The following is a 115,343-nucleotide window of genomic DNA, read 5'->3' as shown; positions in this document are numbered from 1 at the left end:
TCATAGGTAAAGTCCGGTATATGCTCGTAATCATATACCGGATATATCATTTCCTCTTCCTCCTCAGGCTCGGATTGGTTAAGGATTTCCAACAATTCCTGACTATGTGCCTTAGAAAAATAAATGGCGTTTAGCAATAAGCCTAAAACGAAGATTTTAAACAAATTTTTCATAATCAGTACTGTGTTAATTTAATTCGAAGCTGACAAATACTCTGCAAATGCATATAAATCTGCCTCTTTGAAGGAGTTGGCCATTATCTGAAGCCCAATCGGAAGGCCTTTTTCATCCTTGCCATTGGGAATGGATATGGCTGGCACTCCTGAAACAGATGCCTGTACGGTAAACAAATCCTCCAAATACATGGCTACAGGGTCATTGCTATGCTCGCCAAACTTAAACGCCGTGGTAGGCGTAGTCGGCATAATGATGTAGTCATATTTATTTAAGAGGTCCTCCGTAAAATTCTTAATCAATCGTCTAACTTTCTGCGCCTTGGTAAAATAGGCGTCATAATAGCTAGCACTCAAAACAAAAGTCCCTAACATAATACGTCTCTTGACTTCCTCTCCAAACCCTTCTGATCTGGTTAACTTGTACATACTCTCCAAGTTGTGAGCGTTAGGAGTTCTGTAACCAAATTTCACGCCATCAAATCGCGAAAGGTTAGAACTTGCTTCTGCAGTAGTCAAAATATAGTAAGTCGGCAACACATAATCAAGCAAAGGGAAGTTTACTTCATCCACTTCATGCCCTTCTTTTTTCAACCTATCAAGTACTTCCAGGGTGTTTTCCTTGATTTTAGGTTGTAAAGCGCTGGAATTGATGGTTTCTTTGAGATAGGCGATTTTTACAGGCTTTCCGAAATGCAATAATTCGCTGTAATTAGGAACAGGTTTTCTGGAAGCGGTGCTGTCAAAATCATCCGGTCCGGCGATGGTTTCCATCACGCGGGCATTGTCCTTGACATTGCGGCTAAACACGCCTATGGTGTCAAAAGAAGAGGCATAAGCTATCAGGCCATGTCGGGAAACACGGCTGTAGGTTGGCTTGGTGCCCACCAGCCCGGTGAAGGCGGCAGGTTGCCTTACCGATCCACCAGTGTCGGTGCCCAGGGATACGGTACAAAGGTTTGCCTGAACGGCTACAGCTGATCCACCGGAAGAACCCCCAGGGACCCTGGTGTTGTCCAGGTCATTAAGCACTTTGCCGTGAACGGTGTTTTCATTGGAAGAGCCCATGCCAAACTCATCACAGTTCAGGCGGCCGATGATAATGGCATCCTGGTCGATAAGTCGCTGAACGGCTGTGGAGGTAAACTGGGATTCAAAGCCCTCAAGAATTTTGCTGGAAGCATTGACCGTGTGTCCTGCGAGGCAGAGCACATCTTTGATGCCCAATACCATACCAGCCAGTTTTCCGGCTTTCCCAAGTGCAAGTTTTTGGTCAATCTCTTCGGCTTTTTGCAAAGCGGATTGCTCATAAACTTCAACGAAGGCGTTGAGATGCGCCTTCGTTTTAATATTGTTGAGGTAATAATTGACAATCGATTTGCAATCGGTTTCCCGATTTTCTAACGATTTCTTTATTTCGTCAAATGAAAGAAATTTTTCCAATGTATGCTGCTTTTGCTTTTAGTCTTTTCTTTTGTCTTTTAGACCGTCCTCTAAATCATCCTGAATTTCCTTGGTCGCATCCTTAAACTCTCTAATACCTCTACCCAAGCCTCGCGCCAATTCAGGGATTCTTTTTGCTCCGAACAGAAGCACGATCACTAGAAAGATCAAGATTAGTGAACCGCCTCCTATATTTGGTAAGAAACCCAATGTCATCATCATGATAAGTAAATTTATGGTTTATAATTGATTGCAAAGATATCACAGTGGTATTTCAACACAAAGGAAATACTTACAGTTCTCTATCTTTTTTTTAAATATACGAAATTCTGCGCATTATTTTTTAGATAACCAAATGGTTGGGTCCATCACTTGAAGCCCTTTCCAGGTTTGGAAATGCACTTCTGAGACGCCATTGGACGAATTGGTGTGTACCGTACCTATGGGAGAGCGGGCTTTCACTGATTCTCCGGATTTTACACTAATGGTCTTTAAGCGGCTATACATGGTGTAGTATTCTCCATGTTTGATGATGACGGTGCCGCCCATTCCAGGTACAGTGGTGATTTTGGTGACCACGCCATCGAATACAGCTCTTACCGGCTCGTCATTGTTGGTCTGGATATCCACACCATCATTAGTCTCTGTAATCCCTTTTAGGGTAGGGTGGGGGTAAGTACCGTATCTCTTGGAGATAAAACCTTTTTCTACCGGCCATGGAATGTTGCCCTTGTTTCCTGCAAAGTTGCTGGAAAGCGCTGCAGCTTCCGGTGTCATAGGAAGGCTGGAACCAGTTGATTTGGTAGCCTTGCTGTCCTTTTTCTTGGCCTCTGCCTCAGCCAGTCTGATTTCCTCCTCAATTACCCTTGTGATCAAGCGGTTGAGTTCTTCCTGCTGTTTTTTATGTGCGGCGATGTCTTTTTTGATTTCCTCTTCTTTCTGTGCAAGGGAATTGACAATTGATTGCTGCTCCTTCTTCAAAAGGTCCAAAGCTCTTTTCTGCTCTTGTTCTTTTCGCAGTACTACCTGCTTTTCCTCTTTTTTATTTTCTAACTGACCCTGTTGGGTTAGCAGTTGCTGGTTGACTTTCTCAATTTGCTCCACCTGCTTTTTTCGTGCATCGCTATATTGCTTGAGGTATCTCAAGCGCATATAGAATTGTTTGAATGTCGATGAGCTAAACACAAAGGTAAGCACAGTCACCCCGCTGTTCAGTTTGGAAGAGGTGTACACCATGGAGGCATATTCCTCTTTAAGGTTCTTCAGGTCGTTGTGAAGGGACTTGATCTTCTGTTCGGTCTCCCGGATTTCCCTGTTGAGGAGATTAACCTCTTTGTTGATGGTAGAAATATAGGCCGTTTGGGTTTCAAGTTTTTTGTTAACGGCATTGAGCTCACCCATGCTGGCTTGGCGCCTGGTGGATGTCTGCTTGAGGATACGGTCAAATTCCTGAAGACGCTTTTGGACTTCAGATTTTTCCTTTTCCAGCTGTGCTCTTGATTTTTTGGTGGTTTGGGCCTCCGATACGGTATAATTTCCTAAAACAATTAACCCGATAATTATAATTAACTTAAAAAAACTTCTTAGCGGCATTCTATTTAATAATTATAAGGGAAACTTAATGGTTCATCCAGCAATTCTACCCGATTCACTTCTAAGTTAACGGTTGTTTCTTGAATTCCATTGCCATCGGGGCTTTCGAGCATCATTATAAGTAATACTCTATGAGCAAATGGTTGGCTCTCCAGGTCTTTAAATTCAGGATAATATGCCGAAATCTTGCCAGGGTGGGAGCGGGAGGTAGTTTCCATGGAAGTGACTTTCCCATGGCTTACATCCACCTTGGAATGGTACTGTATATAATCCCTCATTTGGTCCAATTCAAAATTCTGCCCAATCCGAAGTAACCGGTCGCGATAGCTGAATTCATGGGGAATATTGGCAAAAAGGATGTTTTGGAACAGTTCCAAGGAAAGCTTGATGCCATATTTCTCCTCAAACTCCTCATAGGAAAGGTCCACCGAGTTGCCGTTTATGCGGTCTTTGAGACGGATTTCCTCACGGGTAATCAAGCCTCTGGCAGCTTCAATGCCTAGGCCTGGGGTGATGCTAAACCAAAGTGCACTATCTTTTTTGGCGCGCAAATTCATGGTGCCCCTGGTTGTTTTACCGTTGGGCTCTTCCAGCACGATTCTGGCTCGGGCGCTCAAATACTCGTATTCTAAATATTCCGGGTTAAACTCCTCCATGATCTCGTCGGAGGAGTACAGCACCGGTCTTTTGGCACAACCAAAGGTCAGCAAAATCCCGGCTATCAAGACCAATCCTGAAAGCTTATTCATAATATTGCTTGTTCTTGATTTTTTGGGCCAATAATTCGGTCACTTCTTCCTTGCCTTCTGCTTTTTTCCAATATTTCAGGGCTTCTGATTTCTGGCCCAACTGATAGAGGATGTCTCCATAATGCTCGTACATGATGCCACTAGGGGAATCATCAGCCGCTAAGGCTTTTTCCATGTAGTTTTTGGCCTGGTCAAACTCCTCTAGCTGGAAAAGAACCCAGGCATGGGTATCCAAGTAGGTGGAATTGTCCGGGAATTTCCTGACCAGCTTCTCTGACATCTGCTTGGCCTTATCCAGTTTTGACTTTGAAAGGGAAAGGAAGTAGGCGTAATTATTTAAAATATGCTCATCATTGGGGTTGATCTCCAATCCTTTGTCATAAAATTCATAGGCTTTTTCCTGCTCACCCAAGCTGTGGTAAGTATCCCCCAGTTGGCCATAAATGAGTTGAGAAAGCTGTTTGTTTCTGCCTCGGTTCAACTTGTCAGCCTGCTCTAGGCTTTCTTTAGCTTCCTCATGTTTTTTCTGTGCCGCCTTAGCCGTACCATCAAAAAACCAGAACTCAGCCCTGTCAGAAAATTCATCCACCCCGATTTCTGTATATTTTTCGATAGCTTCGAAATCCTGGTCCATTTCAAACTTCAGAGTAATGACACTTTGTAGCGCATGGGCATTGTCCGGCTTGATGGAAATGGACTGCTGGTAATATTGAAGAGCTTTTTCTTTATTGCCGGCAAACAGCTCACGGTCCCCCAATACGGTCTGCACATCGGCATCATTGGGGTGCAGGCTGACCATATGGCCTTCCAGCTCCTGGAGAAGCTGCTCTCTGTCATCAGTTCTAAATTCCTGCATGAGCTCGGCAAAAGCTTTCGCTTTCACTTCTCCTTCCAACTCAGGACTCTCAAACGCTGTTCGCAGGTATTCATTGGCTTTTTCCCGCTCTCCTCTTTCCTTATAAAGGGTAAAGGCTGACATTTGAAGTTCGGGCTGTTGGGGGTAAGTTTCCAAAGATTCTTCAACCAATGTCAAGGCCTCATTTCCTTTTCCGTTGTTGAAAAGGATCTCTACCAGCGCCAAAACGTAGGAGCTGTTGCCCGGGTGGGCTTCAATTAGTTTTTCTCCTTCCTCAATGGCTTTATTGAGGTTGTTTTTCCTCAGATAAATACGCTGCTTTTGCACTGTAAGCTGCTCGACCACCCCATAATATTCCTCGGCTTGGTCCAATGCGGACAAAGCATTGTCGAAATCCTGTGCTGTCAGGTATAGGGAGGCAAGCTCAAGTATGTAGTGCTGATTGTCATCAGAGCTGTCCATCAAGCCCTGTAAAACCTCTGCGGCTTGGGCAGGCTTGTTTTTCTTTTTATAAACTTCCGCAATCAGCAGATTATAATATTTGTTTCCGGGATCCAGTTCAATGGCTTCTTTTCCAAGTTCAAGCGCCTTGTCGGTATCATTTGCACGGGCCAGGATTTCAGCCATCTTGAATTTGATAGCAGGCTCATTCGGTTTTAGCTCTTGGGCTTTGCCAAAATAGAAATAGGCCTTGTCGTACTCCTCCAGCATCATATAGCGCTGTCCTTCTACAAACAGGCGGTCACCTTTGACATTTTTGTCTAACTCCTTACGCTCTTTGCGGCTCAGTTTTTCTTGGGCAAAAGTGTCTCCAACCCCTAAAAAACAGGCGATGCTGAGGGTCAAAACGGCTTTTGAAATGTTATTCTGGAATAAGTTCATATGCAATAATTGGCCGAGGCTGGATGCTGGAATGCCTCCTGTCCTTTTCGGTTACAAATTTAGTACCTTTTTGGTTCAGTTTTGATTAGGAGGCACTCTGTTAAAGTTTTATAACATTTATCCCTTGCCGGTGCTGCCGTAGCCTCCAGCACCTCTTTCGGTATCGGAAAGAATTTCGGCCGCTTCCCACTTGATCTGCTCGTGTTTGGCCACCACCATCTGGGCGATACGCTCCCCGTTTTGAACGGTAAAATCTTCATTGGACAAGTTGACCAGCAAAACCTTCACTTCACCTCTGTAGTCTGCATCAATGGTACCTGGAGTGTTGAGGACTGTCAACCCGTGTTTGTAGGCCAGACCGCTTCTAGGTCTGATTTGGGCCTCATACCCGGCCGGTAATTCGATAAACAATCCGGTGCCGATCAGTTGTCTTTCCAAAGGCTTTATCGTTACCGGAGTTGCAAGATGCGCCCTTAGATCCAGTCCTGCGGAAAGCTCGGTCTGGTATTGGGGTAAGTCATGACCGGAATTGTTGATTACTTTTATGATCATCGGTTTATTTCTTTAAGTTTTTAACGATTAAATATAATTCCTTTTTTTCCAAAAGGGCAACCATTACCAAAAACAGGAGGATAAATGAGTTTTGTGCCAAGAAGGTCAAAATGAAATTTTCAAAACTAAGGTAGAAACCAGCATAGCTTAATATAATGGCCGCTACCACATAGGTAAGATCTCGGCCTGTTTGATAAGGAATGGGGTAATATTTCTGACCAAAATAATAACAGACCACCGTCATGGAAAGATAACAGGCAAGCGTGCTCAGTGCCCCGCCCATAAAACCAAGCACGGGAACTGCCAAAACGATCACTAACACCGTTATAATAGCCCCAAGCATAGTTATGTAAAAGCTGTATTTGGTTTGGTCAGTCAGCTTAAACCATATACTGAGATTATAATAGATGCCCAGGAAGAGGTAACCCACCAGCAGCACAGGTACGATATCCAAGGCGATCATATATCCTTCGCCACGTAATATCATGGGGCCAATCCAATTGAGGTTAACCGCCACGGCAATCATCAGGGTGGTGCAGAAAATCACAAACCAATGCATGACTTTGGCAAAGAGGGCTGGACTGTTTTTGTCCTGGGATTGGTTGAAAAAGAAGGGTTCAGCGGCAAACTTGAACGCCTGGATGATCAGGTTCATAAAGATGGCAAGCTTAAACGTGGCCCCGAAAATACCGCCCGCTTCTCTGGGAGAAAGATGCGGATATAAATCATCTGGAAGAACATATTCAAACAGTAACCTGGAAAAAACCTCATTAGTAACTCCTGCCAGACCCATGAATAAAAGAGGGACCGCATAGTGCCACATAGGTTGCAAGATTTCCTTTTCAAAGCGAAGTCTGAATCTCCCGATTATGAAGAGCATCAAAGGTACCACTAGGGCGTTGGCCAAAAGGTTGGCCAGCAAAATATATTCAATGCCTTTATCTGGACTGTAGTATTTGGCTACCACCGGCTGAAGTTGGGGCAAGAGGTCTCCGGTGAAAACGTGGTAGGAAAATACTATAAGCAGCAGGTTGAACCCAACGTTTAAGCCGATATTGAAAAGCTTGACCAGAGCAAAGGTCAATGCGCGGTTTTCGGCTCTTAGTTTGGCAAAAGGAATGGCTAGTACCGCATCAATGGTAAGGATCAGGGCCACCCATTGAAACAAATATCCCTGCCCGGGATAATCCATCAGGTTGGCAATGTAGTCGGCTGATAAAAACAACAGGGCTCCCAGCGATAGGGAGGTGGTCAGGATCAGTGACTGCACATTGGAGAAAACCCGGTTTGGGTCAAGTCCTTTTCCGGTAGAAAACCTGAAATAGGAAGTCTCCATGCCATAGGTGAAGATGATATTCAGAAAAGCTATGGCAGCATAAATGTTGGTAAAAGCCCCCACGTCCTCCTTTGGGAGGTAAGCGGTATAGATGGGGATAAGGAAAAAGTTGATAACCTTGCCCAGGATGCTGCTGATCCCGTACACGGCCGTCTGGCCTGCTAGCTTTTTCAGTTGACTCATGGGCCAAAAATAAAAAAAGGGGACTTACTCCCCTTTGAATTCTGGTTTTCTTTTATCCAAAAAGGCGGAAGTGCCTTCTGCAAAATCATCCGATTTGACGCATCTCGCAAAGCTGTTAGCCTCGATGAGGTAGCCGTCCTCTTCATTGCTGTAGACGGCATTCACGCAGTCCACAATCATCCCGATGGCCAAAGGAGCCTTTTCCATGATTTTGCCCAAAAGAGCTTCGGCTTTTTGGATGGCTTCTTCCTTGTTGGTAGCTACATGGTTTACCAAGCCTAAGGTGCGGGCTTCTTCAGCGCCAATCATGTCACCGGTCATCATCAGCTCGTTGGCTTTTCCTCTTCCGATTAGGATGGTAAGTCTCTGCGTGCCACCATATCCCGGGATAATACCCAGATTTACTTCAGGTTGGCCAAATTTGGCATTGGCAGTGGCGATTCTCATATGGCAGGCCATTGCTAGTTCACATCCGCCGCCTAGTGCAAAACCGTTTACCACGGCGATGACAGGCTTGTGGCAGGATTCGATCATCTGGAAGATTTCCTGACCGTTTTCGGCAAACTTGCGGGCGTTTACCTCGCTGAGTTCGGCGATCTCGCTGATGTCAGCGCCAGCCACAAAAGCTTTCTCACCGGCTCCGGTGATGATCACGGCTTTGATGTCGCGGTTGTCGTTGACCTCGTCAAAAATGTTTTTGATTTCATCAAGGGTGTCAAAATTTAAAGCGTTAAGCTTTGATTCCCTCTGTATGGTTATAAAAAGTATCCCACCTTTATTCTCGGTGTGGACGTTTGTAGATTCAGCCATTAGTCGTTTTTAATGTTGAGCTTCAAATATACAAGTACGTAAGGCAATCACAAAGCAAACAAACCAAAAATGATTGCCAAAACCATTATTGTCTTGATTTTTATTAGCTTAAAAACTAACCTAATTAATAGGTGGAGTGTTGCTAAATTATGATAGGTGGCTCCTGAAGTCTGCCTTTTTTTCCTATTTTTGTGTAACTCAAAATAAATCGATAACCAAATACATATATATGTCTTCTAAAAGAAAAATAACCGTAGCCTACGGAGATGGTATTGGACCAGAGATTATGAAAGCCACCCTCAACATCCTTGAGGCTGCCGGCGCTCAAATTGAAACTGATGTCATTGAAATTGGTGAGCAGGTTTATTTGAAAGGGATTAGCTCGGGCATGGAGCCGAGTGCTTTTGAATCTCTAAAGGAAACAAAGATTTTTCTAAAAGCCCCGATCACTACCCCACAGGGTGGTGGTTTCAAGAGTTTGAACGTTACCACTAGAACCTCTTTCGGACTTTTTGCCAATGTGAGACCATGTAAGGCCTATTCTCCTTACATCAAAACGCATTACCCAAAAACTGATTTGGTGATCATCCGTGAAAATGAGGAGGATCTATATTCTGGGATTGAGCACCGCCAGACGCAGGAAGTGGTGCAAAGCTTGAAGCTTATCTCCAGACCGGGTTCTGAGAAAATCATCCGCTATGCATTTGAATATGCAAAAAAATACGGACGTAAGAAGGTGACCTGTATGACCAAGGACAACATCATGAAGTTGGCCGACGGTCTTTTCCACAAAACCTTTAATGAAGTAGCAAAGGAATACCCAGAAATCGAAACAGACCATAAGATCATCGATATCGGATCTGCGCTAATCGCTGAAAGACCTGAAATGTTTGACGTAATCGTTACTCTCAACCTATACGGTGATATCATTTCTGATATTGCGGCTCAGGTGACGGGTTCGGTAGGTCTTGGAGGTTCTGCCAACGTAGGTGAAGAAGTGGCGATGTTTGAGGCGATCCACGGATCTGCTCCTGATATTGCTGGCAAGGATATGGCCAACCCGTCTGGTTTGATTAATGGTGCCATCATGATGTTGGTGCACATTGGACAGCCGGATGTGGCTGAGAAGATTGCCAATGCTTGGATGAGAACTTTGGAGGACGGTATCCATACCGGCGATATTTATCAAGAAGGTCTTTCTTCCAAGAAGGCCGGAACGCAGGAATTTGCTCAGGCTATCATCGATAGGTTGGGGCAAAAGCCACAAAATATGGCTGAGGTTGCATTTGACAAGTCTGCGACAGAACCTATGAACATCAAAGTGACCAAGAAAGATAAGGCCAAAAAAGAGCTTATTGGCGTGGATGTCTTTGTGGAGTGGGATGAGGAAGGCAGAGATCCAAATGCACTTGGTGACAAACTTAGAAAAGCCGATGCCGATGGTTTGAAACTACAATTGATTACCAATAGAGGCGTAAAAGTTTATCCTGGAGGAATGAAAGAGACTTTTTGCACCGATCATTGGAGATGTAGATTCTTGACTTCCAATCAGGATGCAGTAACGCACACCCAGATTTTGGATTTGTTGAAGCAGGTGGAAGGGCTTGGATTTGACTTTATTAAAACTGAAAACCTCTATACTTTTGATGGGGAGAGAGCATATTCTCTTTCTCAGGGAGAGTAAGGTTTTCAAAATCAATACTAAAGCCGGGAAGCAATTCCGGCTTTTTTTGTTTAGTTGGGTTCAATTGGGTTTAGTTTTTGTAATGAAAATGTACTGAAATCAATAAAAATTTACGCATGAATAAGATTGTATATTTATTTGCATTGGTAGGGTTGATTTTCACCGCCTGCAACAATGATGATGAAGTGCCAGCCGGAGTGACCATAGAAGGGGAATGGAGGATTGCCAGAATCGATTATCAAGGATTTCCTGCTGATTTTGATGAGGAGGATGAGGAATTCTGGGAGACCACCTATGTTTTTGGTGCGGACAACCGCTTTACCAAAATATCCGGCCGTGCGGGTTTTACCGGTGAAGCCAGTGGGACCTACAGCAGAACCCAGCCTAACCCTGAATTGGATCTTGATGAGGTAGAGGGTTATTACTCCTTGAGTTTTGAAGTTGGGGGAGAAACCGTTGAGTCCTGTGGCAGCCAGACAGGGGAAAGCTTTACCTTGATGCATACAGGAGAATTAATAAATGAATTGGCGCCCTGCGACGGACCCAATCTCTATTACACCAAAGTAAATTAAAAAAGGGAGGTTAATCCTCCCTTACTTTTTCAACTACCTCTTCGGCAAGGTCCACCATGTCAAATTCATTCGGAAAATTCCTGTTGGTAAGGATGATGACGCTGAGGTTTTTTGAAGGGATTCTATAGAAAATGTTTCTGAAACTTGTGCTGCTTCCTGTGTGGTATATCACTTTTTCTCCTTCCCAGTTTTTAATATGCCAGCCTAAACCGTAATTAATTTCTTTTTCGTTATTCAATTTGCCCTGGGTGAAGGTTTGCTCGATCAGTTCTTTGGACAAAACGGTTCCCTCGTATAATGCCTGGTCCCATTTCAACAAATCCTCAACATTGGAGTAAATTCCTCCATCACCCAGCACAGCGCTGGTGCTGCTTTGGTCTCTTTTTGTCCAATTCCCGTCCTTTTTGTCATAGCCGTAAGCTCGGTTGGATACTTCATTTTCGCCTCTAACATAGGCTAAGGTGTTACTCATGTCCAGGGGCTGAAATATATTCTTTTCCAAATAATCGGGAAAGCTCATTTCGCTGTATTTTTCCACAATAAGCGCTAATAAGGCATAACCGGTATTACTATAACGATACTCTTCTCCGGCAAGGAAATATACTTTTTCCTGTTGTCTGATCAGATCCAGTACGCCATCGTCCATAATTTGGTGGTTCATTGCTGTATCCGGAACGAACTCCTCATAATCCCAAAGCCCTGAAGTGTGGTTGAGCAGGTGGTAGATTTTGATGTTTTTCCCATAGTCCGGAAAATCCTCAAAGACCTCATCCAGCGTCCATGACAAGTTGACTTTATCCTGATCAGCCAATTGCAGGATAGCTGTTGTGGTAAATTGTTTTGATATGGAGGCCAGTCTAAAGTTGGTTTTGGAATCTACCTTTTGGCCCAACTCCAGGTTGGCCAGGCCAAAGCCCTCTTGGTATATAAACTCCCCTTCTTTGATAATGGCAACAGAGGCTCCGGGATGCTCACCCTGATAGTCTTCGAAGATTTTTTCAAGGGCAGAATGGTCTTGTGCAAATGATGAGCTGGCGGCAAATAGTGTGAAAAGCAATAGGGTGTAAAATTTCATGATCGTTTTTTGAAAAGTTTGTGTAAAATAGCCATAAGCTAAGTCAAAAAAAAAACTCCCCAACATTTCTGCTGGGGAGTTTCATTAATTCGGTCTCCCGGTTTCGGTTCACGGTCTTCCGTATCCCGTCTTCTATTAGCTCATTTGCTTAGCCATTCTGTTTCTCTCATTCTCATCCAAATAGATTTTTCTCATACGGATGGTTTTTGGAGTGATTTCAAGGTACTCATCCTTTTGGATGTATTCCATGGCCTCTTCCAAAGAGAATTTCTTAGCAGGCGCGATCTTGGTGTTGTCATCAGAACCAGAAGCTCTCATGTTTGTCAATTTCTTACCTTTTTGTACGTTTACCACGATGTCATTGTCACGGCTGTGCTCTCCGATAACCTGACCGCCGTAAAGCTCTTCTCCTGGATCCACGAAGAATACACCTCTATCCTGAAGTTTGTCAATAGCATAAGCAGTACACTGTCCACCTTCCATAGAGATGATAGAACCGTTTATTCTGCCTGGGATAGCACCTTTGAAAGGCTCGTAGGCTGAGAACCTGTGGTTCATGATCGCTTCTCCTTGAGTGGCTGTCAACACGTTGTTTCTCAATCCGATCAAACCTCTAGAAGGAATTCTGAATTCCAAGTGCTGAAGATCACCTTTTGGCTCCATGATCAAAAGTTCGCCTTTTCTCTGGGTAGCCAATTCGATCACTTTACCAGCAGTCGTCTCAGGTACATCCACTACCAAGGTTTCGATTGGCTCAAGTTTCTGACCGTCTTCTTCTTTGAAGATCACTTGAGGTTGTCCTACCTGAAGTTCGTAACCTTCTCTTCTCATCGTTTCGATCAAGACTGACAAGTGAAGAATACCTCTACCGTAAACCAAGAACTTGTCCTCGTTATCAGTAGGCTCAACTCTTAGGGCAAGGTTTTTCTCCATTTCCTTGAAAAGTCTATCTCTCAAGTGTCGGGAAGTTACGAATTTACCTTCTTTGCCGAAGAACGGAGAGTTGTTGATGGTAAACAACATGTTCATCGTAGGCTCATCGATGGAAATTCTTGGAAGTGGCTCAGGATTCTCCAATGCTGCAAGTGTATCTCCAATTTCGAAATCTTCAATACCTGTCACCGCACAGATGTCACCGGCATTTACTTCAGTTACTTTATGTTTTCCAAGACCTTCGAATACGTGAAGTTCTTTTACTTTTACTTTCTTGATGCTGCCGTCAGCTTTGCAAAGGGAGATTTGTGCGCCTTCAGTGATGGTGCCTCTCTTAACTCTACCGATGGCAATTCTACCTACGAAGTTGGAGTAATCCAAGGAAGTGATCTGCATCTGAAGGGAACCTTCTTCGATTTTTGGCTCAGGGATGTGCTCGATGATGGCATCCAAAAGCGGAAGAATGGAGTCTGTCTGGGTTTTCCAGTCTGGACCCATCCAGTTGTTTTTCGCCGAACCGTACATGGTCACGAAATCCAACTGCTCTTCGGTCGCGTCCAAGTTGAACATCAAATCAAAAACTGATTCATGTACTTCGTCAGGACGGCAGTTTTCTTTATCTACCTTGTTTACCACCACGATAGGGGTAAGGCCAAGGTCAAGGGCTTTGCCCAATACGAATCTTGTCTGCGGCATTGGACCTTCAAAGGCATCCACCAAAAGGATTACCCCGTCGGCCATTTTCAATACACGCTCCACTTCACCACCGAAATCGGCGTGACCTGGGGTGTCAATGATGTTGATTTTATGGTCTTTGTAACGAACAGATACGTTTTTGGAAAGGATGGTGATTCCTCTTTCTCTTTCCAAGTCATTGTTATCTAGGATCAGATCGTCAAACTGTTGGTTCTCACGAAAGATTTTTGAGGCATGGATGATTTTATCAACCAAGGTAGTTTTTCCGTGGTCAACGTGTGCGATTATCGCGATGTTACGAATACTCTGCATGATAGGTTATTAAATTGAGGTGCAAAAGTAAGAAGAAAATTTCGATTAATTTAGTTCCTTACTTGTAAGTCAGCAGAATATATAGGTCTTCAGGATTAAAAATAATTCCATTGTTCAGGAAATTTGACCTGTAAGTGTGCGTTTTTGCTAGCTCTGGGGCAAAAAAAAGAGGTTCGGCTTTTTGGCCGAACCTAGTAAATGATAACAGAAATTTAATTTCAAACCCTGTACTTCTCAGTCTTTTCCTCCATGGAAACCCCGCTGTCTTTGCGTGCATGGATTCGGTAGAATATCAGTACCTCGTCGGCACCGCCGTTGAAGACTGCCTGCTGAGCATGAAGGGCCACTTCCATAAGTTTTTCCTGAGGGCCTTCCATCACCGTTTCGAAGGGTGTCACCTCATATTTCACTCCTGATTCCTGGATTACCTCGATAGCTTTTTCTACAAGGTCATATGATTCCTGTGTCTTACTTTTGGGAATAATCTGCAACCCAAGATTAATAGTTTCCATAATTATAGTTGTGTGGTTTTCTTTATATAAATGTTTGAGGTGGTTTGCTGTAATAAGGCAAATTTAACAATTATTTTGCCAAGTACCTCTTTAATGCTATTCGTTGTACTGGCTCATTGTCATGTTTATTCCGATGGTGCAGAAGCCCTTGACCATTTCGGCGGCTTTATCCATATAGATGGGCAATTCCTCGATCTCCTGCTGGGTCCATCTGCCCAAGACGTAATCTGCCTGCCGGCCCTTTGGAAAATCATCACCTATGCCGAATTTCAGCCTGGCGTAGTTCTGCCCTCCTGTCAGCTCTTCTATGCTTTTGAGACCATTGTGGCCGGCTGATGAGCCTTTGGCGCGCATCCTCAATTTGCCGTAAGGAAGGGCCACATCATCCACGATGACCAGCACGTTTTCCTTGGAGATATTGAGCTCTTTCATCCAGTAATTGACAGCCTTCCCACTGAGGTTCATGTAAGTGGTTGGTTTGATCAAATGGATGTGGCGGCCTTTGAATTTGAAATCAGCCGTGAAGGCCAGCCTGTTGCTCGACCAGGAAGCCCCTTCCTTATCGGCAATCCTGTCCACGGTCAGAAAACCCACATTATGTCTGGTCAATTCATATTCCGGCCCAATATTGCCCAGGCCTACGATTAGGTATTTCATAAATAAAAGATATGGACAGAAGACGGGAGACCGAAGACGGAGTAAGTTTCGGTCTTCCGTCTCCGGTCTTCAGTCTTTTCATTAACAAAAAATCCTGCCTCGGCGAAGAGGCAGGATTTCAAATGGTATTTATAAAGAATTAAGCTTCAGCTTCAGCTTTCTTACCTCTTAGCGCTCTTGGGATACCGATCGTAGCGATAGATACGTTAGGGCTGGTAGTGATTTCGAAACCTTCAACTTTAACTTCTCCAACTTTAACAGACTTACCTAGGTCTAGGTGGGAAATGTTTACTGGAATATAGTCAGGAAGATCTTTAGCGAAACCTTTAACCGTAACCGTTCTAGCTTTCAATTCCAACTTACCACCTTTCATGATACCTGGAGAAGAGCCTTCGATTTTTACTGGGATATCCATCTTGATGGCTTTGTCATCGCTGAATGCCAAGAAATCAGCATGCAACAATACATCACTCACCGGGTGGTACTGAGCTTCTCTCAAGATAGCTTTTACTTTAGTCCCTTCGATGTTTAGGTCCACCATGTGAACGTCTGGAGTGTAGATCAAGTCCTTGAAAAGGATAGCAGGAGAGTGGAAGTGAATCTGCTCTTTGATACCTGGTCCGTAAACCACACATGGTACGCTTCCTTCTTCACGGATTTGAGTCAATTCCGACTTGTCGAGATTTGCTCTTTTAAACCCTATAATCTCTAATGATTTCATAATAGTTTGTTTAGATATATTTATTTAATAAGTTCTTAAATGAATAGAGAACTGATAGAAGTATTGCCAGTCACCGCATGGATGGTTTTTGCAAATAGGTCTGCTACTGTCAATACTTTGATCTTTGAAGATTCCTGTCTTAATGGGATGGTGTCAGTGACGACCAATTCTTCCAATACTGAATTTTCAATGTTCTCGTAAGCCTTACCTGAAAGGACCCCGTGGGTTACCACAGCTCTTACCGATTTGGCTCCTTTTTCCATGATGATCTGTGCGGCTTTGCACATGGTGCCGGCTGTATCGATCAAGTCGTCCACTAGGACCACGTCTTTGCCCTCTACGTCACCGATTACCTGCATGGAGGCTACTTCGTTGGCCCTTTTTCTGTGCTTGTCACAGACTACCATTTCTACTTCAAAATGCTTGGCATAAGATCTAGCTCTTCCCACGCCTCCTACATCAGGAGCCGCGAAAATCAAGTCTTTCAACCCGAGATTTTTCAAATAGGGCACAAAGATAGCTGAACCGTTCAAATGATCCAAAGGAATGTCAAAAAATCCCTGTATCTGGCCAGCATGCAGGTCACAGGTGATGATTCTGTCCGCACCAGCTGATGTGATCATGTTGGCCACAAGTTTGGCTGCAATGGAAACTCTTGGCTTGTCTTTTCTGTCTTGACGGGCATAGCCGTAATAAGGTACTACAGCCACCACTTTATAGGCACTGGCCCTTTTGGCTGCGTCGATCATCAGGCAAAGCTCCATGATGTTGTCGGCAGAAGGCATAGTGGATTGGATCAAGAAAACAGTACAGCCTCTAACTGATTCGTCAAAGCTTGGGGAAAGCTCACCATCTGAGAATTTGGAGATAGTAAGTTTGCCTAAGTCTTTGCCGTACAGCTTGGCAATGTTTTCAGCAAGTTTGTGGGATTGGGTTCCGGAGAAGAGTTTGACCTCGGTCATGGTTTGAGTTTTTACGCGAGTTGATGTTTTTGTTAACGTGGTACAAATGTAACAAAAATTGGTTTTAATGGGAATTTAAATTCTACGTAAAGAATTTTGTTTGGGAGGCTCATTATAAAAAGGGACGCGGAGTTTCGCGGAGTCTAAAAAGGGGGTTTCGCGGAGTTTTAAATATTTATTCTTTGCACCCTCTGGTGCTCTGCGGTTAAAAAAAAGTCGTACTCAAAAAAAAATCCGAAGCTGAAAATATCAACTTCGGATTGTACTGTTGACCCACTAGGGCTCGAACCTAGACTCTTCTGAACCAAAATCAGACGTGTTGCCAGTTACACCATGGGTCAGTAAATTTTACGTTTCGGAGCGTTTTTCCTTAACGGTGATACAAATGTAGGGGGACTTTTCTTTTTATGCAAATCCTGCCAAAAACATTTTTCTGCCTAATCGCTTAAATTACTCGATTTCAGGGCAAAAAAATCCGATAATTTTTTCCTTAAAGAAAAACATTCCGAATCCTTACACAAACGGTAGCCACTAAACACCGATTTTTCAGCCTTGAGTAATTTCCATTGAGTTCCCATACCTTATTATCCAACTTGCAAGTTCATTTGAAACCTATTATACCCGGAATAAGAAAAGATGAGAGGAATTTTGTTGGTGGTGGCCCTGATTTTTGCGGCTGTTTTTCAAGCCTTTGCCCAAACTGAGTTTAAAGGTACTGTATTGGATAAGGACGATGGGGAGCCAGTTTTTGGCGCCTATGTTTTTCTAAAAGATAAAGATGGCGAAACGCTGAAGTCCTCGGTAACTGATTTTGACGGGAGTTTTTCCCTTGGCCGGCCCGCCCAGAAAGAATTTTATCTGGAAATTTCCTATGTGGGTTACCAGACCCTGAGGAAAGATCTGACCTCGGATAGCAGCGGCAACCTGGGTGAAATCCAGCTGATCAATGATGGGCAGTTGATGGAAGCCTTTGAATTTGAGGCTCCCGTAATGGCGGGCGAAGTAAAGCGGGATACCGTTGCCTTCAATGCCTCAGCTTATAAAACTAGACCGGAGGCGGATGCCGATGAGCTGGTTAGGAAGATGCCGGGGGTGATCATTCAGGACGGTACCATTCAGGTGCAGGGGGAGAATGTTGAAGAAATATTGGTTGATGGCAGGCCTTTCTTCGGGGACAACCCTGCGGCTGCCTTGAAAAACCTTCCCGCTGAGGTGATCGAAAAGATCGAATTTCTTGACCGAATCGGTGACGAGGCCCAATTGACGGGCTTTGACGATGGGGAGACCGTGAAAACAATTAACATCATCACCAAAAAGGGGCGCAGAGCAGGTCGCTTTGGGAAGTTTTACGCCGGCTACGGCACTGGCCAGAATTACATGGCTGGAGGTAACATGAACTTCTTCAATGAAGCACAGCGCTTTACAATCCTTGGTCTTAGCAACAACATCAACCAGCAGAATTTCTCCTCCGATGAAATGGCCGGTGCAATGGCCAACAATAACAACCGAAGGGGAGGAAACGACATGGAAGTTGGCCAGCTGCCCGGGATCACCCGTACAAATGCCATTGGGCTAAACTTTTCAGACGAATACCAGGAAGGTAAACTTAAGGTGTCTGGTAGCTACTTGTTCAACCATAGAGATAATGTACTAAATCGAAACTCCAACCGCGAATACGTCCTACCCAATGACAGCCTTCAGCTTTACCGTGAGGACCGAAATAATCGACAGGAAATAGAAAGTCACCGGTTCAACATGCGGATTGATTATGATATCAATGAAAAGCACGGCTTGATTATCCGACCAAGAGCAAGTTTTGATAGGGCGAATTCCATCAATGAGCTGGTGGCGACTAACCTAGTTGATAACCAAACCCCCATAAGCGGTAGCACCAACACCACGAGCTCCCAGCGTGAGAACTTCAACTTTGGCAACTCTTTGACCTACCGTTACAGATTCAATAAGCGGGGAAGGACCTTTTCGACGAATATCTACACAGGTTCATTTAACAACCAAAACCAATCCGACTTAGTAGCTGTCAACCAGAATTTTATAAACAACAATTTGGACAGCCTGATCCAATTTTCGGACAACACCGCGCGTGGCTTCAATTACAATGTCAATTTCAGCTACACGGAGCCATTAGGGGAAAAGTCCCAATTGAGATTCAATTACAGGGTGAGAAACAACATCAGCAGCACCGCTCAGCAAGTGTTGAGGCTGGAGCCCGAAACTTCATTTATCAGGCTGGATAGCATTCTTTCCAATAATTTTGAAAACACTTATCAGACCCAAAGCGCAGGCCTTGGGTATAGGTTTAACAATGAAAAATTGCGCGTATTTGCCAACGTGCGTTACCAGCGAGCGGATATAGACAGTGACAGGACTTTTCCAAACTTTGAAAATACCCAAAGGGACTTTGGAAACGTCTTGCCTAGAATGGTCATCAATTACAGCTTCAGTGATATCAGCAACTTAAGGTTTGACTATAACACCAACACCAATCCTCCGGCGATTAGGCAATTGCAGGATGTGTTGGATAATTCAAATCCGCTTCAGATCTCCAATGGTAACCCAAATCTGAATCAGGAATATAGCCACCGCATCTTTACCCGTTTTAGAAGAATCAACCCAGAGACTAATAGGTCCTTCATGGTGTTTTTCTTCGGTAATTTAATCCAGGATTTTATTGGCAACGAAACCTTCATTGCCTCTGAGGATACCTTCATTGAAGGCGATGTACTCCTCCGTCAAGGCGGGCAATTCAATAGGCCTGTCAATTTGGATAACTTCTGGACAACCAGGACTTATGTAAGTTACGGCTTCCCGCTTTCGTTTATGAAAAGTAACCTGAACATCAATTCAAATTTCAGGATCAATAACCGCCCCGGGATCATCAATGAGCAGAGAAACGATAACATCAACACCACATTGGGTCAAGGCTTTGTGTTGAGTAGCAATATTTCAGAAAGGGTGGATTTTAATATTTCTACCAATGCTAACTACAACATGGTAAGAAGCAGCCTTCAGGAAAGCCTTAACAATAACTTCTTTGAGCAGAGAAACCGATTTGACCTGTTCTGGAATTTTGCCGGAGGCTTTTTCTTCAGCAATAATGTCAATCACCTGATGTACGCTGGACTGGGGGAAGACTTTGACCAAAATATCTGGTTGTGGAATATGGACTTCGGCTTCAGATTTCCGCCAAGCCGAAAGGCCGAAATCAAGCTGACCGTGTTTGATCTTTTGAATCAAAATGTGAGCATCAATAGGAATGTAACGGACGTGTTTGTGGAGGACGTAAGGACCCAGGTGCTTCAGCAGTTCGTCATGCTCACTTTTACCTACAACCTTCGCCGGTTTGGTGGAGTCAATATGGACCTCTAAACGTTTATTAGAAAGAGCAACTAGAGTCTTAACGCGCATCTTCTTCGCTTTTTTCCGAAGGAGATGCGAAGGAGATGTGGATATGATATAAAATAAAAGTGGCTGGCTCCTCCTTGGGGCCAGCCACTTTTATTTTAGGCTTGGTGGGATTCTACCCATTTTCTAGCGTTGACAAAGGCCTCTACCCATGGGGTGATTTCGTCGCCTTCGTGACCGCTGCCGTAATATGGCCAGTTCCAAGGGAACAGGGAACGCTCGATATGTGGCATGATGGCCAAATGTCTGCCGTCTTCAGAAGCAATTCCCGCCACGCTGTGGTCCGAACCGTTTGGAGCGGCTGGATAGGACTCATAGCTGTAGGTCATGCTGATGTTATAGGCATCTTTTCCTTCTGGAAGGTAGAACTTGCCCTCTCCGTGAGCCACCCAAACGCCCAGTCTTTGGCCGGCAAGGGAGTTGAACATCACGGTGTTGTTTTCAGGTATGTTTACATTCACAAAGCCTGACTCAAACTTGTGGCTGTCGTTGTTAAGCATTTTGGCTTTCTTATCATGCTCAGAAGTGATCAAGCCAAGTTCCACCATCAGCTGGCAGCCGTTGCAGACGCCGAGGCTTAGGGTGTCTTTTCTGGCGTAGAAATTATCCAAGGCGGCTTTTGCCTTTTCATTATAAAGGAAGGCACCAGCCCAGCCTTTGGCTGAACCCAATACATCGGAGTTGGAGAAGCCGCCCACGAAAACGATCATGTTGACATCTTCCAGGTTTTCCCTGCCTGCTATGAGGTCTGTCATATGGACATCCTTCACGTCGAAGCCCGCCAACCAAAGCGCATAGGCCATCTCACGGTCACCATTTACACCTTTTTCACGGATGATGGCGGCCTTCTTACCTGATTTTTCTTTTCTTTCGGTATTAAGTTTGAAGGCATCCAAAGATCCTTTCCAATCTTGTGCAAACTGGTAGGATAGGGGCTGCACTTTATAATTATCAAAGCGCTGTCTAGCCAGCTCTTTACCGCTCTGTTGCTTGTCAAGCAGGTAAGATGATTTGTACCAGATGTCTCTATAAGTAGGCACATCAAGGTTAATATCGATGCCATTTAGGTGGACAGTCTGGTCCAACGTAACCTCGGCAAGGGACAGGTAGGAAATGCCATAGTTGTCAAGGACCGCTCTGGTTTTTTCCACGTTATTGACCTGAACAAGCACCCCAGGGTTTTCTGAAAACAAGGCTTTGATAATGTCACTGTTTTTGAACCTTTCCAGCTTGACATTCAATCCGCAGTTTTCTGTTGGGAAAGTCATTTCAAGAAGCGCAGTAAGGATACCTCCCGAGGAGATGTCGTGACCTGCCAAGATTTCGCCTTTTTCGATCAGTTTTTGCACGGTCATAAATGCTTTTGCAAAATACGCACTGTCCTTCACGGTAGGGATGTCATTGCCGACCTTGTTGAGGGTTTGGGCAAAGCTGCTTCCGCCTAGTTTGAAGGCGTCCTTGCTAAAGTCGATATAGAATACCTTGGAGCCATTGATAGGCTTAAGGTCTGGAGAAATTACGTTTTTGATATTGGAGCATTCTCCCACTGAGCTGATGATCACCGTGCCAGGAGAGTACACCACCTTGCCCTCAGGATACTTCTGAGTCATGGATAGGGAGTCCTTGCCCGTAGGGATATTTACACCTAATTCCAATGCAAAATTGCTGACTGCCTCAACTGCTCTGTATAGACGGTCATTTTCACCTTCGTTTTTGGCAGGCCACATCCAGTTGGCACTCAAGGAAACACCTTGAAGTCCCTGCTCGATTGGAGCCCATACCAAGTTGGTCAAGGCTTCTGCAATGGCCAGTTTTGAGCCGGCTTCCGGATCCGCAAGGGCTGCCACAGGCGCATGGCCGATGGAAGTAGCGATGCCTTTATTGCCTTTAAAGTCGATGGCCATCACCGCCACGTTGTTCAGAGGAAGCTGTATGGGTCCGGTAGTCTGCTGCTTGGCAACACGTCCGGTCACCGAGCGGTCTACTTTATTGGTCAACCAGTCCTTACAGGCCACGGCTTCCAGTTGAAGAACGGCTTCCAAATATTCAGTTAGATGGCTAGTCTGATAGCTGACCTCCTCAAATTTGAAGGTAGTGGTTTTGTCCTCCAAGATGGTTTTTGGGGAGCTGCCAAACATGTGGGCCAGATTCCAGTCCACTGGTTTTTCGCCCGTTTCGGCATGCTCAAATTTGAAGTGCATGTCGCCGGTAGTTTCACCCACTACATAGAAAGGCGCTCTTTCACGCTCGGAGATTTTTTGAAGGGTTTCCACATCTTTTTCGTGGATCACCAAGCCCATTCTTTCCTGGGATTCATTCCCGATGATTTCCTTGGCAGAAAGCGTAGGGTCACCTACAGGGAGCTTTTCGATATGAATGGTACCGCCTGTTTCTTCCACAAGCTCCGAAAGACAGTTTAAGTGTCCTCCTGCACCGTGGTCGTGGATAGATACGATTGGGTTGTTTGGATTTTCTGCCATGGCACGGATCACGTTCATGACCCTTTTCTGCATTTCCGGGTTGGAGCGCTGTACAGCGTTCAACTCGATGGAATTGCTGAATTCTCCCGTGGCTACGGAGGAAACGGCGCTTCCTCCCATACCAATTCTATAATTGTCACCGCCCATGATGACCACTTTGTCACCTTTCGTTGGTGTATGTTTTTTGCTGTAAGGGGCACGGGTAAAGCCCACGCCTCCTGCAAGCATGATCACTTTGTCGAAGCCAAAATGCTTGTCGGCCTCCTCATGCTCAAATGTCAACACGCTGCCGCAGATCAAAGGCTGACCAAACTTGTTTCCAAAATCACTGGCACCGTTGGATGCTTTGATGAGGATATCCATTGGCGTTTGGTAAAGCCATTTTCTTTCTGGTAGGTTTTTCTCCCAGCTTCTTCCCTCGGCAGTCCTCGGATAGGAGGTCATGTACACGGCCGTACCGGCCAAAGGAATCGATGCTGTACCGCCAGCCATCCTGTCCCTGATTTCTCCCCCCGTTCCCGTTGCGGCACCGTTGAACGGCTCCACCGTGGTGGGAAAGTTGTGGGTTTCTGCTTTGAGGGAAAGTACGGTTTCGATCTCTTCAGTTTGGAAGAAATCGGCAATTTCCTGTGAAGTAGGGGCAAATTGCTGTGCGTGTGGACCCTTTACGAAGGCCACGTTGTCTTTATAGGCAGAAACAATCCTGTTTGGATGTTCCTGAGAGGTCTTTTTGATAAGTTGAAAAAGTGTGTGTGGTTTTTCCTGTCCGTCAATCACGAAGGTGCCGTTGAAAATCTTGTGGCGGCAATGCTCGGAGTTTACCTGGCTAAAGCCGAAAACCTCACTGTCGGTCAATGGTCTTTCCAGCTGTTTGCTGACCCCTTCCAGATACGCAACCTCCTCATCACTTAGGGCCAAACCTTCAGATTTGTTGTAAGCCGCAATGTCTTCCACCGATTTTACCGGCTCCGGTTGGATGTTGATGGTGAAGATGTCTTGCCCTAGGCCATCGTATTTTGCCTGTAGCATGGGGTCAATCTTTCCGTTTTCGTCAAGGGGGTAAAATTCCTCAATTCTTTTGATCCCATCAATGCCCATGTTTTTGGAGATTTCTACCGCATTGGTGGCCCAAGGGGTAATCATTTCCTTTCGGGGTCCGGCAAAAATGCCTTCAACTGTCAACTGATCCACATGCTTGGCATCGCCAAAAAGCCAGCGGAGTTTGTCATATTCAGAAGTTGAGAGTTGTTGCTGGGCTTCCAGCGCGTAGATTTTGGAATCTTGGGATTGGAAAAAAAGAATCATATCCTGCTTTAGTTGGATGGGGGTTTTAAGAAGGAGCAAAGGTAATCATTTGCGGATTAAAAAATTAACTATGGTGGTGGAAAAAAGGGGAAGAGGTGAAATGATAGCTAATCTTGGGAATGCGTGCAGGAGGCAGTTCTTTTTTTTTAAATTTTATAGCCTGATTAGTGGATTTTGGAAATCTGAGGTGTGTTAGTGGTGTTATGAAATTTTGATTTTTCCAATTGAAACCCCTTCTGGTAAAGCAATACCAGGCAGAGGATTTCAAAAACCGCAAGTATAAATAATGAGGGTAGGGCAAAGATTACCGATAGGAATCCGATTCCGACCACAACGCCCAGAATCCCGGAAATAAGAAATAAGGTGCCTGCCTGCTTTCTCTCATTGATAAAAGCCAACCCAAAAATCACATACATTCCCCCAAATACCACCGCTTCTATAGGCAAATATTCTGGCATGGCATTCCCGAGTATAAAGAATTTGTAAATATCAATTGATGTAAAGATTAAAACCCCTACAGCAAGAAGAGCGGAGGATATTTGCATCAATTTGTTATTGAGCTTTTCCCCAAGCTTATAGAAACCCCACATAAAGCCTGAGAACCCTACCATAACGATGGCTTTTATGCTTGCATACAGGAGACCATTGACTTTTTCTCCCCCATAGAAAGTAAAGTCTAGGCCAAATTCCACCATGGTGGTGAGCAGATAAACGGTGCCTGCCAGAAACGCCAATTGAAACCACCTGTTGTCGTCAGGTTCCGTAGATTCGCTGTGGGAACTCATCTCCTCCTGATTGATTTCGAGGGCTTCCATGATGGCTTTGATGGTAAATGGTCTGGGGGAAACCTCTCCGGCTTCGATTCTCTGGAGGGTGCGAACGTTGAGGGAGCACTTTTCTACAAGTTCCTCCTGGGTCCACCCCTTTGCTTTTCTCCATTCCTGGATGCGCTGTCCTAATTGTGGCTGTTTCATGATTAAATAGTTTTTGATGTCCATGGCAAGTTGGAAAAAAAGGTGGAAATTTGTGTGGAATTTAAAGCGGATTAAACCCGACATTTACACGGCAAAGCGCCAATTTAACAATTAAAGGGGATTTTCACCCGATTTTTTATCACCATGCCGACTCCCATTCAATATCGCGGACTTGAATCCGAACTCACCTTCCAGACTTCCAGAAGCAGTGGCCCAGGCGGCCAAAATGTAAACAAGGTGGAATCCCGCGTCACCCTCAGGTTTAATGTACCCAATTCCATTATCCTTGCAGAAGAAGAAAAACAAAGGCTTTCGGAGAAACTTGACCTGACCACGGAGGGGGATCTGATCATCAAAAGTCAGGAAACCCGCTCCCAGTTGAAAAATAAGGAGATTGCTATTCAGAAGTTTTATGAAACCTTGAAAGGTGGCCTGGCAAAGAAAAAAGTCAGAAAAGTGACCCGTCCGTCGAAGGCAGCTGTGAAAAAGCGGCTGGAAGCAAAGAAACAGCATTCGCAGAAGAAGCAGAACAGGGGGAAAGTGGATTTTTAAGTATAATGATGAATGTAGAATAATGAATGATGGGTAATGAATTTCTGGAAGAGTGACTTTAGGAACTACACTTTTTTTAGGAATCAGCAGCGAAGTCTTCATAAAAAAATAACCAATTAAAAACTCAGGAAACTTTGAACTCTTCAAAAGTTTCCTGAGTTTTGCAGTTCTAAAATGGGAATGAATTGGAAACGAGAGAAAAGATCATAGAAATCACCACCGAGCGGATTGCCAGATTCGGGGTTCGGAGTGTGACTATGGATGATATTGCGAGGGCTGCGGGGGTTTCGAAAAAGACTATTTATCAGGAGTTTGGCGATAAGGAGCAGCTGGTTTATGATGTGTTCACATCCGAGCTGGACCGCGATGCCGAGATGGTAGAGGGTTTTTTCAAGGAGCCAGGCGGGGTGATCGGCCACCTGATCAAATTGAGCAAGTTTATCCGCGATACCTTCACCAATATGCACCCCATGGTGCTCAATGAGATCCAGCGCTATTACCCTAGATGCTGGCAGCAGTTTGAGAAGTTCAAAGAGGAGCACGCTATCCAGAGCATCATCAAATTGCTGGAGGAAGGAAAGCAGGAGGGGATATTTAGAAAGGAGATCGACAGTGAGATTTTGGCCCAGTTGAGAATGGAGCAGATCACACTAAGTTTTGATCCTATGAAATTTCCCCCGGACAGATTTAATCTTTTAAACGTACAGATGCAGTTGTTTGACCTTTTTCTATACGGGATACTCACCGAAAAAGGAGTCAAAATTTACCACGAAAAAATGAAACATCAGGATTTAGAATTATGAAGAGCTCTTTAAAATATGCCGTTTTGGTGATGTTTGCCATCATGGCTCAACATAAGGTTTTTGCTCAGAACAGGTTTGAGTTTAGTTTGGAGGAAAGTATCCGCTTTGCCTTAGAGAATAACGTGGAGGTAAAAAATGCTATTCTGGATAATGCTGCAGCCAAAGCTACGATTGCAGAAACTAGGTCAGAAGGTCTTCCTCAAATTAACATTGATGCTGGGGCAAGTCATAACATGATTATACCTATCACCCCTTTACCGTCAGAATTAGTAGAAGGAGCACCTCCGGGTGAATTTGTTGGGGTTCAATTTTCACCAGCTTATTTGGCAAATGTTACAGGTACTGTAAGGCAAATGATATTCAACGGCTCCTATTTCGTAGGATTACAGGCAGCCAAGACTTTTAGGGAGCTGTCAGACTTTGACAGGGTCAAAACCGAGATTGATGTAGTGGAAAGTGTCAAAAAAGCCTACTATTCGGTATTGGTGAATGAAGAGCGAGAAGGACTTATTAATTCCAATAAAGTAAGGATAGAAGCCTTGTTAAAAGAAACGAATGTGCTTTTTGAAGAAGGTTTTGCAGAAAGGATTGATGTGTCAAGGATAAAGGTGCAATTGAATAACCTTAAAACGGAACTGGACCGGGCCAGGACAGCCACTGATGTCAGTAAGCAATTGCTCAAATTACAGATGGGTATGCCGATGAATGCCGAGCTTATCTTAGAGGATAAAGTATCTGTTTTGGAAGATGATTTTGAAATTGAAGTATTGTTGCAGGAACAGGGGCAGAGGCGAATCGAACTAGATCAGGTGGAGACTACATTAAAGCTTGCCAATTTGGACTTGAGAAATAACAGGGCCCAGTATTTACCCCGCCTTGATGCCAATTACACTTATCAGCGAAATACCTTCGGCGGAAGTGTGGCTGACTTGACCAGAAACAACTGGTTCCCAGGGTCAATTCTAGGTGTGACATTGCAAATCCCTGTTTTCGATGGACTTTTGAAGGCTTCAAGAATTCAGCAGAATAAAATTCAGGTGAGACAATTGGAAAATCAACGGGAATTTACCCGTGATAATATTGAGTTGGAAAGATTTCAGTCTAGGGCAAACCTCATTAATAGTTTAAATGCCTTGGAGGTGCAGAGGGAAAACCGCGAGCTGGCCGAAGAGGTATTCAACATTGCCAGGATCAAATTTCAGGAAGGCGTTGGGTCAAATTTGGAGGTAGTTGATGCTGATGCTGCACTAAAAGAAGCCGAAACCAATTATTATTCTGCCCTGTACGATGCCGTTATCGCCAAGGTAGACCTTGAAAAAGCCCTTGGAATCCTTAAATAATCCGTGAACACATTGTAGTTATGAAGACATATTCAAAATATCTTATTGTTGCGCTTGGCCTTTTAGCATTTGGCTGCGCCGAAAACGGGGGAGACTCCGAGGTGGATCAGAAAAAGCAGGAGCTTGAAAATTACAGAAAGGAAGCTGGAGACCTGAAGGTGAAAATTGATGAGCTGGAAAGGGAAATTGCAGCCCTAGATCCAAGCTTTGCCAGATCGGAGAGAAAATCGGTGTTGATCACGACCACCCAGCCACAGGTGGGCTCCTTCCAGCATTTTGTGGAGGTGACCGGCTCGGTGATGTCCAAAAAGAACGTCAATATTTCTGCTGAGGTCTCGGGTCGCATACAGGAAATTCCTGCCATCGAAGGCATGAGGGTGCGTAAGGGGCAGGTAATCGCCAGAATTGACGACGAATCAGCCAAAAGAAATGTGGCTGAAATCGAAACCCAACTGGAACTTGCCAGAACAGTCTATGAAAGGCAAAAGCGCCTTTGGGACCAGGAGATCGGTACTGAAATGCAGTATCTGGAAGCCAAAAACAGAAAGGAAAGCCTTGAGAAAAACCTGGAAAGCATCCGCTTACAGGAAGACAGGGCTACCATTGTGGCGCCATTTGACGGTACAGTTGAACAGGTAATGGTGAGAATGGGCGAACTGGTTCAGCCGGGTTCCCCGATTGTCAACTTCATAGGTGAAAGCGATCTGTTTATTGAAGGGGATGTTTCTGAGCGCTACGTAGGGATCTTGAGTAGAGGGGATTCCGTGGAGGTTAATTTCCCTTCATTGAGAAAGAACTTCAAAACCAAGGTGACCGCTGTCGGCTCGGTGATCAATCCAAACAACAGGACATTCAAGGTAGAGGTGTTTTTGCCTAGAATGGACAGCGTGAAGCCGAATATGCTTTCTACCTTGAAAATCATGGATTATGAAAGCGCTACTGCTATCACCGTACCTACCCACCTGATCCTTCAGGACAATAAAGGGGAGTATATTTATGTGGTGGAAAACAGTGTGGCCAGAAAGCAATACATCGAGCGTGGCATGACCTACAGCGAGCGAACGGAGATCTTGGAAGGATTGACCGGGGAGGAGACTTTGGTGGACAAAGGATTCCGTGAAGTAGGGGATAATTTTAAAGTGAATATTTCAGCCTAACATGTCGAAACAGGAAGAGAATAAAAAAGGCGTAATCCGGGAGTTTGGCCTTTCCACCTTGGCGGTGGACAACCGGACCAGTGTGGTTATCCTGACTTTGATTATCGCATTTTTGGGGATGTTTGCCTACCGGACCATGCCCAAGGAGAGCTTTCCGGAGATCGTGATCCCCACCGTTTACGTGGGCACGGTGTACCCGGGTAACTCCCCGATTGATATGGAAAACCTGATCACTAGGCCCATTGAGAAAGAATTAAAATCGATTAACAACGTCAAGGATATTTCCTCGACCTCTATCCAAGATTTTTCATCCATAGTAGTGGAGTTTAATCCCAATGTGGACATTTCCAAAGCCCTTCAGGATGTGAAGGACGCGGTAGACAAGTCGAAGAGTGAATTGCCAACAGACCTTGATAGGGATCCCGATGTAATCGAGATCAACACCTCGGATTTCCCAATCATGAATGTCAATATCTCCGGTAATTATACTGAAGAGGAATTGAAGAAATTTGGTGAATACCTGGAAGATGAAATCGAAAAGCTTCCAGAAATCTCAAAGGCTGAGCTACGCGGTATCGTGGAAAGAGAAATCCGCATCGATGCCGATATCTATAAAATGGAGGCCCTAGGGGTAAGCTTCACGGATATTTCTGACGCAGTGCAGGGTGAGAACGTGACCATCTCGGGTGGTAACATCTTGAGCGGTGAGTTTAGGAGGTCTTTAAGGATCACCGGTGAATTCAAAGACCCATACGAATTGCTTGATATTATAGTCAAGACGGAAAACAACAAAATCGTTTACCTACGTGACGTTGCCAATGTAAATGACACCTTTAAGGAAAGGGAAAGTTATGCCAGGTCCAATAAGTTGCCCGTGGTAACGGTCAATGTGGTGAAAAGAAGCGGGCAGAACCTTTTGGATGCTTCCGATAAAATCAAAGCTATTATTGAAAGAGCCCAAGCCAACCGTTTCCCGGAGGATTTGGAGATTTCGATTACCAATGATCAGTCCAAGGATACCCGATCTCAGGTAGACAACTTGGAAAACAGCATTATTTCAGGGGTGATCCTGGTGGTGTTGGTATTGATGTTCTTCTTAGGATTCAGAAACGCACTTTTTGTGGGTATTGCCATCCCGCTTTCCATGTTCATATCCTTCTTGGTGCTGAACAGCCTCGGGGTTACCTTGAACCTGATGGTTCTCTTCTCTTTGATTTTGGCTCTGGGGATGTTGGTGGATAATGGGATTGTGGTGGTGGAGAATGTCTACCGATTGATGCAGGAAGGCAAAAGTCCTGTACGTGCTGCTAAGGAAGGTGTAGGTGAGGTTGCCTGGCCTATTATCACTTCCACGGCGACCACTTTGGCGGCATTCCTTCCATTGGCTTTTTGGGATGATATCATCGGGGAGTTTATGAAATACCTGCCCATCACCCTGATTATTGTATTGGCATCCTCACTTTTCGTGGCCTTGGTCATCAACCCGGTGTTGACGGCCCTATTTATGAAATTGCAGAATGTGAATGACATCAGGCCAAAGAAAAGACCACTGGTCATCGCCTTGATCCTCTTTACCCTTGCGATCATTTCTTATATGATCGGCTGGTTGGCCACGGGAAGCTTGTTGTTAGTCGCAGCGCTGCTGACCATCTTCAACATTTTTGTGATGAGAAAAGCCATCAAATGGTTTCAGACAGTTTTCTTGGTGAAACTTGAGGATATGTATGAAAAAACCTTGGTGTTTGCCCTTGGAGGTAAAAAACCTTACCTGTTTTTCTTTGGTACAGTATTGTTGCTATTTCTTTCCTTGGTGCTTTTGGCCATTAGGGCGCCAAAGGTGTTGTTTTTCCCAGATAACCAGCCAAGCTTGGTGAACATCTTTATTGAAAAACCTATTGGAACCGATATAGAAGCGACCAATCAGTTTGCCAGTATGATGGAAGATGATTTGGCCGATATCTTTTCCAATTATGAGGAAATCATCGAATCTGTGATCACCCAAGTAGGGGAAGGTGCCGGAGATGACCAAGGGCCGAGCATGGCCAGTACTCCGCATAAGGCTAAAATCACGATCGGCTTTGTGGAGTACCAGTTCCGAAACGGTGTCAATACCAACACCATCATGGAGGAAATCCGCGACTTGGCAGACCGCTACCCTGGAGTTCAGATTACGGTGGACAAACAGCGAAACGGGCCGCCAGTGGGAAGGCCGATCAATATTGAAACCAGTGGGGAGAATTTGGATGACCTGATCACTTTTGTCAATTCAATGAGGGAATATATTGCGGATGGCAATATTGAAGGCATTGAGGAATTGAAAACAGACCTAGAGCTGGGCAATCCGGAGCTTGTGGTGAATATAGACCGCGAGCGAGCCAGAAGATTTGGCCTGTCCACTTCCCAGATAGCCAATGAGCTTAGAACGGCTTTGTTTGGCTTGGAAGTATCCAAATATAAGGAAGGGGAGGACGACTATCCGATTCAGCTCCGCTTGGCGGATGAGTACAGATACGACATCAATTCCCTGATGAACAAAAAGATCAACTTCAGGGACAAGTTTGGCAACCAAAGCGAGATTCCGATTGCTTCTGTAGCCGAGATCGAATACAGCTCGACGTATGGTTCGGTGAGAAGAAAAGACCTTGATCGGGTAATCACTTTGTATTCAAATGTAAATGAAGGATACAACCCCACTGAGATCAATGACAGGATCAAAACCATGTTGAGAGACTATGAAATCCCGGATGGTATTTCTGTAAGGTTTACCGGTGAGCAAGAGGAACAGGAAAAATCAGCAGAATTTTTGACAAGGGCTTTGATCATTTCGGTTTCCCTAATCTTCTTGATCATTGTGGCCCAGTTTAACTCCGTCACCACGCCATTCATTATCATGGCCTCGGTAGTATTGAGTACCATAGGGGTCTTTTTGGGCTTAGTGATCTTCAATATGGATTTTGTAATCATCATGACCGGTATCGGGATTATTTCCCTGGCCGGGGTGGTGGTGAACAACGCCATTGTATTGATAGATTATACGAACCTGGTAAGGGAAAGAAAGCGTGAAGAATTAGGGCTTGAAGAAGATGAATTCCTTCCTTATAATGAGATTTTGAGCTCAATTGTGATTGGTGGCAAGACCAGGTTAAGACCAGTGCTTCTGACAGCCATCACGACCGTACTTGGTTTGATTCCATTGGCATTGGGTATGAACATCAATTTTGGGTCATTGCTCACTTCCTTTGATCCTGAGTTTTATATAGGAGGGGACAATGCAGATTTCTGGGGACCAATGGCTTGGACGGTTATATTTGGGCTAACCTTTGCAACCTTCCTTACGTTAGTAATTGTACCAGTGATGTACCTGCTGGCAGATAAAGTAAATATGAAGGCCCGAAAGCTTTCTAAAGTATAGGTTAAAATAAAGGTTGGTGGTTTTTTAAATGTTCAAATCTCCGGGGTGATGCTCCGGAGATTTTTTATGTTAATTGGCTACAAAGGGCACAAGGTTAAAATAAGTTGCACAAAGTCTAAAGTCTATTTTGCGGAAAAGCAAAATTGGCCACTAAGGACACGAAGTTTTAAAGAAGTAGCACAAAGCTTCATCGTGGACAAGGTTTTACCAGAACTATTGGGTGGGAATATATGGGCCATAAAGCACAAAGTTAAAATGAATTTTCAAGAAGCCATTCTCATTTCGCTGACTCCCTATCCGAAGAGCGAAGCTCTGAGGGAGGGTCACGTGAATAGAGACGGTAAATAACAGGAAGGCCTATAAATGGCTTCTCAAAGCAGCCAGTCCTGCGGTGTACCTAGTACGTGGTATTTCGTACTTTGTACCTTTCGTAAGTACGAAGTTAGAAGCACGAGGTATGAAGTGAACATCGGGTCAGTCACGAAAATAAATAATGAATGTCGAATGATGAATAATGAATAATGAAGTGAATAAATGAAGGTAGGAACCCTCAATTGGCCTCCAAAAGCACCCCGACCTATTGTACATAGTACCTAGTACATTGTACTTAGTACAATAATTCATGGTATAAATATTGGTGCAATTTAAGCAAAGCCTAATCTAATGAAGAATAAAATCATTGCGGCCATTTTTGATCTGGATGGGGTGTTGACGAGGACGGCGGTGCAGCATGCCAAGGCCTGGAAGCAATTGTTTGATGCTTACAATGAACAAAGGAAAGAAGAAGGGGAGCAACCCTTTGAGGATTTTTCCATTGAGATTGATTATCCCAAATATATAGACGGCATCCCCCGCTATGACGGCATCCGGAATTTTCTCCAATCCAGAAATATTGAACTTCCGGAAGGAAATGAATCCGATGAGCCCAACGAACTGACCATAAGGGGGCTGGGAAACAAAAAGAATGAATTCTTTTTGAAGGTCATTGAGGAAGAAGGCGTGGAGGTTTTCGAAAAGAACATAGACCAGATCAAGAAATGGAAAGCCGAAGGGGTGAAAACCGCGGTGATTTCATCCAGCAAAAACTGCAAGAAAATATTGGAAGTAACTGGGATTGAGGAGTTGTTTGAAACAAGGATTGACGGGGTGGTTTCTAAGGAGAGGAACATCAAAGGGAAGCCCAGTCCTGATATTTTTTTAGCTGCTGCCAAGGAGTTGGGGGTGGATCCTGAGGAGAGCATGATCGTAGAAGATGCCATCGCTGGGGTGGAGGCAGGAAGTGCTGGAGGATTTGGATTAGTGGTGGGAATAGTGAACGGAGCCAGCAAAGAAGAGTTACTTAAAAACGGGGCCGATCTGGCCGTGCAAGATTTAACAGACGTCAAACTGAATTAACCATATATGAGAGCATCCAAGGAATTGCCTTCCGCAATTGAAAGAATTGATGATTTTAAAAAAGCTTTTCAAGAGAAGAAACCGCTGATATTTTTGGATTTTGATGGCACACTTTCCCCCATAGTGGAAAACCATGAGGATGCGGAAATCTCGGCTGAAATGAAGAAAACGGTACAGGAGCTATCCAAAAAGTATCAGGTGGCCATCATCAGCGGGAGGGGGTTGGAGGATGTGAAAGATAAGGCTGGGATTGCTGATATTTATTACGCGGGTAGTCATGGTTTTGAGATTTCCGGACCGGCAAACTTCCATGAAGAAAACGATGAAGCCCAAGAAGTGCTCCCCGCCTTTGATGAGCTGGAGCCAAAATTGAAATCAGCGCTTGAGGACCTGAAAGGCGTGAGGTTTGAACGCAAAAAGTTTACCCTGGCGGTGCATTATAGGAAATTGAAGGAAGAAAGGGAAACTGAGTTTTTGAAGATGGTGAAAGATTGCCTGAAAGACTTTCCCAGGTTGAATATGGGGGAAGGAAAAAAAGTGGTAGAGATCAAACCAAACATTGACTGGCATAAAGGAAAGGCTGTAGGGTTTTTGATGAATAAGCTCACCAAAGACTCTGGAGAGATGTTGCCCGTGTTTTTGGGAGACGACCTGACGGATGAGGATGCTTTTCAGGAGTTGAAAAAAGAAGGGATGGGGATTTTGGTGGGAGACCATGGCAAAAAGTCCCATGCTGATTACTCCTTGAAGTCAGTAGATGAAGTTCAAGAGTTTTTGCAGAAATTAATTAAGTTTTAGTATGGTTGAGGATACCTGGAAAGTAGTCTATAAGTCATTTGAACCTAAGGAAGAGACTTTGCGAGAGGCCCTATGCGCTCTTGGAAACGGTTACTTTACCACCAGGGGGGCTGCGGAGGAATCCGTCGCAGGGAAGTATCATTATCCTGGGACCTACCTTGCCAGTGGATTCAACCGCCTTAAGACCGAAATCGCCGGAAAGTGGATCGAAAACGAGGACCTTGTCAACTGGCCAGATTGGACGGTACTGAAATACAGACACGAGGATGGGGATTGGATACAGCTGTCGGAGGTGGAAATCATTGGCTATCGGCAGGAGTTGAACCTTCAAAAGGGAATTCTCTCTAGGAAAATACGGATCAAGGATGCCAAAGGAAGGACCTCCAAGCTGGTCACCCGCAGGATCGTATGCATGCACAATAAAAACCTGGCTGCCATCAAATGGGAATTTACTCCGGTAAACTGGTCAGGCAACATCATCGTCCACAACGGTCTGGATGGATCGGTGATTAACCACGGGGTGGAAAGGTACCGGGATTTGAATAGCAAGCATCTGGTAGTTCTTGATACGGGGACCATGGGAAAAAGCGGGATCTACTTAAAAGTCCGGTCAAACCAATCCGAGATTATAATGGCGCAAGCCGCCAAACTTCTTATTGATGGGAGTTCGGTAAAGCCGATCCATAAAGAGAAATTGCCAGAATACATAGGGGAAGAGTTTGAGGTAGGGGTGGCAGCAGGAAAACCGGTTACCATTGAGAAAATTGTTTCCATTTTCACATCCAAAGACAACGCCATTTCAGAGCCTTTGATGGAAGCAAAAACTTTGGTAGGCAGGACGCTGGGTTTTGATGATTTGCTTGAAAAGCATATTGCAGAGTGGAAAGGAATCTGGAAGGAAAGCGATGTCAAGCTGGAGGCGGACAATGGTGAGGACCAATTGGTTCTCAGGCTGCATATCTTCCATATTTTTCAGACTTATTCTTTTAACACGATCGGGATCGATGCGGGGATCCCAGCACGGGGACTTCATGGTGAGGCCTATAGGGGACATATTTTTTGGGATGAAATATTCGTTTTCCCATTCTTCAATATTAGTCGGCCTGAAATTTCCAAATCCTTACTTATGTATAGGTACAGGCGCCTCAACGAAGCTAGGTATGCCGCTCAGGAGGCTGGTTTTGATGGGGCAATGTATCCATGGCAAAGTGGCAGTAACGGGAGGGAAGAAAGCCAGGTGATCCATTTAAACCCAGCCTCGGGCCGATGGTTGCCGGATCATACCTTTCTGCAAAGGCATGTCAATGCCACCATAGCTTATAATGTCTGGCACTACTTTGAGATTACCGGTGATTTGGAGTTCCTTTCGTTTTATGGAGCGGAAATGCTATTGGAAATTGCCAAGTTTTGGGCAAGTATGGCCTCATTCAATAAAGAAAAAGGGAGGTATGAAATCTTAAACATCGTTGGCCCTGATGAATATCACACCCATTATCCGGGTTCGGATCAACCTGGTTTGAACAACAATGCCTACACCAATGTCATGGCCGTCTTTTGTTTGATTCATGCGCTGAAGACTATAAAAAAACTCGATAAGGAAATCGCCGCCGTTTTATTGGAACAGCTGGAAATAGATAAGAGCCAGTTAAAGAAGTGGGAGGAGATTATCAAAAAGATGTTTGTTCCCTTTGTGGGGAATAAGAAAGTGATCGAACAGTTTGAGGGATTTGACAAGCTCGAGGAGGTGGATTGGGGAAAATACCATGCTGAATACGGGGAGGTGTTGAGGCTGGATAGGATCATGGAGAAGGAGGGGGATGATGTGAATAGATACCGAGCTGTCAAGCAGGCGGATGTTTTGATGCTTTTCTTCCTGTTTTCCTCAGATGAGCTCTGCGATATGTTTGGCAGAATGGGCTATGAATTCAACCCAAAAGTGCAGATTCCGGAGACAATTGCATATTATCAGAAAATCACGGCCCACGGTTCTACCTTAAGTAAAGTGGTTCACAGTTGGGTATATGCCCGGTCCCGAAGGGAGGAAAGCTGGAAAAACTTCAAAAAAGCCCTGATGAGTGACTTCAAGGATGTGCAGGGTGGCACTACTTCGGAGGGCATCCATTTGGGAGCGATGGCAGGTTCACTGGATCTCATACAGCGCTGCTATACGGGGATGGATTTCCGTGAGGACTGCCTATTTTTCAACCCGAGGTTGCCAGAAAACGTGCAGAAAATCCAATTCAGGATTCGGTACAGGAAGCATTGGCTGGAAATAATAGTGACAAAAGGGAAATTTGAAATCCGAAACAGGGGAGGTTGGGGTGGCCAAATCCATATCATGCTTGTCAAACAAAAAGTCTCTCTGAAGAAAGGAGAAACCAAAATCCTGGAATTTCATCATAAATCCACGAAAAAAAAGGAGCCTGAAAATTAATCAGGCTCCTTTTTAAATATCTAGTGCTGGATTATAACTCCAGCCTATTGTTTTCTCTATCCACATCAGCCATTCTGCCAGATGGGTCGATTTCCACAGACTTAATATCTGATTTTGGACGGTCTATAGTCACTTCAATGGTTGGGTTGGTCCATGGCCATCTTTGTGTTTTGATGCGGGTAGGCATGCCTTCTTCCTCGGGCTTTTCCCCTCTCATGATTACCAAAGGAAGGTAAACCAATTCTTCGGAACCATCCTGGTAAGTGATTACCAGGTCGATTGGCATTGGCATTTTGCCTTTACGCTCCAATGTGATTTTGCTTTTACCTCCATTATAATCATCCACGCTATTCACAGCGTAATCAATGGTTTTGGTGGTATAAACCCAATATTCCTTATACCAGTCAAGTTCCAATCCACTTTGTTTTTCCATCACTCGGATCACATCATTTGGATTTGGGTGCTTAAACTGCCAAGTATCCCAGTATTTCAACATGCCTTGGTCACGGTTTTCCTTGCCGATGATATAGCCCAATTGCTCCAAGAAAACAGCCCCTTTGTTGTAGGAAGCTGCTCCATATGCGGCATTGATGTGGTAATGGTCAGCATGTGTTGAAAGAGGCTCTTCCAACCCGGACTGCACCAATCTGAAGTACCCTCTGTACGAACCTCTTTGAGGATCATCACTGGGGGTTTCTGCGAAAAGCTCATTCATGGCCAAATTGGAGGCATAGGAAGTGAAACCCTCGTCCATCCATGGGTGAAGCGCCTCATTGGAGGCCAAAACGCCATGGAACCAGCTGTGAGCCAACTCGTGGATCATCACGCCTACCAAGCTGCCTAAGCTTCTATGGCCTGTGATCAAGGTGGACATGGGATACTCCATTCCTCCGTCGCCACCTTGGATTACCGAATACTGCTTGTAAGGGTATTCGCCAAAGTGCTCGCTCATAAATTCAATTGCGGCAGGCGTATATTCCTTCAGCTTGCTCCAGTTTTCTTCGGTTTCTTCGTTTTTGATATATAGATGGTGAACAGTCACCCCGTTATCCATTTCGATTTTGTCATGGGTGTAGTTGGGGTCAGCTGCCCACATGAAGTCGTGAACTTTAGGGGCGTGAAAATGCCAAGTCAGGGTTTTGCCTCTTGGGGATTTCACTTTCTGGCCTTCTTCTTCATAGCCGTGGCCTACCTGGTTAGGGTTTTGAACATAACCCGTTCCGCCAAGTACATAGCTTTTGTCTATCGTGATCTTCACATCAAAATCACCCCAGTTGCCATAGAACTCCCTTCCGATATAAGGGTTGGCGTGCCAGCCTTGGTAATCATAGTTGGCCAACTTAGGGTACCACTGGGACATGCTATAGCGCACGCCCTCCTCATTATCACGTCCTGCTCTTCTGATTTGGAGAGGCACTTGCCCTTCAAATTTCATGTCCAAGGTTACTGTGCTGTTTGGTAGAATTGGTTCGCTAAGGTTAACCTCCAAAATGGTCCCTACGTGCTCATAATCCAAAGCTTTTCCATCTAGGGTAAGGCTGTTTACCTTCAGGTATCCAATCTCATCTGATTTCAGGTTATTTATTCTGTCTCCAACTCTTCTGTCAGGGTCAGCGATGGTCCTGCTTCTGACATCCATCATGCTGTTAGGCTGGAAGGCGTTGTAATAAAGGTGGTAAAAAAGACGGTCGAGTGTATCGGGGGAATTGTTGGTGTAGGATAGTTTTTGGGTGCCTGTATATTGGTTTTTTTGCACATCCATATCCACTTCCATTTCATATTTCACTGCTTGCTGCCATCGGTCAGGTTGAGCGAAAGCGGCAAAGCTCAGTAAACAAAAGAGAAATGCTGATAATGATATTTTCATAGAGGGTCTCAATTTTTTGCCTAAAATAAGCCAAAATAATAGGCATAGGCAAACCATTAATAAAAGTTTGGCTCATATTGGCTATGTTTTTGTTCGAGTCATTTGCGAAAAATCTCCTGAAATTGTTTTGGGGAAGTTAAAAATGTGCCCCAATTGAAAGGCCCTATTAGTAAATAGAGATTTTAAATAGTAATTTAACGTCCTGAAATAACAATTTGCAAGTAGGGTTTCTCGGGAGAAGAAACCTATTTTGTGTCTAAGTAATATATAACAAACCTTATGAAATTTTTAATTACCGGTACAGCCGGTTTTATTGGATTCCACCTGGCAAAGAAGATTTTAGACAGAGGGGATGAGGTCATTGGTCTCGACAATATCAACGATTATTATGATGTGAATTTGAAGTATTCCCGCTTGGAGAATACGGGGATCGACCGTGAGGCCATCGAATGGCACAAGAAGGTAAGCTCCAGCAAGTATCCCAATTATTCATTTGTCAGGATGAATTTGGAGGACAAAGAGCAAATGATGGAGCTTTTTGAAAATGAGAAATTTGATGTGGTGATCAACTTAGCCGCCCAGGCGGGGGTTCGCTACTCCCTGACCAATCCGGATGCTTACATCGATGCCAATATCATTGGTTTTCTGAATATTCTGGAGGCCTGCAGGAAATATCCTGTCAAGCATTTGGTGTACGCATCATCTAGTTCTGTTTACGGGGCCAATACCAAGATGCCATTTTCCATCCACCACAATGTGGATCATCCAGTGTCTTTATATGCGACTTCCAAGAAATCCAATGAACTGATGGCGCATACCTATAGCCATTTGTTCAATATCCCAACAACTGGCTTGAGGTTTTTTACTGTATATGGACCTTGGGGCAGGCCTGATATGGCGCTTTTCCTGTTTACGGAAGCTATCCTCAAGGATGAGGCCATCAATGTTTTCAATGAGGGTAAAATGAAAAGGGACTTCACTTTCATCGAGGATATTGTGGAAGGTGTAATGAGGGTGGCTGATAGACCTGCTGCTCGGAACCAGGATTGGACCGGTGACGAGCCAGATCCGGGGACTTCCTATGCCCCTTATCGAGTATATAATATCGGGAATTCCAACCCAGTGCTTTTGATGGATTTCATCAAGGCAATTGAGGTGAAACTTGGCAAGGAAGCCAAGAAAAACCTGCTGCCATTGCAACCTGGTGATGTGCCGGCTTCGCATGCAGATGTGGAAGACCTCGTTCGTGACTGCGACTACAAACCCAATACGCCTATCCAAAAAGGAATTGATGCCTTCATAGAGTGGTACAGGGAATATTACAATAAATAATTAAAGATGAAAAAATCTATTCTAATTACCGGTGGTGCCGGTTTTATCGGTTGCCATGTGGTGAAAAGATTTGTGCAGAAATACCCTGAATATAGGATCATCAATCTTGATGCATTGACTTATGCGGGAAATTTGGAGAACCTGAAAGAAGTGGAAGATGCCACTAATTATCAGTTTGCCAAGGTTGATATTTTGGATGAGGAAAATTTGGAAAGAGTCTTCCGTGATTACCAAATTACCGATGTAATACACTTGGCGGCTGAATCCCATGTGGACAGGTCGATTACCGATCCGTTGGCTTTTGTGAAAACCAATGTAATCGGTACGGTTAACCTGCTCAATGCGGCCAAATCATATTGGAAAGATTATGATAACCATCTTTTCTATCATGTATCTACAGACGAGGTTTATGGATCATTGCATGACGACAGTTTCTTTTTGGAAACCACGCCATATGATCCCCAATCACCATATTCGGCCTCCAAAGCTTCTTCAGATCACTTTGTGAGGGCTTATGCCAATACGTATAAGCTTAAAACGGTCATTAGTAATTGCTCGAATAATTATGGGCCAAACCAGTTTCCGGAAAAACTGATCCCCCTTTGCATCAACAATATCCGAAACAACAAACCTCTTCCTATATATGGAAAAGGTGAAAATGTAAGGGACTGGTTGTACGTGGAAGATCATGCCGCGGCAATAGATGTGGTGTTTCATAAGGGCAAATCTGGGGAGACCTACAACATCGGAGGCTTCAATGAATGGAAAAACATCGATATTGTAAAGACCCTTTGTGCCAAAATGGATCAAAAGCTTGGTCGCGAGCATGGCACTTCCGAGAAGCTGATCACCTATGTGACCGACCGTGCAGGACATGACCTTCGCTACGCAATTGACGCTACTAAAATCCAGCAGGAATTGGGCTGGGAGCCTTCATTGCAATTTGAAGAAGGAATTGAAAAAACGATTGATTGGTATATTGAAAACGAGGAGTGGTTAAACAACGTAACCTCTGGGAATTACCAGCAATACTACGATACACATTATACAGAGAGATAAAAAAGACCGGCCCATGGCCGGTTTTTTATTTTAGGTTGAACTTATCCCTAATAAACTTATAGGCTTCTCCAAACCATAAAACAGAAGAGGAGAGAAGTCCCAAAACCATAAGTTCTGAAAAGGAAATCGGGTCAAATTGGAACAGGTCTTCAAAAAATGGCACTTCAATGATCAAGATCTGAATGACCAATGAGACGATCAAAGCTATGTTTACATATTTATTTGAAAACAAGCCGATTTTGAATATGGACAGTGAAAGTGTTCTCATGTTGAATACATTAAACAGCTGACAAAAGGCCATGATAAGGAATGCTGCGGACCGGGCCTTTTGGAGTCCCTCAGGTAGGAAGTAATTGAAAGCCCCAAGCGCCAGCACTGTCATCAAAGCAGCATTTATAAAAAGGAAGGGGACAACTGTTTTATTTAGGATTTTTTCCTTTGGGTTTACCGGTTTTGAACGCAATTCGTGCCCATGTCCTTTTTCTGTGGCCATAGCCGTGGTGCAGGTTCCATCGGTCACCAAATTGAGCCAAAGAATTTGGGTGGCAGTCAAGGGAACAGGCATGCCTAGAAGTACTGCTGTCAGAAGGGTGGCAATTTCTGCAAAATTGGTGGTTAATAGAAAAAAACTGGTGTGCCGAGTGTTGTTGAAAACGATTCGGCCTTCTTCCACCGCCTTAATTATAGTCGAGAAATTGTCGTCAGCCAAGATCACTTTTGCAGAATCCCTGGCCACATCTGTGCCCATTATCCCCATGGCCACGCCCACATCCGCTTTCTTCAAAGCAGGCGCGTCATTGACTCCATCACCAGTCATGGCAATCAGTTCCCCTTTTTTCTGGAGAGCCGTAGCGATTTTCAGTTTCATGTTTGGTGTTAACCTTGCAAACACATCCACATGTTGGATGGCATGCTCAAACTCCTTTTCATCTAGATTGAGAAGCTGTGTTTCTGTAAGGGCAAGGGGTTCCCGATTGTCCTCTTCCTCAATAATCCCGGTAGCTTTGGCTATCGATATAGCTGTGTTGATATGGTCTCCAGTTGCCATGACTACCCTAATACCAGCCTGTTTGCTTTTTTGAACAGCGTCTTTCACATCCGGTCGAGGTGGGTCAATCATTCCCACTAGTCCTGCAAATACCAAGTTGTTGATGTCTTCTTCTTCAAGTTTTGAAGTGTCGGTATCGACATCCTTGTAAGCTAGGGCAATTACGCGCATGCTGTTGGAAGACCATTGGTCAATCTTTTTGCGAACTCTGGCCTTTTCGACAGAGTCCAGCCTGATTTCCCCATTATCCCGAAGACATTTCAAGCTTTTGTACAAGACCTGCTCAGGAGCACCCACTACCAGGATTTGACGCTTACCCATTTCATCAATCAGGGATGCCCGCATCTTGATGGTGGAATTAAAAGGCATGTCATCCAGCTTTGCGATAAAGTCAGAAGTCAAAGGAGAATACCCTCCTTTTCTGGCCAGCACCAGCAGAGCCCCTTCGGTTGGGTCACCTACCAATTGGTAGCGGTCTGTTTCGTTATCATGCTGGATTGATGAGTTGTTGCTCCAAGTGCATATTTTAAAGAGGAGTTTCATCATGGGAGTTTCGTCCAAATCACAAATCTTATCCTTGAATGTGAAGTTCCCCACGGGCATCCATCCTTCTCCCGAAACATTCCATTCATACTCACCCGGCACACTCAGTTTTCTTACCGTCAAGGTGTTTTGGGTGAGAGTGCCTGTTTTGTCGGTAATTATGGTAGTGACTGCTCCCAATGTTTCGGTAGCGGTAAATTCCCGGATGATAGCCTTTCTTTTTGCCATCCTGTTAGCACCTATGGCCAACACGATGGAGAGCACCGCAGGAAGGCCTTCTGGAATTGAAGAAACCAGCGCTGCAATGGCAATCAAAAGGGTTTCCTCAAGAGGAGCTTTTTGGACAAAATATGCTACTGTAAAGAGTAGTAAAGCACTGATTATGGCGATGAAGGCCATCTGCTTGGCCAACACATCGGTTTTTTTTTGAAAGTTGGTTTTGGCAACTTTTATGGTGTCAAGGGATTGGGCGATTTCGCCCAGGGCGGTGCTAAGTCCTGTACTGGTTACCATCGCCAAGGCAAACCCTCCAGCGATGAATGTGCCTTTATATACCATGTTGGACCGGTCGGCAAGGACTTTGCCTTCGGGAAGCTGGTCAGTAGATTTGTTGACGGGGACCGATTCCCCCGTCAGTGGTGCTTCGATAGCCCTGATATTTTTGGCTTCAATCAGCCGTCCATCAGCTGGGATGTGGTCACCTTCCTCAAGAATAATAATATCACCAGGCACTAGATCCCTGGCAGGAATCTGAATGGTCTGGCCTTCACGGATTACCTTGCTTTTAATTTCAATGTAAGATCTGAGAGAAGCCACGGCCTTCTCCGCTTTATACTCCTGGATGAACCCAATGGTGGTGTTGATGAAGATTACAGCCAGTATAATATAAAAATCAGCCTGGTGGTCGGTCAGAAAAGCAATGGTGGCTGCAATGAAAAGAATAAGGATAAGAAGGCTTTGAAACTGTTTTAAAAGGATCCAAACCCAATGTTTGGCAGCCGGTTCGGGGATTTCGTTAAAGCCATACCTAGTCCGGCGATCCTGGATTTCAGTTTCCCGAAGTCCCGTCACGCCGGAATTTAGTTTTCCTAAGGCTTCATCAGTAGATAAGGCATGCCAATTCATTAATCCTGTTTTATGAAAGCTTTACACTGAATACAGGGGTATCTGATTTGAATAAAATCGTTTCGGTGACCCCAATGTTGTAAGCAGCGGAAGATTTCCTGTTGTTACTCGCCACCCCGATCCAGCCTACATTGTTAGAGGTGGAGAAATCCATGATCCCTTTTTCCACTTCAGCATGGTTGAAAATATGCCGGTTAATCGGAACTCCGGAATTGCCATTGATGAAGTGCACCATTTGCCTCTCAATCTTATGGTTGGGAATGAAATTTTCCGGTGTATTCACGTATAAGCAGTGCACAGAGGAACCCATGGTCTGTAGAATTGGCTGCATTTTTATGAAGGCAGGCCTGCTCTCGTCGGTAAACAGACTCGCAAAAGTGAATTTTTTGAAATCACTCAGGTTCATCACTTTTTTGACAGCCAGTACTGGACAGTGTGCATGGCGCAGTACCCGCTGGATGGTGCCTCCAATGTAGTTGCCGGGCTCATAGCCTTTACCATATGCGCCGATTACAATCAGGTCAGCGGCTTGCTTTTCGGCAAGCTCTACGATTCTTTCTGCCGGCAGGCCGACCAGTGTCACTGCTTCAATAGGAATATCATGAGCCTTATGATCCATGACAAAGGCTTTTAATTTGTCTTCAGCTTCGGCATATAGGTCCAGTAGATCTGGATGTTTTAACTTTTCACCTTGTGAAAGGCGGTCCCATTCCATGTCGGAATAGACCACGTTGACACAGGTAATACTTGCGTCTCCTTTGGAAGCTATTTTTATGGCAGTTTTAAATGCATTTTCAGCATACTGGGAGAAATCGATGGGAACTACAATCCTTTTCATGACCGTGGGAGTTAGGGGTTGAATAATTATTTTCGTTATTCAAATATCTTAAAATAAGGCCTTTATTAATATGACTTACGTCAGTTTTTGGGGGGATTAATTATGCTCCTAACAAAACTTTTTGAACCGTTTCAAAAACCGCAAAAATTCTTTCAAAATCGCTTTCCCTCATATTACTTCCGCTCGGCAAGCAGATCCCTTTGTTGAATAGGTCTTCTGCCACCATTCCACCCCTAAAGGGGAATCCTTTGTAGGCAGGTTGAAGGTGAAGAGGCTTCCATAATGGCCGAGTTTCAATATTTGCAGCCTCAAATGAATCCATCAACAGGTTTTTGTCGGCTTTTTTGTAAAATTCGGGTTCCAATAGAATTGACGTTAACCATCGATTTGAATTGAAAAGGCTATCAGGCGCTTCCTGCATGTTTACCCTTTCATTGTTCTGAAAATATTTTTTATATTTTTCAAAATTACGTTTGCGAGCAGCAATCCTATCTCCGAGCACTGATAGTTGCCCTCTTCCAATGCCTGCACTGATATTGCTCAACCTGTAGTTGTATCCGACTTCTTGATGGTGGTAATGTGGGAGAAGTTCCCGGGCATGGTTAGAGAGATATCTGGCTCTTTTTTCAAGAAAGGGATTGGCAGTCACCAAGGCCCCACCTCCTCCCGTAGTGATGATTTTGTTGCCATTGAAGGAGTAAATCCCGACTTCTCCGAAAGTCCCGCATGCCTGATTGTTATAAGTAGATCCCAGAGCTTCCGCAGCATCCTCGATAAGAGGAATGTCATAAAGTTTACTTAATCGAAGAAGCTTTTCAATTTTTGCCGGCATTCCATAAAGGTGGACGACGAGCATTGCTTTGGGTTTCTTGTTTCGAAGGATCATTTTTTTTATGGTCTCTTCACAGATGTCCGGATCCATGTTGAAGGTGTCTGCTTCGGAATCTATAAACAACGGAATGCCTTTCAGGTACGTGATTGGGGCCGCTGTGGCCGTAAAGGTCAAAGTGGGGCAAAGTACAAAATCTCCAGGCTCTATATTTAGAATCCTTAAGGCTAAATGGATCGCCGATGTGCCGGAATTTAGCGCCACGGCATAGCCGCATTTTGTCGTAAAGGTAATGTCGCTTTCAAAACCATCCACATTGGCCCCCATGGAGGTGACCCAGTTGCTGGCGAAAGCTTGCGTGATATAGGCTTGTTCTGCTCCGGAGAGATGCGGAGGAGAAAGCGAGATGCGTGGAGGGTTCATAAGCGTTTTGTTATGTCTTGAGTGAGTTGATGCAGCGGGGTACCTGTGAATTTTTCTATAAACAGCGTTTCATTTCCTTCCACGCCCTGTGCTGTCAATACTTTTCCAATTGTTAGGATCATTATTTTGAAGTCAAGCCTATAAGATCTGTGGTCTACATAATAATTGTCCAGATTGAATTTGGATGGCCAATCAAGGGTGTTTCTGCCATTTACCTGGGCCCAGCCTGTGATGCCCGGTTTGACCGAATGTCGGCGCCGCTGCTCGGGGGTGTAAAGCGGAAGGTATTCTATAAGTAGGGGTCTTGGGCCCACTAGACTCATTTTCCCTTGAAGAACCAGGAAAAGTTGGGGAATTTCATCCAGGGAGGTTTTTCGTAACCAATAGCCAAATAGGCCTAATCTCTCCAGATCTGTTTGCCCCTCAAACTGAACATCTTTAAGTGTTTTTAGCTTGATGATATAAAAGGGCTGCTCATTTTCACCAATTCTCAATTGCAGGAAAAAGGGGAAGCCCTTATGAATGATCAGATTGGCTAAAAGGCAGGGAAGAAATATTGGAAAAACCAGTATTAGGGCCACCAATGCCAAAACAAAGTCGGTTAATCTTTTGTAAAAAATATAGTACATGGTTATAATCTAAAAATCTAAAGTAATTTAATAAATTTTATACTGATGTTCACAACAATTAGGGTGTAATATTTTGAATTAAGTGTTTTGTAGGTTGAATGCTTGGGTAGAGGGGATTATTTGGTAATTTTGTTTTTTTAACGCAAACGTCTAAAATGGCTGAAGACAAGAAATGGTACGTGATGTACACAGCTCCTAGAGCTGAAAAAAAGGTAACCCAAAGACTTGAGGAAAACGGGTTGGAGGTATTTTTACCTATGGTCGAGGAGATCCGTCAATGGAGTGACCGAAAAAAGAAGGTTCAACGTGCTCTTTTCAACGGATATATTTTTGTAAAAACCACCAAAGATAGGCTATGGGAGTCTTTGCAAGTACAAGGAGCGGTCAAATTTGTCCATTTTGCAGGCAATCACGCTACCGTAAGGGATCAGGAGATCGAAACCATCAAGCGTCTCCTGGAGACTGGTGTGGCAGTGGAAGTAGATACAGGCGAAATTGAGGCTGGGGAAAAGGTGAAAATTCTCGGCGGTCCAATGCAGGGTTTTGAGGGGGAATGTGTTCAGAAGGGCAACAAGGATTATTTCATCATCAGAATCCCCACAATCCATCAAAATGTGATGGTCAACCTACCGAGAAAATATCTCGAAGTCATTTCCTAGTAGTATTTCATGGATAACATAAAAAATGCCTCTAACACAAGAGGCATTTTTTTTTCTGTGGAATAAGATCAAAAAATAAGTACTGATTAAAGACTGATATAAAGGTAAGATAGTATTCTATGAAATAAAAACATTTAAATAGTTTTTATTCATATTTTTTGAAGAGGAAAGCTGATTAAGGATATCTGTGATTTTTCAATGTTTAAATTTTATTATGGGTGAAAAAATAAGAATAAATCGTTTTTACCTTGAATTATTTTAAAAGTCAACTCACCGTGATGATCTCTAGGAGGACGTTAGTCCTGAATTTTGCTCGATAAACTCTTTTATCATGTGGATGAACTACTTAAATAAGTAAAATTGTTTTGCCAGATTTATGTAATTTAGCGTTCTATCGAACCTAGCCTTATGGATTTTGTCAAAAAGAGAAGAATTGCTCTAAGCAGTCTGTTCTTCCTTTCCGGATTGTGCTTTGCCTCTTGGGCAACACGGATTCCTGAAATACAGCTGAAATTTTCCCTTTCTGAGGCCGAACTTGGTGCCCTTCTGTTGGGAATGCCATTTGGATCCCTTATCGCTCTGCCACTGGCCGGTTTTATGGTTCACAGGTTTGGAAGCAGGATTGTACTCTTGCTTTCTGGTTTATGCTATGGCTTTTTTTTAGTAATGATAGGGCTGTCAGATACGCTGTACACCCTCGCTGGAGTAGTGGTGGTTTTTGGGATGTTGGGCAATATCATGAACATAGCCCTGAATACTCATGCCATTGAAATTGAAGATCTTTATCAGCGAAATATTCTGGGTTCCTTCCACGGTTTATGGAGTTTAGCGGGCTTTACCGGTGCAGGGATAGGGGGACTGACTATTTATTTTGGCCTTCCTGCTTTCCATCATTTTCTGGTTGTAGCGGCCATAGTCATTGCTATTGTGGTGTTTTCTCAAGCCTATATTATCAAGGAAAGGCAGTCCCGGGGTGGCTCGGGGATGGTTTTGAGAAGACCAGATAACCTCCTTTTAAGAGTTGGTCTAATCGGGTTTTTTGGGATGATGTGCGAAGGCTGCATGTTTGACTGGAGTGGCGTTTACTTCAAGAAAGTCGTGCAAATTGACCCCAGCTACGTGGCGGCCGGATATGTGGCCTTCATGGCTGCCATGGCCTCTGGGCGGTTCGCTTCGGACGCCATTATCAACAGAGTAGGGAAGGTGTTGACTTTAAAAGTAAGCGGAATTTTGATTGGACTTGGGTTATCACTGGCTGTAATTTTCCCTTATGTAGCCACTTCCGTGATAGGTTTTATCTTAGTGGGATTTGGTACGGCATCTGTGATTCCCCTTTCCTACAGTATTGCCGGGAGGTCCAAAGTGTTTTCACCTGGCGTAGCTCTGTCCTTGGTGGCCACCATAAGTTTTTTTGGCTTTCTTTTGGGGCCACCTCTTATTGGTTTTATTGGAGAATTGCTCAACCTCCGGGCCTCCTTTGCCCTTATAGCGTTTATGGGGTTATGCATTACGTTGTTGATGAGTATAAGAAGGGAAGTGTTTGAAGGGGTGGGATAATAAAGCCACCGGTCAAAGACCGGCGGCCTACTCAGCTCAGTTTAGGGTGATTAAACTTTCCGCTTTGAGTATTTTATTTGGTTTATCAGACAATTTCAATGTTTTCAAATCTCATGCCTGAAATTAAAAAAAAGAAATTTATCTACGTAAATTCACGTACATGGTAGCTTATTATTAAGTAAATGCCTGAAACCGAAAATAATAATGTGAGTATGGATTTAAAGAGTTTTGAATCTTTGGTAAAAAAACAAGATGCGCTTCTGTTTTATTTCACAGGAGAGGCCTGCACGGTTTGCGCCAGTCTGAAACCCAAGTTGAGCGAATTAATGATTTCCAAATTCCCCAAAGTCGAGGTGCACTATTTGGAAATATCCAAAAGCTCTATGCTGTGCGCCCAGCTAAGGATGTTGAGTGTGCCTGGAATTTTATTCATCATGGATGGAAAGGAAGTTTTCCGTTCAAACGGCCTGATTTCGATGAAAGTGCTGGAGGCAAAAATTGAAAGGCCATATTCTTTGTTTTTCGAAAACGGGAAAAATAAATAGCTAGGATATAGTAAGCCACAAAGACCTTTTTCCTGCTTGGAAATTCAGCCTAAATCACCGTATTTGCTGATTGATTGAAATTGACTCCCCGCCCAAAAATGAAAGTTTGTATAGCTGAAAAACCGAGTGTTGCCAAAGATATTGCTCTAGTGATAGGCGCCAAAACGAAAAAAGACGGCTATTATGAAGGCAATGGCTACCAGGTCACCTGGACATTTGGACATTTTTGCACGCTCAAAGAACCCCACGATTACACCACTCAGTGGAAATATTGGAGACTTGAGGATCTCCCTATGATTCCGCCCCAGTTTGGGATCAAACTGATCGAAAATGATGGGGTTAAAAGACAGTTTGGTGTGATCGAAAAACTGGTTTCTTCCTGCCAAGAAGTCATCAATTGCGGGGATGCCGGGCAGGAGGGGGAATTGATCCAGCGCTGGGTGCTGCTGAAGGCAAAATGCAAGGTGCCTGTGAAAAGACTCTGGATATCTTCTCTCACCGAAAATGCCATTCGGGAAGGTTTTGAGAAACTGAAGGAAGGTGAAAAATACAATTTACTTTACGCTGCCGGAAGTGCGCGTGCGATTGGAGACTGGCTGTTGGGTATGAATGCGACCCGTCTTTTTACCAAGAAATTTGCCCAGCAGAAAGCAGTTTTGTCTATCGGCAGGGTACAGACACCCACCTTGGCCATGCTAGTGCAAAGGCAGAAGGAAATTGACGCTTTTAATACAGAGGTCTATTGGGAGCTGAAAACCCTTTATCGGGAAACGGAATTTACCGCGACTATAGAGAGAATTAAGACGGAGGAGAAGGCCAACAAGGGGCTTGAATACCTCAAGCAGCATGATTTTGAAATTACCTCCTTTGAAAGAAAGGAAGGCAAAGAAGGCAATCCCAGACTTTTTGACCTTACCGCCCTTCAGGTCGAGGCGAATAAGAAATACGGCTACTCGGCTGAGGATACCTTGAAGTATGTACAGAGCCTGTATGAGAAAAAATATGTGACTTACCCCAGGGTGGATACCACCTATCTTTCGGAGGATTTGCATCCCAAGATCCCGGGGATTTTGACCAGCATGAAGTTTTATGAAAAGCTCATATCCCCAATTTTGGCTCAGCCTATTCCGATGAGCAAAACTGTATTTGATGACAACAAGGTGACCGATCACCACGCCATCATCCCTACCGATGTTTTGCCCACTGGAATATATGCAGCTGAGGAAAAGAGGGTATATGATTTGATTGCCAAAAGGTTTATTGCGGTTTTTTATCCTGAATGTAAAGTGGCCAACACTACCGTTTTGGGGATGGTTGGGCAGGTGGAATTCAAGGCTACCGGCAAGCAGATTTTAGAGCCTGGGTGGAAGTTGGTATATGCCAATGATGCCAAAAAGGAAAAAGATAAGGACGAGGAAAAATTAATGCCTGCCTTTGAAACAGGCGAAAAAGGGCCGCATGAGCCAAAAGTGCATCAAGGAAAAACTACTCCCCCGAAAGCATACACCGAAGCAACACTCTTGCGAGCCATGGAGACTGCCGGCAAGCAGGTTGAAAATGAAGAAATGCGGGAATTGCTTAAAGAAAATGGAATTGGCCGGCCATCCACACGGGCAAATATCATCGAAACGCTTTTCAAAAGAAAATACATTGAAAAACGCAAAAAGAACATTTACCCAACCCAGACGGGGATTGACCTCATCGATTGCATAGAAAATGATCTGCTTAAAAGCCCAGAATTGACGGGTGTATGGGAGAGGAAATTGAGGCAAATTGAAAGAGGCGAATATGACGCGGCGGTTTTCAAGGAAGAGCTGGTCCAAATGGTGGTGGATTTGACTTTTGAAGTGAAAAATTCCCAATTCAGAAGGATTGAGGTGGCGGAAAAAGCACCGGAACCTGTCAAGCCCAAAGCCAAAAAGCAGGTAAAGGAGAAAACGGACCCGGAGTCTTTAGACTGCCCGAAATGCAAGGAACACAAGTTGCTCAAAGGGAAAACAGCCTATGGATGTGGAAATTTTAAAGTGTGTGGCTTCAAGCTTCCTTTTGAAATATTTGGTAAAAAGCTTACCAAAGGCCAAGTGCAGGATTTGCTTGAAAAAGGCAAGACCAGAAAAATCAAGGGTTTGGTTTTGGAAACAGGGGAGGAAAAAGATGGAAAGTTGATGTTTAGTGAAGATTTTATGGTAGTGTTGGGGTGATTATGCTTAGAAGTTTAGTCAGCCAATGTTAAAAATATATTAATTTCCCATATCGGCAGGACAAAAGTTTATATTATACGTATAGAGAGTAAGTTGCCCATTTTGTTCGTATGAAAAAAGCTTTTACTCTCCTTATTGTTTTTGGGCTCACCACTGGATTTGTTTTAGTTAACAACGTTTATTCTGGTAAAAAGGAATTGGTTTTTTCTGGCTTGTATGAGCAGGTTAATGTTTTCATCGGCAACAGCAAAGACTATTTCAATTATGTGAGCTATCCCCAATCTTCACCGACGGTTTCTTATAATGAATTTTTTATTGAGATTGTGCATCAGGGAAAAATGCTGACCCGACCGGATTTTTTTAGATTGTTGGGTTTTCAACGTGACGAAAAGGATAATCCGGATAATTTCGCCCAAAATATCCAGGATATTCAGATTTTAAGTGATAATGATTTTCAGGATCTTCCTGCTGGAGAGGACTTGAAAAGGTTCTTTTCCATTGAGAAAAAAGTAGGTCCCAAATATCCTGCTGAATGCATTGTGTTGGATGTGGAGGAGTTGGCTGAGTTGAAGCTGAGGGATTTTTCTACTTTTCTCTTCACGCTTAAAAATGCCCCTAAAGCCACCTCTACACATCGTTTTAAAATTATTTATCAGTTGACGGATGGGAAAGTGTTGGAAACCATCAGCAGGCCGATTACAGTGATGGGGCAGGTAATGTAAGTCATTCCTTCGAACCAAAATCCAGCTCAATAGGTTTTCTCTATGTGAAAAAGCCTGTCCGCAAATATCCAAAAATACCTCTTCGGGTAATTCCATTTATTTTAAGTTGCCTCTTTTTACTTTGCATTTCCAAGCTTTTTGCTCAAGATCAAACTTTCATTGCAGTAGACATCCCTCAGGTGGATTGGCAGCCAAAAGGCTACGTTTTGGAAGGGTTTACCGATGAGCGTACAAATCAAGAATTGGGGCAGATTTTCATTTCGCCCTCATATGTCCAGCTAGGCAGGTTGGAAAGAAGCGTAAGTGATATTTTGGGCCAATTGGCGCCCTCGCCCCAGATAGCTGATCACAATAATATGGTGTTTGGGCGAGTAATGGATCTTAGGGTAGAAGAGAAGGTGATTTCTTCCAATGTGGTCGAAGGGAAGATTCACCTGAGCTATGCTTTTGAACAGTTGAAAAATGACAGGTTTAGCCACCTTCTCGATTTCCAGGGCGGGGTGACTTATAAGCGCTCTATTCATAGAACGGATTTGATTGGGTCGGCCTTAGGCAAAGCCCTCGTGGCCGGCTTGAGTCATTTTAACGATTGGATGGAGGCAGAAATCCAAAGTAATCCCAGCTTTTCCACTCAACTGCACCTTTCCATCGAGGATTATGAAGCGAATGAAGTGGGGGATACGGTATTTTACCATCCGGACAGGCCGCTGACTTGGGAGGATTTTAAAGACCGCCCAAGATCGGGAAGCCGGTTTGCTGCCTCAATTTTCCCCTCATTTAGTATTGACGGGGATACGGAGCTGATAGATGGAGAGTTGGTTTTAAATATGAAGTTAAAGGTCTACATGCTGAAAAATGCTTCTTGGGTATCGGCAGATTCTAAAAATGCCTATGGGCTAAACCACGAGCAACGACACTTTGATCTGGTCAAAATCGTGGGGGAGCGCTTTAGGAACCGGTTGCTGATCATGGGCTTGGATCCAGAGGATTATGAAAGCGAAATCAACTTTGAATATTTGGAAGCTTTTAGGGAAATGAACCGACTGCAAGCCGCATATGATGAGGCTACTTCCCATGGGAGGAATAAACAGGCACAAGCTCAATGGGACAAGCTCATCGATGAAATTTTGGCAAGCCAAGCCTGGTATAAGGTGGACGAATTCCTAAGGTAACCTACTTATGGCATTACTTTAGTTTATTTTTAGCTGGTCTTATTTTTAACTCTAAATTAGTTTGTCATGAAAAAAGTAATATTTACTCTCATTGCTTTTATGTTTTGTCTGGGCCTTTCATTTGCCCAAGTAGATCCCCGCCAATCCCCGCCTCCCACGTCTGCTGCGGTAGGGAGTTCCCCTGTTCAAGCAGGCAATTGGATTGTGGGTGGAAGTATTGGTTCATTGGGGTACAACTTTACCACTGAGTCCTTTGGTTTGGTGTTGAACCCACGGGCAGGTTATTTCCTAATGGATGATTTAGCGGTTGGTTTGGGCGTTACAGTGGGTTTAACGACGGTTCCGAATTTTGAAAACATTTGGAGCTATGGAGTAACGCCATTTGTTAGGTATTATTTCCCGGAAGGAGCTACTGCTACCAGTCGGTTTTTTGGCGAGGCTGAAGCTGGTCTTGCAGGAAGCACGGAGGCCAGTGATGCGTCCTTTTTGGCAGGATTACGCTTGGGGTATGCCCACTTTATAAGCAACAACGTGGCTATAGAAGGGACTTTCGGATACACCTATTCAAGAGCAAATATCAATACCGGAGCAGCTGTGACTGGTTTGGCTGTGGGGCTGGGATTCCAAATTTATCTGCCGGGAAGAGCTAATAGGTGATAAAAATTGCTGATAATCAATAAGATTCAGGATATTTTATGGGTAAATAAAGTAACATAATGTAACAGGCTATAGACAGGCCACGGATAAAAAGTAGAAATAAAAATGCCCTGGATTTTCCAGGGCATTTTTATATAAGAATTATATTAATTATGGGAATGGCCCAAACTACAGCCGCATCCATCTCTCATAAAGCTTTTGGATTCATCATGCCATTCAAAGGCCTCATTGAATAGGTTGTTTTCCCAGTAGAACTGGCCTCTTTCCTTAGGGTGATTTCCAATTTCATTCATGGTTTCAGTGTCGTATAACCTGCCGTTAATCATCGTGAATCTTATAGACTCAGAATTTCTGATATCTTCTAACGGGTTCTTTTCCATGATAATCAAATCAGCAAGCTTGCCTACTTTTAATGACCCTAAGTCATCACCAGCACCAATGTATTCAGCCCCATTGATAGTGGCTGCCTTTAGTGCGTCATGATTGCTCATTCCACCTTGCTGTATGGACCATAGCTCCCAGTGGGCGCCCAGGCCTTGAAGTTGGCCGTGGCCACCAAGGTTGATCTTGACACCGTTTTTGGAAAGTTCATTTACAGCTTTGGAAGTCATGATATGGCCTGCTTCATATTCCTCATCGGGAGCCATAATTCGGAAGCGTGACCTTGAGTCAATAACCGCCCTAGGGGTAAAGGTCAAGAGCTTTTCATTTTCCCATACATTGGTATGCTGATACCAATAGTATTCCGAATTCAACCCACCATAGTTTACGATAAGCGTAGGCGTGTATCCTACTTCTGAATTGCTCCAAAGCTCGATTACATCTTTATAAACAGGGGTAATGGGGATGTTGTGTTCGATTCCCGTGTGGCCGTCCATGATCATGCTCATGTTGTGGAAGAAAGTAGAACCACCTTCAGGCACCACATTTATCCCCTCTTCTCTGGCTGCCTGCATGATTTGCTGGCGTTGCTCTCTTCGTGGCTGGTTGTAACTTTTCACCGATTGGGCACCAAAAGCTTTGGTTCTTCTAATAGATGAGCGGGCATCGTCAATGTTGTTGATCACGGCCTTGAAGTCACCATCTGCACCATACAGGATAAAGCCAGTACTGTAAATTCTTGGACCGACCACTTCACCGGCTCTGACCATTTCGGCTAAGGTAAACACCGTTTCCGTATTGGCAGATGGGTCATGGGCGGTGGTGACCCCAAATGCGAGGTTAGCATAAAACTGCCAGTTTTGCTTTACATTCAGGCCTTCACGGAATGCACCGATATGCGCATGCGCATCTACTATTCCCGGCATGATGGTTTTGCCCTCCATGTCGTACACTTTGGCGTTGCCAGGCACATTAATCTCATCAGCTTTTCCGATAGCGCTAATTTTGTTTTGATCGATTACGATTGTCCCGCTTTCTATCACTTCATTCCCTTCCATGGTGATTAGACGGGCGTTGGTGAAGGCTATAATCCCATCGGGTTTGTCCACCTTGGCGGTCAGAGTTATTTTCAACCCATCTTCAGCTGGCTTCACAGGCTCCTCCGGAGAATCTGGCAGGAAAGTAAACTTGTCGGCCAATTTATTGGAATAATAGGTATGACCCATCATCCAGTAGACCACATCGCTGTCTTTAGACCAATGCAGGTTTACCCCGGCATCCCTGGAAAGTTGGGAAACTGGTATAGAGGTGGACTTATCGTCCAAGTCCAAGGTACGGCCAGTCATCACTAGAGGAGCTACATAAGCTTTGTGAAGGTGCGTGAAGGCTACCCATTTGTTATCTGGGCTAGGTACCAAGCGATTAGCATATTTAGACTTAATGTGGGACCTTTCGTCATGTCCATTTAAATCGACACTTTTCAGCTCTTTGGTCAAGCTTCCAAAGAAAGTACCTCCCGTTTGGATAAAGATGCGGTCTCCTTCCCTGTTGAAAGTGGGATGATCCCCATCCTTTGTAATTAACTTAATGTTTTCACCTTCAGAAGACATGGTATAAATGCCCGGATTTTTGGAGAAAGTCCTTCCTTGGTCCATATTTCCAGACTCTCTTCGGAACACGATCGTTTTCCCGTCAGGAGAGAAAGAGGGTCGTCTGTAAATTCCTTTTTCCTTGGTGAGTTTGGTGGTTTTGCCACCTGAGGTGGCCACCTTGTGAATGGCGCCCATTTCCTCATCATCCCAAGTCACGAATACTATCGTTTTGCCATCGGCAGAAAAAGCCGGCTCTGACTCAAAATGCTCCCCTGAAGTAAGTCTTTTTGGGGTCCCGTTTGGAAGGCTTTTGGTGTAAATATATCCAACAGCATTAAATGCAAGGGTTTTCCCATCAGGCGAAGTAACTGCATTTCGGATTACTTTCGACTCGAAGGTGTCTTCAGGAATTGGGTTTTTCTGATGAACCCTATCGGCAATTTGGATTTCGGCATCAACCGTAAATGGGATTTCCGAAACTTCAGCAGACTTGACAGTTACTTTGTTGATTTTACCATTTGCCCAAAATACAATCTGCTCATTATTAGGCATCCAGCTGAAACCTGGATAAACCCCAAAAATAGCCCAGGCAGTTTGCTGATCTTGATTCAAACCATCAAAAATAGGCCATTCTTCTCCTGTTTCGAGGTCATGGATATATAGAACTGATTTGGTCCTTACTCTTTTGACAAAGGCCAGTTTCTTCCCGTCAGGAGATACCTGAGGTCTTGCTGCTCCTCCCGGTCCACCGGTGATTGTGGTGATTTCTCCATTGGCAAAATCATACCGTTTGATGACATAGATTTGCTTATTGGGATCCCTGTTGTATTCAAATGCCCCTCCAGGAGCCATATCTTCACTATAATACATGTATTTGCCATCAGGGGATACAGTTGGTTCATTGGTGTCTTGCTGGTCATTGCGGCGCTCGGTAAGCTGGATGCCGTTGCCCCCTGTGATGTGGAATTTCCACATTTCTCCGGCTCCTAGTGATCTGCCAGAAGTGAAATGTTTTCGGGCAATGAGAAAATTGCCATCAGGCATCCAGGCAGCGTTGTTGAGAAGTCGGAAGGTTTCCTTGGTTACCTGGCGGGCTTCTGAACCATCAGGCTTCATCACCCATAGGTTGTCCCCGCCACCCGCATCGCTGGTGAAGGAGATCCAGTTGCCATCAGGGCTGAATCTCGGCTGTACCTCAAATGGAAGTCCTGTTCGCACGGGAGTGGCCTTTCCCCCGTCAATAGGCATAGTGTAAATGTCGCCTAAAAGGTCAAAAACAATTGTTTTGCCATCAGGACTGACATCAAGGTTCATCCAAGTACCCTCATCGGTAGTAAAAGTATGTGTTTTGAAATTCCAGTCTCCTTTGGGGTTGGAGACATCCCATTTGCCATCATTCTCTTCTTGGGCAAATACCGCCAAAGAAAACAGACAGGCAAGTAAGGTAAAGCTAAATTTGAGGTTTATCATAAGTCTATATTGGTTTTAAAAAGGAAACCAAATATAAGACTCGAAGAGGAAATCTCCTACGTGGATTATAGGAGTGGGATATATGGTGGCAATAATAGCGGGATGTAAGGAAAAAATATTAACTGGATGTGCCTTCCAAGTGGCTTAGTTCCTCGATTTTTTGTCCCAGTATCCAGGCTGTTTGTTTCTTAGGGCTCTCGAAATCCTCTTGATTGTCGTCGATCTGGATCTGTTCGAGTGCTGCTTTGTAATATTGGACCGCCTGATTATAATCACCTTTTTGTATCAACACCTTTGCTTTGTATTCGGCTTCCTGATACACTTCATATGGATGCTTTTGATGCCGATTTCCAAACTTAAACTTGTAAAATAAGATGCCTGCTACCACAAAAATTACGGTAAATATATACATAAGTTCGGATGAGGAATCAAAACTGTAAAGGTTATAAATGGAAGTGGTCTCGGGTTTTAATTTATTAACACTTAACTCGCCTTGTGCTGATAATATTTGGGAAAAGGTATCGGAGCGATACAAAAACTCAATGAAAGGATCTATACTCATATCATTAGTGGCGTTTAGTAGAATAGTACAATTAAAAGGTAGCCTTGGTGGCTGGTTTCTTATTGAACGTCTGCAAGTAATGAAAAAGATATTTAATTATCTAAATTTGAGCCCGATTAATTGTTAAAACCATAAAATTTGTGTGTAAAGTGAAAGTTTTTCGAGTTTTGTCAGGCCTTAGACCTAGTAACTGTTGAATTACTTTCTTTTATACCGCCATCTGGTTTGAGTTTGTCAAGATAATTTCAATCCCTTTTTTGTACAATTTCAAGTAGCATCTCTGGCTCATCTGTGGTGATGAAATCCGTATTGTGATCGAGTAGCCAATTCATGTCCTCAGGATTGTTGACAGTCCAGGCATTTACAGTCAAGCTTAATTGATGAGCTTGGGTGATCCATCCGGGATTTTTTTTCACCACTGATATGTGGTAGTCAAATCCGTAGTAGCCTTTGTCGGCCAATTCTTGTGGGGATTTTTCACCATTTAAATAAGCCACCCGTGCCATTGGGTCAAGCTCAATTATCTTTCTGCAAATTGCTTTCTCAAAGGAAATGTAATCCACCCAGTCCTGCGCATCAAGCCTTTTGACCAACTCCACACTCTTTTCAGCCAACAATACACTTCTTTCCACGCCCAGTTCTGATGGCTTGGCCTCAAAAATCAGTTTGGTCTTTTTCTGCTTGATCCCTTCCTTTAAATACTCTTCAGCGGTCGGGATTCTTTCACCGTTAGGCAATTCTTTTTCGTAAAGTTGCTCCAAGGTGGATGTTTCTATGGACATGCCCATGAAGTCCGGGTCATGGTTGACTACCAAAATGCTGTCTGCTGTCATCCATACATCAAATTCGGATCCCTCACAGCCAAGTTTGATCGCCTCCCTGAGTGAGGCTAGGCTGTTTTGAGGATGACCGGCATTTTTCCAAGCTCCTCTATGGGCTATTACTTTGTTTTTGTGAAATTCGGAGCCGGCATCTTGTTGGCAGGCTGAAAAAGAAAAGCCAATCAGGAGAAGAAAAAGAATGGAATAGGTATGCATGATTTTTTTGTTGAAAAATAGCGAGAATCCCTTATGCCTACAAATATTTTGCGTCAAATAATGTCTAAGAAATCATTAAGCCACCATGATTTTTTTACTTTAGGATAAATTTAGGTAAAATCAAATATGGAGATTATTGGATGGGTTGCAGCTTTAGGTCTTTTGGGGCTTAGTATAATGGTATTAGTAAGGTTGAAATCACAATTAGCGATGTCAACAGAACAAATTAGATCAGCTGAGGAAAAGCTCAGGGAACAAGTGGAAAGAAATGCCTCATTGGAGATGCGATTATCGGAAAATGTCAATTTGGAAAGTCAGTATAGACTTTCCCTCGGGAGGCTGGAGGATGCCTTGGCACGTGAAAAAGAATTGATAAAGCAATTTGATAGCCTGCAGCAAGAAGCTTCTGACACTAAAGAAAAACTCATTACTTCAAGGGAAAGGGCGATCAATCTGGAGGATAAGCTTGCGGCTCAAACCGCTGATCTGGAAAAACTAGGCCAGAAATTCACCCAACAATTTGAACTGCTGGCGGGGAAAATTCTCGAAGAAAAATCCCAGCGCTTCAGCCAGCAAAACAAGGAAAATATAGAATTGATCCTGAAGCCTTTGAACAACGAGTTGGGTGAATTTAAGAAAAAGGTGGAGGAGACCTATGATAAGGAATCCAAGGAGAGGTTTAGCCTTGAAAAGCAGGTCAAGGATCTGTTGGCACTGAATTATCAGATTAGCGAGGAGGCCAAAAACCTTACGGCAGCGCTAAAAGGGAACACCAAGACACAGGGAAACTGGGGAGAGGCGATTCTGGAGACGATTTTGCAAAACTCAGGGCTGGAAAAAAACCGGCATTACGTGGTTCAGGAGTTTTTGCGGGATGAATGCGGAGAATACCTCTATGGGCCAAATGGGAAAAGAATGCAGCCAGATGTCACCATCACTTACCCGGATGACCGAAAAATTATTATAGACTCCAAAGTATCCCTTGTGGCATATGAGCAGTATTTCAATGCCGAACTTGCAGATGACCGCAAACTGGCCCTTCAAGCTCATCTAAAATCAATCAAGACTCATATAGACCAGCTTTCGGCCAAACAATACGATGGTTATGCCAAGGTTTTGGATTTCGTAATCATGTTCGTACCCTTGGAGGCTGCCTATATTGCGGCAGTGCAGGCCGATTCGCAGCTTTGGGAATATGCCTATAAGAAGCGCATTTTGTTAATCAGCAGTAGTAATTTAATCGCGGCTTTAAAAATGATCAAAGACCTTTGGGTCAGAACGGATCAGAGCCAAAATGCCTTGGAGATTGCAGAAAGGGGGGGGAAGCTGTATGAAAAGTTTGTTAATTTTATAGGGAGCTTGGAGGAAATCGGAGGGCATTTGGAAAAATCGCAGGCGTCATATGAAACCGCCATGAAGCAGCTGAAAACCGGAAGGGGCAACTTAATCGGGCAGGTGGAAAAACTGAAGCAACTAGGGGCAAAAGCCAATTCCTCCATCCCTGAAAAGTTGCTAAAAGAGTGAGAAAAGAGCAGGTGGCGCAATTTTTGAACCGTTTAAAATAGATTTGATTTTTCATTTTAACCACGAAGAAATTATGAGCGATTCCACGTATATGACCCCACTCTCCCAAGTAATGAAAAGGCTTGAGGAAAAAGGATATGGTGCAGAATTTAGAACCAAAAAAGACAAAGGAGCCGTACTGGATGATGGCGATAAAAGCTATTCAGCTGAGGACTTGAAAATTGTAAAGGTCTATCGCTTTGAGGGAGAGTCAGATCCTGCGGACATGGCGATTCTTTATGCCATTCAGGCCAATGATGGAAAGCATGGTTACCTATTAGATGCCTATGGGACATATTCTGATGAAGAGCAGCAATATCATATAGAATTTATCAAAAAAGTACCAGCCGATAAGGATGAAAGGCTGGATGATATAGATTAGGATTTTAAACGATAAAATAAGGGGGGTAGGAGAATTTCTACCCCCTTATTTTTGTCCAAAATAGTAAAGACTATTACCGAAAGTAGTCATTTTGTATCCAATGCGAGTCACAGCCTTTTACTCCGGATTGGATTGAGGGGCTGTTCCCTAGGATGAGAAGAGGCCATTATGGTTAATTAACTGAGCATTTTGATTAAACTATCCGTGGTCTGCTTTTTTAGGTTTAAATGGAATGGCCTTTGAAACCTGAATGTCTTTTAACCACTAAAAAATTTTCAGTTTTATGGACAATAAGCCAAAAAACCAACCTGGCCAAGAGCATGATTACATGACCACCAACCAGGGTGTGAAAATCAACCACACCGACGATAGCTTGAAAATAGGAGAGCGCGGGCCAACCATCATGGATGACCATCATTTTAGAGAAAAAATGATGCATTTTGACCACGAGAGGATTCCTGAGCGGGTTGTCCATGCCCGGGGTTCGGCTGCCCATGGCTATTTTCAGGTATATGAAAGCATGGCTCCCTATTCAAAGGCCAAATTTCTGCAGGATCCTTCAAAAAAGACGCCCGTTTTTGTGCGGTTTTCTACTGTGGTAGGCTTTAAAGGCTCTGCCGACACAGTTCGGGATGTGAGGGGTTTTGCCACCAAGTTTTACACCGAGGAGGGAAATTACGACCTTGTGGGTAACAACATGCCGGTATTTTTTATTCAGGATGCCATCAAGTTTCCTGATTTGGTACATTCCATAAAACCAGAACCAGATAAAGAAATTCCTCAGGCAGCTGCAGCCCATGATTCATTCTGGGATTTTATCTCTCTGATGCCCGAATCCATGCACATGATTATGTGGGTCCTTTCTGATAGGGGGGTGCCTCGAAGCTACTCCAAGATGGAGGGCTTTGGGGTACATACCTTCAGATTTATCAATAATGAAGGCAAGAGCCATTTCATCAAACTGCATTGGAAACCTTTGACTGATATGGCCTCCCTAGTGTGGGATGAAGCGCAAAAGGCTGCTGGGAAAGATCCGGATTTTAATCGAAGAGACCTTTGGGAATCGATCGAAATGGGTAATTACCCAGAATTCGAGCTCTGTGTACAAATGATTCCAGAAGAAGATGAGCATAAGTTTGCGTTTGATATACTGGATGCGACTAAGTTGTGGCCGGAGGAACTGGTGCCGCTCAAAAAAGTAGGAAAAATGGTATTAGATAGAAATCCTGAGGATTTCTTTACCGAAACTGAGCAGGTGGCCTTCCATCCTGGGCATCTGGTTTCAGGGATTGACCTGACAAATGATCCCCTGCTGCAGGGAAGGCTGTTTTCCTATTTGGATACCCAATTGACACGATTGGGAGGACCAAATTTTGCGGAGCTCCCAATTAACAGGCCCCATGCAAAAGTGGAAAATAACCAGCAGGACGGCTTTATGCGCCACCACAACAACCACCGCAACGCGGTAAATTATTACCCCAATACGAGAGCTGATGGCAAGCCCAAAATGGCTCCTGAGGATGAGCAAGGGTATGTGCATTATCCCCAGGAAGTATCTGGCAAGAAAATCCGCGGCAGAAGTGAAGGGTTTAAGGACCATTATTCTCAGGCGACACTTTTCTATAGAAGCATGACGGATATTGAGAAAAAGCATATAGTGGAAGCCGCTTGGTTTGAATTGGGCAAAGTGAAAGAAATGGCAATACGTGAGAGAGTTGTAAAACAATTCTATCACATTGATGCAGATATGGCCAAGCAGGTGGCTGAGGGAATTGGCGTTAAGCCATTGGAGCAGTCTGAAGTGGATAAGATTCAGCAGGAGGTGAAAGCCTTCCAAGAGAATTTATGGAGTGGTAAAGAAAATGTAACAGACTCCCCATCTTTGAGCATGGAAAAGGTGAAAAAAGCTGATTCCATCAAAGGTGTCAAAGTAGGAATCTTAGCTGAAAAAGGTGCGAATGTTTCTACAGTCAACAAATTAAAAGATTGGCTAAAAGAGCATAATGCCGATGCCGAGGTAGTTGCTTCGCAGTTTGGGGTTTTTGGCGATGAGCTGAAAGTGGATAAATCGTATATTACCACCGCCTCCGTTTTGTACGACAGCATATTTATAGTGGATGGTAAGGAGAGTATTGAGGCGATGGCCGAAAATGGAGATTCTATCCACTTTGTGAATGAATGCTACAAACATTGCAAGCCAATCGGCCTGATTGGAAACGCTTCAGAGTTTTTGGAAAACACCTCCATCCGTAAGCTTGTACAGGCCAATGGGGAAGGCAATTGGTCAGATAAAGGGGTAGTTAGCGGAAAAGAAGCGTCAGACGATTTCTTTAGCGACTATTTCAAAGCCCTTGCCATGCAAAGACATTGGGGCAGGTCCAGTAAGAATAAGGTACCTGCTTAAAAAGAAAATAACCCCCTTGTTGATCAAGGGGGTTATTTTTGTATCACCGGTTTATAGGAAAATTCAAACTATGATTAGATTTGGTTGAGATCCAGTTGGTCTAAATATTCTTCAAAAGTCATCTTACCATGTTTTTCCCCAATCATGTCCTTCGAACAGACAAACCGGAAATAATCCATGTTGTGAAATAAGTCAGGCTTCAAAACGGATAAAGGAAGAATGGAACCTTTCACGGCCGTATTGGGTACTTTTAGGATTTCCCCACCAGTTTTTCTTTGAATCATTTCGGCCATTTCCAAACGTGTATGGATTAGGGGACCGCCTATTTCCATAATCTCCGGTCCGGCATTGAGGTTGTCATAAATCAGTTGAGCCAAATCGCCTTGGTATATCGAGTTGGTCTTGGGCGAACCATCGCCAATGACTGGGATCATCCCATGTTTGCCGAGTTTGATCAGGTCATTTAGACCTCCAAAAAATCCTGCAGGCCTGATGATGGTGTGATTTTTGAAATTCTCAGCGAGCGCCTTTTCAGCCTTATAGTGGACTTGGGCCAATTCCAAAGAGTTTTCTTCCGAGGCTCCCATAATTGAAACGAATATGCCCCTCTTGACCCCGGCTTGGCTTGCCTGTTCAAAAAGGTTTTTGTTGCCATGGAAATCAATGCTGTCATATGTTCCCTCAGTACTTCTGAAGATACTTACACTTTTCCCAATAGATGAAAGGAGGATATTGACATTTTCAAATACCCCCAATTCGTGAATGGGCTTTTGGACATCTTGAATGACAATATCCTCTGTGAGACGTCTGACTTGTTCTATGTTTTCGTCGTCATGGATTAAGGCTCTCACTAAATGTCCGTTTTGGGTAAGAATTTTAAGGATTTCCAATCCAAGTGTCCCTGAGGCTCCGGCTAAAAGTATTTTGTCCATGGTTAGGTTGGGTTAGGGTTTCTAGTTTTTTAAGATGATTTGGCTATTACAGCCTTTTCGGTTGCGGTATTGCCGCAATTATTGCACACAAAATCATGCCGTGTGCTTGCCTTGGATGCACATCTGGAGCAAATGATGATTTGCACCTCTTCAGTTACTTCCCTAATGAACTCCTGGTCGATAGCCGGTAAAAGCAGAAGGCCTGGTTTTGGGTCTTTATCCTCCACCAAAGAAAAGGATCCGTTACTTTCGAAATAAAGTCTTTTGACCTGACCAGTATGGATGAGTTTTTCGGATCTAAGTTGGGCTTTTAGCCTTTCTTTGGATATGAGGGTTTTCTCCATGGTTTTGATATCCAGCACCCCATCCTCTATTATCGTGGCCACATCTCCTTGGACTATTCTTTCGAACCTTTCATTTTTTGAATTGGTCCAAGAAATCAGGCGCTGTGAAAACACCACAATTACCGCAATGATTAGGGCGTCCAAAAGACCTTGCTCGGGGGCTAGCACTGGTACCCCAATGGCAGCTGCAAGGGCTACCATGGATGCCATTTCGAGCCGGCTTAATTGTGAGGTCATTCTTTTACCCATTAGCCTCATGGAAACCATCAGAAGTGCGTATACAAACACGGTTCTCAGCACAACTTCCAGCAGAAATGCCTCAGGCACTTTTCCAAAAATGAACCTGTGATAATCAGAAAGTCCGATTTCCAATAATGTCATAGATTGTTGAATTTTGCTTCCCGCTGGATTTTCTCATCCTTCATTGGAAGTATATGGTTCTTCTTTTCCTCGTTTTCTGATTTATATATTGAAATAGTGCCGCTGGCTTCCAAGTAAAGTCGCTTTACCTCCGATAGATGGGTGATCTGTTCGTTTCTTAATAAGGCAAAAAGCTGGTTTTTGCTGATTCTCGACTTCAGCATCGCATCTTCCAAGATTTTGCCATCCTTTACCAAAATGGAAAGCTTACCTTGGGAAAGTTCTTCAAACCAGGTGTATTTGACGCCCATTAGATTAAAGCCCCGCTGGAAAAAGTATGCGATTATGAGTGCGGTAAAGCCCATAAGCAGTCCTCTGTCATATATTTGCATAGGGACGGCTACCAAGGCACCGAGAGTTACCATCACGGCCATTTCGGATAGGCTCAATTGGCCACCCATTCTTTTCCCCATTATTCGCAGGGTGAATAGGAGGGTGGCAAATACTATGATGGAACGGATAAGTACCTCTACCAGAAACATAGTAGGCACATCACCAACCCAGATCCGGTGCCAGTCCCACATTTCAACTTCTACATGCTCCATAATTCAAAAAGTATTAGTTTCTCTTTCTAAAAGGTCAGAAGGCTTTCACTTGTTTGAATTTTCTCTGACATTTTCTGTTCGGAATGGAGGTTTTCCCTAAGTAAGCCATTCACGTCGGTAAGCCCCATCTTATCGCTTACTGCCACTAATTGTGAATAGCAGGCGATTTTATAATGGTTAAAATGGCTTAGGAGTTTATAGATTTTGAGGTCGATTATTGCTGGGGAAGAATCGTTATCTTCTGATATGTCTTTGGCTTCCTGACTGACGGCGCTTAGGATATGGCCGTGTATCGATTTGATGGGATTATCCACCAATAGGAAAATTGTTTCCAGGTTTTCCACATGCTTGTTACTAATTGAAGCATAAAAGCTGATGGTTTTGCCGAAATCTTTTGAAAACTCTTTTCGGAGAAAAAGGCCTAAAATATCAAGCATTTCTTTTTCCGTTCCGTAGATGCTTTTTAAGTCGGTGAGAAAAAGGGTAGCCAAAACTTGGTTGTCATGATCCTGTAGTCTTTTCGGGGAGGGGTGGTCTGGAAAAATCATAGCTCATCTTTTAGTATTGATTATGTTCCCCCAAAAAGATACCAGTATTTAACTCCTATACTTTTCAGGTTACAAATAACCCTATTCAAGGAATTTTCCATGGAGATAGATACTGAAAAGTAACATCTTGTTACACCTCAGCCTCAGCTTTACAGGGTATGCATAGTTTTATGCCGTTGACTAGGTTTGAGATTCAAAATAACACATTGGGGTAAAGGGTAAACAAATTGTGATTTTACGCAAAACAATAACTTGAAAATCGTGTCTTTCTCCCTACAATGCGGTGAATGTATTGGGTAATCCGTATTTTATTTCTGATATTTTTTTCTTCAAAAGGCTTAAGGAATAGACTTTGGCTAAATAAAAGTTAACCTTGAAAAGGGTTTAACTAAAAAAGATCAAATGGAAGATATAAATAAGTCATTGTGGGAAGAAAAGGAATATCCAAATTATACCATTTTGGATATCGGGGTGGAAACTCAAGTCTGTGTGATAGGTGGCGGAATTACGGGCCTAACTACTGCCTTACTTTTAAGGCAGAAAGGTCTTGAGGTTGTCCTCTTAGAGCGGGGGAAGATAGGCTCCGGAACCAGTGGGCACACGACCGGGCATATCACCTCGGCAATAGATTTTTACTATCACCGGCTTATGAGATTTTACGGGCAGGAGACATCCCAGGAGATTTATATGGCGACCGTAAAGGCCAGAAAGCTTATTGAGAATCTGATCAACAATTACCAAATCACGGATGCCAATTACGAAAGCATCCCCGCTACCTATTTTGTGGACAGGGCCAAGCAAATGGATGAGTTTTTCAAAGAGCGTGATGCTTTTGAAAAGCTCGGAGTGGGAATAGCCCATGACCATGAGTGGAAGATCGAGGGGGAGCTGACAAGTTTTAGTATCCATAACCAAGGAATGATGGATACGCTGGGCTATTTGCATGGATTGGCAAAGGCGCTTACAGAAGCGGGCGTCAACGTTTGTGAGTATTCACCAGTTACTGATTTTACCCACGTTAAAGACAAATGGCATATAAAAGTCAATGGGCATTTTGTGGTAGCGGACCATTTGGTTCAGGCTACTCATACTCCGCTGGGTCTAAATCCTGTCCATATGGAAATGGTGCCTTACAATTCCTATGTGATGGTGTTTAAGCCTAAATTGCCCGTGCAAAAAGGGTTATTTTATGATTTCAGTTCGCCGTACCATTATATTAGGCCTTGCAAATACAAAGGAGAGGATTGTTACATGCTCGGGGGGGCGGACAGCAAGTCGGGGAAGAAAAACCAACAGCAACAGCGGTTGCTTAAATTAAGGGCTTATGCTGAGGAAAAGTTCGGAATTGAAAAGATTTACCATGAGTGGTCATCCATGTTTTTTGAGCCTTCCAATGAACTGCCGTTTATAGGGAAAACGCCGTTTGGGAAAAATAACTACATAGCCTGCGGTTTTTCGGGGGACGGGCTCACCTTTGGGACGATATCGGCAATGATGATTGCTTCTCTGATTTCTGAGGGCCGTCACCCATTGGAAAAAACCTTCAACCCCTCAAGAGTAGAGTTCAACGCCATTCCATTTATCCTTCGGGAAAATCTCAATAACATGAAAGACCTCATCGGTGATCGGATCAAATTGAAGATAGATAAAATCAAAACCCTGCAAAAAGGAAAGGGGATAATAGTGAAAATTGAGGAACAAACTGTTGGTGTGAGCCTGGATCAGAAAGGTGAGCTCCATGGAGTAATACCTGTATGCCCGCATATGAAATGCCTGGTGAAATGGAACGACCAAGGTCAAACTTGGGACTGTGGTTGTCATGGAAGCAGATTTAATGCAAAAGGGGAGGTGGTAGCGGGACCCTCTATGAACCCTCTCCCAACAGTGAAGGTAGAAGTACAGCCAGTGGCACCTATACCTAATACCAGAATCGAGTAAATTGCAGTTTGGGGTAGTTATTGGCAAGAAATGCTTTTATTACCCCAAATACACTTGGTGCATTTTGTGTACATTATGAGACAAATTAACCACGCATATCAGTAATTGGTATTTTAGCCAACAAGGCATTTTTTCGACCAACTTGCTTTAATTGTACCTTTTGCCAAAATACCCAAGTTGGCTCGAATACTGCCTGTTTTTACAGTGACCTCAGTAAATAGTTGCAAGGTATTTATTGTAGGTTTTTTTATTGGCCAAATCAAAAGAATGAAATGGGTAAAATGATAATAGTTTCTAATAGGTTGCCTATTAGTTCGACTGAAAGAGGGAATAAGAGTGTGGTGCAGATTTTGGCGGGGGAATATGCCTCGGGACTGCTTAACCAATTGGATAAAGAAGAATATCTTTGGTTTGGATGGCCAGGCGTGGCGGTGGCCGAAGCTGAGGAAAGGGCGGAAATGATTGTTTCCCTCAAAGAAAAGGGAATGGTTCCAATTTTTATGGACCAAAAAGAAGCCGAGCAATTTTACGACGGCTTTTGTAATGAGACCCTTTGGCCAACCTACCATTATTTTACACAATACATAGCCTTTGATGATGATCTTTGGGAGGTATACAAAAAGATAAATGACCGTTACTGTCAAGCTATCCTTAAAAAAGCAAAGGCTGGCGACACGGTTTGGATCCATGACTATCATCTATTGTTGCTCCCTCAGATGTTGAAAGAGCAAATGCCTGAACTTAAAATCGGGTTTTTCCAGCATATACCCTTTCCTTCCTACGAAATATTCAGGGTGTTACCTTGGCGCAAAGAAATCCTTGAAGGCATGTGTGGAGCTGATCTGGTAGGTTTTAACACCTATGATGACATGAGGCACTTTTTAAGCTCGGTTGGAAGAATCCTTGGGTACAACCATGAAGCAGGGTATATCCATACCCCGCATCACCTAGTCAATGTGGATTCTTTTCCCCTTGGAGTAAATTATAACAAGTTCAGAGAGGCTGCGGAAAGCAAGGAGGTTTGCGAATTGGTACACCAATATAAGCATGAATTGGGCAGCCAAAAACTTGTGCTTACCAGTGACAGGCTGGATTATAGCAAAGGGCTTTTGCAAAGATTGAGGGCCTTTGACTTACTCATTGACAATCACCCTGAATATTTGGAAAAAGTCAGTATGGTGATGATCGTGATGCCCTCAAGGACGACGGTGCCCGAGTATATGGACCTCAAGGAGAAGATTGATACCCTGGTAGGTCGCATAAATAGTAAATATTCCACCCTAGACTGGGTTCCGATCCATTATTTCTACCGAAGACTATCATTTCACGAACTGGTGGCTTATTACAGGATTTCTTCGGTGGCACTGGTGACGCCCTTGCGAGATGGAATGAACCTAGTATGCAAGGAATTTATTGCTTCCAGAACGAATGGCGACGGTGTGCTGGTGCTTTCCGAAATGGCAGGAGCCAGCAAGGAGCTTCAGGAGGCCATCATCGTAAATCCCAATAACATCAAAATGATGGAGCAAGCCATTTATGCTGCACTTAATAGCCCGATTGAGGAGCAGCAGAAAAGGATGGAGTCTATGCAAAAGACTGTTCGTAAATATGATGTGTATCATTGGAGCAAGATTTTCCTTTCCTCACTCGATAGGGTAGTTCAAAAGCAACAGAAATTGAAATCCAGATTCTTAGGCAGAAAGGAAATGTCCCTGCTCAAGCAAGGGTTTGAAATAGCCGAAAATCCTGTGATATTTTTGGACTATGATGGGGCATTGATTGATTATAAAGAGAAACCAGAGGAAGCACAGCCAGATCAGCAAGTAATAAATATACTTAAAGAGTTGAGCAAAAATTCGGAGATTGTGATTGTGAGTGGTAGGGATAAAGCTACTTTGGAAAAGTGGCTTGATGGCACTCCTGTCCATATAATGGCCGAACATGGGGTTTATTGGAAACACCAAGATTCAAAAAAGTGGATAACCAAAGTAGACCTGGTCAATGATTGGAAAGCGGCTTTCCGAAAAGAGATGGATGAATTTGTGGAAAGGACACCGGGGACCTTTGTGGAAGAAAAAGAACACTCCTTAGTGTGGCATTATAGGAAAGTTGAGAGCGGGCTGGGAAATCTTAGAAAGCGGGAGCTATTTAGTCACCTTAAATATGTGGCTAGAGGACATCAGCTTCAGGTATTGGAAGGTAACAGAGCACTGGAGATCAAAAAACCCGATATCAGCAAAAGTAAGGCGACGCTGGAGTTTCTGGAAAATAAATCCTATGATTTTATTTTAGTAATTGGGGATAATTGGACCGATGAGGAGACTTTCAAAAAACTCTCGCCAAGTGCTGTTACTATACGTGTGGGCTACACTTATACACGGGCCAAATATAATCTTCAAAATCATTTTCAAGTGAGGGAGTTCTTAAAAGGACTCAGTCTTAACAATACCCCCTCCTCAAAGGGCGTGAATTTGGTGTAAATTACTTATATTTAAACAGGCAAAGCCGCAATTGCTGAATTCAACTGATTTTCGTTAATCCAATTTTCTGATTAACAAAAATCAGTTTTTATTAAACATTTTGGCATTATTTTCGTTGAAAGTCTTTCATAAAAATATCATTAACGCTTAAATGCACGTTAGTTCTAAAGTGAGCTAGAAGATTTGTGGTGAAGTGAATTATTTTATTTAGGGCATTGAAATTCAGTTTTCACTTATGTCCCCAAAATTTCAGTAGCATGTCTAAGTCAATGTTTGATAATCTTTCTCTAAGAGCAAAGGAATTTACCCGTAACCAAGCACTCTCGGCCCTTGCCCAGGATCCCTTAGCAAAAGAGTGGGGCACTTGGCACTATGATTTGATTTTTAAAAAATTAAGCTGGTCAGAAGAACTTACCGATATTTTTAAAATTGAAGGCAAAAAAGGGCAGGGTTTTGACCCTTACATAAACCTTGTGGTGGAAGAAGATAGAGAGAGAGTCAAAAAGGCGCTCAACCTAGCTTTGGAAGAAGGCAAAATAGATGCCCTCATGCATAAGGTGCAACTTAAAAACGGCAACATTAAAACACTCTTTCTTGAAATTAAAATTGCCTATGACAATGCAGGTAAGCCTTTGATTGTTTTTGGAACTCTGAATGATGTGACCGAAACCAAACATGTACAGAGTCAGGAAGTCAAACTTCTAAATGTAATCCAGCATAGTGTCAATGAGATTTACCTCTTCGATGCAGATACATTGAAGTTTTTGTACATCAATGATGGAGCATTAAACAACAGCGGCTACCAGGTCAATGAGGTAAAACAAATGACTCCGCTAGATATAAAGCCTGAGTTCACAGAACAGAAATTTCAGGACTTGATTAAGCCTTTGATAGATGGTTCTCAAGAAAAGGTGCTGTTTGAAACGGTGCATTTGAGAAAAGATGGGAGCCTTTACCCGGTAGAAATCCACCTTCAGTTAATGGGGCACGGGGATAACAAAGCCTTTTTAGCCATAGTGCTCGACATTACCCAGAGAAAGAAAGCTGAGGAAAAAATCCGACAAAGCCATAACTCTCTAAAAGACCAGAATAAGCAACTATTGAGGTTTTGTGATCTAGTGCTGGATAACTTAAAAGAGCCATTAAAAAACCTGGCCGATTTGACTGAGGATTTGGAAAAAGCCTCGGAGGAAGCCACCAGAAAGAACCTGATACCAAAACTTCGTCCTGAAGTGACACATTTACAGGAGACTTTCGAATACTTGATTGAAGGACTTCGGGTAAGCCAAAGTCTTGAAATGGATTCCAAGTGGAATGACCTGGAATCTGCTCTAAAAAAAAGTCTAGGTAAATTTGAAAGCGAGCTTGTTCTCTATAGCCCCAAGATAGATTTGGATTTAAAAGAGGTAAAAACCATCAAATGTCCCCCAAAATATTTTGACAGTATTTTGGAAAACCTCCTAAGTAATGCATTTAAATATCATTCTCCGGAAAGAAAATTACATATCATAGTCGGCGCTGAGCATGTAAATGACAGTACCTTGCTTACTATAAAGGATAATGGTATAGGCATGCAAATAAAAGGTGGGGATGAGTCCATCTTTGAGATCAAACCACAAAAAAAACATCCCAATTCTAAAGGATTCGGCCTTTTTCTGACCAAAACCCAAGTGGACGCCATAGGCGGCACGATCTGGGTGGAGAGTGAAGAAGGAAAAGGAACAACTTTCTTTGTAGAGTTTCCCAATCAAAAATAAAAAAAATGAGACCGGGTTTGCCCGGTCTCATTTTTTTTGCTCCAAGTATTCTGCAAATTTCTTAATTAACAGGGCGGCGTAATCTTCGCGTCTTTCTTCAGGAGTTTCCTTTTCGCTTTCAATTTTTTCGCAAAATAATAGCTCGCCTTTGTAAGAAGCTGCTCCAAAGGCATAGAGATCAAAAATTCCTTCTTCTGGAAAAGGTGAGGCAAAACCTGTCAACGCCAATCCGTAATCTGATTGGTAAAGGTCGCAAATATTTAAAGCCAACATTTTGGACACTTCCCAGGATACACCGTTACAAGGTTCGCTCAAGGAAAGTGGGACTTTCAGTTGCCTTTTCTTTTGCTCGCAATTGTAGACCGTCAGTCCGCCTTCAAAAAACAAACCTGCTTCCTCTTCTGCGCTAAACAATAACTGAAGTGCTCCAGAAGAAGCGCTTTCGGCCACAGCAATGGTCCGTTTGTTTTTCCTACAATGGTCCTTAATCAAGTCAAGTTGATCCTTAACGTCCTTATAAAACGCAATAGGTTTGTCTTTTCCCATAGATATCTATTAATCTGCTTCGCAGTCCTGCAGGAAAGCATTCATGCATTTTATTAAATTTATATTGAAAAGTGTACTTGACACTTAACTAAAACCATTCCAATTTCTGGTCCTAATAATAGCTAAGATAGCTTTGTTTTTAAATGGTATCCGATTGATGAACGGGGGTGTAGTGACTAGGATGTCCTTTAAAGTAATAAATTTTGTTTTTGTATCTCTTATTTTGCTTTGTGATATTTTTTTTGATAATTATAAAATTTATTGGTTGATTTGATATGAAGACTAATCGAAAATTTTGTATTAAATGTTGATTGTCTACAAAAAAGAGTATTTAAATTTTAAATCAATTTCTTACCTTCAAACACATTCATTATGGGACAAATTTTACAGAATGATTATCGAGCTTACAGAGTATTGTCCGTATTGGCAATTGTGTTTTTCCTAACACTTTCCTGCTTGTTTTTCAGTTATCTGGAATTGCAGATGTTGTCCGGAATGAGCAGTAGAAACGCCATTCCATCCATGATGGTGGACCTAAGGCAAGGTTTATTGGGAAATCTGCAAATCATCTTTCTTATTGGATCTGCCTATTTGTTTGTGAAGTGGTTTAAAACTGCTTACCATAACCTCCACCAGATCGATTCCAAAAGCTTGGCTTTCAATGAGCGTTGGTCAATAGTGTGTTGGCTGATGCCTTTCTATAATTTCTATCATCCTTATCAGATCATGAAAGAGATTTGGGTTAAAACCCAGGAATTTAATTATGGTACCCAAGTTCAGAAGACTCCCTTAATAGACCTTTGGTGGGCGCTTTGTGTGATAAATGTGATTGGCAGAATAGTTTACCTGCGTTTGGCATTCCACGCCAATACTTTTGCAGAAATGCACAATGCGACTCAAATGGGCATTTTTATGGATTTGCTTGGGCTTTTGACACTGTTTGTTACCTTTAGTTTGATACACAAAGTTATGGAGTATGAAAGGGATTTGATAGCAACAAGAAAGAATTTGATAGGAGCTTGATTAGTTTGGGTTTAAGTAGTGCTAAAGGGCTGAAGTTTATTCTTCAGCCCTTTTTTGATGCCTATTGTGCGAGGTATCCACCATCAACCGGATAATAGGAGCCCGTGACAAAAGACGCCTTGTCAGAACTCAGCCACAGTACTAATTCAGCTACCTCTGGGGATTGGCCAAGCCGCCCGATAGGGTGGAGGGTAACCAGTCCGTCGAGTTGTTCCTGGGTGAGGTTATTGTCCAGTAAAGGTGTTTTGATGTAGGCTGGCCCCACAGAGTTGATTCGGATATTTTGGTTGGCATACTCCAAGGCTGAAGCCTTGGTCAGCCCTACTACACCATGTTTGGCCGCTACATATGCAGGAGAATAGCGTGTGCCCACATTGCCAAGGATGGAGGCCATATTCACTATTGCGCCACCACCTGCCTTCAGTATTTCTGGAATTTGATACCTCATTCCATAAAAAACCCCTGAAAGGTTTACAGCGATGACCTTGTCCCAGCCTTCAACTGGGTATTCTCCTGTCATTCCCATTGGGCCTCCTATTCCGGCATTGTTGCAGGCGATGTGCAATGAACCATATTTTTCAACTGTTCTTTTTACCAGTTCCTCATTTCCATCAGCCGTGCCTACATCGGCCTTTATGAAAAAGGCATCGCCGCCGTCTATTTTGATGTCGTCTACGGTTTTGTGGCCGCCATCCTCATTGAGGTCACTGACTATTACTTTGGCGCCTTCTTTGGCGTAAGAGATGGCGACGGCATGGCCGATACCAGAGCCTGCTCCGGTGACTAGGGCAATTTTGTTTTCAAGTGTTTTCATCAATTTGGGATTTAAAGTGAATGGGTAAAATTAGGGTTGTCTTCAAAGTTGATAATGCAATTTTATTAATATAAAAATACTCAAGGCCGATCGAATACCAAAGCAGTTTGTTTGCTTTCAAGAAGTTAGTTTAAACAGCCTTTGGGCTTCATGGTTATAACCTAAGAAGTTATCCACCCATTATTTTTTACCATGAAACATTCTGAGTCCAGTACTGATGCTTTTGCCATGAAGAATCAGATTAATCCGGAAAAAACTTACAATCCTAAAAAGTCTTTAACAACCACGGACGCAGTGGCCCTGATTGTCGGGCTGGTAGTGGGGGCGGGGATTTTTAAGACCCCGTCTTTGGTAGCGGCCAATGTGGAGACTGGAATGGGTTTTATTGGGGTGTGGGTGCTCGGCGGTTTGTTTTCCTTTATTGGGGCGCTATGCTATGCAGAATTGACCACAGCTTATCCCAATGCAGGTGGAGATTATCATTTTATTCGCTTGTCATTTGGCAGAAAAATAGCCTTTCTGTTTGCATGGGCCCGGATGAGCGTCATCCAGACGGGTTCTATTGCGCTTCTAGCTTTTATATTTGGGGATTATGCTACCCAGCTTTTCAGTTTGGGAGAATTTTCATCGGTGATTTATGCCGCTCTCGCCATTTGCCTGCTCACCGGCATTAATATTATTGGGGTGAACATGGGAACGGGTGTTCAGAAAGTGTTGACATTGCTGGAGATTGTTGGAATCCTGCTGTTGATTGGAGTGGGGGTGTTTTATAGCCAAGAAGTAATTGGCGACGCAGAATTGATGAAAGAGGAGTCGGTATTAGGTACTAATTTTGGCCTAGCAATGGTTTTTGTCTTATTGACTTTTGGGGGGTGGAATGAAGCCGCCTATATCTCCGCGGAGCTTAAGTATGGTCGAAAGCAGATGGTCAGGGCACTGATCATTGGAATTGGAGTTATCACATTATTATATACTTTAATTAACCTGTCTTATTTGAAGGTTTTAGGTCTTGAGGGGATGGCTGGCTCTACTGCTATCGCTAGTGATATGATGCTGGCAAGCTTGGGTAGGGGCTGGGCTATTGTGATTGTACTGCTGGTGGCTGTGGCTGCTTTGACTTCCGCCAATGCCACTATTTTTACAGGCGCTAGGTCCAATTATGCATTGGGAAGAGATTTTGAGGTGTTTTCTGCACTCGGCAATTGGAACCACGACTTATCCGTGCCTAAAATTGCTTTTCTTGTTCAGGGAGTGATATCCTTATTATTAGTTGGGCTTGGTGTATTTTCTAGAGATGGTTTTGAAACCATGGTGGAATACACGGCACCAGTTTTCTGGTTCTTTTTTCTGTTAGCGGGAATTGCCCTTTTTATCTTAAGAGTTAAGAATGGAAAACAGAAATTCGCTTTCCAAGTACCTCTTTATCCTGTCTTGCCAATAATCTTCTGCTTGACCAGTCTTTATCTTTTATATTCCAGTATTGCCTATACAGGCTGGGGAGCTTTGGTAGGGATTGGAGTCCTGGTTTTGGGATTTTTCCCTTTATTTCTCCAAAAAAGGAAAGAGATAAAATCAAAATGACCAGTAATTAGTTATGATATAATTCACTTAACCATAAAGTTCTAATGAAAAATTTACTTAAAATATTTTCAGGGGGATTATTGTTTTTTTGTATTTCCCCAATGGTCTTTGCACAGCAGTTTACAAAACCTTCTGTTGCCCTAGACGTGCCCTATGTGCCAACGAAAGAGATCATTGTCAATGAAATGCTGGAAATGGCCGATGTTAAAGGGGAGGATGTTCTTTACGATTTGGGGTCAGGAGACGGCAGGATTCCCATCACTGCGGCCAAAAGGTTTGGGACAAGAGGAGTGGGAGTGGATATCAACCCGTTAAGGATAGAGGAAGCAAATGCAAGAGCTGAAAAAGAACAAGTAACCGACAAGGTGAAGTTTATTGAAGCGAATATTTTTGATGTCGATTTCAGTGAGGCGACGGTGGTAACACTCTATTTATTGCCCCAAGTAAATATGAAGCTTAGGCCTAAAATATTGGATCTAAAACCAGGTACCCGTGTAGTTTCGCATAACTACGATATGGGAGATTGGGAGCCCCAGAAAATGAAAAAGATCGAGACGGACAAAGGGTTTGTCCACACCATTTATTATTGGGTGGTACCCGAAAAAGATTATCAAAAAAAGCCAGGGCATTAACCCTGGCTTTTAATTTTATAACCACGTGACTTTTCCGTTGTCCACATCGTATATGGCTCCTACGATTTTAATGTCACCGCTTTTTTCTAAGTCAGCCACAATTGGGCTTTTATCGCGGATCTGTTCGATCACCACTTCCACGTTTTTCTTTACCACTTCATTGACATAATCGACGTTTTGGCCATTTTTCTCTCCAGATGTTTCCGCTCTTTCCATGGCTGGTTCGATTTTCTTCAATAGGGAAGTCAGGTTGCCCATTTCAAAATGGTCACAAGCACCCGCAACCGCCCCGCATTTCGTATGCCCCAAAACAAGTACTATTCTGGTCCCCACGGCTTTGCAGCCATACTCCATGCTTCCCAATACATCTTCATTGACAACATTACCTGCCACCCTGATGCTGAATATATCTCCAATACCCTGATCAAAAATCAGTTCTACGGAAGTTCTGGAGTCCATGCAACTCAAAACAGTAGCAAATGGAAACTGACCCATGGTAGTATCCTGAACCTGTTCAAGTAAGTTTCTTTCAGCCTTTAGGTTTTTGACAAACCTTTCATTTCCTTCTTTAAGGATTTCAATCGCCTTGTCGGGATTGATTTGACTTTGGGTGTCTTTTGTGTGTGCTTTTAGCATTGTAGTTATAGTTTAGGTTAATGAAATTTATAAAATATAGAAGCCATCCGGCTTCAGTGGGCTTGGAACCTTCTGTTCTTCAAGTAGCTGTTTGATATTGACCTCGATGGTTCTTGCAATAGCCGTCACAGGGGTGTCATTTGGCTTGTTTTCGAAGGGATCTTGCAGGTGCGAGGCTGCTTTTTCCAGAAGAAAGAAAACCGAGGAAATCGCTACCAGCAAGGGTATTTCAAACATGAAACTCACATGTCGCAGTGAAATCGATAGGATGATGACGAATAGGTAAATTGACATGTGAAGAAACATCTTATATGTGACCGGGAAGAAGGTGTTGTTGATCCTTTCTGCCATTCCCATATGGTCTATTAATCTAGAAATCGTGCTGTTAATATGTACATGTGTGAAACTATCGATTTCACCCTGGTCTTTTAATTCTTTTAAATCTCTGGCATTCAGCTGCTGAATAGCCAAAGCCTTATTGGTATGTTTGGAGATTTTAATGATTTCTTCTTCTTCTAAGTATTTTTCCATTTCCTCCAAAGGAGGCAGTCCTCTCAAAGACCGCCCCAACACATAGCACCAGGCAATCTGCCTAAATGCCATTTTACGGATCAACGGGGAAAAAGATTGGTCAATAAAAGTTTGTAGTTGGATGGTGAAACTTCTGGAGTCGTTGACTATGGCTCCCCAAACTTTTCGTGCCTCCCACCACCGGTCGTAGGACTGGGCCATTTTGAAAGAAAGCAGGATGGAGATAGCCGTACCCATAAACATCGGAATGGATAGGGGCATTTCGGGTAGATAGGTGTAAAATGACCTAGTCAAAAAATGTACAATTGCTCCGACCACCAATACATAGAGCAAGTCATATCTTATTTTGCTGATTATGTATAGGTATGGGACTTTTTTGGGGATTAGCATTCCTAGGATGTAAATTAGTAGGTTAAGAAAAGCATATAGGATAAACTCCCGATATGTCACATTAGTTTAGGTGATTATACCCCGTTTTATTGAATAGATTCCATAAAAAAAGCCTTTGTATTCCAAAAGGCCCGTGAATTGGGTTTTATTAAAGTTACTAAATTTGGTGAGATTTACCAAACAGGTGGGTTAGAAGGCCGCCACCGAGATTTGTGCAGTGAGTATTTCAGAATTATCTTTTTTGGTGTCAGTCCAGGCAAAAACCAGCTTGTCTCCGCTTTTGGTCATTTGGGGAAAACCGCTGCTTCTCTGGTCTGAGGAGGAGGCAATCTGGACAATCGGCCCTACATTTCCATCCACATTTATCTTTCTGGCCAAAATATCAGCCCCTTCCATCCAGCTTACAATACCGCTTTCTTCATCGATCAAGGTAAAATCCACTCTGCCTATGGTATTTCCTGAATTGATAGGAATAGGTTGCTTAAAGTTTTCCCCGGCGTCTTGGGAAAAAGCCACCTTTACCTCTGGTCTGCCATTAGGGGCAGCAAACCATGCCACGCCCAGTAGGTTTCCCTTACCATCAATTCTTGGTCCGTTTACAGGGCAGCCCGGTATTTTCCAATTGTCGGGATAGACTGGGCGGGGTGAGGTCCATTCCCCGTCAACATATCTTACGATGCTGATGTTTCGCACCTCTTCATCGGAGCGGTCTCGATATACGATCACAGGGCCATTGGACGTAAGTGTTGCGCTCGTTTGGCAGCAGTCGCAAACTTTGTCATCCAATTCCCACTCTATAGGTTTGTTGCCGTGTTTATCTAGCAGAGCAGCTCTTAAAGTCATGGCCCCACCGTTGTGGCCATGGTGTGCGTCATGTCCGCCTGCTGTATTTCTACCGTCCAGCCAAGCGGCCAGCATTTTATCCTCATAGGGTACAAATGAAACAAAGCCATGCTCTGCTTCCTTTCCATCATCGTGAAGGGGATGCGGGTCGGACCAGGTGTTGCCACCTTCAGAATGGGATAATTTAATATCGTAAGAGTAAACTCCTTCTCCACTTTTTTGAAGGAAAAAACTTATGAGGCTATTTTCCTTGAAGCTGCTAATCTGTGGGTAATCGGCCCAATTTACGAACCAGTCACTTCCTGTGGCAATCTTTTGGGGTTCTGACCATTCATTATTCTGTAAATATGTGTAAAAAAGGCTGTGTTGGTCCCCTTCAGTTTTGATAAAACTCATCATTACCACATCAGCTTGATTGGAATATAAGTAGGGTTGCCCATATTTCGCATTTTGATCCATGTCGAATTGTAGCTGAGTTACGGCAGGCGTTTCATTTTCTTCAGAGGCTTTTTCCTGATTACATCCTACTATTAATAGCATTGTGACAATAGTCAATATGGATTTATTCATAATTTCGTAGGTTTTGCGGGTAAGACTGACAAGATAGCAAAAGCTTATTAAATATGTTTAAACAGTTGTTTTTAGTAACCGTATTTTTTTGTTCAACATAAGTCTAGTTATGTTAAACATAAAGTAAGGATATAAGCTAATATAATCTTACAATAATTATACAAATGGGTTTCTATAGCTAGAAGTCTAATTAATTGATATTGAGTATGTATTGATTAAATGTGAGTAAGAAATTATAAAAAGTATAAAAGTGTTTACTAGGTATTGTAAACTCAGCGATATACATTTGTCAATATAAGAATTAAAAAAGTTTAACGATTGGATAATGGATATTTCATTAACGCCGATAGAAAAATTCCCGGGGATATGGCAAGGCATGCAAGCCGAGACATTGGAGCCTCTCTTTTCATTAGCGAATGAGATTGAGAAAGAGTACCAATGGGTAGACAAGTGCATGGGAAGGGTGTTGACTACTAAAAATGCCCAGGCATATTATAATTTGGAGGGTTTTGATACTAGGTTTTTAGATTGTATCAAACTCACCGGTCTATGCGTTGGTTTTGACTGGGAAGAGTGGAAAGATGAGTTGAAGGACTTCAAAAACAACCGCTATGAAGACCTTATTCTTCTAAATCCACTTACTTTGTGCAAGATATTGACGGTATTGGCCATGAGTGAAAAAGAAACTCCGGGAGGTATATCGTCCAGACTTCAGGATAAATTTCTTTTCGCCCTGATAAAAGCCATCCGCCACCAGTTTGAAAATAAAATGACCTATAGTAATACAGCCAGACCGAGCTGAGGATCAAGCCAGATCAAGAAGTTCCAGTTTTTCCACAGTATTGCCTATTTGGAACTCCAACTTTTCATTTAGCCGCTTCCCGATGACAGCCTTGGCAATAGGGGCTGTAAAGGCGATTTTATTCTTTTTCACATCCGCCTCGTCCACGCCCACAATTTTGAATTTCCTCACCATACCGGGTTTTAGCCCTGAAATGGTTTTCAGGGTTACAGTTGAGCCGAACCTTGCTTCGTCCATATTTCCACTGCTTTCCACCACTTTCGCCGAATTAATGCGCTCGATCAGCAGCTTAAGCTTCCCTTCGATCATCAGGTTTTCATAGCGGCGGGCGGCATCATTTTCCTGCTTGTTTTGGGATTTGGCCATTTCCAGTTCAGCTTTTTCATCCAGTAAGGCCTGTAGACCCTCTGGCGTCACATAGTTGGCAACACCGGCAGGCAGAGCAGCCCTTGGCGGTATGATTGGCGCTTCCTCTTGATCTTCTTCCTTTACAAAACCTCTACTCATCTTTAGTATAATTTGTTCTAGCTCTATATACTAAACAATTACCTGACAAACTGTTTATTTTTCATTTTCTCCATCATAAAGATGCAATAATGAACAAAATCTGTCCGCTTTTGTACGGAGTGCTGATAGGACATTTATGAAGGTGTTTTTTTGAAAAAATATTTTAAGTGGTAAGTGAATTTTTTTTCTATCTAAAAATAAGATTTTTCCATGATAATTGTCCGAATTGAAACATTTGGACAATTCAAAATACAATATTGCTTGAAAACGGACAGGTGGGTTTCCATGCCAAATTTAGTGTTAATACTGTTTGACCCTGAGGGGATTAGAGTGGAATAGAAGATGGATTAGAAGAGGAAACGAACTTCTAAAATCTACTAGCTATGAAAACCTTATTCACATTCGCACTGGCCTTCGGTATTACCTTGATGAGTGTTGCCGACCCAAAAAACCAATTGACAGAACTCTCAGGTGTTGCTTTCGCATATGATAAAGCAAAAGTTACCCTATTGGAGGGAGCAGGAAGAGTGAAGATTTCTCTTTATGATAAAGAGGGCAACAGACTTCACGCCCGATCAGTAAGTGTAAAAGAAAGCGTGACAATCCCTTATGACCTTTCCGATTTACCTACTGGAGCTTATTTGATTAGAATTGAAAACAAGCTGGAAAAGGTTGACCACATCATCGAAACCAAGAACCGGGCTCCAAAAACTCAAGGCTTTAAAGCCATCGTGAAAAAAGGAAAATCCGACAACTCTATGAAGCTTTCCGTTTATGAGGTGAACCAAGCCGGCTTGGATGTCAAATTAATTGATGATGAAAACAAAGTTGTCTATCGGGAATTTATTGAAAATGATGAGCCATTTGTAAGAAAATACAATTTGAAATCCATTTCCAAGGATAGAGTTTATGTGGTGGTGACCGATAAAAATGGTCATAAGCAGTATTTTCATAATTAAGCTAAGATTGTGACCAAACCTTAAGCCGCTTTTAATTTGGCGGCTTTTTCTATGCCTACATGTGGAGGGGTTTGCAATTACTCCATTAGTTTTTTAATCGTAAAGAATACCTTAAATTTAGGCTGGAATTTTTTATTATGAGAGAAATGATGGTCATGCGCTCCAGTCTAGGCAATATTAGGCTGGAAGCAGAAGACGAGAAACTGGTGTCGCTAAATTTTACAGAGGAAAACTTTTCGCTGGAAATAAGTTCCGTGTTTCTATTGGAAGTGAGAAGGCAGTTGAAAGGCTATCTGGATGGGGATCTGCGCCGGTTTGATTTTCCGATAGAGTCGAAAGGGACGGTTTTTCAGAAAAAAGTATGGCAAAAAGTGAGTGAAATCCCTTATGGAAGGACTTGCAGCTACGAGACAATCGCCCATCAGTTGGAAAGTAAAAACGGAGCCCGGGCTGTGGGTGCAGCCAACGGGGATAACCCGCTCTTGATCGTGGTGCCCTGCCACCGGGTCATTTCCAAGTCAGGAGCCCTCACCGGATATGCAGGGGGCTTGTGGAGAAAAGTGAAGCTTTTACAGCTGGAAATGCGCGATCTGCCAGGCAATCAATATTGCCTTGGGTTTTAGTTTGCGCGGCCGACTTTTTGTCGATGGGATAAAGTTTCTAAATTTGCAGCTTATCCCCAAAACATGAACATAAGTCTAAAACCTGGCCAGAAAGTATTTTTCGCATCCGATTTTCATCTCGGCGCACCCGATCCCCAAAGCAGTAAAAAACGGGAGGAAAAAATCATCCGTTGGCTCAACAGTATCGAGAAGGAGGCCGCTGCCTTGTTTTTGGTTGGTGATGTGTTCGATTTTTGGTTTGAGTATGATAAGGTGATTCCAAAAGGCTTTATCAGGTTTATGGGCAAGATCGCCGACTTGAGGGATAAGGGCATACCTATTATCTTTTTTACAGGCAATCACGACTTGTGGATGAAGGATTATTTTACGCAAGAGCTTGATGTTCCGGTTTATGGAAACCCTATCCAAATTAAGATAAATGATAAAAAGTTTCTTGTCGGTCATGGTGATGGGCTGGGGCCGGGGGATAAGAAATACAAAGTGCTCAAAAAGGTGTTTACCAATGAAGCCTGTCAATGGTTTTTTAAATGGCTGCACCCCGATATAGGAATTCGCATTGCCCAAAAGTGGTCGGGCAGCAGCCGCATCACCAACATGCAGAAGAACGAAGATCAGTTTAAAGGGGAGGATGAGTGGTTGTGGCAATATTGCAAGCAGGTAGAAAACCAGATGCATCATGATTTTTATATATTTGGACACCGCCACCTGCCTTTGGAGCTTCCTGTGGGAGAGAGGGGCAAGTATTATAATCTGGGTGAATGGGTAAGTCAATATACCTACGGTGAGTTTGATGGGGAGGAGATGAGTATTAAATCATATAAGTTTTAAATGCGGTTCAGGCTTACATTGCTCGCGATATTTCTCACCACGGCAAGACTTTTTGCCCAAGAGGAAATTGAATTAAGGCCTCTTGCCGAAGTGGAAATGCAAAGTTTAGGGCTTTTGGCCATTGATAACCGGGATAATATTTTTGTTTCCGATGCTAGTGGGGGTATATATCAGTTCAATGCCAAAGGGGAGCAGGTCAACCATTTTTCTCCCAGTCGGCAGGCCCAGGTAACGCAACTGGATGCTGATCGAACGGTCAACATCTTTTCTTTTTCCTATGATCTGCAGGAGTTCAATATCTTTGATAGATTTCTCAACCAGATTGTTTCCAACAAACTGGATAGTCCTGTTGGGATTATCCGGGCAGCGACTTTAGGTAACAATCAGGCGCTTTGGGTGTTTGATGAGAGCAATCTGGACCTGCTGAAACTGGATCACCGACGGATGGTCGTTTTGCAGCATCAGCCACTGAGTTTGTTGTTGGGGGAAGAAGCACTGGAAATCGAGGAAATCAGGGAGTATCAAAACCTGCTTTTTGTCCGAACCGATACCAAGGTGTTTGTTTTTGACAATCAGGGCAACTATTTGCGGCAACACACTTATCAGGGGCAGGACCGACTTGCGCTATTCGGAAACCACCTTTATTATGTAAAGAAGGATGGATTGAGAAGACAGGATTACCGCACTGGGGAAGTGGAGGGGTTTAAGCTACCTGATTATTCTAGACATGCTGTACAGTTGCAAGGTGGTATTTTAGTGCTTTATAATGATAATGGCTTTCAGGTTTTTGAGAATCCGTTTAGATAATTTCTGTTAAATCGCAATTTAGTTATTTCAAACTGGTTGGATTTTTGCGATTTTGCGGCCGAATGGAAAAAACTCTACTAAGAAAAACAAACCTATTTTATAGCCTATTGATTTACTTATCCTTGATAAGTTTGCAAATCAGCTATGCCCAAGGATTGGGAAAAGAAAAGGATCTGAAGTTTCCCAAGGACCTTGCCTATCAGCCCCCGATTGATTTTAATTTGGAAAGCCAGGGCTATAAACAATTCGTGATAAAGCTGAATAATAAAACCAAAGTTTCTACCCGTGTGAAAGTTTATGATATGGTGGGTAATTTGATCATTGAAGATACCATAAAACCCTCTGACGGAGTCTTGAAAAAATACGACATGCGGGATGTCAATACTCAACTTTTTGTGGTGGAAATAGGAAATTCGAAATACAACAAAACTAAAAGTATCTACGCCAATCCAGCCGGTAAAAGAAAAAGGGATTAAAAAAAAGACCGGCTTAAGCCGGTCTTTTCATTTATGCTATCTCTACCAATTTGATGTCAAAGATCAAGTCTTTTCCAGCCAATGGGTGATTGGCATCCAAGGTGATTTTCTCCTCGTCCACGTGAACCACTTTTACAGGCATTGGCTGCCCATTCTGATTTTGGATGGAAAGATCCATTCCTATTTCTGGATTGATATCAGCAGGTACCTGCGTATGTGGGATATCCACCAACATCTCGTCTCTTTTTTCGCCGTATGCTTCTGCCGATGGGATAGTGACACTCTTGTCTTCCCCTACAGCCATACCGTGAACCGCCGCATCAAACCCTTTGATCATGTTTCCATCTCCAAGAGTAAACTGAAGGGGCTCTCTGTTTTCAGAACTATCGAATACAGTTCCATCTTGCAATTTACCAGTGTAGTGTACTTTTACGGTATTTCCTTTAGTTGCTACAGACATTTAAATATTTGTTTTGATTTATGATAAAAGTAAAGATAACGATTAAAAAACAGGATAAAAAGTATGTCCGCCATTAATCCCGGAAGTGTCCGCTTTGTGGATGTTTTTGTACGAAAATGAACATCTGAATGGTGTAAAATGCCCTAATTTGCGTATATTGACAGGAAAATTATATGGCACCGTTTCGGCATTGCCATTATTAAACATTTCTTTTTATGGAAGACCAGAATTTAGGCAGAATCTTGATCGTGGATGATAATGAAGATCTCCTATTTGCAGCCAAGATGCTGCTGAAAAAGCACGCCAAAGAAGTGGTGATCGAAAAGGATCCCCGCCGAATTCCTTTTTTGGTCAATAATAACAATTTTGATGTCATCTTGCTGGACATGAATTTCACCGAGGATACCACCTCTGGTAAAGAAGGGTTTCACTGGTTAAAACAAATTAAAGAAATAGATCCCAAAGCAGTAGTAATTTTGATCACAGGTTTCGGTGATGTGGAAATGGCCGTAAAGGCCCTCAAAGAAGGAGCGACCGATTTTATCCTCAAGCCTTGGCAGAATGAAAAGCTCATTGCTACTTTGACTTCCGCTGTCCGGTTAAAGGAAAGTTACAATGAAGTAGAAAAGCTTTCCAAAAAGCAGAAAGCCCTGCAGGCGGACCTGAAAAAACCATTTGCAGATATCATTGGCAGCAGTCCTGCAATGAAGAATGTTTTTGCCATCATTGACAAGGTCGCCCAAACTGATGCGAATGTTTTGATCCTTGGAGAAAACGGTACGGGGAAAGAATTAATCGCCAGAGCTATTCATGACAGGTCCCACCGTCACGATGAGATCTTCGTAGGGGTGGATATGGGTGCGATCACAGAAACCCTTTTTGAAAGTGAGCTTTTTGGGCATAAGAGAGGGGCTTTTACCGATGCCAAGGAGGACCGGGCAGGCAGGTTTGAAGTCGCTGACAAAGGAAGCTTGTTTCTCGATGAAATTGGAAATCTTTCCATGCCGCTCCAATCCAAATTATTGACTGTGCTTCAAAAGCGTGAAGTGACCCGGATTGGTACCAATAAATCTATCCCGGTGGATATCCGATTGATCTGCGCCACCAATATGCCTATCCATGACATGGTGATGGAAAATACCTTCCGTCAAGATTTGCTCTATAGGATCAATACGGTGGAGATATTTCTGCCACCCTTGAGGGACAGGCAAGAGGATATCCCGCTGTTGGCGGAGCATTTCCTCAAGATCTATTCGAATAAATACAGAAAGAATTTCACGGGATTCAAACCCAATGCCATGCAATTGCTGCAGCGGTATTCCTGGCCAGGCAACATCCGTGAGCTTCAGCACGCCCTTGAGCGGGCTATCATTATGGCGGAAGGCACCGAGTTGGATAGCAGGGATTTCTTTTTCCTGTCTAACAAGCCTGTCAATGAAAAGCATGCCCCGGCTGCAAATACGCTGAATCTCGATGACATGGAGAAAAATGTGATTCAGAAGGCGATTGACAAAAACGGTGGCAACATTTCCAAAGCTGCAAAAGAGCTGGGGCTCACAAGGGCTTCCTTATATAGAAGATTAGAGAAATATGGATTATAAAATAGGGTTGCTAGGCAGGGTAGTGTTGTTGGCAATGACCCTGTTTTTGACAGCTTATCTCATGGTGGGAGACGGGGGAGTGTTCCCTGTTTCCCTTTTGATTATCTTGGCAATTGCCCAATTGGTGTTTTTGATCCGCTACTCGGAAAGCAGCTTTAAAAAGGTGCGGGAGTTTCTCAACAACATCAAGAAAAACGATTATGCAACGGTTTATCCAGTCAAATTTGACGGAACGGAAACCGATGACCTGCATATAGAATTTAATACTATTTTGGCCAAACTCAAGGAAGACCAAGCTGAAAAAGAAGCGAATTACCACTATTTCCGCTCAGTATTTCAGCACCTAAGCATCGGCCTCATTACTTTCCAGGAGGATGGCGCCATCCAGATTCTCAACACCGCTGCCAAGCGTATGCTCAACATACAGACGCTTGAAAACATAGCTGAAATCAACAAGGTGAACAAAGAGCTTTATCACGCTATTGGAAGTCTTCGCACAGGTGGGAGTGAGCTCATCAAAATCGCCCATCCCGATGGCATTATGCAGCTTTCTGTCTATGTGATTGAGCTGGTGCTGCGCAAAACCAAAATCAAATTGGTCTCTCTGCAAAATATTCAAAGTGAATTGGAAGAAAAGGAGATGGAGGCTTGGCAGAATCTTGTAAAAGTGCTGACCCACGAGATTATGAACTCCATCGCACCGATTTCATCCCTGGCTGCGACTATACGAGCGGATATTGAGGATAAAATTGACCATAACCACGGGGCGAGCGTGGAGGAAGTGGAAGATTACCTGATGGGGGTAGGTACTATTGAGAAAAGAAGCGAGGGTCTCATTAATTTCGTGAGTGACTTTAGAAGCCTTGCCCACATTCCCAACCCTAAGTTTTCCTCCATAAGTCTGGTGGATTTATTCGAAAGGATGGAAATCCTTTTTCAAAACCAGCGTGAAAAGTATGGTATAGACTGTGAAAAGGAAATAGTGCCGGCTGACTTGGTGTTTTTTGCCGATATCACCATGATCGAGCAGGTGTTGATCAATATTTTACAGAACGCCATCCATGCCGTGGAGCATGCTGAAGTGAAAAAGATCAGCCTGAGGGCCTATATTGATGATAACAGCAAGATCATAATCGAAATTAGGGATAGTGGAAAAGGGATTGAAGAAGAAGCGCTGAGCAAGATTTTTATCCCATTTTTCACCACCAAGCAAAAAGGTTCTGGTATTGGCCTTAGCCTTTCCAAACAGATCATGAGGCGCCACAAAGGCAACATCCAAGTGAGCTCGAAAGTGGGGGAGGGCACAGTTTTCAAATTGATATTCAACGGATAAGTGGAAAAGCCAGCAAAACGACTGCTGGCTTTTTTTATTTTTTATCTATTTTGCCGAATTAGTCTACAAAGTGAACTTTTGGCCTAAAATAAGCTTACTCTTAGGTGATGCACTTTTGAATAAATCACTTAAATTCACACTCTATTTTTGGATGCAAATACTACAATGAACATAGAAAAGCTCAAATTAAAGGAAGACCGCGACCGCAAAAAACATTGGAAAAAATGGGGGCCTTACCTTACCGATAGACAATGGGGGACCGTGAGGGAGGATTATAGCCCGGATGGCTCTGCCTGGGAAAATGTGACCCATGATGATGCCAGAAGCAAGGCCTATAGATGGGGCGAAGAAGGAATTGGGGGGATTTGTGATCACAAACAGAAACTTTGTTTTGCTTGGGCATTTTGGAACGGGAAGGATCCCATGCTCAAAGAACGCTTTTTTGGCTTGACTGGAAATCAGGGCAATCATGGTGAGGATGTCAAGGAACTCTATTATTACTTGGACTCCAGTCCTACACACAGCTACATGAAAATGCTGTACAAGTATCCCCAAGCTGAATTCCCATATAAATCTTTGCTGGAGGAAAATGCCAGGAGAAGCAAAAAGGACCCTGAATTTGAAATAATCGACACAGGAGTCTTTGATGAAAACGCATACTATGACATCTTTTTGGAATATGCCAAGCATGATGTGGAAGATATAGTGTGTAAAGCCACCATCCATAATAGGGGAAAAGAGGATCAGGAACTCTGGGTAATTCCCACGCTTTGGTTCAGAAAAAACTGGTTTACCGGGCAGGAAAGCTATATGCCTAGGTTTACCAAAGAAGAGAACAATACGGTTGGGGCATTCTTACCTAAGTCGGGAAATTACACTTTTTCATTCTCAGAGGAGCCTGAGTTGGTTTTTTGCGATAATGAAACAAACCGGGAACGCCTTTATAACATTGAAAACCAGAAGAAATACCTGAAGGATGCTGTCAATGATTATGTGATCCATGGTGACAAAAAGCACCTAAACCCCAACGCTGTGGGTACTAAAGCCTCTGCAATTTATAAAATAACTATTCCTGCTGAGAGTTCGAAAACTGTAACGGTTAGGATGGCACATGAGAAATCTGCAGGTGGGTTGGATAGTGCCGATGAGGTAATAGAAAACCGCAAGAAGGACTGTGATGATTTTTATGCCGAACTTCAGGGAAGAGTAAGGGACAAGGAGATGGTCAATATCCAAAGGCAGGCCTTTGGGGGAATGATGTGGACCAAGCAGTTCTACTATTACAATGTGGAAAGGTGGCTGGAGGGCGATCCGGGCCGATATGTGCCACCAAAAGAAAGAAAAAAAGGCAGAAATACCCATTGGAGACACCTCCAAAACTACGATATTATCTCCATGCCTGATAAATGGGAATACCCCTGGTATGCTGCTTGGGATCTGGCATTCCATTGTATTCCCTTGGCAAGACTTGACCCTGATTTTGCCAAAGACCAGCTGATCCTTTTGCTCAATGATTGGTACATGCATCCTAACGGGCAAATCCCAGCATATGAGTGGAACTTTGGGGACGTGAATCCACCGGTTCATGCATGGGCAGTATTAAGGGTTTTCCAAATTGACTTAAAATACAACGGCAAACCTGATTATGACTTTTTGGAGAGGGCTTTCCATAAGTTGATCCAAAACTTCACCTGGTGGGTTAACCAAAAGGATAGTGAAGGTAAGAACATCTTTGAGGGAGGCTTCTTGGGGCTTGATAACATCAGTGTGTTTGACAGAAGTAACCCTGAAAAATTCAGTGGCCGCTTGGAGCAGGCGGATGCAACCTCTTGGATGGCCATGTTTGCCTTGAATATGCTTAGGATTTCCTTGGATCTTAGCAATCACAACAAAGTGTATCAGCATACAGCCACCAAGTTCATAGAGCACTTCCTCTATATTGCCGGTGCCATGGCCAACATCAAGGGGGATTCCATTTCCCTATGGGATGAGCAGGACAAGTTTTTCTACGACATCCTTCATATGGACGGGCAGGAGCCCGAAATGATGAAGGTGAAATCCATCGTGGGGATCATTCCAATGTTTGCCGTAGAGCCCATTCGGGAAGAGATGTTTGAAAACCTTCCTGAATTCAAAAAACGTTTGGATTTCTTCTTGAAAGAGAAGCCGAAGCTGGCGGCTTTGGTGTCCAGCTGGATTGAACCAGGAAAGAACAAAAGACGTCTTTTCTCCCTATTGAGAGGGCAGAAAATGAAGAGTATACTGAACAAGCTTTTGGACGAAAAAGAGTTTCTTTCCCCATACGGCATCCGTTCCCTATCCAAATACCACGAGAAAAACCCTTATTCGGTGAATCTAAATGGGGTGGAACATTCCATTAAGTACACTCCAGGAGAATCTGATACCGTCATGTTTGGCGGGAATTCCAACTGGCGTGGTCCGATATGGTTTCCTATCAACTTCCTGATCATAGAGTCGCTGAAGAAATTCAACTTTTATTACGGTGGCAATTTTGCCATTGAGTATCCGACGGGCTCTGGGAAGCACATGACTTTGGATATGGTTGCCAAAGAATTATCTTTGAGACTTATAAAGATTTTCAAGCAGGATAAGGATGGGAAAAGAGCTGTTTATGGATTAAATGAACGCTTCCGAAACGACCCCCATTTCAAGGATTACATCCTGTTCTATGAATATTTCAATGGTGACACGGGCGAAGGGCTCGGGGCTTCCCACCAGACTGGCTGGACTGGGTTGGTGGCGGAGTTGATCCATAAAGTTTACAAAGAAGAAGAGACTGTGCATGACCCTTTTACCTTATTTAGAATCTGACAGAGTAGAAGCGGGGTGTGATGAAGTTGGAAGGGGCTGTCTTTGTGGCCCCGTGGTGGCGGCGGCGGTAATCTTGCCCCCTGATTATGCGAATGAGTTGATCAATGACTCAAAAAAATTGACCAAAAGTAACCGGCAGGCCTTGGTGGAAGAGATCAAGGCCAATGCCGTGGCTTGGTCTATAGCAGAAGCCTCTGTGGAGGAAATCGACCAGATCAACATTTTGAATGCCTCTTTTTTGGCCATGAGTCGATCTATTTTGGCGCTTGCCATTACTCCTGACCATCTGCTGATAGATGGCAACCGGTTTAAGAGTGAAATTTCCATCCCATTTGATTGCATTATAAAGGGTGATGGGAAATATGCCAGTATAGCTGCGGCTTCTATTTTAGCCAAAGAGTACCGAGATGAACTGATGGTGGAATATGACCGGCGGTACCCAGGTTACGGTTGGAGTTCAAACGCCGGCTATCCAACAAAGGCACACCGTTATGGTATTGAAAAGCTCGGAGCGACCCCCATTCACAGAAAATCCTTCAGGCTATTACCCGATCAATTAGAAATAAGCTTTTGATAGTTGGTGGAAATTACTTAGTTTGCCCATAATTGAGAGAGTTTTACCGATTAAATTAGAGTGAATGGGTATTTTAGGATTAGCAATTACCGGGTTTCTGGGGTTTTTCTTTGTAAGAACCATAGTGCCAACTTACTTCATGAAGAACAAAGAGAATCTTCATCTTAAGTTCAACAAGTCAAAATCCAATCGAATTCATTTTATAGTCCCTTCACTCATTCAGGATGTTAATGGACAAAAGTTTGGTTGGATAACTTTGGACAGTGAATACAACTTAGTGGCCATTAAAGAGCATGTGGGTTTTGGAAGTTCCAGTGGTGTATTGATGGATAAAACTTTGGCTGAATTCAAAAAAGACCTGGCAAAAGCCAGCTTTATGATGTCATTTGATGCCACAGAAGTCTCTAATGAGTTTGATTTGGATGGAAAAATGGATTCATCAGACCTGGTTTGTTTGAAAGCTTTATCAGCTGAGTTTGCAAGAAAAGCTGGTATAGATACTGATTCCTTTGGCCTGGCCAAGACACTGGAAAATCTATTTGGTGCAGATGCAAAGGATTTTGACGTCACTGATCTAGGGATCAATCTTTTGCTTCAAGCCAAGGTGGTCCAGAAATTTGGACAAATGAACCTCATTCCAGCAAAAGTCCCAGTGATGGTTAATTAAGAGAAAAGCTATAAAAACAGAAAAGCCGCTTAAAAAGCGGCTTTTTTCGTTTTGTGCGCACGAGAAGACTCGAACTTCCATGCCCAGAGGGCACCACCCCCTCAAGATGGCGTGTCTACCAATTTCACCACGTGCGCAGTAAAGGGAGAGCAAAAGTAGGAAGGTTTTTGGGTGTTTGCAAACCGATAGACCATATTTTGCCCTCTTGAAATTAAATTATTTTGCGTATTCAACTTCCTCGATAGGTACCGGAATGCCAACTCGCTGAGAAAGAAACTCTTTGCAAGCTTCCAGTACTGACTGCCAGTCCTCAGAGGTAATAGCCGAGCCGATAACATGGTCGTTAGCCTCAGGAAAAGCCATCTTTACCTTCAACTTCTCATCCGTTCCCAATTCCTCAAACATATCCAGCATGGCCGGGACAGACACTACAAAGTCTTGATTTTCATCATCCTTGTAATAATACCCCATGAAAACGGGTTGCTTAATTTGTTCAAAAGTATCGGTGTTCATTTTTGATTTCAGCAGGACGGCAAGGCTGGTATAGGCATTCACATGGTATTGCTCAGACCAATATTGGGCTTTGTCGCCTGATCTTTCAATTATCTGGACGCCCTCCTCATTGGTAATGGCTGATGCCAAAAGATTAGTCATCCAGGGTTGAAAGAGTAATTCCAAACGGCCTTCAAAATCCCTGATGGCAGGCGAAAGAAGGACTAATGCCTCAATGTCCTCTTGTTCCGAGCCAAGCATCAAAGTCAAAGCCCCACCCATGGAAGTGCCAATCACCACCACCTTGTCGCCTATTGCCTTGCCTATAGAGTAGGCCTCACGCGCCGCATCAGCCAATTGCTGGGCACTCAAATGCCGGAAGGCGTCATTTCTGTCAATGCCATGTTCTGGAAGCCTGGTCAAAAACAGGTTTGCCCCAAAATACTGCGCAAGCTCCCTGTGCAGGGGATGTCCCTCTTTCTCACTGGCCCCAAAGCCGTGGATGTAGACAAAAGCGTATTCAGTTTTGTGTTTAGTGGAGGAATCTGCCCAGATGATTTTGGCCTCATTGTCTTCTTTGAGGCCTTTCACCGTGTCCTCTCGCAATTGGAGGTAGGCATCAAGTTCTAAGGGGTCAATAGGAACTTCCGGGTAATCACCAGTCAGGGGTGAGATTCGTTGCCGGGGACCGGAAACATATCCTATGGCCATGATCACTGCCAACACCAGCAGTACGATCAGTATTTTTCTTAACATGTCTTTTGGATTTTAATCTTAAAACTAGGCGCTTTTCCCTCAAATTCCAATGGCTATTTACTTGATCTATAATTTTTGAGTATCTTGATGGGGTTTAATACACATATCAGCAATTTTATGAAAACAAAGTATACCTTATTGGGATTGACTGGACTTGGCCTGCTGTTTTCCTGTCAGCAGGACTTGGCAAATTACGGACAAGGATCTGATCTCATCAAAAAAGAAAACCTTGAAAAGCACATTCAAACTCTGGCCTCAGATAATTTTTTAGGTAGGATGCCCTTTACGGAAGGAGAAACCAAAACTATCAACTACCTCAAGTCAAATTTTGAAGAAATGGGTTTGGAACCTGGCAATAACGGAAGTTATTTTCAAGAGGTACCCTTGATGAAAATTACGGCCTCGCCTGCTTCAAGCATGAAAGTGGTGAGTGAGAAGGGGGATCTTGAACTGGAAGGGCTAAAGGATTATGTGATCTGGACCCAGCGGACCGAGGAGAAAGTTAGCTTTGAAGATGCGGAGTTGGTGTTTGCAGGCTTTGGAATTGTAGCCACGGAATATGGTTGGGATGATTATAAGAATATTGACGTCAAGGACAAAATCGTTGTCGTGTTGGTAAATGATCCAGGTTTCGGTACAGAAGATGCCGAGCTTTTCAAAGGCAACACGATGACTTACTACGGGCGCTGGACCTATAAATATGAGGAGGCGGCCAGACAAGGCGCGTTGGGCTGCCTGATCGTTCACAATACCATTCCAGCAGGCTATGGTTTCAACGTGGTTCAAAACAACTGGAACACCTCTAAGCTGTATTTGGATGATAGGTCATCCACAGCATACAAACCTGCTTTCGAGGGTTGGGTGACCTTGTCGGTGGCCAATAAGCTGTTTGATCTAGCAGGCCTTAATGAGCGGGAAATGCTGGCCAAAGCCAGAAAGTCAGATTTTCAGGCGGTGCCGATGAACATGAAAGCCTCCTCTTCCCTTGAGGTTATGGCTGAATATGATGTGTCCAAAAATGTAATAGCCAAATTAGAGGGCAGCAAGCGTTCGGATGAGTATATCATCTATACCGCCCATTGGGACCACTTGGGCATCGGAAAACCCGATGAAACTGGGGACAGTATCTATAACGGGGCTTTGGACAACGCAAGCGGTACCGCCGCTTTGCTTGAAATCGCCCGGGCATTTAAGCAAGCTGATGAAAAGCCGGAACGGACGGTGGTCTTTTTGGCCGTAACGGCTGAAGAGCAAGGCCTTTGGGGGTCTGCTTACTACGCCGAAAACCCTGTTTTCCCCAAAGAAAAAACAGTCGCCAATATCAATATGGACGGCATCAATCCTTATGGTAAAATGAAGGATATCGTTTTGGTGGGAATGGGCCAATCTGAACTTGAAGAAACGCTGACCGACGAGGCTGATAAGGTGGGGCGCTATACCTCGCCAGAACCAACCCCTTCAGCAGGCTACTATTTCCGTTCCGACCATTTTAATTTCGCTAAAATTGGCATACCCGCACTATATACTGGTACGGGAATCGATCATGCCGAAAAGGGCAAGGAATATGGAAAAGAGCTTCAGGATAACTATACTGCCCAATACTACCATAAGCCAAGTGATGAATACGATCCTCAGAGGTGGAATCTTGACGGTGCAGTAGATGATGTAGAGCTGTTGTACCATGTAGGAAGGAAATTGGCACTTGGCAAGGATTGGCCTAACTGGAAAGAAGGGTCGGAATTCAAGGCGACTAGAGATGCGTATATGAAATGAGCGAACTTAAACCCCCTTCGCGAAAAGAAATGGACACAGTGTTTCACTGAGTTTCACTGAGCTTTCTACCGGCAAAAGGCAGGAATAATTCTTAGCGAAGAAGTTACGGTAAAAATTATTTACCACGTTCACATTTCAAATGAGAAAGGAGCTTCACTAATGGGGGCTCCTCTTTATTTTTTTAAGGAAAAGGGAGTGGTCAGGAACATTTTAACCAATCAAAAACCAGTATTTAACCAGTGCTAAACCAGTGTTAAAACAATCTGTTATTGGTTTAACACTGGTTTATAATAGGTTGAAAATATTTATGTGATTGTAAAAAAGAGGGTTAATGAGTTAGGTTGCTTTCTATAATTTCCTGTCTGTTGTCTGCTTTAATGTAAATAAAACTATTGTCGGATATGGGTGAGGAGGAGTCTTGGCAGGGTTGACATTTGGTGCTTTTTTTGCTTCTAAGAGCTAAAATCTAAACTTTTTGAATGGAGACTTTTCTATCGGATATCCGGGGGCAATTTGGTGAATATTATGACACGCTTGTGGCCATCACGCCAAGGTTGCTTATCGCATTGGTTTTGTTGGTTGTCTTTTGGTATATAAGCTATTATGTAAAGAGACTTTCAACCAGCCGTTTGCAGAAAAACATGAATGATTCCCTGCTGGCCTCCTTTTTTGCCAGACTGATTGGGTCTTTGATTTTTATTTTGGGTTTGCTCTTCGTGCTGAGATTTTGGGGGCTCACGGGTATGGTCGGTAGTATTTTGGCCGGAGCGGGCATTACAGCCTTTGTCATCGGTTTTGCCCTTAAAGATATCGGGGAGAACTTTCTGGCGGGGATTTTATTGGCATTTAAGCGGCCTTTCAGGATTGGTGACACCATTGAAATCGTGGGCGTGCAGGGGAGGGTGGTTGCCCTAAACCTGAGGGATACCCAGATCAAGACCTTCGATGGCAAGGATGTGTATATGCCCAATGGGACCATTGTCAAAAGTCCTTTGACCAATTTTACCATTGACGGTTTTTTAAGGCATGGGTTTGATATCAATATCCCTGCAAAGTCTGACTACGACGCCCTGCTTAAGCAGATTGAGATTGAAGTAAATAAGGTTGAAGGTGTGCTTAAAGGCAGACGAAAAACCTCCATACAGGTAAAAGACATCTCTGGAGGTACCGTTGTCATAACCATTCTGTTTTGGGTGGATACTTTTACAAAGAGAGTTCCTGCCACTCATGTCAAAAACAAGGTAATGCTTACCATACAGAAGTTGGTCGATTCTTGGTAAACTTTGCTGGTAACAGTCATAAGAATCAAATAATAAGATTTTTTACATTAAAACTTTCAGTTCAGAAAATCTTCCTATATTTAAGAAGTCTTTAGTCTGAATTTATGAAAGTACTTCTAATGTCAGCGCTTCTAGCGCTTCTTTTCCTTCCTGCATATGCGCAGGATGTGTATGGTCCACCCACCAAATCAGTATATGTCGAACTCGGTGGAGCGGGGTTGCCTTATTCCGTAAATTATGATTTCCGGTTTGACAAACACCGTGTAGATTCCTGGGGGATGCGTATCGGCGCCGGAGGCTGGGCCATCAATGAGGGTGAAAATTCCAGAACTAGCATGTTAACTATTCCTCTTCAAATCAATAGGCTTTTGGGAAGAGATAAGCATTATTTTGAAATCGGTGGTGGGGCGACTTTTGTAAGGTATAGGGATACTTACACCTCCTACTGGGGAACACCAACTATCACCACTAGTGAAAATTGGAATTTCATCTTGGATACCGGCAATACTCCAGCCCTTATGGGAACCCTCAACTTGGGATACCGAAGAGTGCCAGTGGACGGTGGATTTACCTTCAAAGCCAATCTCAACCCAATCTTTAACCACAATGGATTCTGGCCGCTTTGGTTCGGCATAGGGTTCGGTTATGCTTTTAACTAATTTTACTAACTTATCTTTTATATTTATGAAGAAGCTTTTATTTAGTGCAGTAATTCTGTTTTTTGTAGCCAATATTTGCAATGCTCAAGCCCCTGAAAGATCAAAAAGTCAAGGAGTCTTTGTGGAGGTTTTAGGAAATGGATTGCTATATTCTGTCAATTATGACACCAGGTTTTCCCAAAGCATGAACGGCTTCGGCGGTCGTGCCGGAATCGGTTACATAGCAATTGAGGGAGTACGCCTCACCACCGTACCTTTATTAGTTAACTATTTGTTTGGTCATGAAAAACACTTTTTTGAAGTGGGCATCGGCGCTACCATTGTAGCCGGATCGGCTGAAACTGACAACGGTTTTGGGCCCGTCGGCGAAAGAGACAGGGCTTCTGGAGCTTTTGGTACAATGAGTATTGGTTACAGATTGGAGCCGACTGACGGTGGGTTTTTGTTTCGAGCGGGTATTACACCAGTTTTTGACTCAACAGTCTTTTGGCCATTGTGGCCGCAGCTTTCCTTTGGATATGCATTTTAAACCCCAAATCTTAACACTATAAATACAATCACCTGCCTTAAAGCAGGTGTTTTTTTATTTGTTAAAGCCACTTTTCCCTATCTTTGCAAGCTATGAGCAACAAAGAATTCAAAAGATATACCATCACAGCAGCCCTGCCTTATGCCAACGGCCCATTGCATATAGGCCATATGGCGGGATGCTATATTCCATCCGATATATATGTTCGTTATTTACGTTCCCAAAAGCGGGATGTGGCCTACATATGTGGGTCTGACGAGCATGGTGTAGCCATTACGATTAAGGCTAAGAAGGAAGGCAAAACTCCCCAGGAGATTGTAGACCGATACAATGCTCAGATGAAGGAGAGTTTTGAGAAATTTGGGATCAGTTTTGACCATTACTCCAGAACTTCCTCCAAAATCCACCATGAAACGGCTTCGGAGTTTTTTAAGGATTTGTATGAAAAAGGTGAGTTTATGGAGCAAACCACCGAACAGTATTACGATGAAGAGGCCAACCAATTTTTGGCAGATAGGTACATTGAGGGTACTTGCCCAAAATGCGGATACGAATCGGCCTATGGTGACCAGTGCGAAAAGTGCGGCACTTCGTTAAACCCGACGGATCTTATAAATCCAAGATCCAAGCTGAGCGGAAATGTTCCGGTGCTTAAAGAAACGAAGCATTGGTTTTTGGACCTCGGTAAATATACCGAGTTCTTAAAAAAATGGATTCTTGAGGAGCACCAAGGCGACTGGAAAAACAATGTGCTAGGTCAATGCCGTTCTTGGTTGGAAGCTGGAGAAGGGTTGCAGGCCCGTTCCATGACTCGGGATATGGATTGGGGTGTGCCCGTGCCGGTGGAAGGTGCCGAAGGCAAAGTTTTGTATGTGTGGTTTGATGCGCCAATTGGCTATATCAGTTCCACCAAAGAGTGGGCTCAGGAAAAGGGGATCGATTGGGAACCTTACTGGAAAGACAAGGATACCAAGTTGGTTCACTTTATCGGAAAGGACAACATTGTGTTTCATTGCATCATTTTCCCGGCCATTCTGAAAACCCATGGCGAGTTTGTTTTGCCTGACAATGTGCCGGCCAATGAATTCCTAAACCTGGAAGGGGATAAGATCTCGACTTCCCGCAACTGGGCTGTATGGCTTCATGAATATTTGGAGGAATTTCCCGATAAACAGGATGTGTTGCGCTATGTGCTCACCGCCAATGCACCGGAAACCAAGGATAATGACTTTACTTGGAAGGACTTTCAATCCAGAAACAACTCTGAACTGGTAGCGGTGTTTGGGAATTTTATCAATCGCGCCGTAGTGCTCACCCACAAATATTTTGATGGTCAGGTACCAGCTGCCGGTAATTGGAGCTCATTTGATGAAGAGACAATTGCGGAGCTTCAAGCTTTCCCTGATAAAATTGCCGCTTCCATAGAGAAGTATAGGTTCAGAGAAGCGCTATCCTTTGTCATGGATTTTGCCCGATTAGGGAATAAATACTTGGCAGATACCGAGCCTTGGAAAAGTATTAAAACAGATGAGAAGAGAACTGCGACTGTTCTAAATTTAGCCCTAAATATTGCGGCTAATCTAGCTATAGTAGCAGAACCTTTCTTGCCTCACACCGCACAAAAGCTTTATGACAAGCTTCATCTTAACCAGAAACAGTGGGGCAATGCGGGCAGTGAAAAGATATTAGCGGTGGGGACACCAATTGAGAAAGCCACTTTACTATTTGAGAAAATAGAAGATGAGGTGGTTGAAAAACAAGTCAATAAATTACTGGAAGCCAAAAAGATGAATGAACTGCAAAACGCCACCGTACCGGCCATGAAGGATATCATAGCATTTGACGATTTTACCAAGCTGGATATGAGGGTGGTTACAGTTTTGGAAGCCGAAAAGGTGAAGAAGTCCAAAAAACTGCTGAAGCTTCTCGTGGATACAGGTTTGGGAATGAGGACAGTATTGAGCGGAATTGCCGAACATTTTGAAGCCACAGATCTCATTGGGAAGCAGGTCACCATGTTGATCAATTTGGCGCCGCGCAAAATGATGGGAGTTGAGTCTGAAGGCATGATATTGATGGCCGAAGATAAAGATGGATCTTTGAGGTTGCTGCAACCAAATAAGGATACTACTTCTGGTGCTTCAATTAGTTAATGAATTAAGTGCTGATCAAAAACGTAATAAAAAAAGCTTTCCAGAGATATCTGGAAAGCTTTTTTTATACAGATACTTTTTGTGAAAGCTTACTGCTTTTAGTTAAAAGCTTTAATGCATTGGGCAAAATTATAGCAGCAAGGATAAGGATAACCCCAAGCCATTGTATGCCAAGCACAGTTTCATTTAGGATAAACCATGACATGAACACCGCTACAGGCAACTCTGCTGCACTTAGAATCGAACTTAGGGTAAGTCCAACCACCGGTATGCCTTTGGCAAAGAAAAGGGGAGGGATGACCGTTCCGAAAAGGGCCAAGAGAATTCCGAAAACCAATAGGCCATTTCCAAGGGAACCGTTCCAAAGGAACACGGGTGGGAATATTGAAAATATCAAGATACATGCTCCTGTGAGCATCAAAGCACTTTTTAATGCTGGTGGATATTGGTTGCCCACGCGGTTGTTGATCATCAAAAAGCAGCTATAGGAAAGTGCCGCCAGCAATCCATAGAAGATGCCGACGAGTTGTATGTTTTCAAAACCTTGGTGCAATACATTCCCAGCAAGCAAAGTCCCCAAAAGAACCCCAATTACCGATAAGGTTTGAAGTTTTGAAGGAAACTTTCTTGAAAACACCATGTCCAACACTACCCCCATCCAGGTAAACTGCATCAGCAAAAGAATGGCTATGGAGGCAGGGACCGATTGGACACATTTGTAATAAAATATGCTAACAAGTCCTGTGGAAGTCCCCATCAGAATAACTCTCAATTTTGGCTTAAAAGCTTTTTTCGTCCTTGGGACAGATTTGCTTTTTTGTTGAAAGAAATAGATCGTCCACAAAAGCATGGTACCAAAAAAGGCCTGAACTCCCGTTACTTCTCCAAGAGAAAAGCCATCTTTATAGGCCAACTTGACAATTGAAGAGAGTACTCCGAAACTGGAAGCGCCCAAGAAAACCAATAATACTCCTCTAAGCATAGGTTATTTAGCGTATGAAAATCTTTAGTGGGTTGAAAGTGGCTGGCAAAAGTAGAAAAAAATGTGAAAAAACAGGAAGAAACATCAAAAAATACCCTAATTACGGTATTTCAGGATTAAAATCGATTGCTTAACTTGTCAAACGATTTGCTTAGTATTATGAAATTCTTTTACATAGACGAGAACCTGTCAGATTCAGGGGTTAAAAAAATTCATGCTCAGGGCTGTGCCCAGATGCCGGATATGATGAACCGCCGATACTTAGGTCCATTTAACAACAGCGAGGAAGCCTTGAGAAGGGTAGCTCCACTTGAACCAACTGCGGAAATTTGTTCTGTATGTGGCAAATAGGATGTTTTTAATTAATCCTGCCTTAGGTTAAAGTCTCCTTGCTTTTTTTCTTCTAAAATAGGATTGTTCCAGGTTGGAGAAATCTGTATGGAAGGCCTATGCTTTAAGTAATTAGGCATGTCAAACTCCAAGGGTCTGGATTGCAATGGGATTGGTAATATGAACTCACTAATCTCCCTGTATTCTGGTAGCAATTCAGGATTGAAAGTCATTTCAGGTTCCTTCACGCTTTTTATCCTTCCATTAAACACATCATTGTCCTCAGGTTGAAATTCGCGGATCTTCATGGGAGACATGGTAGCCTGACCATTTTTGCTGTTGTAGATCAGTAAGCCTCCAGTGGGATTGGGATTAGTAACTAGAATGCCTGAAGCATCCGGTACACCATTAGTCATGCGATAACTTGGGTAGGTATCTTGGGCGAAAATTGGAAAACTTAAGGTCAAAAATACTAATGCAAACATAACTCGTACCATGGCTCTCTTCTTTAGTGTTCTTATTATATTACGATTTAAAATGGTAATTGTTATAAAAAATTAGTTTTAGCCCGGTTTTGAAATAGAGATGAGGCATAAAAAAACAGTAAGAGCAAAGCCCTTACTGTTCCAAATCCATGCGGTAAAAAATTATGGATTGTCACGATAACTCTTTATTACATTCAGTGCGTTTTTAATTCCGCTCAGTTGTTCATTGAGCAGGCTTCTTGTTGACCCGCTTATATATTCTTTCTCCAAAGCCTTTTCATAGCTCTCAATGGCTGATTCTTCACCTGTAATGCAGCCATTTACAATAGCCTCTCTGTCACCACCAGTAAAGGTCGATTTGATTTCTAACCAAGCTCGGTGAAGTGCGCCCTGCACATCCCCATCACTGTCCTTTGGCTTTCCGTTTAGGCCAATGATTTCTTGCTGAAGCTGGTTGACATAGGAGGCTCTTTCCTGTGAAAATTGCCTAAAGGAAGCCTTTGCTCCATGATCCTCAATGTTCTCAGCTGCGTTTTCATAGCCCTCTCGGCCATCAGCGGCTATAGCTATCAGATCATTTAATTTGTCTATGGTGTTTTTATTTGGGTTGTCCATTTAATCTTTGGTTTTAGTGGTTGGTAAGTATATGATAGCTATACTAATGCCACTAAAAGATATATGTGTATGCTGAAAAAAGCGGGTTCTTTTTTACCTTTTCTAAGCATAAATAGCTAGGTGCTCGAAAAAATATACCAATAGGGATATTTTGCTGTTTATTTTATAAGAACAGTTTGGGCAGAAAATGTTACACCTGTTGTTTTTTTAGTTCTATTACAGTAATCTCAGGCCAGATACCAACCCGTCCGGAAAAGGCATGAAAACCGAAACCCCGATTGACATAGAGATATCGGTTGAGGGACTGTGCCAGTCCTGCCCAGTGGGGATATCTGTATTGGGCAGGACTCCACCGGATCACGGGGGTTTCTATTCCAAATTGCATCCCGTGGGTATGGCCAGAGAGAGTCAGGTGTATGTTGGAAGGGTGGTCTTTTACCACTTCTTCCCAATGACTGGGATCATGGCTTAAAAGTACCTTAAACTCGTTTTTGTCCACCCCATCAAGGGCCTTGTCTAAATCACCCTTTTTATTGAACCCAATACCCCAATTTTCCACTCCCAACAAGCGAATACTGGAGTTGCCTTTTTTCACGGTGATGTTTTCATTCATCAATAACTTATAGCCCAGCTTCCCATGTTGTTCTATCATCCTATTGAAATTGTCCTTTTTTTCCTGTGGGGTAGGCCATGGAATATAGTCTCCGTAGTCATGGTTGCCTAGAATGGAAAACTGCCCGTGTTTCCCTTTGATGGTACTGAACTTTTCCAAAAACGGATCAATCTCCCCGGCTCTATGATTGACTAAGTCACCAGTGAAAACAAAAAGATCAGGTTCTTGGTCAATCACCATTTGAATCCCGCGCTCCACTGAACCGAAATCCTTGAAGCTGCCGGAATGAATATCAGAAAGCTGCACGATTTTAAAACCATCAAATTCCTCAGGCAAGTCTGAATAATAAACCGGCTGGTGGTGGACCTTGAAATTGTATTTGCCCTTAAAAATACCGTAAATAAATCCCGAAAAAGGAATTGCTGCTACTACCAGGCCAAGCTGGGTAACAAACTTTCGCCTGGATGGAAGAGATGCCTCATCAGAGGTTACATATTTTGCTCCCATGACCATACTTCTCACCAAGTCTTCCCCAAGCATGAATAGAATGAAAACGATTTGGGTACCGGTTACCGTAAGGATTACATTTACGAGGTTATGGGCACTGGGCGGGATCTTGCCTTCCACAGCGATCCGGATAAAGGTAATCACGGAAAATAACGTAATTCCCCCGAATATAATCCAATAACCAAGAAAGAAGGACTTCTTAGAATTACTTCCCCAATCCTCCACTAAGGTTTTGAGCCCTTGGAAAACGTACCAGTTGATGAAAGTGGATAAAAGTGTAAATACTATTATAAAGATGATTGATCCTATTCCGTTCATAAGTTTTGTAATCTCAAACAAAGCAACAAAAAAGGCACATAACAAGTTGTTATGTGCCTTAATAATATTACCGTCAATGATTAATCTTCATCATTTTTGGTGCTGATTTTTTCTGTTACTGATTCTTTGATATCGTCTTCGATATTTTTCTTTTCTTCAGATTCCTCTTTTTCTTTTGCATCGATCTTTCTTGTGAATGCTTCATAAGTAGTTTCCTTCTCAAAAGGTCTTTTCCCTATTAGTTTTTCAAGATCGGATTGAAAAAGAATTTCCTTCTCAAGAAGTTCTTTTGCCAAAATTTCCAAAGCGTCTCTTTTCTCCATTAGGAGCTCTTTTACCCTTTCGTAGGCAAATAAGATTAGCTTTCTTACCTCTTGGTCAATAGTCTCGGCAGTTGACTCAGAATAAGGCTTGCTGAACCTGTCTGATTGCTTACTGTCATAGAAAGAAACGTTTCCGATTTTCTCGTTCATACCGTAAACAGACACGATTGAATACGCCATTTTGGTTACTCTTTCCAAATCGCTCAGAGCACCGGTGGAAATTTTGCCAAAGATGATCTCTTCAGCGGCTCTTCCTCCGAGCGTCATGCACATCTCGTCGATTAGTTGCTCGGTTTGATAGAGGAACTGCTCTTTTGGCAGATACTGGGCGTAACCTAATGCAGCCACACCTCTTGGTACAATACTTACTTTTACCAATGGATCGGCATGCTCCAGGAACCAGCCTGCTACTGCGTGACCAGCCTCATGGTAAGCGACGATCTGCTTCTCCTCAGGAGATATGATTTTATTCTTCTTCTCAAGACCTCCAATCACACGGTCAACCGCATCCTGGAAATCCTGCATATCTACAGCTTTCTTATTTCTTCTAGCCGCTATCAATGCCGCTTCGTTACATACATTGGCAATTTCGGCACCTGCAAAGCCTGGAGTCTGGGCTGCCAGTTTTTTCGCATCCACATCCTCAGCCGTTTTGATTGGCTTCAGGTGAACTTTGAAAATCGCTTCTCTACCCACAATGTCCGGCTTGTCGATGCTGATTTGACGGTCAAAACGACCTGGTCTTAGCAAGGCGCTATCCAGTACGTCAGGCCTATTGGTAGCGGCCAGTACAATCACCCCGGTGTCAGTTCCGAAACCGTCCATTTCCACCAAAAGGGAGTTAAGCGTGTTTTCTCTTTCGTCATTGGATCCTGGCATCTGGCCTTTACCTCTTGAACGGCCGATGGCGTCAATCTCATCAATGAAGATTATACAAGGCGCTTTTTCTTTGGCTTGCTTAAACAAATCCCTAACCCTTGCAGCACCCACACCTACAAACATTTCCACAAAGTCGGAACCTGAAAGCGTGAAGAATGGTACACCGGCTTCACCTGCTACAGCTTTTGCCAGCAATGTCTTACCTGTACCTGGAGGGCCTACAAGTAGGGCACCTTTAGGGATTTTACCGCCTAGTTTCGTGAATTTGGAAGGGTTTTTAAGGAATTCTACGATTTCTTGGATTTCTTCCTTGGCTTCATCTAGGCCGGCCACATTGCCGAAAGTGATTTTTACCTTGTTTTCGGCATCAAAAAGCTGGGCTTTAGATTTACCCACATTGAATATCTGTCCGCCAGGCCCACTTGGTCCTGCCATTCGTCTCATCATGATCCAGAAAAGGAAGAAAAGAAGAATGAGAAAACCAAAACTACCGAAGGTGTTCCAAAGGCTTTCCTGCTTTTCGGCAGAGTAGCCGATTCTTTGCTCTTCAGGCAATTGACTTTCAAGTCGGTCATAATCTTCGACAAACTTATCTACCGAGGCGATGTTGATTCTGTAATGTGGTCCAGAAGTGGTGGCAAATCTATTTTGAAGATCAAGTTCATCCGCATAGCGGGACTTTTCCAAAGCACTTTCAGTCAGAGTGACATCAACATAGTTTTGGTTGTAAACCACTACTACTTTGGCCACATCATTGGCCAAAACCATGTCCTCAAATCGCTTCATGGTGATGTCCACCACAGCATTACGCTGGCTAAACCACGAAACTCCAATGAGCACGATCACCGCGGTGATGATCAGCCACAATTGGAAGTTTGGCCTCTGAGGAGGTTTGGGAATGAATTTTTTATTCTTGTTTTTATCACTCATTGTATAATTATTAAGGCAATAAACTTAAAGTAGAACGGTTTTGAAAAATATAAGTTTGCGGGATTAAGAGATTGTGGTCACTTTTGCGTCACCCCACAGTTCCTCAAGGGCATAAAATTCCCTTTTGTCTTTCAAAAACACATGTGCTACTACGTTGGCATAATCTATTAACACCCACTGGCGGTTGTTTTTTCCTTCACTTCTCCACGGGCTTTCTTTGCTGGTTTTAAATACAGTCTCCTCGATTGAATCAGCAATAGCTTCTACTTGGGTGTCTGAATTGGCAGAACAAATCACAAAAAAATCTGATACTGAACTTTTTACATTTCTTAAATCCATTACTACAATATCGGAAGCTTTCTTCTCTTCCATTCCCTTCACGATAACTTTACTCAGCTGTTCTGCTGTCATATTATTAATTTAGTGTTTTAAGCTGTATTTTTGAGTTCCAAATAAACGATAAATATCTTTATTGTGGGACAAAATAACTAATATTTGTATGCATAAAATCCTTGCCAACACGATTTTTTTGGGAAAAGACATTCATTACCTGCCAGAGTGTCACTCGACCAATGATGAAGCTATGCAACTCTATAAGCAAGGAAAGGCTCGAGAAGGTTCCATTATCATCACCGATAAGCAAACTAAGGGTAGAGGACAACGCGGAAACCAGTGGTTTAGTGAACCCTCTAAAAATCTGACATTTACATTGGTTTTGTCCCCGTCTTTCTTAGATGCCAGCCAACAGTTTGATTTGAACATCATGATTACCCTGGCAGTCCAAGAAGTACTGGCACAATACACACCTGACATACAAGTGAAATGGCCCAATGACATCATGCATCGATATGAAGGAAAGTTGGGTGGTGTGCTCATCGAAAATAGCGTCAGTACAAGGGGGATAGATATGTCTTTAGTGGGTATTGGGTTAAATCTGAACCAGACCGACTTTGCATTTCCAGGCCCGACATCTCTGGCCAAGTTGACAGGGAGCCAGGTGGAAGTTTGGGAGATATTGCGATTGATTGTAAAGACTGTTGAAAATTACTATCTTCGATTAAAGAGAGGTGAAGTTGAACTCCTTCGGAGACTTTTTATTCAGAATCTCTATCGTTATAATGAGTGGTCAGCTTACCGCGACCCAATGGACGGTGAATTTTTAGGCAAAATAACTGGTATTACTACGGAAGGAAAATTGAAAATAGAAAAGGAGAGTGGCCAGCTGAACCAATATGCTTTTAAAGAGGTTGAATTTCTTTAATTGCCTAATTTTCTTTTGTCTTCGCATTTCAGTAAATTTGGCATTCCAAGAATTGAAAATAATCCATAACTAAACGAATACATGTCAGAAACTACATCTAAAAAATACGTCAAGTATAAGGTTAAAGATATTTCTTTGGCTGATTGGGGCAGAAAAGAGATCAAGCTTGCTGAGGCTGAAATGCCGGGCTTGATGGCTTTGAGAGAAGAGTATGGCAAGTCGCAGCCTTTGAAAGGGGCCAAGATCGCCGGTTGTCTTCACATGACGATCCAAACTGCCGTTTTGATCGAAACATTGGTGGCTCTAGGAGCTGAGGTTACTTGGTCTTCTTGTAATATTTTCTCAACCCAGGACCATGCTGCCGCTGCCATAGCTGCTGCTGGTATCAGTGTGTATGCTTGGAAGGGCATGACTGAGGAGGAATTTAACTGGTGTATCGAGCAGACATTGTTCTTCGGTGAAGAGCAGGCTCCTCTGAACATGATCCTAGATGACGGTGGCGACCTTACCAATATGGTTTTGGACGAATACCCTGAGTTGGTATCTGGCATCAAAGGTCTTTCTGAGGAAACCACTACTGGTGTTCACAGACTTTATGAAAGAATGAAAAAAGGCACTCTTCCTATGCCAGCTATTAACGTAAACGATTCTGTTACCAAGTCTAAATTTGACAACAAATATGGCTGTAAGGAATCTTTAGTAGACGCTATTAGAAGAGCTACCGATGTCATGATGGCAGGTAAAGTGGCCGTAGTGGCGGGATATGGTGACGTTGGGAAAGGTTCCGCAGCTTCCTTGAGGGGTGCTGGTGCGCGAGTAATCGTAACCGAAATCGATCCAATCTGTGCCCTTCAGGCCGCTATGGATGGTTTTGCCGTTAAGAAAATGGTCGATGCAGTGAAAGAAGCGGATATCGTGGTAACTGCAACTGGTAACAAAGATATCATCAGCGAGCCTCACTTCAGAGCCATGAGGGATAAAACTATTGTTTGTAACATCGGCCACTTCGATAACGAAATCGACATGGCGTGGATGAACAAGAATTATGGCCATACCAAAGATGTAATTAAGCCTCAGGTGGATCTTTATAATGTGGAAGGCAACGAGATCATCATTTTGGCTGAAGGCCGATTGGTAAACTTGGGTTGTGCCACAGGTCACCCATCATTTGTAATGTCTAATTCATTTACTAACCAGACCCTTGCCCAACTGGAGCTTTGGACGAATACGGATCAATATGAACCGGGGGTATATGTACTTCCTAAGCATTTGGATGAGAAGGTAGCGGCTTTGCACCTTAGCAAATTGGGTGTTGAGTTGGAGACCTTATCAGAGGAGCAAGCCGAGTACATCGGTGTGCCTCAGGAAGGACCATTCAAGCCAGAGTATTATAGATATTAATCTGCATAACAATAAATAAAGCCGCTTAGCGGCTTTTTTTATGCCTATTCCCAAGGTGGTACATACCGTTAAAATATTTAACAATTATTATTGTTAGTATTACTAACTTATAATTACTTTTGCAAACATAAAGTTAGAGATAACGTTTGCGGATAGGATATGGAACAATTGCTAAATAGGATGCGAGTTGATGTAAACGAGAATGTTTACCTCAAGGACCCATTTAGTTCTGATTTGGGAAAGGAAATAATAGAGAAAAGCATCCAGGTGATGTCCACGTTAGGGCTGGAAAGTTTTACATTTAAAAAACTTGCAGTAGAAGTGGGGAGCACCGAGGCGGCTATTTACAGGTATTTTGAAAACAAACACAAATTACTGCTGTTTCTTAATCTTTGGTATTGGGGTTATTTGGAACTCAACTTAGTGATGGGGACAGCCAATCTCACCGATCCCAAGCATAAATTGCATATCGCCCTTCAGATATTAATCGATGGACCCATTGGAAAACAAAACGAGTTTGTCAACCCAGTACACCTGCGTCAGATGCTGATTGAGGAATCCTTCAAGGCTATTATGACTAAGGAAGTAGAGCGTGACTTCAAAAACGGCTATTTTTCTTCTTACCTCAAGATAGGAGAAAGGATAGCCGAAATTATATATGAGCTTAATCCCACCTACAAATTCCCCAAAACATTGGCGAGTACGATCATGGAGTCGAGTCTCCTGCAGCCGTATTATGCCAAACACATCCCTGTGCTCACAGAGATGACTGCCTCGGGAACCGAAAGGTTGGAGTTTTATAAGGAATTAGTTTTTAATGTTATAAGTACAAAATGAAAGGAGACAATCCGGCAATCACTCCCATGAAAAGGTTTGGTAAGCTGCTAAACCAGGAGAAGCGTGATGTATATGCCATCTATTTCTATGCTGTTCTCAACGGTGGGGTGGGGCTTATTTTGCCACTGGCCATTCAGGCCCTGTTTAATTTTATCCTTGGCGGTAGGGTATCTACCTCATGGGTGATCCTGATCGGCTTGGTAGCTGCTGGCTTTACTTTCAGCGGTTTCCTGCAGATCAGCCAGCTTTACCTTACGGAGAAATTGCAACAAAGAATATTCACCAAATCAGCCCTAGGCTTTGCATACAGATTCCCAAGGTTGAAACTTGATGCCTTGCAAAACAAATATGCCCCCGAATTGGTCAACAGGTTTTTTGACTCAGTCAACCTGCAAAAAGGAACTGCAAAGCTGTTACTTGACTTCCCAACGGCTATTCTGCAGGTTTTATTTGGGCTGATTCTCTTGGCGTTTTACCATCCATACTTCATCCTTTTTGGGGTAATTCTGATCTTGATTTTGATTGCGATATTTTACTTTACCTCTCCTAAGGGTATGGAAACGGCATTAAAAGAATCGTCAGCTAAATACAATGTGGCCTATTGGCTCGAGGAAGTGGCAAGGGCACTGCCTAGCTTTAAGCTTTCGGGTAGTTCCAAATTACCTCTTTTGAAGGTTGATTACTTGCTGCAGTCCTATGTGGATTTTAGGAACAAGCACTTTAATGTGCTTATTTTTCAATACAAAGTACTTATTGCTTTTAAAGTGTTGATAGTGACAGCACTTTTGGGAGTAGGTTCTTTGTTGTTGATAAACGAGGAAATCAGTATAGGCCAGTTTGTCGCGGCTGAAATTGTAATCATCCTCGTGATCGGTTCAGTGGAAAAAATGATTCTAAGCTTGGAGACGGTATATGATACCCTGACTGCTGTAGAAAAACTGGGATTGGTAATGGATATGCCTATTGAAAAGCAGATCGGTACCGAAAAGTCTTTATCCAAAAACGAGCATGGGCTGAAGTTTGAACTCAACAAGCTTTATTTTAAATCCTCCAATAAGCAATTTAACATTCTAGAGAACATTAACTTCAGTATTGATGCTGGGGAAAAAGTGGTGTTGACTGGTGGTAGTGGCAGTGGTAAAAGTACGCTTCTCCATCTTTTGGCAGGTCTTTATGAGGATTACCGCGGCAAAATAATTGTCAATGGGCTTCCTCTGGATGTTTTGGATATTAATAAATTCCGGGGATACCTGGGAGAAAGCTTTAACAACCAATATATTTTCCATGGTACAATGCGGGAAAATATCACCTTGGGTAGGGATGTTGAAGAACCCAAGGTAAGAAAAGTGCTGGAGCTGGTTGGTTTGAATAATTACGTGTTTAGCCTTCCAGATGATTTGGAAACTATGCTCATGCCCGAGGGTAAAGGGTTGAGCCAAGTGGATATCAGAAAAATAATTGTGGCCCGTTGTCTGGTGCACAACCCAAGAACCTTATTGCTTGAGGATCTGTGGAGCCTGCTCAAGGGTGAAGAAGAAGAAATCATCGATTACATTTTTAAAGGAGAGTGGACAGCCATTTTCATATCCGAAGATGAAAAGTTGATTTCAAAGGCTGATAAAGTGATTGAACTTGTCAAAGGCAGGGTTAAGTTTGTCGGAACACCTGCTGAATACAACGAATTTAAAAACGGTAACAACTAAGGGTATGCTCAACATTTCTTCCAACAAGTTAGAGGGAAAGGTCAATTTTGAGAATTTCAAGAGTCTCAGCATGACCATTCCTGCCAGCGAGAGCAAAAAAAGGGTGAAGATTTTACTTTATATCTTTCTCTTCCTGCTACTCTTTATTTTCCTACCCTGGACTCAGACGATCCGGTCTAAAGGGATGGTGACGGCTTTGAGACAAGATCACAGGCCTCAGACCATCCAGACGGTAATTGCAGGTCGGATAGAGCAGTGGTATGTGGCTGAGGGTGATTATGTGAACCGCGGTGATACATTACTATTGATTTCAGAGATCAAGGATGATTATTTCGATCCCTTGCTATTGGAGAGAACGCTTAAGCAGGTAGATGCCAAAAACCTTTCTGCTCGCTCTTATGCAGAGCGGGTGAAGGCTCAAGAAGGGCAGATTTTGGCCTTAAAGGCAAATAATTCCCTCCGAATAGAGCAAGCGCAAAATAGGCTGGAAATGGCCGAGTTGCAGGTGCAGTCTGACAGTATCCGATTGGAGCAGGCCAAAGTCAACTTTTCCATTGGGGAAGACCAATATGCCCGTGCAGAGAAGCTTTTTGAAGAAGGTCTTAGATCTTTGACAGATTTGGAACAAAGAAGGTTAAGGTTTCAAGAAGTGCAGGCAAACCTGATTGCAGCGGAAAATACGCTTTTGAGTAGCAGAAATGAAAAAATCGCAGCACAGATTGAGTTAAACGCAATAGATAATGAATTTAGGGACAGGCTAGCCAGGGCAGAGGCGGATAAATTTTCTGCCATGTCCTCCCAATTTGATGCCGAGGCTACCGCTACAAGGCTAGAAAACCAGTATAGCAACTATGAAGTCCGAACAGGCATGCGTTATGTTTTGGCCCCACAAAACGGTTACATTGCTAGGGCCCTACAGGTGGGTATTGGTGAAACCGTAAATGAAGGTACCCAGATCATGAGCATCATGCCAGCTGACGCCCAATTAGCGGTGGAAATGTATGTGGAACCAATTGACCTGCCATTAGTAAGGTTGGGTAATCGGGTTAGATTTATCTTTGACGGTTGGCCGGCAATTGTCTTTTCAGGATGGCCGCAGATTTCCAACGGGACCTTTGGGGGCAAGGTAGTGGCGATAGATAAATTTACCAGTGCCAACAACAAATACAGGGTAGTAGTGGCTCAGGATCCTGATGACAAGCCTTGGCCAGATGGTTTGCAGATAGGATCGGCGGCTGATGGCATAGCTCTTCTCAATGATGTGCCAATCTGGTACGAGATCTGGCGACAACTGAATGGATTCCCAGCAGATTATTATACTGCTGAAGAAAAGAGACAAGCAAGAAGGCAATGAGAAAACTAATTGGATTACTGGGTATGATTGTCGTGCTGGCCACTAATGTCAGTGCTCAGGATACCCTTTCATACAACCAGTTTATCAAATGGGTTTCTTTTTACCATCCAGTAGTCAACCAGGCAGTCATCACCACCGAGATGGGCCGCCAGGAGCTGAGGATGGCAAGAGGAGGGTTTGACCCGTACCTCTTTGGTAATCTGGATGAGAAGGAATATAACAACGTTGGATACTATCACAAGCGAGAAGCGGGTGTAGTGGTACCCACCATGGGTGGTGTTCAGTTGAAAGGCCTGGTAGAGCAAAATACTGGGCAATACCTAAACCCGGAGAGAAGGGTTCCCACAGAAGGCCTGATGACGGTTGGCGCTTCGGTAAATTTGGGCCAAGGCCTGATGATCGATAGCAGAAGAAGGGCACTGCGTCAAGCTGAAATTTACAGAGACGCCACACTTTCTGAGCAGCAATTGATGCTCAATAGACTTTACCTTGATGCTAACCAGGTTTATTGGCGATGGGCGTCTGCATATCAGGATGTGGTGGTGATGCGAGAGGCACTTGAATTGGCAAAAGTTCGGTTTAGAGGAATCCGTGATAGTTTTATATATGGGGATCTTCCTGCTATTGATACCTTGGAAGCCCACACCCAGGTGTTGAACCGTGAATATAGGCTACAGGCCAAGGAGATGGAGTATTTTGAATCCCAGCAGATGTTGGAAATCTACCTTTGGGATGAATATAACGAACCCATGAATTTAGGCAATCAAGTGGTTCCGCAGGACCTTTCCGAGGGAATTGACATTTCATATAGTTTGGAATTGCTTAGGGCAAACCTAAATCGACACCCAGAGCTTCAACTCTTGGATTTTGATCTAGCTTCTTTGGAAGTTGAGCGACGATGGAGGGCTGATCAGCTTAAACCTGTGGCCCAATTGCATTATAATATACTGACCAATACCACGAGCGGTTTCGAAAATAGTAATCATACATTTTTCGAAAACAACTACAAATGGGGGGCCACCGTAAGGATGCCTTTGTTTCTGAGAAGGGAGCGTGGAGCTTTGGGGATAGTCAAGTCCCAAATCAATTTTACCACCCAAGATAGGGACCTGAGATTCGTGAGGTTAAAAGCCAATTTGGAAAGTGAGCTGAACAATATGGAAACCCTGCAAAACCAGTACAGGACCTTCAATGAAAATCTCTTAGGACTTGAGCGGTTGCTAGAAGGTGAGCAGATGAGGTTTGATATGGGGGAAAGCTCCCTATTCCTAATCAATGCCCGTGAAGTGAGCGTGATAGAGGGGCAGCTGATTCTCAATGATGTCATAGCCCGCCGCAATATAGCCCATGCTCGGCTGTTGTTCGCCGCAGGTTTAGGATTTGAACAGGAATTGGAGGAAGAAGAATAATCAATAAACCCAAATATACAAAAAGGCTGTCCCTGAAAAGAGACAGCCTTTATTTTTGGTATCGGTTCTGAATTAATTGTTCATCACCGGGGCGCTGCTTTCGCCTTCTTTCATATCCTCATTGTTGATAGATCTTTTCTTCCGTCTCGACTGCTGAGCTACGTTCATTTTTCCTATTCGGTAAGTGAAATTAACCTTGAAGTTCATATTTCTCATGACCGTGGTGGAGGTTTGGTTGATGGTAGGAGAGTTGATCTCGCTGTTGATCACCATTCCGCGGGTCAGGAAGTTGTCGGCACCAATTCCTATGCTGCCTTTCTTCTCATTGAATTGCTTGTTGAGATTCAAGCCGTAGAAATACATGCCACCCTGATAGCCTTGTAGCTGTACCTGACGGCCCCTCATGAAACCAAAACCTTGCAGCATCCAAGATTCCGCAAAGTTGTAGTTGGCAAACATTCTACCACTTACCACAAAGCCTTCATTGGAGGAATTGTATAGTGGGTCTGGCACATTGTTGTCCAACACCGCATAGAAGGCATCTACACTACCGTTGACAGAGAAGTTTTTAGAGAACTGGAAGTTGGTGAACAGGTTCAAACCGTATGCATCCTCACTACCGATATTTTCAAAAGTGGTCAAGATACCGTTGTTTTCAAGTGGTGTTCTGATGGCTTGGATAGAACCTGTACTCTTTCTCATAAATGCCGACATGTTGATGGTGGCAATTTTATAGAAAGTATTGTAGCCCACTTCAAAGTTGTCCGTGAATTCAGGATCCAGTAGCGGGTTACCCTGAGTTACAAAAAGCGGGTTGGCTGCTTGCAAGTTTGGATTTAAAAACTGCAAGGAAGGCCTTTGAATTCTACGGTTATAAGCTGCTTTTAGCATGTTGCCGTTTTTCAGCTTTCTGCTAATATTCACACTCGGCACCAATACTCCATAAGAAGGAATTTCCACCTGTTGTTCATCTCTGAAGTCTGCATCAATCACCGTGTACTCATATCTTGTTCCAGCTTTTAGGGTATAATTGTCAAGAAAATTCAAAGTGTAAGACAAATAGGCCGCAGATACATTCTGGTTATAATTGAAGACGTTGTTTAACTGTGCGTTGTCGATTAGTTCATATTCTCCATCGCTACCATCAGCCGTGAAATAACGGAAATCACTGACTACTTGACGCAAAATGTTCTTGGCTCCAAATTCAACAATCTGGTTCTTGTTAATTGGTGTCTGATAGTCAAGCTGAACAGTGAATTCTTGATTGTTCGAGCTGTTTTCGTTGAGTGTCCTGCTGGCAATAAATGCCTGAGTAGGATCGTAGTTCAGATTGATGAAATCATTCACCCTGTTGTTTCTACTGAACAAAGTCATTACACTGAAC

The 115,343-nt window shown here is 43.3% G+C and carries 96 protein-coding genes and 2 tRNA genes (2 of these 98 cut by a window edge); 52 read left to right on the top strand and 46 right to left on the bottom strand.

Features of this window, described 5'->3' with window-relative positions; genetic code table 11:
• The 9 genes from KIH41_RS06215 to KIH41_RS06175 form a co-directional block, all read right to left on the bottom strand.
• Positions 1-173 carry the 5' end (the start) of a lytic transglycosylase domain-containing protein gene (locus KIH41_RS06215; RefSeq protein ID WP_213943833.1) on the bottom strand. 1,252 nt of this gene lie to the left of the window's left edge, so the window shows 173 of its 1,425 coding nt (coding positions 1-173); its start codon is at positions 171-173; its stop codon lies off the left edge, out of view.
• A gap of 18 nt (positions 174-191) precedes the next feature.
• Positions 192-1,616 (bottom strand): Asp-tRNA(Asn)/Glu-tRNA(Gln) amidotransferase subunit GatA, encoded by a 1,425-nt coding sequence (gene gatA / locus KIH41_RS06210; protein WP_214161870.1) that lies wholly within the window; start codon positions 1,614-1,616, stop codon positions 192-194.
• Positions 1,617-1,634: 18 nt separating this feature from the next.
• Positions 1,635-1,835, bottom strand: coding sequence for a twin-arginine translocase TatA/TatE family subunit (locus KIH41_RS06205; RefSeq protein WP_143962106.1), 201 nt, complete (start codon positions 1,833-1,835; stop codon positions 1,635-1,637).
• Positions 1,836-1,952: 117 nt separating this feature from the next.
• On the bottom strand, positions 1,953-3,209 hold the full coding sequence (locus KIH41_RS06200; protein WP_214161869.1) for a murein hydrolase activator EnvC family protein: 1,257 nt from the start codon (positions 3,207-3,209) through the stop codon (positions 1,953-1,955).
• A 5-nt stretch (positions 3,210-3,214) separates the two neighbouring features.
• Positions 3,215-3,958, bottom strand: a complete 744-nt coding sequence (locus tag KIH41_RS06195) for a DUF4292 domain-containing protein (RefSeq protein ID WP_214161868.1) — start codon at positions 3,956-3,958, stop codon at positions 3,215-3,217.
• A complete protein-coding gene (locus KIH41_RS06190) occupies positions 3,951-5,696 on the bottom strand; it encodes a tetratricopeptide repeat protein (protein ID WP_214161867.1) in 1,746 nt (581 codons plus the stop codon). The genes KIH41_RS06195 and KIH41_RS06190 overlap by 8 nt, the downstream gene beginning before the upstream one ends.
• A gap of 117 nt (positions 5,697-5,813) precedes the next feature.
• Complete coding sequence (dut, locus tag KIH41_RS06185; protein ID WP_213943838.1) at positions 5,814-6,248, bottom strand: dUTP diphosphatase; 435 nt, start codon at positions 6,246-6,248, stop codon at positions 5,814-5,816.
• 4 nt (positions 6,249-6,252) lie between these two features.
• On the bottom strand, positions 6,253-7,767 hold the full coding sequence (locus KIH41_RS06180; RefSeq protein WP_214161866.1) for a lipopolysaccharide biosynthesis protein: 1,515 nt from the start codon (positions 7,765-7,767) through the stop codon (positions 6,253-6,255).
• A gap of 24 nt (positions 7,768-7,791) precedes the next feature.
• Entirely contained in the window at positions 7,792-8,577 is a 786-nt protein-coding gene (locus KIH41_RS06175) for an enoyl-CoA hydratase/isomerase family protein (protein WP_213943840.1), read from the bottom strand.
• A gap of 229 nt (positions 8,578-8,806) precedes the next feature.
• On the opposite strand from KIH41_RS06175, the gene KIH41_RS06170 reads away from it, so the two are divergent.
• Positions 8,807-10,261 (top strand): NADP-dependent isocitrate dehydrogenase, encoded by a 1,455-nt coding sequence (locus KIH41_RS06170; RefSeq protein ID WP_214161865.1) that lies wholly within the window; start codon positions 8,807-8,809, stop codon positions 10,259-10,261.
• A gap of 116 nt (positions 10,262-10,377) precedes the next feature.
• Positions 10,378-10,833: a hypothetical protein gene (locus KIH41_RS06165; protein ID WP_213943842.1), complete on the top strand. Its 456-nt coding sequence runs from the start codon at positions 10,378-10,380 to the stop codon at positions 10,831-10,833.
• 10 nt (positions 10,834-10,843) lie between these two features.
• On the opposite strand, the gene KIH41_RS06160 is transcribed toward KIH41_RS06165, so the two are convergent.
• The 7 genes from KIH41_RS06160 to KIH41_RS06130 form a co-directional block, all read right to left on the bottom strand.
• Positions 10,844-11,908, bottom strand: a complete 1,065-nt coding sequence (locus tag KIH41_RS06160; RefSeq protein ID WP_214161864.1) for a serine hydrolase domain-containing protein — start codon at positions 11,906-11,908, stop codon at positions 10,844-10,846.
• Positions 11,909-12,043: 135 nt separating this feature from the next.
• Positions 12,044-13,849, bottom strand: a complete 1,806-nt coding sequence (gene typA, locus KIH41_RS06155; protein WP_213943844.1) for a translational GTPase TypA — start codon at positions 13,847-13,849, stop codon at positions 12,044-12,046.
• Between the two features lie 218 nt (positions 13,850-14,067).
• On the bottom strand, positions 14,068-14,361 hold the full coding sequence (locus tag KIH41_RS06150) for a thiamine-binding protein (protein WP_214161863.1): 294 nt from the start codon (positions 14,359-14,361) through the stop codon (positions 14,068-14,070).
• 96 nt (positions 14,362-14,457) lie between these two features.
• The gene (gene pth, locus KIH41_RS06145) at positions 14,458-15,018 is read right to left on the bottom strand and encodes an aminoacyl-tRNA hydrolase (RefSeq protein ID WP_213943846.1); all 561 of its coding nucleotides are present in this window, start codon (positions 15,016-15,018) and stop codon (positions 14,458-14,460) included.
• A 139-nt stretch (positions 15,019-15,157) separates the two neighbouring features.
• Positions 15,158-15,739 (bottom strand): 50S ribosomal protein L25/general stress protein Ctc, encoded by a 582-nt coding sequence (locus KIH41_RS06140; RefSeq protein ID WP_213943847.1) that lies wholly within the window; start codon positions 15,737-15,739, stop codon positions 15,158-15,160.
• Between the two features lie 35 nt (positions 15,740-15,774).
• Positions 15,775-16,701 (bottom strand): ribose-phosphate pyrophosphokinase, encoded by a 927-nt coding sequence (locus KIH41_RS06135; protein ID WP_213943848.1) that lies wholly within the window; start codon positions 16,699-16,701, stop codon positions 15,775-15,777.
• 268 nt (positions 16,702-16,969) lie between these two features.
• Positions 16,970-17,042: transfer RNA gene (locus KIH41_RS06130), tRNA-Gln, on the bottom strand.
• 295 nt (positions 17,043-17,337) lie between these two features.
• Here KIH41_RS06130 and KIH41_RS06125 point away from each other — a divergent pair.
• The gene (locus tag KIH41_RS06125) at positions 17,338-20,088 is read left to right on the top strand and encodes a TonB-dependent receptor domain-containing protein (protein WP_214161862.1); all 2,751 of its coding nucleotides are present in this window, start codon (positions 17,338-17,340) and stop codon (positions 20,086-20,088) included.
• Positions 20,089-20,222: 134 nt separating this feature from the next.
• Here the strand turns inward: KIH41_RS06125 and purL are convergent, their stop codons facing one another.
• Positions 20,223-23,909, bottom strand: coding sequence for a phosphoribosylformylglycinamidine synthase (gene purL / locus KIH41_RS06120; protein WP_214161861.1), 3,687 nt, complete (start codon positions 23,907-23,909; stop codon positions 20,223-20,225).
• 164 nt (positions 23,910-24,073) lie between these two features.
• Positions 24,074-24,883, bottom strand: a complete 810-nt coding sequence (locus tag KIH41_RS06115) for a helix-turn-helix transcriptional regulator (protein WP_214161860.1) — start codon at positions 24,881-24,883, stop codon at positions 24,074-24,076.
• Between the two features lie 144 nt (positions 24,884-25,027).
• Here KIH41_RS06115 and arfB point away from each other — a divergent pair, with 144 nt between their 5' ends.
• From arfB to KIH41_RS06075, 8 genes are all read left to right on the top strand, one after another.
• Positions 25,028-25,435 carry an alternative ribosome rescue aminoacyl-tRNA hydrolase ArfB gene (gene arfB / locus KIH41_RS06110; protein WP_214161859.1) on the top strand — a complete coding sequence of 136 codons (408 nt, stop codon included), beginning with the start codon at positions 25,028-25,030 and terminating at the stop codon, positions 25,433-25,435.
• Between the two features lie 185 nt (positions 25,436-25,620).
• Positions 25,621-26,238 carry a TetR/AcrR family transcriptional regulator gene (locus KIH41_RS06105; RefSeq protein ID WP_213943853.1) on the top strand — a complete coding sequence of 206 codons (618 nt, stop codon included), beginning with the start codon at positions 25,621-25,623 and terminating at the stop codon, positions 26,236-26,238.
• Positions 26,235-27,578, top strand: a complete 1,344-nt coding sequence (locus KIH41_RS06100; protein ID WP_213943854.1) for a TolC family protein — start codon at positions 26,235-26,237, stop codon at positions 27,576-27,578. The genes KIH41_RS06105 and KIH41_RS06100 overlap by 4 nt, the downstream gene beginning before the upstream one ends.
• Before the next feature lie 20 nt (positions 27,579-27,598).
• Positions 27,599-28,735, top strand: a complete 1,137-nt coding sequence (locus KIH41_RS06095; protein WP_214161858.1) for an efflux RND transporter periplasmic adaptor subunit — start codon at positions 27,599-27,601, stop codon at positions 28,733-28,735.
• 1 nt (position 28,736) lies between these two features.
• A complete protein-coding gene (locus KIH41_RS06090; protein WP_213943856.1) occupies positions 28,737-32,147 on the top strand; it encodes an efflux RND transporter permease subunit in 3,411 nt (1,136 codons plus the stop codon).
• A gap of 663 nt (positions 32,148-32,810) precedes the next feature.
• Complete coding sequence (locus KIH41_RS06085) at positions 32,811-33,542, top strand: HAD family hydrolase (RefSeq protein WP_214161857.1); 732 nt, start codon at positions 32,811-32,813, stop codon at positions 33,540-33,542.
• A gap of 6 nt (positions 33,543-33,548) precedes the next feature.
• Positions 33,549-34,340, top strand: a complete 792-nt coding sequence (gene otsB / locus KIH41_RS06080; protein ID WP_214161856.1) for a trehalose-phosphatase — start codon at positions 33,549-33,551, stop codon at positions 34,338-34,340.
• A gap of 1 nt (position 34,341) precedes the next feature.
• The gene (locus tag KIH41_RS06075) at positions 34,342-36,774 is read left to right on the top strand and encodes a glycoside hydrolase family 65 protein (protein ID WP_214161855.1); all 2,433 of its coding nucleotides are present in this window, start codon (positions 34,342-34,344) and stop codon (positions 36,772-36,774) included.
• 31 nt (positions 36,775-36,805) lie between these two features.
• Here KIH41_RS06075 and KIH41_RS06070 read toward each other — a convergent pair whose 3' ends face one another.
• A complete protein-coding gene (locus KIH41_RS06070) occupies positions 36,806-38,641 on the bottom strand; it encodes a M1 family metallopeptidase (protein WP_214161854.1) in 1,836 nt (611 codons plus the stop codon).
• 279 nt (positions 38,642-38,920) lie between these two features.
• On the opposite strand from KIH41_RS06070, the gene KIH41_RS06065 reads away from it, so the two are divergent.
• Together KIH41_RS06065 and rfbB are read left to right on the top strand one after the other, a co-directional pair.
• Positions 38,921-39,973, top strand: coding sequence for an NAD-dependent epimerase (locus KIH41_RS06065; protein WP_213943861.1), 1,053 nt, complete (start codon positions 38,921-38,923; stop codon positions 39,971-39,973).
• Between the two features lie 6 nt (positions 39,974-39,979).
• On the top strand, positions 39,980-41,032 hold the full coding sequence (gene rfbB / locus KIH41_RS06060) for a dTDP-glucose 4,6-dehydratase (protein ID WP_214161853.1): 1,053 nt from the start codon (positions 39,980-39,982) through the stop codon (positions 41,030-41,032).
• A 25-nt stretch (positions 41,033-41,057) separates the two neighbouring features.
• Here rfbB and KIH41_RS06055 read toward each other — a convergent pair whose 3' ends face one another.
• From KIH41_RS06055 to KIH41_RS06040, 4 genes are all read right to left on the bottom strand, one after another.
• Positions 41,058-43,748 (bottom strand): cation-translocating P-type ATPase, encoded by a 2,691-nt coding sequence (locus KIH41_RS06055; RefSeq protein WP_214161852.1) that lies wholly within the window; start codon positions 43,746-43,748, stop codon positions 41,058-41,060.
• Positions 43,749-43,758: 10 nt separating this feature from the next.
• Positions 43,759-44,586, bottom strand: a complete 828-nt coding sequence (locus tag KIH41_RS06050) for a universal stress protein (RefSeq protein ID WP_214161851.1) — start codon at positions 44,584-44,586, stop codon at positions 43,759-43,761.
• A gap of 100 nt (positions 44,587-44,686) precedes the next feature.
• Positions 44,687-45,838, bottom strand: coding sequence for a DegT/DnrJ/EryC1/StrS family aminotransferase (locus KIH41_RS06045; protein ID WP_214161850.1), 1,152 nt, complete (start codon positions 45,836-45,838; stop codon positions 44,687-44,689).
• Complete coding sequence (locus KIH41_RS06040; protein ID WP_214161849.1) at positions 45,835-46,467, bottom strand: sugar transferase; 633 nt, start codon at positions 46,465-46,467, stop codon at positions 45,835-45,837. The genes KIH41_RS06045 and KIH41_RS06040 overlap by 4 nt, the downstream gene beginning before the upstream one ends.
• Before the next feature lie 155 nt (positions 46,468-46,622).
• Here KIH41_RS06040 and KIH41_RS06035 point away from each other — a divergent pair, with 155 nt between their 5' ends.
• The 7 genes from KIH41_RS06035 to KIH41_RS06005 all read left to right on the top strand — a co-directional run bounded on the left by KIH41_RS06035 (position 46,623) and on the right by KIH41_RS06005 (position 53,980).
• Positions 46,623-47,126, top strand: a complete 504-nt coding sequence (locus KIH41_RS06035; RefSeq protein ID WP_213943867.1) for a UpxY family transcription antiterminator — start codon at positions 46,623-46,625, stop codon at positions 47,124-47,126.
• 408 nt (positions 47,127-47,534) lie between these two features.
• Positions 47,535-48,683, top strand: coding sequence for an MFS transporter (locus KIH41_RS06030; RefSeq protein ID WP_214161848.1), 1,149 nt, complete (start codon positions 47,535-47,537; stop codon positions 48,681-48,683).
• Positions 48,684-48,865: 182 nt separating this feature from the next.
• On the top strand, positions 48,866-49,228 hold the full coding sequence (locus KIH41_RS06025) for a thioredoxin family protein (protein ID WP_246538986.1): 363 nt from the start codon (positions 48,866-48,868) through the stop codon (positions 49,226-49,228).
• Positions 49,229-49,326: 98 nt separating this feature from the next.
• The gene (locus KIH41_RS06020) at positions 49,327-51,429 is read left to right on the top strand and encodes a type IA DNA topoisomerase (RefSeq protein WP_214161847.1); all 2,103 of its coding nucleotides are present in this window, start codon (positions 49,327-49,329) and stop codon (positions 51,427-51,429) included.
• 110 nt (positions 51,430-51,539) lie between these two features.
• Positions 51,540-52,151: a hypothetical protein gene (locus KIH41_RS06015; protein ID WP_213943871.1), complete on the top strand. Its 612-nt coding sequence runs from the start codon at positions 51,540-51,542 to the stop codon at positions 52,149-52,151.
• Positions 52,152-52,195: 44 nt separating this feature from the next.
• Complete coding sequence (locus tag KIH41_RS06010; protein WP_214161846.1) at positions 52,196-53,323, top strand: hypothetical protein; 1,128 nt, start codon at positions 52,196-52,198, stop codon at positions 53,321-53,323.
• A 66-nt stretch (positions 53,324-53,389) separates the two neighbouring features.
• Positions 53,390-53,980, top strand: coding sequence for a porin family protein (locus KIH41_RS06005; protein ID WP_214161845.1), 591 nt, complete (start codon positions 53,390-53,392; stop codon positions 53,978-53,980).
• A 146-nt stretch (positions 53,981-54,126) separates the two neighbouring features.
• Here the strand turns inward: KIH41_RS06005 and KIH41_RS06000 are convergent, their stop codons facing one another.
• From KIH41_RS06000 to KIH41_RS05990, 3 genes are all read right to left on the bottom strand, one after another.
• Positions 54,127-57,423 carry an amidohydrolase family protein gene (locus KIH41_RS06000; protein WP_214161844.1) on the bottom strand — a complete coding sequence of 1,099 codons (3,297 nt, stop codon included), beginning with the start codon at positions 57,421-57,423 and terminating at the stop codon, positions 54,127-54,129.
• A 118-nt stretch (positions 57,424-57,541) separates the two neighbouring features.
• Positions 57,542-57,985, bottom strand: coding sequence for a hypothetical protein (locus KIH41_RS05995; RefSeq protein WP_213943875.1), 444 nt, complete (start codon positions 57,983-57,985; stop codon positions 57,542-57,544).
• Positions 57,986-58,230: 245 nt separating this feature from the next.
• Positions 58,231-59,022 carry a glycerophosphodiester phosphodiesterase gene (locus KIH41_RS05990; protein WP_214161843.1) on the bottom strand — a complete coding sequence of 264 codons (792 nt, stop codon included), beginning with the start codon at positions 59,020-59,022 and terminating at the stop codon, positions 58,231-58,233.
• A 210-nt stretch (positions 59,023-59,232) separates the two neighbouring features.
• On the opposite strand from KIH41_RS05990, the gene rmuC reads away from it, so the two are divergent.
• The 3 genes from rmuC (at position 59,233) to KIH41_RS05975 (ending at position 63,371) form a co-directional block, all read left to right on the top strand.
• On the top strand, positions 59,233-60,546 hold the full coding sequence (rmuC, locus tag KIH41_RS05985) for a DNA recombination protein RmuC (protein WP_214161842.1): 1,314 nt from the start codon (positions 59,233-59,235) through the stop codon (positions 60,544-60,546).
• Positions 60,547-60,619: 73 nt separating this feature from the next.
• Positions 60,620-60,967 carry a hypothetical protein gene (locus KIH41_RS05980; protein ID WP_213943878.1) on the top strand — a complete coding sequence of 116 codons (348 nt, stop codon included), beginning with the start codon at positions 60,620-60,622 and terminating at the stop codon, positions 60,965-60,967.
• Between the two features lie 283 nt (positions 60,968-61,250).
• The gene (locus KIH41_RS05975; RefSeq protein WP_214161841.1) at positions 61,251-63,371 is read left to right on the top strand and encodes a catalase; all 2,121 of its coding nucleotides are present in this window, start codon (positions 61,251-61,253) and stop codon (positions 63,369-63,371) included.
• 74 nt (positions 63,372-63,445) lie between these two features.
• Here the strand turns inward: KIH41_RS05975 and KIH41_RS05970 are convergent, their stop codons facing one another.
• The 4 genes from KIH41_RS05970 to KIH41_RS05955 are packed head-to-tail and all read right to left on the bottom strand — an operon-like array spanning position 63,446 to position 66,160.
• On the bottom strand, positions 63,446-64,303 hold the full coding sequence (locus KIH41_RS05970) for an NAD(P)H-binding protein (protein ID WP_214161840.1): 858 nt from the start codon (positions 64,301-64,303) through the stop codon (positions 63,446-63,448).
• Between the two features lie 29 nt (positions 64,304-64,332).
• Positions 64,333-65,028, bottom strand: coding sequence for a DUF421 domain-containing protein (locus tag KIH41_RS05965; protein ID WP_214161839.1), 696 nt, complete (start codon positions 65,026-65,028; stop codon positions 64,333-64,335).
• Positions 65,025-65,612: a DUF421 domain-containing protein gene (locus KIH41_RS05960; protein WP_213943882.1), complete on the bottom strand. Its 588-nt coding sequence runs from the start codon at positions 65,610-65,612 to the stop codon at positions 65,025-65,027. The genes KIH41_RS05965 and KIH41_RS05960 overlap by 4 nt, the downstream gene beginning before the upstream one ends.
• Before the next feature lie 26 nt (positions 65,613-65,638).
• Positions 65,639-66,160: a YciE/YciF ferroxidase family protein gene (locus KIH41_RS05955; protein WP_213943883.1), complete on the bottom strand. Its 522-nt coding sequence runs from the start codon at positions 66,158-66,160 to the stop codon at positions 65,639-65,641.
• A gap of 402 nt (positions 66,161-66,562) precedes the next feature.
• Between KIH41_RS05955 and KIH41_RS05950 the strand changes: the two genes are divergently transcribed.
• The 3 genes from KIH41_RS05950 to KIH41_RS05940 all read left to right on the top strand — a co-directional run bounded on the left by KIH41_RS05950 (position 66,563) and on the right by KIH41_RS05940 (position 72,335).
• Entirely contained in the window at positions 66,563-68,098 is a 1,536-nt protein-coding gene (locus tag KIH41_RS05950; RefSeq protein WP_213943884.1) for an FAD-dependent oxidoreductase, read from the top strand.
• Positions 68,099-68,379: 281 nt separating this feature from the next.
• A complete protein-coding gene (locus tag KIH41_RS05945; RefSeq protein WP_317194924.1) occupies positions 68,380-70,578 on the top strand; it encodes a bifunctional alpha,alpha-trehalose-phosphate synthase (UDP-forming)/trehalose-phosphatase in 2,199 nt (732 codons plus the stop codon).
• Between the two features lie 257 nt (positions 70,579-70,835).
• Complete coding sequence (locus KIH41_RS05940; RefSeq protein ID WP_214161837.1) at positions 70,836-72,335, top strand: PAS domain-containing sensor histidine kinase; 1,500 nt, start codon at positions 70,836-70,838, stop codon at positions 72,333-72,335.
• A gap of 27 nt (positions 72,336-72,362) precedes the next feature.
• Here the strand turns inward: KIH41_RS05940 and KIH41_RS05935 are convergent, their stop codons facing one another.
• Positions 72,363-72,881 (bottom strand): CinA family protein, encoded by a 519-nt coding sequence (locus tag KIH41_RS05935; protein ID WP_214161836.1) that lies wholly within the window; start codon positions 72,879-72,881, stop codon positions 72,363-72,365.
• 372 nt (positions 72,882-73,253) lie between these two features.
• Between KIH41_RS05935 and KIH41_RS05930 the strand changes: the two genes are divergently transcribed.
• Positions 73,254-73,904, top strand: coding sequence for a DUF4328 domain-containing protein (locus KIH41_RS05930; RefSeq protein WP_214161835.1), 651 nt, complete (start codon positions 73,254-73,256; stop codon positions 73,902-73,904).
• 61 nt (positions 73,905-73,965) lie between these two features.
• Here the strand turns inward: KIH41_RS05930 and KIH41_RS05925 are convergent, their stop codons facing one another.
• Positions 73,966-74,718, bottom strand: coding sequence for an SDR family NAD(P)-dependent oxidoreductase (locus tag KIH41_RS05925; RefSeq protein ID WP_214161834.1), 753 nt, complete (start codon positions 74,716-74,718; stop codon positions 73,966-73,968).
• Between the two features lie 192 nt (positions 74,719-74,910).
• On the opposite strand from KIH41_RS05925, the gene KIH41_RS05920 reads away from it, so the two are divergent.
• Positions 74,911-76,299 (top strand): APC family permease, encoded by a 1,389-nt coding sequence (locus KIH41_RS05920; RefSeq protein WP_213943890.1) that lies wholly within the window; start codon positions 74,911-74,913, stop codon positions 76,297-76,299.
• Between the two features lie 44 nt (positions 76,300-76,343).
• Positions 76,344-76,931, top strand: a complete 588-nt coding sequence (locus tag KIH41_RS05915; protein WP_246535269.1) for an SAM-dependent methyltransferase — start codon at positions 76,344-76,346, stop codon at positions 76,929-76,931.
• Between the two features lie 15 nt (positions 76,932-76,946).
• Here KIH41_RS05915 and KIH41_RS05910 read toward each other — a convergent pair whose 3' ends face one another.
• The 3 genes from KIH41_RS05910 to KIH41_RS05900 form a co-directional block, all read right to left on the bottom strand.
• Entirely contained in the window at positions 76,947-77,567 is a 621-nt protein-coding gene (locus tag KIH41_RS05910; protein WP_214161833.1) for a carbonic anhydrase family protein, read from the bottom strand.
• 27 nt (positions 77,568-77,594) lie between these two features.
• Entirely contained in the window at positions 77,595-78,488 is an 894-nt protein-coding gene (locus KIH41_RS05905; RefSeq protein ID WP_214161832.1) for a bestrophin family protein, read from the bottom strand.
• Positions 78,489-78,677: 189 nt separating this feature from the next.
• Positions 78,678-79,901: an exo-alpha-sialidase gene (locus KIH41_RS05900; protein WP_214161831.1), complete on the bottom strand. Its 1,224-nt coding sequence runs from the start codon at positions 79,899-79,901 to the stop codon at positions 78,678-78,680.
• Positions 79,902-80,226: 325 nt separating this feature from the next.
• On the opposite strand from KIH41_RS05900, the gene KIH41_RS05895 reads away from it, so the two are divergent.
• On the top strand, positions 80,227-80,703 hold the full coding sequence (locus tag KIH41_RS05895; RefSeq protein WP_213943894.1) for a DUF6508 domain-containing protein: 477 nt from the start codon (positions 80,227-80,229) through the stop codon (positions 80,701-80,703).
• Positions 80,704-80,706: 3 nt separating this feature from the next.
• Here KIH41_RS05895 and KIH41_RS05890 read toward each other — a convergent pair whose 3' ends face one another.
• On the bottom strand, positions 80,707-81,210 hold the full coding sequence (locus KIH41_RS05890; protein WP_213943895.1) for a GreA/GreB family elongation factor: 504 nt from the start codon (positions 81,208-81,210) through the stop codon (positions 80,707-80,709).
• A gap of 383 nt (positions 81,211-81,593) precedes the next feature.
• Between KIH41_RS05890 and KIH41_RS05885 the strand changes: the two genes are divergently transcribed.
• The 5 genes from KIH41_RS05885 to KIH41_RS05865 all read left to right on the top strand — a co-directional run bounded on the left by KIH41_RS05885 (position 81,594) and on the right by KIH41_RS05865 (position 84,903).
• A complete protein-coding gene (locus tag KIH41_RS05885) occupies positions 81,594-82,169 on the top strand; it encodes a hypothetical protein (RefSeq protein WP_214161830.1) in 576 nt (191 codons plus the stop codon).
• A gap of 137 nt (positions 82,170-82,306) precedes the next feature.
• Positions 82,307-82,792 (top strand): methylated-DNA--[protein]-cysteine S-methyltransferase, encoded by a 486-nt coding sequence (locus KIH41_RS05880; RefSeq protein ID WP_214161829.1) that lies wholly within the window; start codon positions 82,307-82,309, stop codon positions 82,790-82,792.
• Positions 82,793-82,855: 63 nt separating this feature from the next.
• Positions 82,856-83,620, top strand: a complete 765-nt coding sequence (locus tag KIH41_RS05875) for a UDP-2,3-diacylglucosamine diphosphatase (RefSeq protein WP_213943898.1) — start codon at positions 82,856-82,858, stop codon at positions 83,618-83,620.
• On the top strand, positions 83,621-84,427 hold the full coding sequence (locus tag KIH41_RS05870) for a hypothetical protein (RefSeq protein ID WP_213943899.1): 807 nt from the start codon (positions 83,621-83,623) through the stop codon (positions 84,425-84,427). It abuts the gene before it with no gap.
• Between the two features lie 107 nt (positions 84,428-84,534).
• On the top strand, positions 84,535-84,903 hold the full coding sequence (locus tag KIH41_RS05865; RefSeq protein ID WP_246538984.1) for a hypothetical protein: 369 nt from the start codon (positions 84,535-84,537) through the stop codon (positions 84,901-84,903).
• Positions 84,904-84,934: 31 nt separating this feature from the next.
• Here KIH41_RS05865 and KIH41_RS05860 read toward each other — a convergent pair whose 3' ends face one another.
• Positions 84,935-85,363 (bottom strand): FKBP-type peptidyl-prolyl cis-trans isomerase, encoded by a 429-nt coding sequence (locus tag KIH41_RS05860; RefSeq protein ID WP_214161828.1) that lies wholly within the window; start codon positions 85,361-85,363, stop codon positions 84,935-84,937.
• Positions 85,364-85,578: 215 nt separating this feature from the next.
• On the opposite strand from KIH41_RS05860, the gene KIH41_RS05855 reads away from it, so the two are divergent.
• From KIH41_RS05855 to KIH41_RS05835, 5 genes are all read left to right on the top strand, one after another.
• Positions 85,579-86,964, top strand: a complete 1,386-nt coding sequence (locus KIH41_RS05855) for a sigma-54-dependent transcriptional regulator (protein WP_214161827.1) — start codon at positions 85,579-85,581, stop codon at positions 86,962-86,964.
• Complete coding sequence (locus tag KIH41_RS05850) at positions 86,954-88,297, top strand: sensor histidine kinase (RefSeq protein WP_214161826.1); 1,344 nt, start codon at positions 86,954-86,956, stop codon at positions 88,295-88,297. Before KIH41_RS05855 ends, KIH41_RS05850 begins: the two co-directional genes overlap by 11 nt.
• Before the next feature lie 165 nt (positions 88,298-88,462).
• Complete coding sequence (locus KIH41_RS05845; protein WP_214161825.1) at positions 88,463-91,129, top strand: MGH1-like glycoside hydrolase domain-containing protein; 2,667 nt, start codon at positions 88,463-88,465, stop codon at positions 91,127-91,129.
• Complete coding sequence (locus KIH41_RS05840; RefSeq protein WP_213943905.1) at positions 91,101-91,703, top strand: ribonuclease HII; 603 nt, start codon at positions 91,101-91,103, stop codon at positions 91,701-91,703. The genes KIH41_RS05845 and KIH41_RS05840 overlap by 29 nt, the downstream gene beginning before the upstream one ends.
• Positions 91,704-91,767: 64 nt before the next feature.
• A complete protein-coding gene (locus KIH41_RS05835) occupies positions 91,768-92,370 on the top strand; it encodes a hypothetical protein (RefSeq protein WP_214161824.1) in 603 nt (200 codons plus the stop codon).
• Between the two features lie 54 nt (positions 92,371-92,424).
• Here KIH41_RS05835 and KIH41_RS05830 read toward each other — a convergent pair.
• A tRNA-Leu gene (locus tag KIH41_RS05830) sits at positions 92,425-92,507 on the bottom strand.
• Between the two features lie 79 nt (positions 92,508-92,586).
• A complete protein-coding gene (locus KIH41_RS05825; RefSeq protein WP_214161823.1) occupies positions 92,587-93,618 on the bottom strand; it encodes an alpha/beta hydrolase in 1,032 nt (343 codons plus the stop codon).
• A 117-nt stretch (positions 93,619-93,735) separates the two neighbouring features.
• On the opposite strand from KIH41_RS05825, the gene KIH41_RS05820 reads away from it, so the two are divergent.
• The 5 genes from KIH41_RS05820 (at position 93,736) to metG (ending at position 100,012) form a co-directional block, all read left to right on the top strand.
• Positions 93,736-95,391, top strand: coding sequence for a M28 family metallopeptidase (locus tag KIH41_RS05820; RefSeq protein ID WP_214161822.1), 1,656 nt, complete (start codon positions 93,736-93,738; stop codon positions 95,389-95,391).
• A gap of 479 nt (positions 95,392-95,870) precedes the next feature.
• Positions 95,871-96,671, top strand: a complete 801-nt coding sequence (locus KIH41_RS05815) for a mechanosensitive ion channel family protein (RefSeq protein WP_214161821.1) — start codon at positions 95,871-95,873, stop codon at positions 96,669-96,671.
• A gap of 104 nt (positions 96,672-96,775) precedes the next feature.
• Positions 96,776-97,330 carry a hypothetical protein gene (locus KIH41_RS05810; protein ID WP_213943910.1) on the top strand — a complete coding sequence of 185 codons (555 nt, stop codon included), beginning with the start codon at positions 96,776-96,778 and terminating at the stop codon, positions 97,328-97,330.
• 25 nt (positions 97,331-97,355) lie between these two features.
• Entirely contained in the window at positions 97,356-97,859 is a 504-nt protein-coding gene (locus KIH41_RS05805; protein ID WP_214161820.1) for a hypothetical protein, read from the top strand.
• 92 nt (positions 97,860-97,951) lie between these two features.
• The gene (gene metG, locus KIH41_RS05800) at positions 97,952-100,012 is read left to right on the top strand and encodes a methionine--tRNA ligase (protein ID WP_214161819.1); all 2,061 of its coding nucleotides are present in this window, start codon (positions 97,952-97,954) and stop codon (positions 100,010-100,012) included.
• A gap of 64 nt (positions 100,013-100,076) precedes the next feature.
• On the opposite strand, the gene KIH41_RS05795 is transcribed toward metG, so the two are convergent.
• Positions 100,077-100,994, bottom strand: a complete 918-nt coding sequence (locus KIH41_RS05795; protein WP_213943913.1) for an EamA family transporter — start codon at positions 100,992-100,994, stop codon at positions 100,077-100,079.
• A 159-nt stretch (positions 100,995-101,153) separates the two neighbouring features.
• Here KIH41_RS05795 and KIH41_RS05790 point away from each other — a divergent pair, with 159 nt between their 5' ends.
• Positions 101,154-101,345, top strand: coding sequence for a hypothetical protein (locus KIH41_RS05790; RefSeq protein ID WP_213943914.1), 192 nt, complete (start codon positions 101,154-101,156; stop codon positions 101,343-101,345).
• 11 nt (positions 101,346-101,356) lie between these two features.
• Here the strand turns inward: KIH41_RS05790 and KIH41_RS05785 are convergent, their stop codons facing one another.
• The 5 genes from KIH41_RS05785 to rsfS all read right to left on the bottom strand — a co-directional run bounded on the left by KIH41_RS05785 (position 101,357) and on the right by rsfS (position 106,405).
• Positions 101,357-101,740: a hypothetical protein gene (locus KIH41_RS05785; protein WP_214161818.1), complete on the bottom strand. Its 384-nt coding sequence runs from the start codon at positions 101,738-101,740 to the stop codon at positions 101,357-101,359.
• Between the two features lie 231 nt (positions 101,741-101,971).
• Positions 101,972-102,424, bottom strand: a complete 453-nt coding sequence (locus KIH41_RS05780; protein WP_213943916.1) for a ferritin-like domain-containing protein — start codon at positions 102,422-102,424, stop codon at positions 101,972-101,974.
• 190 nt (positions 102,425-102,614) lie between these two features.
• Complete coding sequence (locus tag KIH41_RS05775) at positions 102,615-103,862, bottom strand: metallophosphoesterase (RefSeq protein WP_213943917.1); 1,248 nt, start codon at positions 103,860-103,862, stop codon at positions 102,615-102,617.
• Positions 103,863-103,942: 80 nt separating this feature from the next.
• Positions 103,943-105,994 carry an ATP-dependent zinc metalloprotease FtsH gene (ftsH, locus tag KIH41_RS05770; protein WP_214161817.1) on the bottom strand — a complete coding sequence of 684 codons (2,052 nt, stop codon included), beginning with the start codon at positions 105,992-105,994 and terminating at the stop codon, positions 103,943-103,945.
• Positions 105,995-106,057: 63 nt separating this feature from the next.
• Entirely contained in the window at positions 106,058-106,405 is a 348-nt protein-coding gene (gene rsfS, locus KIH41_RS05765) for a ribosome silencing factor (RefSeq protein ID WP_213943919.1), read from the bottom strand.
• 88 nt (positions 106,406-106,493) lie between these two features.
• Here rsfS and KIH41_RS05760 point away from each other — a divergent pair, with 88 nt between their 5' ends.
• The 6 genes from KIH41_RS05760 to KIH41_RS05735 all read left to right on the top strand — a co-directional run bounded on the left by KIH41_RS05760 (position 106,494) and on the right by KIH41_RS05735 (position 113,959).
• Positions 106,494-107,255, top strand: coding sequence for a biotin--[acetyl-CoA-carboxylase] ligase (locus tag KIH41_RS05760; RefSeq protein ID WP_214161816.1), 762 nt, complete (start codon positions 106,494-106,496; stop codon positions 107,253-107,255).
• 81 nt (positions 107,256-107,336) lie between these two features.
• Positions 107,337-108,656 carry an adenosylhomocysteinase gene (gene ahcY, locus KIH41_RS05755; protein WP_214161815.1) on the top strand — a complete coding sequence of 440 codons (1,320 nt, stop codon included), beginning with the start codon at positions 107,337-107,339 and terminating at the stop codon, positions 108,654-108,656.
• A 159-nt stretch (positions 108,657-108,815) separates the two neighbouring features.
• A complete protein-coding gene (locus KIH41_RS05750; RefSeq protein WP_213943922.1) occupies positions 108,816-109,493 on the top strand; it encodes a TetR/AcrR family transcriptional regulator in 678 nt (225 codons plus the stop codon).
• Positions 109,490-111,196: a peptidase domain-containing ABC transporter gene (locus KIH41_RS05745; protein ID WP_213943923.1), complete on the top strand. Its 1,707-nt coding sequence runs from the start codon at positions 109,490-109,492 to the stop codon at positions 111,194-111,196. The genes KIH41_RS05750 and KIH41_RS05745 overlap by 4 nt, the downstream gene beginning before the upstream one ends.
• 4 nt (positions 111,197-111,200) lie before the next feature.
• Positions 111,201-112,550 carry an HlyD family secretion protein gene (locus KIH41_RS05740; RefSeq protein ID WP_213943924.1) on the top strand — a complete coding sequence of 450 codons (1,350 nt, stop codon included), beginning with the start codon at positions 111,201-111,203 and terminating at the stop codon, positions 112,548-112,550.
• Entirely contained in the window at positions 112,547-113,959 is a 1,413-nt protein-coding gene (locus tag KIH41_RS05735) for a TolC family protein (RefSeq protein ID WP_213943925.1), read from the top strand. Before KIH41_RS05740 ends, KIH41_RS05735 begins: the two co-directional genes overlap by 4 nt.
• 72 nt (positions 113,960-114,031) lie before the next feature.
• Here the strand turns inward: KIH41_RS05735 and KIH41_RS05730 are convergent, their stop codons facing one another.
• Positions 114,032-115,343, bottom strand: partial view of an outer membrane beta-barrel family protein gene (locus KIH41_RS05730; protein ID WP_214161814.1) — the 3' portion only. It continues 1,181 nt past the right edge of the window; the window shows 1,312 of its 2,493 coding nt (coding positions 1,182-2,493); its start codon lies beyond the right edge, outside the window; the stop codon is at positions 114,032-114,034.

It is taken from the genome of Litoribacter ruber (genome assembly GCF_018500185.1).
GTDB classification, from domain to species: domain Bacteria; phylum Bacteroidota; class Bacteroidia; order Cytophagales; family Cyclobacteriaceae; genus Litoribacter; species Litoribacter ruber.
The sequence above is the reverse complement of the archived record's forward strand: the minus strand, read 5'-3'. Positions and strand labels throughout refer to the sequence as shown.

Coding starts and splice junctions, on each gene's coding strand:
- rfbB (WP_214161853.1), top strand. CDS start 39,980: ATGAAAAAATCTATTCTAATTACCGGTGGTGCCGGTTTTATCGGTTGC.
- KIH41_RS06015 (WP_213943871.1), top strand. CDS start 51,540: ATGAAAAAAGCTTTTACTCTCCTTATTGTTTTTGGGCTCACCACTGGA.
- otsB (WP_214161856.1), top strand. CDS start 33,549: ATGAGAGCATCCAAGGAATTGCCTTCCGCAATTGAAAGAATTGATGAT.
- KIH41_RS05815 (WP_214161821.1), top strand. CDS start 95,871: ATGGAGACTTTTCTATCGGATATCCGGGGGCAATTTGGTGAATATTAT.
- KIH41_RS05810 (WP_213943910.1), top strand. CDS start 96,776: ATGAAAGTACTTCTAATGTCAGCGCTTCTAGCGCTTCTTTTCCTTCCT.
- KIH41_RS05805 (WP_214161820.1), top strand. CDS start 97,356: ATGAAGAAGCTTTTATTTAGTGCAGTAATTCTGTTTTTTGTAGCCAAT.
- KIH41_RS06000 (WP_214161844.1), bottom strand. CDS start 57,423: ATGATAAACCTCAAATTTAGCTTTACCTTACTTGCCTGTCTGTTTTCT.
- KIH41_RS05825 (WP_214161823.1), bottom strand. CDS start 93,618: ATGTTAAGAAAAATACTGATCGTACTGCTGGTGTTGGCAGTGATCATG.
- dut (WP_213943838.1), bottom strand. CDS start 6,248: ATGATCATAAAAGTAATCAACAATTCCGGTCATGACTTACCCCAATAC.
- KIH41_RS05995 (WP_213943875.1), bottom strand. CDS start 57,985: ATGAGTATAGATCCTTTCATTGAGTTTTTGTATCGCTCCGATACCTTT.
- KIH41_RS06175 (WP_213943840.1), bottom strand. CDS start 8,577: ATGGCTGAATCTACAAACGTCCACACCGAGAATAAAGGTGGGATACTT.
- KIH41_RS05925 (WP_214161834.1), bottom strand. CDS start 74,718: ATGAAAACACTTGAAAACAAAATTGCCCTAGTCACCGGAGCAGGCTCT.
- KIH41_RS06115 (WP_214161860.1), bottom strand. CDS start 24,883: ATGAAACAGCCACAATTAGGACAGCGCATCCAGGAATGGAGAAAAGCA.
- KIH41_RS05970 (WP_214161840.1), bottom strand. CDS start 64,303: ATGGACAAAATACTTTTAGCCGGAGCCTCAGGGACACTTGGATTGGAA.
- KIH41_RS05735 (WP_213943925.1), top strand. CDS start 112,547: ATGAGAAAACTAATTGGATTACTGGGTATGATTGTCGTGCTGGCCACT.
- KIH41_RS05930 (WP_214161835.1), top strand. CDS start 73,254: ATGGGACAAATTTTACAGAATGATTATCGAGCTTACAGAGTATTGTCC.
- KIH41_RS06180 (WP_214161866.1), bottom strand. CDS start 7,767: ATGAGTCAACTGAAAAAGCTAGCAGGCCAGACGGCCGTGTACGGGATC.
- rmuC (WP_214161842.1), top strand. CDS start 59,233: ATGTCAACAGAACAAATTAGATCAGCTGAGGAAAAGCTCAGGGAACAA.
- KIH41_RS06135 (WP_213943848.1), bottom strand. CDS start 16,701: ATGACCGAGGTCAAACTCTTCTCCGGAACCCAATCCCACAAACTTGCT.
- KIH41_RS05890 (WP_213943895.1), bottom strand. CDS start 81,210: ATGAGTAGAGGTTTTGTAAAGGAAGAAGATCAAGAGGAAGCGCCAATC.
- ahcY (WP_214161815.1), top strand. CDS start 107,337: ATGTCAGAAACTACATCTAAAAAATACGTCAAGTATAAGGTTAAAGAT.
- KIH41_RS06045 (WP_214161850.1), bottom strand. CDS start 45,838: ATGAACCCTCCACGCATCTCGCTTTCTCCTCCGCATCTCTCCGGAGCA.
- KIH41_RS06025 (WP_246538986.1), top strand. CDS start 48,866: ATGCCTGAAACCGAAAATAATAATGTGAGTATGGATTTAAAGAGTTTT.
- KIH41_RS06075 (WP_214161855.1), top strand. CDS start 34,342: ATGGTTGAGGATACCTGGAAAGTAGTCTATAAGTCATTTGAACCTAAG.
- KIH41_RS06070 (WP_214161854.1), bottom strand. CDS start 38,641: ATGAAAATATCATTATCAGCATTTCTCTTTTGTTTACTGAGCTTTGCC.
- KIH41_RS06165 (WP_213943842.1), top strand. CDS start 10,378: ATGAATAAGATTGTATATTTATTTGCATTGGTAGGGTTGATTTTCACC.
- KIH41_RS06170 (WP_214161865.1), top strand. CDS start 8,807: ATGTCTTCTAAAAGAAAAATAACCGTAGCCTACGGAGATGGTATTGGA.
- KIH41_RS05845 (WP_214161825.1), top strand. CDS start 88,463: ATGAACATAGAAAAGCTCAAATTAAAGGAAGACCGCGACCGCAAAAAA.
- KIH41_RS06005 (WP_214161845.1), top strand. CDS start 53,390: ATGAAAAAAGTAATATTTACTCTCATTGCTTTTATGTTTTGTCTGGGC.
- KIH41_RS05820 (WP_214161822.1), top strand. CDS start 93,736: ATGAAAACAAAGTATACCTTATTGGGATTGACTGGACTTGGCCTGCTG.
- KIH41_RS05745 (WP_213943923.1), top strand. CDS start 109,490: ATGAAAGGAGACAATCCGGCAATCACTCCCATGAAAAGGTTTGGTAAG.
- KIH41_RS05990 (WP_214161843.1), bottom strand. CDS start 59,022: ATGCATACCTATTCCATTCTTTTTCTTCTCCTGATTGGCTTTTCTTTT.
- KIH41_RS05740 (WP_213943924.1), top strand. CDS start 111,201: ATGCTCAACATTTCTTCCAACAAGTTAGAGGGAAAGGTCAATTTTGAG.
- KIH41_RS05955 (WP_213943883.1), bottom strand. CDS start 66,160: ATGATTTTTCCAGACCACCCCTCCCCGAAAAGACTACAGGATCATGAC.
- KIH41_RS06030 (WP_214161848.1), top strand. CDS start 47,535: ATGGATTTTGTCAAAAAGAGAAGAATTGCTCTAAGCAGTCTGTTCTTC.
- KIH41_RS06095 (WP_214161858.1), top strand. CDS start 27,599: ATGAAGACATATTCAAAATATCTTATTGTTGCGCTTGGCCTTTTAGCA.
- purL (WP_214161861.1), bottom strand. CDS start 23,909: ATGATTCTTTTTTTCCAATCCCAAGATTCCAAAATCTACGCGCTGGAA.
- KIH41_RS05860 (WP_214161828.1), bottom strand. CDS start 85,363: ATGTCTGTAGCAACTAAAGGAAATACCGTAAAAGTACACTACACTGGT.
- KIH41_RS05855 (WP_214161827.1), top strand. CDS start 85,579: ATGGAAGACCAGAATTTAGGCAGAATCTTGATCGTGGATGATAATGAA.
- KIH41_RS05870 (WP_213943899.1), top strand. CDS start 83,621: ATGCGGTTCAGGCTTACATTGCTCGCGATATTTCTCACCACGGCAAGA.
- KIH41_RS06065 (WP_213943861.1), top strand. CDS start 38,921: ATGAAATTTTTAATTACCGGTACAGCCGGTTTTATTGGATTCCACCTG.
- KIH41_RS05850 (WP_214161826.1), top strand. CDS start 86,954: ATGGATTATAAAATAGGGTTGCTAGGCAGGGTAGTGTTGTTGGCAATG.
- KIH41_RS05900 (WP_214161831.1), bottom strand. CDS start 79,901: ATGAATAAATCCATATTGACTATTGTCACAATGCTATTAATAGTAGGA.
- KIH41_RS06090 (WP_213943856.1), top strand. CDS start 28,737: ATGTCGAAACAGGAAGAGAATAAAAAAGGCGTAATCCGGGAGTTTGGC.
- KIH41_RS06085 (WP_214161857.1), top strand. CDS start 32,811: ATGAAGAATAAAATCATTGCGGCCATTTTTGATCTGGATGGGGTGTTG.
- KIH41_RS06150 (WP_214161863.1), bottom strand. CDS start 14,361: ATGGAAACTATTAATCTTGGGTTGCAGATTATTCCCAAAAGTAAGACA.
- KIH41_RS05795 (WP_213943913.1), bottom strand. CDS start 100,994: ATGCTTAGAGGAGTATTATTGGTTTTCTTGGGCGCTTCCAGTTTCGGA.
- KIH41_RS05950 (WP_213943884.1), top strand. CDS start 66,563: ATGGAAGATATAAATAAGTCATTGTGGGAAGAAAAGGAATATCCAAAT.
- KIH41_RS05915 (WP_246535269.1), top strand. CDS start 76,344: ATGAAAAATTTACTTAAAATATTTTCAGGGGGATTATTGTTTTTTTGT.
- KIH41_RS06100 (WP_213943854.1), top strand. CDS start 26,235: ATGAAGAGCTCTTTAAAATATGCCGTTTTGGTGATGTTTGCCATCATG.
- KIH41_RS05750 (WP_213943922.1), top strand. CDS start 108,816: ATGGAACAATTGCTAAATAGGATGCGAGTTGATGTAAACGAGAATGTT.
- KIH41_RS05785 (WP_214161818.1), bottom strand. CDS start 101,740: ATGACTAATGGTGTACCGGATGCTTCAGGCATTCTAGTTACTAATCCC.
- rsfS (WP_213943919.1), bottom strand. CDS start 106,405: ATGACAGCAGAACAGCTGAGTAAAGTTATCGTGAAGGGAATGGAAGAG.
- KIH41_RS05975 (WP_214161841.1), top strand. CDS start 61,251: ATGGACAATAAGCCAAAAAACCAACCTGGCCAAGAGCATGATTACATG.
- KIH41_RS06050 (WP_214161851.1), bottom strand. CDS start 44,586: ATGAAAAGGATTGTAGTTCCCATCGATTTCTCCCAGTATGCTGAAAAT.
- pth (WP_213943846.1), bottom strand. CDS start 15,018: ATGAAATACCTAATCGTAGGCCTGGGCAATATTGGGCCGGAATATGAA.
- KIH41_RS06140 (WP_213943847.1), bottom strand. CDS start 15,739: ATGAAATCATTAGAGATTATAGGGTTTAAAAGAGCAAATCTCGACAAG.
- KIH41_RS06040 (WP_214161849.1), bottom strand. CDS start 46,467: ATGTACTATATTTTTTACAAAAGATTAACCGACTTTGTTTTGGCATTG.
- KIH41_RS06200 (WP_214161869.1), bottom strand. CDS start 3,209: ATGCCGCTAAGAAGTTTTTTTAAGTTAATTATAATTATCGGGTTAATT.
- KIH41_RS05960 (WP_213943882.1), bottom strand. CDS start 65,612: ATGGAGCATGTAGAAGTTGAAATGTGGGACTGGCACCGGATCTGGGTT.
- arfB (WP_214161859.1), top strand. CDS start 25,028: ATGCCGACTCCCATTCAATATCGCGGACTTGAATCCGAACTCACCTTC.
- KIH41_RS05790 (WP_213943914.1), top strand. CDS start 101,154: ATGAAATTCTTTTACATAGACGAGAACCTGTCAGATTCAGGGGTTAAA.
- KIH41_RS05835 (WP_214161824.1), top strand. CDS start 91,768: ATGGGTATTTTAGGATTAGCAATTACCGGGTTTCTGGGGTTTTTCTTT.
- KIH41_RS05910 (WP_214161833.1), bottom strand. CDS start 77,567: ATGCTAAAAGCACACACAAAAGACACCCAAAGTCAAATCAATCCCGAC.
- KIH41_RS06125 (WP_214161862.1), top strand. CDS start 17,338: ATGAGAGGAATTTTGTTGGTGGTGGCCCTGATTTTTGCGGCTGTTTTT.
- KIH41_RS06205 (WP_143962106.1), bottom strand. CDS start 1,835: ATGATGACATTGGGTTTCTTACCAAATATAGGAGGCGGTTCACTAATC.
- KIH41_RS05880 (WP_214161829.1), top strand. CDS start 82,307: ATGAGAGAAATGATGGTCATGCGCTCCAGTCTAGGCAATATTAGGCTG.
- KIH41_RS05965 (WP_214161839.1), bottom strand. CDS start 65,028: ATGACATTATTGGAAATCGGACTTTCTGATTATCACAGGTTCATTTTT.
- KIH41_RS05760 (WP_214161816.1), top strand. CDS start 106,494: ATGCATAAAATCCTTGCCAACACGATTTTTTTGGGAAAAGACATTCAT.
- KIH41_RS06195 (WP_214161868.1), bottom strand. CDS start 3,958: ATGAATAAGCTTTCAGGATTGGTCTTGATAGCCGGGATTTTGCTGACC.
- KIH41_RS05905 (WP_214161832.1), bottom strand. CDS start 78,488: ATGCTAATCCCCAAAAAAGTCCCATACCTATACATAATCAGCAAAATA.
- KIH41_RS05980 (WP_213943878.1), top strand. CDS start 60,620: ATGAGCGATTCCACGTATATGACCCCACTCTCCCAAGTAATGAAAAGG.
- KIH41_RS05920 (WP_213943890.1), top strand. CDS start 74,911: ATGAAACATTCTGAGTCCAGTACTGATGCTTTTGCCATGAAGAATCAG.
- KIH41_RS06055 (WP_214161852.1), bottom strand. CDS start 43,748: ATGAATTGGCATGCCTTATCTACTGATGAAGCCTTAGGAAAACTAAAT.
- KIH41_RS06020 (WP_214161847.1), top strand. CDS start 49,327: ATGAAAGTTTGTATAGCTGAAAAACCGAGTGTTGCCAAAGATATTGCT.
- KIH41_RS06190 (WP_214161867.1), bottom strand. CDS start 5,696: ATGAACTTATTCCAGAATAACATTTCAAAAGCCGTTTTGACCCTCAGC.
- KIH41_RS05780 (WP_213943916.1), bottom strand. CDS start 102,424: ATGGACAACCCAAATAAAAACACCATAGACAAATTAAATGATCTGATA.
- KIH41_RS05940 (WP_214161837.1), top strand. CDS start 70,836: ATGTCTAAGTCAATGTTTGATAATCTTTCTCTAAGAGCAAAGGAATTT.
- KIH41_RS05935 (WP_214161836.1), bottom strand. CDS start 72,881: ATGGGAAAAGACAAACCTATTGCGTTTTATAAGGACGTTAAGGATCAA.
- KIH41_RS06035 (WP_213943867.1), top strand. CDS start 46,623: ATGGCTGAAGACAAGAAATGGTACGTGATGTACACAGCTCCTAGAGCT.
- KIH41_RS05885 (WP_214161830.1), top strand. CDS start 81,594: ATGAAAACCTTATTCACATTCGCACTGGCCTTCGGTATTACCTTGATG.
- KIH41_RS05875 (WP_213943898.1), top strand. CDS start 82,856: ATGAACATAAGTCTAAAACCTGGCCAGAAAGTATTTTTCGCATCCGAT.
- metG (WP_214161819.1), top strand. CDS start 97,952: ATGAGCAACAAAGAATTCAAAAGATATACCATCACAGCAGCCCTGCCT.
- KIH41_RS05895 (WP_213943894.1), top strand. CDS start 80,227: ATGGATATTTCATTAACGCCGATAGAAAAATTCCCGGGGATATGGCAA.
- KIH41_RS05775 (WP_213943917.1), bottom strand. CDS start 103,862: ATGAACGGAATAGGATCAATCATCTTTATAATAGTATTTACACTTTTA.
- KIH41_RS05945 (WP_317194924.1), top strand. CDS start 68,380: ATGATAATAGTTTCTAATAGGTTGCCTATTAGTTCGACTGAAAGAGGG.
- KIH41_RS05840 (WP_213943905.1), top strand. CDS start 91,101: ATGACCCTTTTACCTTATTTAGAATCTGACAGAGTAGAAGCGGGGTGT.
- typA (WP_213943844.1), bottom strand. CDS start 13,849: ATGCAGAGTATTCGTAACATCGCGATAATCGCACACGTTGACCACGGA.
- KIH41_RS06160 (WP_214161864.1), bottom strand. CDS start 11,908: ATGAAATTTTACACCCTATTGCTTTTCACACTATTTGCCGCCAGCTCA.
- ftsH (WP_214161817.1), bottom strand. CDS start 105,994: ATGAGTGATAAAAACAAGAATAAAAAATTCATTCCCAAACCTCCTCAG.